Source organism: Delftia sp. PE138 (assembly GCF_018320755.1).
Classification (GTDB): Bacteria; Pseudomonadota; Gammaproteobacteria; order Burkholderiales; family Burkholderiaceae_C; genus Comamonas; species Comamonas tsuruhatensis.
On sequence record NZ_JABEPN010000001.1, the window covers coordinates 564,929 to 675,544 of the forward strand.

The 110,616-nt window shown below is 64.1% G+C and carries 103 protein-coding genes, 3 tRNA genes and 3 pseudogenes (2 of these 109 only partly in view); 64 read left to right on the forward strand and 45 right to left on the reverse strand.

What is annotated here, in order from left to right; translation table 11 throughout:
* The 6 genes and pseudogenes from HFGMBDPB_RS02445 to HFGMBDPB_RS02465 all read left to right on the forward strand — a co-directional run.
* Positions 1-2,939 carry the 3' portion of an RHS repeat-associated core domain-containing protein gene (locus tag HFGMBDPB_RS02445; RefSeq protein ID WP_212644842.1) on the forward strand. The gene continues 1,183 nt to the left of window position 1, outside the view, so the window shows 2,939 of its 4,122 coding nt (coding positions 1,184-4,122); its start codon lies beyond the left edge, outside the window; it ends in the stop codon at positions 2,937-2,939.
* The gene (locus HFGMBDPB_RS02450) at positions 2,923-3,333 is read left to right on the forward strand and encodes a hypothetical protein (protein WP_141835112.1); all 411 of its coding nucleotides are present in this window, start codon (positions 2,923-2,925) and stop codon (positions 3,331-3,333) included. The genes HFGMBDPB_RS02445 and HFGMBDPB_RS02450 overlap by 17 nt, the downstream gene beginning before the upstream one ends.
* A gap of 333 nt (positions 3,334-3,666) precedes the next feature.
* Positions 3,667-3,765 (forward strand): annotated as a pseudogene (locus HFGMBDPB_RS02455) (IS5/IS1182 family transposase); the annotation flags it as partial.
* A 38-nt stretch (positions 3,766-3,803) separates the two neighbouring features.
* Positions 3,804-4,262: a hypothetical protein gene (locus HFGMBDPB_RS02460; protein ID WP_212644843.1), complete on the forward strand. Its 459-nt coding sequence runs from the start codon at positions 3,804-3,806 to the stop codon at positions 4,260-4,262.
* 124 nt (positions 4,263-4,386) lie between these two features.
* Positions 4,387-4,491, forward strand: a pseudogene (locus tag HFGMBDPB_RS29605) (integrase core domain-containing protein); the annotation flags it as partial.
* A 60-nt stretch (positions 4,492-4,551) separates the two neighbouring features.
* Positions 4,552-4,826: pseudogene (locus tag HFGMBDPB_RS02465) on the forward strand (transposase); the annotation flags it as partial.
* A gap of 217 nt (positions 4,827-5,043) precedes the next feature.
* Here the strand turns inward: HFGMBDPB_RS02465 and HFGMBDPB_RS02470 are convergent.
* Positions 5,044-7,191: a LamG-like jellyroll fold domain-containing protein gene (locus HFGMBDPB_RS02470; protein WP_212644844.1), complete on the reverse strand. Its 2,148-nt coding sequence runs from the start codon at positions 7,189-7,191 to the stop codon at positions 5,044-5,046.
* Between the two features lie 747 nt (positions 7,192-7,938).
* On the opposite strand from HFGMBDPB_RS02470, the gene HFGMBDPB_RS02475 reads away from it, so the two are divergent.
* The 3 genes from HFGMBDPB_RS02475 to pdxA all read left to right on the forward strand — a co-directional run bounded on the left by HFGMBDPB_RS02475 (position 7,939) and on the right by pdxA (position 11,263).
* Positions 7,939-9,264 (forward strand): MFS transporter, encoded by a 1,326-nt coding sequence (locus HFGMBDPB_RS02475; RefSeq protein ID WP_016445594.1) that lies wholly within the window; start codon positions 7,939-7,941, stop codon positions 9,262-9,264.
* Positions 9,265-9,338: 74 nt separating this feature from the next.
* On the forward strand, positions 9,339-10,100 hold the full coding sequence (locus HFGMBDPB_RS02480; RefSeq protein WP_203400443.1) for a Nif3-like dinuclear metal center hexameric protein: 762 nt from the start codon (positions 9,339-9,341) through the stop codon (positions 10,098-10,100).
* A gap of 101 nt (positions 10,101-10,201) precedes the next feature.
* Entirely contained in the window at positions 10,202-11,263 is a 1,062-nt protein-coding gene (gene pdxA / locus HFGMBDPB_RS02485) for a 4-hydroxythreonine-4-phosphate dehydrogenase PdxA (protein WP_203400444.1), read from the forward strand.
* Between the two features lie 92 nt (positions 11,264-11,355).
* Here the strand turns inward: pdxA and mscL are convergent, their stop codons facing one another.
* The gene (mscL, locus tag HFGMBDPB_RS02490; RefSeq protein ID WP_212644845.1) at positions 11,356-11,784 is read right to left on the reverse strand and encodes a large conductance mechanosensitive channel protein MscL; all 429 of its coding nucleotides are present in this window, start codon (positions 11,782-11,784) and stop codon (positions 11,356-11,358) included.
* 149 nt (positions 11,785-11,933) lie between these two features.
* Between mscL and petA the strand changes: the two genes are divergently transcribed.
* The 6 genes from petA to HFGMBDPB_RS02520 all read left to right on the forward strand — a co-directional run bounded on the left by petA (position 11,934) and on the right by HFGMBDPB_RS02520 (position 16,265).
* Positions 11,934-12,530 (forward strand): ubiquinol-cytochrome c reductase iron-sulfur subunit, encoded by a 597-nt coding sequence (gene petA, locus HFGMBDPB_RS02495; RefSeq protein ID WP_016445597.1) that lies wholly within the window; start codon positions 11,934-11,936, stop codon positions 12,528-12,530.
* 14 nt (positions 12,531-12,544) lie between these two features.
* On the forward strand, positions 12,545-13,960 hold the full coding sequence (locus HFGMBDPB_RS02500; RefSeq protein ID WP_016451018.1) for a cytochrome b: 1,416 nt from the start codon (positions 12,545-12,547) through the stop codon (positions 13,958-13,960).
* 17 nt (positions 13,961-13,977) lie between these two features.
* Positions 13,978-14,733, forward strand: coding sequence for a cytochrome c1 (locus HFGMBDPB_RS02505; RefSeq protein ID WP_016445599.1), 756 nt, complete (start codon positions 13,978-13,980; stop codon positions 14,731-14,733).
* 104 nt (positions 14,734-14,837) lie between these two features.
* On the forward strand, positions 14,838-15,449 hold the full coding sequence (locus HFGMBDPB_RS02510) for a glutathione S-transferase N-terminal domain-containing protein (RefSeq protein WP_012207298.1): 612 nt from the start codon (positions 14,838-14,840) through the stop codon (positions 15,447-15,449).
* 110 nt (positions 15,450-15,559) lie between these two features.
* The gene (locus tag HFGMBDPB_RS02515; RefSeq protein ID WP_212644846.1) at positions 15,560-16,090 is read left to right on the forward strand and encodes a ClpXP protease specificity-enhancing factor; all 531 of its coding nucleotides are present in this window, start codon (positions 15,560-15,562) and stop codon (positions 16,088-16,090) included.
* 99 nt (positions 16,091-16,189) lie between these two features.
* Positions 16,190-16,265 (forward strand) — tRNA-Thr (locus HFGMBDPB_RS02520).
* Between the two features lie 69 nt (positions 16,266-16,334).
* Here the strand turns inward: HFGMBDPB_RS02520 and HFGMBDPB_RS02525 are convergent.
* Positions 16,335-16,640, reverse strand: a complete 306-nt coding sequence (locus tag HFGMBDPB_RS02525; protein ID WP_016445601.1) for a hypothetical protein — start codon at positions 16,638-16,640, stop codon at positions 16,335-16,337.
* A gap of 310 nt (positions 16,641-16,950) precedes the next feature.
* Here HFGMBDPB_RS02525 and secA point away from each other — a divergent pair, with 310 nt between their 5' ends.
* The 4 genes from secA (at position 16,951) to HFGMBDPB_RS02545 (ending at position 22,760) form a co-directional block, all read left to right on the forward strand.
* Positions 16,951-19,698 (forward strand): preprotein translocase subunit SecA, encoded by a 2,748-nt coding sequence (gene secA / locus HFGMBDPB_RS02530; protein WP_212644847.1) that lies wholly within the window; start codon positions 16,951-16,953, stop codon positions 19,696-19,698.
* Between the two features lie 150 nt (positions 19,699-19,848).
* Positions 19,849-21,081 carry a bifunctional glutamate N-acetyltransferase/amino-acid acetyltransferase ArgJ gene (gene argJ / locus HFGMBDPB_RS02535; protein ID WP_212644848.1) on the forward strand — a complete coding sequence of 411 codons (1,233 nt, stop codon included), beginning with the start codon at positions 19,849-19,851 and terminating at the stop codon, positions 21,079-21,081.
* A 165-nt stretch (positions 21,082-21,246) separates the two neighbouring features.
* Positions 21,247-22,203 (forward strand): ATP-binding protein, encoded by a 957-nt coding sequence (locus tag HFGMBDPB_RS02540; RefSeq protein WP_016451022.1) that lies wholly within the window; start codon positions 21,247-21,249, stop codon positions 22,201-22,203.
* Between the two features lie 50 nt (positions 22,204-22,253).
* Positions 22,254-22,760 (forward strand): (deoxy)nucleoside triphosphate pyrophosphohydrolase, encoded by a 507-nt coding sequence (locus HFGMBDPB_RS02545; RefSeq protein ID WP_016445605.1) that lies wholly within the window; start codon positions 22,254-22,256, stop codon positions 22,758-22,760.
* 10 nt (positions 22,761-22,770) lie between these two features.
* Here HFGMBDPB_RS02545 and HFGMBDPB_RS02550 read toward each other — a convergent pair whose 3' ends face one another.
* The 8 genes from HFGMBDPB_RS02550 to HFGMBDPB_RS02585 form a co-directional block, all read right to left on the reverse strand.
* The gene (locus HFGMBDPB_RS02550) at positions 22,771-23,025 is read right to left on the reverse strand and encodes a DNA gyrase inhibitor YacG (RefSeq protein WP_016451023.1); all 255 of its coding nucleotides are present in this window, start codon (positions 23,023-23,025) and stop codon (positions 22,771-22,773) included.
* Positions 23,025-23,780 carry a cell division protein ZapD gene (zapD, locus tag HFGMBDPB_RS02555; RefSeq protein ID WP_016445607.1) on the reverse strand — a complete coding sequence of 252 codons (756 nt, stop codon included), beginning with the start codon at positions 23,778-23,780 and terminating at the stop codon, positions 23,025-23,027. The genes HFGMBDPB_RS02550 and zapD overlap by 1 nt, the downstream gene beginning before the upstream one ends.
* Positions 23,781-23,869: 89 nt before the next feature.
* On the reverse strand, positions 23,870-24,508 hold the full coding sequence (gene coaE, locus HFGMBDPB_RS02560) for a dephospho-CoA kinase (protein ID WP_212644849.1): 639 nt from the start codon (positions 24,506-24,508) through the stop codon (positions 23,870-23,872).
* A gap of 14 nt (positions 24,509-24,522) precedes the next feature.
* Positions 24,523-25,416: a prepilin peptidase gene (locus tag HFGMBDPB_RS02565; RefSeq protein ID WP_016445609.1), complete on the reverse strand. Its 894-nt coding sequence runs from the start codon at positions 25,414-25,416 to the stop codon at positions 24,523-24,525.
* The gene (locus HFGMBDPB_RS02570; RefSeq protein ID WP_212644850.1) at positions 25,416-26,633 is read right to left on the reverse strand and encodes a type II secretion system F family protein; all 1,218 of its coding nucleotides are present in this window, start codon (positions 26,631-26,633) and stop codon (positions 25,416-25,418) included. The genes HFGMBDPB_RS02565 and HFGMBDPB_RS02570 overlap by 1 nt, the downstream gene beginning before the upstream one ends.
* Before the next feature lie 38 nt (positions 26,634-26,671).
* Entirely contained in the window at positions 26,672-28,414 is a 1,743-nt protein-coding gene (gene pilB / locus HFGMBDPB_RS02575) for a type IV-A pilus assembly ATPase PilB (RefSeq protein ID WP_203400446.1), read from the reverse strand.
* Positions 28,415-28,542: 128 nt separating this feature from the next.
* Positions 28,543-28,619 (reverse strand) — tRNA-Pro (locus HFGMBDPB_RS02580).
* 31 nt (positions 28,620-28,650) lie between these two features.
* Positions 28,651-29,580, reverse strand: coding sequence for a polyprenyl synthetase family protein (locus HFGMBDPB_RS02585; RefSeq protein WP_043789750.1), 930 nt, complete (start codon positions 29,578-29,580; stop codon positions 28,651-28,653).
* Positions 29,581-29,810: 230 nt separating this feature from the next.
* Here HFGMBDPB_RS02585 and rplU point away from each other — a divergent pair, with 230 nt between their 5' ends.
* The 4 genes from rplU to proB all read left to right on the forward strand — a co-directional run bounded on the left by rplU (position 29,811) and on the right by proB (position 32,892).
* Positions 29,811-30,122 (forward strand): 50S ribosomal protein L21, encoded by a 312-nt coding sequence (rplU, locus tag HFGMBDPB_RS02590; protein WP_012207284.1) that lies wholly within the window; start codon positions 29,811-29,813, stop codon positions 30,120-30,122.
* 15 nt (positions 30,123-30,137) lie between these two features.
* The gene (rpmA, locus tag HFGMBDPB_RS02595; protein WP_012207283.1) at positions 30,138-30,395 is read left to right on the forward strand and encodes a 50S ribosomal protein L27; all 258 of its coding nucleotides are present in this window, start codon (positions 30,138-30,140) and stop codon (positions 30,393-30,395) included.
* A 149-nt stretch (positions 30,396-30,544) separates the two neighbouring features.
* On the forward strand, positions 30,545-31,660 hold the full coding sequence (gene cgtA / locus HFGMBDPB_RS02600; protein ID WP_016451026.1) for an Obg family GTPase CgtA: 1,116 nt from the start codon (positions 30,545-30,547) through the stop codon (positions 31,658-31,660).
* An 83-nt stretch (positions 31,661-31,743) separates the two neighbouring features.
* Positions 31,744-32,892, forward strand: a complete 1,149-nt coding sequence (gene proB, locus HFGMBDPB_RS02605; protein ID WP_016445651.1) for a glutamate 5-kinase — start codon at positions 31,744-31,746, stop codon at positions 32,890-32,892.
* Between the two features lie 71 nt (positions 32,893-32,963).
* Here proB and HFGMBDPB_RS02610 read toward each other — a convergent pair whose 3' ends face one another.
* Positions 32,964-33,650, reverse strand: coding sequence for an RNA pyrophosphohydrolase (locus HFGMBDPB_RS02610; RefSeq protein WP_016445652.1), 687 nt, complete (start codon positions 33,648-33,650; stop codon positions 32,964-32,966).
* A 93-nt stretch (positions 33,651-33,743) separates the two neighbouring features.
* Here HFGMBDPB_RS02610 and HFGMBDPB_RS02615 point away from each other — a divergent pair, with 93 nt between their 5' ends.
* The gene (locus HFGMBDPB_RS02615; protein WP_212644851.1) at positions 33,744-35,489 is read left to right on the forward strand and encodes a proline--tRNA ligase; all 1,746 of its coding nucleotides are present in this window, start codon (positions 33,744-33,746) and stop codon (positions 35,487-35,489) included.
* Positions 35,486-36,139: a lytic transglycosylase domain-containing protein gene (locus tag HFGMBDPB_RS02620; protein ID WP_016445654.1), complete on the forward strand. Its 654-nt coding sequence runs from the start codon at positions 35,486-35,488 to the stop codon at positions 36,137-36,139. The genes HFGMBDPB_RS02615 and HFGMBDPB_RS02620 overlap by 4 nt, the downstream gene beginning before the upstream one ends.
* A 60-nt stretch (positions 36,140-36,199) precedes the next feature.
* Here the strand turns inward: HFGMBDPB_RS02620 and paeA are convergent, their stop codons facing one another.
* From paeA to hemA, 5 genes are all read right to left on the reverse strand, one after another.
* Positions 36,200-37,573: a polyamine export protein PaeA gene (paeA, locus tag HFGMBDPB_RS02625; RefSeq protein ID WP_016445655.1), complete on the reverse strand. Its 1,374-nt coding sequence runs from the start codon at positions 37,571-37,573 to the stop codon at positions 36,200-36,202.
* A 212-nt stretch (positions 37,574-37,785) separates the two neighbouring features.
* Positions 37,786-38,109: a Grx4 family monothiol glutaredoxin gene (gene grxD / locus HFGMBDPB_RS02630; RefSeq protein ID WP_012207276.1), complete on the reverse strand. Its 324-nt coding sequence runs from the start codon at positions 38,107-38,109 to the stop codon at positions 37,786-37,788.
* Positions 38,110-38,225: 116 nt separating this feature from the next.
* Positions 38,226-39,083, reverse strand: a complete 858-nt coding sequence (gene prmC / locus HFGMBDPB_RS02635) for a peptide chain release factor N(5)-glutamine methyltransferase (protein WP_212644852.1) — start codon at positions 39,081-39,083, stop codon at positions 38,226-38,228.
* Between the two features lie 10 nt (positions 39,084-39,093).
* Positions 39,094-40,176: a peptide chain release factor 1 gene (gene prfA / locus HFGMBDPB_RS02640; protein ID WP_016445657.1), complete on the reverse strand. Its 1,083-nt coding sequence runs from the start codon at positions 40,174-40,176 to the stop codon at positions 39,094-39,096.
* Positions 40,177-40,302: 126 nt separating this feature from the next.
* Positions 40,303-41,628 carry a glutamyl-tRNA reductase gene (gene hemA / locus HFGMBDPB_RS02645; protein WP_046238485.1) on the reverse strand — a complete coding sequence of 442 codons (1,326 nt, stop codon included), beginning with the start codon at positions 41,626-41,628 and terminating at the stop codon, positions 40,303-40,305.
* Between the two features lie 72 nt (positions 41,629-41,700).
* Here hemA and HFGMBDPB_RS02650 point away from each other — a divergent pair, with 72 nt between their 5' ends.
* On the forward strand, positions 41,701-41,976 hold the full coding sequence (locus HFGMBDPB_RS02650) for a hypothetical protein (RefSeq protein ID WP_016445659.1): 276 nt from the start codon (positions 41,701-41,703) through the stop codon (positions 41,974-41,976).
* A gap of 55 nt (positions 41,977-42,031) precedes the next feature.
* Here HFGMBDPB_RS02650 and HFGMBDPB_RS02655 read toward each other — a convergent pair whose 3' ends face one another.
* On the reverse strand, positions 42,032-42,955 hold the full coding sequence (locus HFGMBDPB_RS02655) for a LysR substrate-binding domain-containing protein (RefSeq protein ID WP_016445660.1): 924 nt from the start codon (positions 42,953-42,955) through the stop codon (positions 42,032-42,034).
* A gap of 140 nt (positions 42,956-43,095) precedes the next feature.
* Between HFGMBDPB_RS02655 and HFGMBDPB_RS02660 the strand changes: the two genes are divergently transcribed.
* Both HFGMBDPB_RS02660 and HFGMBDPB_RS02665 read left to right on the forward strand, forming a co-directional pair.
* A complete protein-coding gene (locus HFGMBDPB_RS02660) occupies positions 43,096-44,088 on the forward strand; it encodes a tripartite tricarboxylate transporter substrate binding protein BugE (protein ID WP_016445661.1) in 993 nt (330 codons plus the stop codon).
* The gene (locus tag HFGMBDPB_RS02665; RefSeq protein ID WP_133072238.1) at positions 44,088-44,993 is read left to right on the forward strand and encodes an N-formylglutamate amidohydrolase; all 906 of its coding nucleotides are present in this window, start codon (positions 44,088-44,090) and stop codon (positions 44,991-44,993) included. Before HFGMBDPB_RS02660 ends, HFGMBDPB_RS02665 begins: the two co-directional genes overlap by 1 nt.
* On the opposite strand, the gene HFGMBDPB_RS02670 is transcribed toward HFGMBDPB_RS02665, so the two are convergent.
* From HFGMBDPB_RS02670 to ugpB, 6 genes are all read right to left on the reverse strand, one after another.
* A complete protein-coding gene (locus HFGMBDPB_RS02670) occupies positions 44,990-47,407 on the reverse strand; it encodes a DUF3772 domain-containing protein (protein WP_212644853.1) in 2,418 nt (805 codons plus the stop codon). The genes HFGMBDPB_RS02665 and HFGMBDPB_RS02670 overlap by 4 nt on opposite strands.
* 150 nt (positions 47,408-47,557) lie before the next feature.
* On the reverse strand, positions 47,558-48,322 hold the full coding sequence (gene ugpQ / locus HFGMBDPB_RS02675) for a glycerophosphodiester phosphodiesterase (protein ID WP_212644854.1): 765 nt from the start codon (positions 48,320-48,322) through the stop codon (positions 47,558-47,560).
* Positions 48,323-48,412: 90 nt separating this feature from the next.
* Positions 48,413-49,423 carry a sn-glycerol-3-phosphate ABC transporter ATP-binding protein UgpC gene (gene ugpC, locus HFGMBDPB_RS02680; protein ID WP_212644855.1) on the reverse strand — a complete coding sequence of 337 codons (1,011 nt, stop codon included), beginning with the start codon at positions 49,421-49,423 and terminating at the stop codon, positions 48,413-48,415.
* 86 nt (positions 49,424-49,509) lie between these two features.
* Entirely contained in the window at positions 49,510-50,358 is an 849-nt protein-coding gene (gene ugpE, locus HFGMBDPB_RS02685) for a sn-glycerol-3-phosphate ABC transporter permease UgpE (RefSeq protein ID WP_016445666.1), read from the reverse strand.
* Between the two features lie 2 nt (positions 50,359-50,360).
* Entirely contained in the window at positions 50,361-51,242 is an 882-nt protein-coding gene (gene ugpA / locus HFGMBDPB_RS02690) for a sn-glycerol-3-phosphate ABC transporter permease UgpA (protein ID WP_016445667.1), read from the reverse strand.
* 123 nt (positions 51,243-51,365) lie between these two features.
* Entirely contained in the window at positions 51,366-52,670 is a 1,305-nt protein-coding gene (ugpB, locus tag HFGMBDPB_RS02695; protein ID WP_012207263.1) for a sn-glycerol-3-phosphate ABC transporter substrate-binding protein UgpB, read from the reverse strand.
* Positions 52,671-53,091: 421 nt separating this feature from the next.
* On the opposite strand from ugpB, the gene HFGMBDPB_RS02700 reads away from it, so the two are divergent.
* From HFGMBDPB_RS02700 to HFGMBDPB_RS02800, 21 genes are all read left to right on the forward strand, one after another.
* Positions 53,092-57,006, forward strand: coding sequence for a DUF3683 domain-containing protein (locus HFGMBDPB_RS02700; protein ID WP_016445668.1), 3,915 nt, complete (start codon positions 53,092-53,094; stop codon positions 57,004-57,006).
* Positions 57,006-57,461: an HIT family protein gene (locus tag HFGMBDPB_RS02705; RefSeq protein WP_034364054.1), complete on the forward strand. Its 456-nt coding sequence runs from the start codon at positions 57,006-57,008 to the stop codon at positions 57,459-57,461. The genes HFGMBDPB_RS02700 and HFGMBDPB_RS02705 overlap by 1 nt, the downstream gene beginning before the upstream one ends.
* A gap of 10 nt (positions 57,462-57,471) precedes the next feature.
* Positions 57,472-57,894 (forward strand): gamma-butyrobetaine hydroxylase family protein, encoded by a 423-nt coding sequence (locus tag HFGMBDPB_RS02710; RefSeq protein WP_016445670.1) that lies wholly within the window; start codon positions 57,472-57,474, stop codon positions 57,892-57,894.
* A 239-nt stretch (positions 57,895-58,133) separates the two neighbouring features.
* The gene (ubiE, locus tag HFGMBDPB_RS02715; RefSeq protein WP_212644856.1) at positions 58,134-58,865 is read left to right on the forward strand and encodes a bifunctional demethylmenaquinone methyltransferase/2-methoxy-6-polyprenyl-1,4-benzoquinol methylase UbiE; all 732 of its coding nucleotides are present in this window, start codon (positions 58,134-58,136) and stop codon (positions 58,863-58,865) included.
* A gap of 53 nt (positions 58,866-58,918) precedes the next feature.
* Entirely contained in the window at positions 58,919-59,941 is a 1,023-nt protein-coding gene (locus HFGMBDPB_RS02720; protein ID WP_016445672.1) for a Tim44 domain-containing protein, read from the forward strand.
* A gap of 30 nt (positions 59,942-59,971) precedes the next feature.
* Positions 59,972-60,610, forward strand: coding sequence for a ubiquinone biosynthesis accessory factor UbiJ (locus HFGMBDPB_RS02725; RefSeq protein ID WP_026062830.1), 639 nt, complete (start codon positions 59,972-59,974; stop codon positions 60,608-60,610).
* Positions 60,607-62,172: a ubiquinone biosynthesis regulatory protein kinase UbiB gene (ubiB, locus tag HFGMBDPB_RS02730; RefSeq protein ID WP_016445674.1), complete on the forward strand. Its 1,566-nt coding sequence runs from the start codon at positions 60,607-60,609 to the stop codon at positions 62,170-62,172. Before HFGMBDPB_RS02725 ends, ubiB begins: the two co-directional genes overlap by 4 nt.
* Before the next feature lie 58 nt (positions 62,173-62,230).
* Positions 62,231-63,679, forward strand: coding sequence for a high affinity choline transporter 1 (locus tag HFGMBDPB_RS02735; protein WP_212644857.1), 1,449 nt, complete (start codon positions 62,231-62,233; stop codon positions 63,677-63,679).
* Between the two features lie 176 nt (positions 63,680-63,855).
* Positions 63,856-65,874 (forward strand): DUF7933 domain-containing protein, encoded by a 2,019-nt coding sequence (locus tag HFGMBDPB_RS02740; protein WP_212644858.1) that lies wholly within the window; start codon positions 63,856-63,858, stop codon positions 65,872-65,874.
* 219 nt (positions 65,875-66,093) lie between these two features.
* A complete protein-coding gene (locus tag HFGMBDPB_RS02745) occupies positions 66,094-66,411 on the forward strand; it encodes an FmdB family zinc ribbon protein (protein ID WP_016445677.1) in 318 nt (105 codons plus the stop codon).
* 16 nt (positions 66,412-66,427) lie between these two features.
* On the forward strand, positions 66,428-67,051 hold the full coding sequence (locus tag HFGMBDPB_RS02750; protein ID WP_016445678.1) for a DUF502 domain-containing protein: 624 nt from the start codon (positions 66,428-66,430) through the stop codon (positions 67,049-67,051).
* Between the two features lie 41 nt (positions 67,052-67,092).
* Entirely contained in the window at positions 67,093-68,895 is a 1,803-nt protein-coding gene (aspS, locus tag HFGMBDPB_RS02755) for an aspartate--tRNA ligase (protein WP_016445679.1), read from the forward strand.
* A 78-nt stretch (positions 68,896-68,973) separates the two neighbouring features.
* The gene (locus HFGMBDPB_RS02760) at positions 68,974-69,795 is read left to right on the forward strand and encodes a CsgG/HfaB family protein (RefSeq protein ID WP_212644859.1); all 822 of its coding nucleotides are present in this window, start codon (positions 68,974-68,976) and stop codon (positions 69,793-69,795) included.
* Between the two features lie 8 nt (positions 69,796-69,803).
* Positions 69,804-70,280 carry a dihydroneopterin triphosphate diphosphatase gene (gene nudB, locus HFGMBDPB_RS02765; protein ID WP_046241037.1) on the forward strand — a complete coding sequence of 159 codons (477 nt, stop codon included), beginning with the start codon at positions 69,804-69,806 and terminating at the stop codon, positions 70,278-70,280.
* Positions 70,281-70,307: 27 nt separating this feature from the next.
* Positions 70,308-71,078: an endonuclease/exonuclease/phosphatase family protein gene (locus tag HFGMBDPB_RS02770; protein WP_016445682.1), complete on the forward strand. Its 771-nt coding sequence runs from the start codon at positions 70,308-70,310 to the stop codon at positions 71,076-71,078.
* A gap of 129 nt (positions 71,079-71,207) precedes the next feature.
* Positions 71,208-71,930: a GTP cyclohydrolase I gene (gene folE, locus HFGMBDPB_RS02775; RefSeq protein WP_016445683.1), complete on the forward strand. Its 723-nt coding sequence runs from the start codon at positions 71,208-71,210 to the stop codon at positions 71,928-71,930.
* Positions 71,931-72,035: 105 nt separating this feature from the next.
* A complete protein-coding gene (locus HFGMBDPB_RS02780; RefSeq protein ID WP_016451038.1) occupies positions 72,036-72,917 on the forward strand; it encodes an EamA family transporter in 882 nt (293 codons plus the stop codon).
* 14 nt (positions 72,918-72,931) lie between these two features.
* Complete coding sequence (locus tag HFGMBDPB_RS02785; protein WP_034347629.1) at positions 72,932-73,786, forward strand: DUF429 domain-containing protein; 855 nt, start codon at positions 72,932-72,934, stop codon at positions 73,784-73,786.
* A gap of 42 nt (positions 73,787-73,828) precedes the next feature.
* On the forward strand, positions 73,829-74,473 hold the full coding sequence (locus HFGMBDPB_RS02790; protein WP_016445686.1) for a LysE family translocator: 645 nt from the start codon (positions 73,829-73,831) through the stop codon (positions 74,471-74,473).
* A gap of 97 nt (positions 74,474-74,570) precedes the next feature.
* Positions 74,571-75,596, forward strand: a complete 1,026-nt coding sequence (locus tag HFGMBDPB_RS02795; protein WP_026062612.1) for an AraC family transcriptional regulator — start codon at positions 74,571-74,573, stop codon at positions 75,594-75,596.
* Positions 75,597-75,738: 142 nt separating this feature from the next.
* A complete protein-coding gene (locus HFGMBDPB_RS02800; protein WP_212644860.1) occupies positions 75,739-76,752 on the forward strand; it encodes a Bug family tripartite tricarboxylate transporter substrate binding protein in 1,014 nt (337 codons plus the stop codon).
* On the opposite strand, the gene HFGMBDPB_RS02805 is transcribed toward HFGMBDPB_RS02800, so the two are convergent.
* From HFGMBDPB_RS02805 to HFGMBDPB_RS02830, 6 genes are all read right to left on the reverse strand, one after another.
* A complete protein-coding gene (locus HFGMBDPB_RS02805) occupies positions 76,739-78,190 on the reverse strand; it encodes an amidase (protein ID WP_212644861.1) in 1,452 nt (483 codons plus the stop codon). The genes HFGMBDPB_RS02800 and HFGMBDPB_RS02805 overlap by 14 nt on opposite strands.
* Positions 78,191-78,290: 100 nt before the next feature.
* Positions 78,291-79,784 (reverse strand): ABC transporter substrate-binding protein, encoded by a 1,494-nt coding sequence (locus HFGMBDPB_RS02810; protein ID WP_212644862.1) that lies wholly within the window; start codon positions 79,782-79,784, stop codon positions 78,291-78,293.
* A 136-nt stretch (positions 79,785-79,920) separates the two neighbouring features.
* Positions 79,921-80,763 carry an ATP-binding cassette domain-containing protein gene (locus tag HFGMBDPB_RS02815; RefSeq protein WP_212644863.1) on the reverse strand — a complete coding sequence of 281 codons (843 nt, stop codon included), beginning with the start codon at positions 80,761-80,763 and terminating at the stop codon, positions 79,921-79,923.
* Complete coding sequence (locus tag HFGMBDPB_RS02820; RefSeq protein ID WP_212644864.1) at positions 80,760-81,815, reverse strand: ABC transporter ATP-binding protein; 1,056 nt, start codon at positions 81,813-81,815, stop codon at positions 80,760-80,762. Before HFGMBDPB_RS02820 ends, HFGMBDPB_RS02815 begins: the two co-directional genes overlap by 4 nt.
* Before the next feature lie 14 nt (positions 81,816-81,829).
* A complete protein-coding gene (locus HFGMBDPB_RS02825; protein WP_212644865.1) occupies positions 81,830-82,747 on the reverse strand; it encodes an ABC transporter permease in 918 nt (305 codons plus the stop codon).
* On the reverse strand, positions 82,744-83,706 hold the full coding sequence (locus HFGMBDPB_RS02830) for an ABC transporter permease (RefSeq protein WP_016445694.1): 963 nt from the start codon (positions 83,704-83,706) through the stop codon (positions 82,744-82,746). The genes HFGMBDPB_RS02825 and HFGMBDPB_RS02830 overlap by 4 nt, the downstream gene beginning before the upstream one ends.
* Before the next feature lie 290 nt (positions 83,707-83,996).
* Here HFGMBDPB_RS02830 and HFGMBDPB_RS02835 point away from each other — a divergent pair, with 290 nt between their 5' ends.
* A complete protein-coding gene (locus tag HFGMBDPB_RS02835) occupies positions 83,997-84,260 on the forward strand; it encodes a YfhL family 4Fe-4S dicluster ferredoxin (protein ID WP_016445695.1) in 264 nt (87 codons plus the stop codon).
* A gap of 4 nt (positions 84,261-84,264) precedes the next feature.
* Here the strand turns inward: HFGMBDPB_RS02835 and pth are convergent, their stop codons facing one another.
* The 7 genes from pth to HFGMBDPB_RS02870 all read right to left on the reverse strand — a co-directional run bounded on the left by pth (position 84,265) and on the right by HFGMBDPB_RS02870 (position 90,205).
* On the reverse strand, positions 84,265-84,888 hold the full coding sequence (pth, locus tag HFGMBDPB_RS02840; RefSeq protein WP_212644866.1) for an aminoacyl-tRNA hydrolase: 624 nt from the start codon (positions 84,886-84,888) through the stop codon (positions 84,265-84,267).
* A gap of 124 nt (positions 84,889-85,012) precedes the next feature.
* Positions 85,013-85,642, reverse strand: coding sequence for a 50S ribosomal protein L25/general stress protein Ctc (locus HFGMBDPB_RS02845; RefSeq protein ID WP_046987279.1), 630 nt, complete (start codon positions 85,640-85,642; stop codon positions 85,013-85,015).
* 172 nt (positions 85,643-85,814) lie between these two features.
* Complete coding sequence (locus HFGMBDPB_RS02850) at positions 85,815-86,774, reverse strand: ribose-phosphate pyrophosphokinase (protein WP_026063011.1); 960 nt, start codon at positions 86,772-86,774, stop codon at positions 85,815-85,817.
* A gap of 44 nt (positions 86,775-86,818) precedes the next feature.
* Positions 86,819-86,895 (reverse strand) — tRNA-Gln (locus HFGMBDPB_RS02855).
* 29 nt (positions 86,896-86,924) lie between these two features.
* Positions 86,925-87,788 (reverse strand): 4-(cytidine 5'-diphospho)-2-C-methyl-D-erythritol kinase, encoded by an 864-nt coding sequence (ispE, locus tag HFGMBDPB_RS02860; RefSeq protein ID WP_212644867.1) that lies wholly within the window; start codon positions 87,786-87,788, stop codon positions 86,925-86,927.
* Positions 87,789-87,860: 72 nt separating this feature from the next.
* Positions 87,861-88,373, reverse strand: coding sequence for an outer membrane lipoprotein LolB (locus tag HFGMBDPB_RS02865; protein ID WP_047326560.1), 513 nt, complete (start codon positions 88,371-88,373; stop codon positions 87,861-87,863).
* A 44-nt stretch (positions 88,374-88,417) separates the two neighbouring features.
* Entirely contained in the window at positions 88,418-90,205 is a 1,788-nt protein-coding gene (locus tag HFGMBDPB_RS02870) for a tetratricopeptide repeat protein (protein WP_026062311.1), read from the reverse strand.
* Between the two features lie 62 nt (positions 90,206-90,267).
* Between HFGMBDPB_RS02870 and mutM the strand changes: the two genes are divergently transcribed.
* The 3 genes from mutM (at position 90,268) to mutY (ending at position 94,506) form a co-directional block, all read left to right on the forward strand.
* Complete coding sequence (mutM, locus tag HFGMBDPB_RS02875) at positions 90,268-91,095, forward strand: bifunctional DNA-formamidopyrimidine glycosylase/DNA-(apurinic or apyrimidinic site) lyase (protein ID WP_016445702.1); 828 nt, start codon at positions 90,268-90,270, stop codon at positions 91,093-91,095.
* A 338-nt stretch (positions 91,096-91,433) separates the two neighbouring features.
* On the forward strand, positions 91,434-93,431 hold the full coding sequence (locus HFGMBDPB_RS02880) for a dynamin family protein (protein ID WP_017405122.1): 1,998 nt from the start codon (positions 91,434-91,436) through the stop codon (positions 93,429-93,431).
* Positions 93,432-93,435: 4 nt separating this feature from the next.
* Positions 93,436-94,506, forward strand: coding sequence for an A/G-specific adenine glycosylase (mutY, locus tag HFGMBDPB_RS02885; RefSeq protein ID WP_212644868.1), 1,071 nt, complete (start codon positions 93,436-93,438; stop codon positions 94,504-94,506).
* Positions 94,507-94,528: 22 nt separating this feature from the next.
* Here mutY and HFGMBDPB_RS02890 read toward each other — a convergent pair whose 3' ends face one another.
* The 8 genes from HFGMBDPB_RS02890 to HFGMBDPB_RS02925 all read right to left on the reverse strand — a co-directional run bounded on the left by HFGMBDPB_RS02890 (position 94,529) and on the right by HFGMBDPB_RS02925 (position 102,440).
* A complete protein-coding gene (locus tag HFGMBDPB_RS02890) occupies positions 94,529-94,789 on the reverse strand; it encodes a hypothetical protein (protein ID WP_212644869.1) in 261 nt (86 codons plus the stop codon).
* Entirely contained in the window at positions 94,786-96,219 is a 1,434-nt protein-coding gene (gene creD / locus HFGMBDPB_RS02895) for a cell envelope integrity protein CreD (protein WP_133072231.1), read from the reverse strand. The genes HFGMBDPB_RS02890 and creD overlap by 4 nt, the downstream gene beginning before the upstream one ends.
* A 124-nt stretch (positions 96,220-96,343) precedes the next feature.
* Entirely contained in the window at positions 96,344-97,804 is a 1,461-nt protein-coding gene (creC, locus tag HFGMBDPB_RS02900; protein WP_203400457.1) for a two-component system sensor histidine kinase CreC, read from the reverse strand.
* A 16-nt stretch (positions 97,805-97,820) separates the two neighbouring features.
* Positions 97,821-98,543, reverse strand: a complete 723-nt coding sequence (creB, locus tag HFGMBDPB_RS02905) for a two-component system response regulator CreB (RefSeq protein WP_082138027.1) — start codon at positions 98,541-98,543, stop codon at positions 97,821-97,823.
* Between the two features lie 30 nt (positions 98,544-98,573).
* The gene (gene rapZ, locus HFGMBDPB_RS02910) at positions 98,574-99,476 is read right to left on the reverse strand and encodes an RNase adapter RapZ (RefSeq protein ID WP_016445709.1); all 903 of its coding nucleotides are present in this window, start codon (positions 99,474-99,476) and stop codon (positions 98,574-98,576) included.
* 4 nt (positions 99,477-99,480) lie between these two features.
* A complete protein-coding gene (gene recN, locus HFGMBDPB_RS02915; RefSeq protein ID WP_046986090.1) occupies positions 99,481-101,256 on the reverse strand; it encodes a DNA repair protein RecN in 1,776 nt (591 codons plus the stop codon).
* Positions 101,257-101,258: 2 nt separating this feature from the next.
* Positions 101,259-102,155, reverse strand: a complete 897-nt coding sequence (locus tag HFGMBDPB_RS02920; RefSeq protein WP_016451050.1) for an NAD kinase — start codon at positions 102,153-102,155, stop codon at positions 101,259-101,261.
* 9 nt (positions 102,156-102,164) lie between these two features.
* Positions 102,165-102,440, reverse strand: coding sequence for a helix-turn-helix domain-containing protein (locus HFGMBDPB_RS02925; RefSeq protein WP_209799648.1), 276 nt, complete (start codon positions 102,438-102,440; stop codon positions 102,165-102,167).
* Positions 102,441-103,246: 806 nt separating this feature from the next.
* Between HFGMBDPB_RS02925 and HFGMBDPB_RS02930 the strand changes: the two genes are divergently transcribed.
* From HFGMBDPB_RS02930 to hrcA, 11 genes are all read left to right on the forward strand, one after another.
* Positions 103,247-103,582: a hypothetical protein gene (locus HFGMBDPB_RS02930; protein WP_212644870.1), complete on the forward strand. Its 336-nt coding sequence runs from the start codon at positions 103,247-103,249 to the stop codon at positions 103,580-103,582.
* Between the two features lie 2 nt (positions 103,583-103,584).
* The gene (locus HFGMBDPB_RS02935) at positions 103,585-103,803 is read left to right on the forward strand and encodes a hypothetical protein (protein WP_212644871.1); all 219 of its coding nucleotides are present in this window, start codon (positions 103,585-103,587) and stop codon (positions 103,801-103,803) included.
* Positions 103,796-103,999 (forward strand): hypothetical protein, encoded by a 204-nt coding sequence (locus tag HFGMBDPB_RS02940; RefSeq protein ID WP_212644872.1) that lies wholly within the window; start codon positions 103,796-103,798, stop codon positions 103,997-103,999. The genes HFGMBDPB_RS02935 and HFGMBDPB_RS02940 overlap by 8 nt, the downstream gene beginning before the upstream one ends.
* A 4-nt stretch (positions 104,000-104,003) precedes the next feature.
* Positions 104,004-104,213 carry a major capsid protein gene (locus tag HFGMBDPB_RS02945; RefSeq protein ID WP_212644873.1) on the forward strand — a complete coding sequence of 70 codons (210 nt, stop codon included), beginning with the start codon at positions 104,004-104,006 and terminating at the stop codon, positions 104,211-104,213.
* 119 nt (positions 104,214-104,332) lie between these two features.
* On the forward strand, positions 104,333-105,844 hold the full coding sequence (locus HFGMBDPB_RS02950; protein ID WP_212644874.1) for a virulence factor TspB C-terminal domain-related protein: 1,512 nt from the start codon (positions 104,333-104,335) through the stop codon (positions 105,842-105,844).
* Positions 105,844-106,146: a DUF2523 family protein gene (locus HFGMBDPB_RS02955; protein ID WP_212644875.1), complete on the forward strand. Its 303-nt coding sequence runs from the start codon at positions 105,844-105,846 to the stop codon at positions 106,144-106,146. The genes HFGMBDPB_RS02950 and HFGMBDPB_RS02955 overlap by 1 nt, the downstream gene beginning before the upstream one ends.
* 4 nt (positions 106,147-106,150) lie before the next feature.
* Positions 106,151-107,305, forward strand: coding sequence for a zonular occludens toxin domain-containing protein (locus tag HFGMBDPB_RS02960; protein WP_212644876.1), 1,155 nt, complete (start codon positions 106,151-106,153; stop codon positions 107,303-107,305).
* A gap of 465 nt (positions 107,306-107,770) precedes the next feature.
* Positions 107,771-108,715, forward strand: coding sequence for a rolling circle replication-associated protein (locus HFGMBDPB_RS02965; RefSeq protein WP_212644877.1), 945 nt, complete (start codon positions 107,771-107,773; stop codon positions 108,713-108,715).
* A 60-nt stretch (positions 108,716-108,775) separates the two neighbouring features.
* Positions 108,776-109,006 carry a ribbon-helix-helix domain-containing protein gene (locus tag HFGMBDPB_RS02970; RefSeq protein ID WP_212644878.1) on the forward strand — a complete coding sequence of 77 codons (231 nt, stop codon included), beginning with the start codon at positions 108,776-108,778 and terminating at the stop codon, positions 109,004-109,006.
* 3 nt (positions 109,007-109,009) lie between these two features.
* On the forward strand, positions 109,010-109,591 hold the full coding sequence (locus HFGMBDPB_RS02975) for a recombinase family protein (protein WP_212644879.1): 582 nt from the start codon (positions 109,010-109,012) through the stop codon (positions 109,589-109,591).
* A 562-nt stretch (positions 109,592-110,153) separates the two neighbouring features.
* Positions 110,154-110,616, forward strand: the 5' end (the start) of a protein-coding gene (gene hrcA, locus HFGMBDPB_RS02980; protein WP_212644880.1) for a heat-inducible transcriptional repressor HrcA. The gene runs 542 nt beyond the window's last position; 463 of the gene's 1,005 nt are visible here — the first part of the coding sequence; its start codon is at positions 110,154-110,156; its stop codon lies off the right edge, out of view.

A 110,616-nucleotide genomic window follows, 5' to 3' on the forward strand; every position in this document is an offset into this window, starting at 1 on the left:
ACAACTACCAGCCGCTGCAAATCATTTACCCCGATGGCAGCCGGGACCAATACGAATATGAGCCTGTGCGCGGCCTCAGGACAAAGCACATCAACCAGGGCGGCATTACCAGCACCTGGACCCATGACGACAAAGGCCGCGTCACCAGCTGGACCGAAGCCCTGGGTCGGCCTGAACAGCGCACCACGCGCTACCAGTACGACAGCTACGGGCAACTGACCAGCCGCAGCGCCGGAGCAGGCGACGGCACGGCAGACGATGCCCGCACCACCACCTACCGCTACGACAACAACGGCAGCCTGATCGAGGCCACGGATCCGCTGGGCCATACCAGCAAGGCCAGCTATAACGCAGCAGGCCTGCCAACCACGCAAACCGACGCCCTGGGCAACACCACCACGCTGAGCTTTGATGCTGCAGGGCGGCTCACAAAGGCTACCAATGCACTGGACCAAGCGACCAGCCACCAATACGACGCCAGAGGACGGCGTACCCAGACCACTAGTGCGGCAGGCCGAACAAAGCAAACCCGCTATGACCCGCAAGGCCGGGTCATCGAAACCATTGCCCCCGGCGAAACGCAAGGTGCAGGCACGCGCCTGACCTACGACAGCACGGGTCTGCCCTTGAGCACCACCAGCCCCAGCGGCCTCACCACCCAGACCACCTACGACACGCGGGGCCGCATCGCCAGTAGCATTGATGCAGCAGGCAACACCATCGGCTACGAATATGGGAAAGACGGCAGTCCGTTGGCCGAGCTGCTCGTCGCCTCCCAGTACCCCACATACAAGGAAACCTACCAGTACGACCAGAACGGCCGACAGACCACCGTTACCCGGCATCTAGCGACTCCCTCGACGCCGGACCAAACCCGCGTCCAGCACCAGCAATACGACAGCCTGGGCCAGCGTGTCGCCACCATCGACCCCGCAGGCCGCACCACCATCTACGAATACGATGGACTGGGTCGCCTTGTCAAAACCACCGATCCGCTGGCTCAGGCCACGCAGCAGACCTGGAGCGCCCACGACCAACTCACCAGCTTGACCGACGCCAAGGGCAACACCCACCGCTTCGAATACGACAAGGCCGGCCGACTCATCAAGGAAACTCGGCCCATGGGCGGCACAATCCAATACAGCTATGACGCCGCAAGCCAACTCATTCAACGCACCGACGCAGGCGGCAACACCCGCAGCTACGCCTATGACAAGGCCGGCCGCATGGTGCAGGAAGAGCACCAGCTAGGCGGAAAGGAAACAGACCAGTACGTCACCTACCAATACGACGCCGACGGCCTGCTGACAGGCTACGAACAAAAGGACGGCCAGCAGAACCTGATCAGCAGCGCCACCTACGACAAGGACGCGCAGGGCCGAACCACCCAGAACAAGGTCACCTACGGCAAGATCGACAACTCGGGCAGCTTCAGCTTCACGGTGGGCCAAAGCTACAACGCGGAGGGCCAATTGGCAGGCCACAGCTACCCCGATGGCAGTGCAGGCCAATACCGCTACGACAAGGGTCGCCTGAGCCTGGTCACCCTGCCCGACCAGAGCCAGATCCGCTACGGAAACTACCAATGGCTCACGGCCACGCGCATCGAAACTCCGGGTGCGACCAAGACCGTCAGCCTCGATGCGCTGCAAAGGCCCATATCCATCGAAGTGAAGAACGCCGCCTCCGAACTGCTGGTCAGCCGCCACTACCAATATGACAAGGCTGGCAACATCACCCAAATCGAAAGTGACCTGGGGAAAACCGAGTATGGCTACGACAACCTGGACCGGCTGACCAAGGCCGCCCCAGACCAGCCGCTCAAGGACCTGGGCCTGCCCACGGAGCAATACCAGTACGACGCCGTGCACAACCGAGTGTTCAGTGGCCACCAGGTGGGGCAGTGGAGCTACAACGCGGACAACCAGCTCACCAGCTATCCCCGGCTCAGACCCTTCGACAAAGCAGCTCAGCCCATACAAACCCAGGTGGAGTACACGCCGCAGGGGCACACGGCCAGGGAAAGCAGTGACAAAGGCGAACGAACCTACAACTACAACGCCGCCGAGCGCTTGATCCGCTACTCCAGCGCGGAGGCAAGCCAAAGCACCCCCGGCATTGATGCCCAATATCGCTATGACCCGTTAGGACGACGCATCTTCAAAGAGGTGAGGGAGGGCCAAAACTACAAAATAACCTACTTTTTCTACAGCGACTCGGGACTGCTGGGCGAGGCCAACGAGCAAGGGCTGATGACAAGGGCGTATGCCTTCGATCCTAAAAAAAGCGAACAAGGGCTATGGAATACAGATCCCATCTGGCAGGCGGACGTCAGTGAAGCGCAGTTGACGAGCCAGAACACCAGCGTTCACTATCTGCACACGGATCATCTGGGAACGCCGGTGCTGGGGACCAGCAAAAAGGGAGCGGTCATTTGGAATGGTGTTGCGGATGCGTTTGGAACCACAGGGGCATTGCCGCAAAGTCAGGTGGAGATGAATTTGAGGTTTCCGGGGCAGTATTTTGATATGGAATCTGGATTAGTTAATAATCTCAATAGAGATTATTCAAATTTTATTGCCAGATATATGCAATCAGACCCAATTAAACTGATTGGCGGTATTAATTTTTATATTTATTCAGAAAATAATCCTATCATTTTCTTTGATGACCGTGGATTGAAGAGTAAGTCATGCCCTCTTATACTTAGATTGCTTGGGAAATGTGATGGTGCTGATGGATATGATAGTTGCGCTAATGATGCAGTTGATGAAGGTGGGAATTGCACAACATGCTACGCCTGTTGCGCTTTGAATGAGAAAACTTTAATTGGACTGTCGGAGTGTAAGTTGCATTGTATGAGAATAGTTAATCCTGGCGGAGGAACTTGCCCAGAAGATAAGGTCTCTTGTGGGAATAGGCATGAAAAGAATACTTAGTTTTTTTACAGTTGGGATTGTTTTTGCTTTGGGGTGCGGGGTAGGGTATCGCGTCCATAAAATAGAAAGCGAAAACATAGAGAAATTTTCTGCGATAAAAGAAATGAATTTCTCGCTGAAAAATGCGCGTACTCCGGATTGCTTGGGAGAAATAAGGGCTACAGAATATCTATTTAAGTTTTGCAGAGCGAATTTTTCTCACGAATTTATGATGGATAAAGATTATTTAAATTACAAGGATGGTATATACAGAAACGATTTGCGTTTTGCGGCTAAATACAGGATGGAAAATCCAATAGACGAAAGTTACTTCAAGAGCTGCAAAGGAGTTAGCCTAGAATACCGTGAGCTTATAATGAAATGTTGGGAAAGTATAAGTCACGAGTTAAATTGATTTAATTAAATATTTCAACACAAATGTATTTTAGTCATTTTTCAAGAAATTAAGAGAAATAAATAAAGCAAGAGTTCTTTTGTATTGATATTGCGAAAAATAATTGCATATTGCAAAAAGGATTGGATAGTCAGATTCAATAGTGAGGAAGACATCTTTAACAGTAAGAACCACTATGGAAGGTCTGCATAAATCACCTCATTACCTGATTGGCATCGACGTGAAGCACTGAGACGATACGCAGCATGAAGCAGCACGGCCTGGGCTTGGGACAAACAGTCAAGCGAATGTGGTGCCGGGAGTTCCTGGACTAGATGGACCGACCTTGTGAGCTACCAAGGTACTGGCAAACGGCTTAATGCCAAGCGAGACGTGACATGGCACATCGCCATGCGACCCGATAAACGCCGCCTGCTGGAGCCGGCCAAACCTCGAACAGATGAAAAAGGTGGCAGAGTGCCAGGCTGAATATGCTTCATGCATGGCAAGTTTCGGGGGAAATAAATGAAAAAATTATTAGTCGGCTCCGTTTTTATAATTGTCTTTTTGAGTGGGTTTGTATTTTGCTTATTTTTTCAATCAAAGCTAGTAAATTATGGGTTGCTGAAGAGGATATCAGAAGAGCGTTTTATTACGAATCGAAAGCTGTGGAAATGTATAATTCTGGGAATATTTCTGCTGCACGAGATAATATTGTGGCAGCCAGTGCTCTGGTTGATAATATTGTTAAACGGAATGAATGGGACTTGTTTGCGCTACTATTTATTATTGTTCTTCAGGAACCTGAGTCGAGAGAAGATTACAACAAATGTTTATTGAGCTATCTTGATAAGGTGAAGGAATATGGTAGAGAGAAATATGATTCGAAAGACTATTGTAGCGTTTTAGGGGAGGCGCTATTCGAGCACAGAAGTGGAGGGGAAAATTAGGACTTACGCAAAATCCGTATCAACGTGACCTGCCGATTTCTTCGGGCCAGTGATTTATGGGAGGAGAGCGTGCTTAGATGTACGGTCCCAGGAACATTCTTCAGCTGGGAGAAGAGAAAGCACTATGGCAATCCGCCTGCATGGCAGTGCCCGCACAACGCCGCGTATCCGTGCAGAACTCCAGCTAGCGACCGGCTCGCATCTGTCCTTGGCCAAGCTCTACGGCATTAAGAGTGGCTAACACCACTCCGTCACAGGCCCCCGCAGAGCAGTTATGCTCGCTGCCCTCATGGCACGACGACGCGTGAGCAAAGAACTGTGGCGACAGCTACAGCCCCTGATCCCAGCCTTCGTGCCTTCGTGCCTTCGGCCAAAGGCGGTGCGCGCAAACTCGCAGTCAGCGATGAGGCCGCCCTCAACGGCATCTTGTTCGTGTTGCAAACAGGCATTCCGTGGAAAGACCTTCCCCAATCCCTTGGGTACGGCAGCGGCATGACTTGCTGGCGGCGCCTGCGCGACTGGAACGCCGCTGGTGTCTGGGAGCAGTTGCACCATGACTTCCTGGGACCGTACATCTAAGAGACGGGGACTCATTACCATGCAGGATGCGCGGGAGAAATTGAAGGCTTACAGCATGACTATAACCATCATCGCCCGCGCGGTTTGCTTGGCCACCTGACCCTAAGCGAATTCGTCAAAGAGAGATTAGATCAACAGCTGGAAAGTCGCTCAACTCCAGTTTTGAAGCGACCGGGTATGTGGAAAATGCCAGCGATAAATCTCATCGCGGAAAATCCGACGCCCGAGTGGGAGGGGTGAAGCCGCCGATGTAGCGAGCCACTCCCTTCGTGATGCGCAATTCATCCACATTGGCGTTTAGGTACGAATCACCATACCCAAGACTTTGGCCAAACTGTGTAATGAGGGCTGAGTTGTTCAAATTACGTGAAAGTGTCACTCGGTTCATCTCTACTCCATTGCGGTAGCCGTAGAGTTGATTGCCCAGGCGTGACACTGCAAAGTGGGCCCATTGATTCTGTGCCACATCATGCAGCCCCATGCTAAACCAGGCGTTGCCTGCCGTTGGGCTGGCATATTGAAAACCAATTTCTGCATCGTTGTTGATGATGCTGTAGTCATGATCGACTCCGCTGGTTCTTTTGGAAAGCACCGTCCCGTACAGCGACGTTCCACTCCAGGCTCGCAAATACAGCCAAAACTCAATGGTGAAGTCTGAACTGGAGAGATTCATGTCTTCCGAATATGGAACATGCAACATCGATCCGCTGCCATTAAAGCGCACGCTCGCAGTGCCTACTTTTTTCACATCCCCCCTCGTGAGCACCGTACCGTTTCTGGATACATTTTTTCCCGTCTCTTCGAAAAAGGTGGTTCCAGAATTCTCTCCGTCAAAATGCATCAGCAGTACGACTGCACCAACCCCCATTTCGACGTCAAATGACTCCAATACATTGCTGTCGGGATCAAAAGCCTGAACCGCGAACTTGTAGTACCCATTGGCAGCGGTACTCACACCGCTGATGAGGCCTTGCGCATTCAGCGTCAGCCCTTCCGGCAGTGTTCCTGCAGCAAGCATCCAGACAACAGATGAGGATGAAGACGAAACGACTTGGCCGGAAAGCTGGCTGAAATAGCTCTCTCCCCGTGCCGCAGAAACCAGAAGGCGCTTATCCGTTGACACGGATACTGTCGTCTCGCCACGCACGACGAGGTTTGCGAGTACAGAGGAAAAGTCCTCGGCCTGAGCAGTCAAGCGGGTCGCACCTGCAGCCAGACCGGTCACATCAAAACTCGCACATTGCTGTCCAGCCTGCACGACAACCGATGCAGAGACATTCAGTATTGAAGGATTTACCACTGTCAGCTGAACGGGCACATCGCGAGCTTCCGGATCCGGCAGACACACAGTCATGGAATTGCGAATGCCTTGATTCAGCACAGCACCCGAAGGCGCCAAACTTAGCAAAGGCATATCTCGCACTTCAATCTGAGCCTCCGCAATGCCCAGACTGGCATGACTGACGGTGATCTTTGCGATGCCAAGATTGTTGGCTTGAACTTTGAAATCAGCGCTACGTTGCCCCTCTGGAATGAAGATGCTGGTGCTTGTTGAGGCAACTGAAGGATTGCTGCTGCCTGCGTCTAGAGTCATGCCGCCAGAAGGCGCCGCTGTATCGATTGATATCTGAAGAGAGCTTTCAGTACCAGGATTGAGTTTGAGGCTGGTGGGCTTAATGGTAAGAGCCTCTTGACCAACATGAATCAAGCCCTGTTGTACGAGGTAGGGAATACCCAGCAAACCCCAAGTTATTGAATTTCGGATATGGCCATTTGGCACAACGATCGCATTCAGAAGATTTCCGTAAGCCGAGTTGCCGTTTCCCACGGGAGAAGACTCCAGATCCATTATCACTGCAGGCGCGTTGTGATGATGAATGATCGTATTGGATATTTGTGGGGACGACGCCTCGATGGCGATACCCGCACCATATTCGAAATGTACATAGACCAACCGTGTCAGCGAATTGTCGGTGCCAGCAGTAAAACGCCATGTCCCCCAATCCCCTGCAGCGGGAGTGCTTTCGGCGGAGGTAATCACGATCGGTTTGGTTGAGGTGCCAACAGCGTTGAAAGCACCTTTTTGAAGAGTAAAGCTGGCATTCCGTGCCATGCGAATCGTCACGCCGGGCTCGACGCTCATGGTTGCGTCATTGCCCAGCACGACGGCGCCTTGGAATGTATAAGGCGACTGTGCGGCGCGCAGTGTGATATTGCTTTCAATGCGGCCAGTGATTTCTGTGAGGCTTTGGGCTATAGATTGACTGCTGCTCGCCAGCATTGCGAGCAGTAAAAGAAATTTAGCGCCAGCTTGACGGGCTATGCGCTTCACTTTGAACAATTCACTCACCGCACGACCTCTGTGTGTTGAACCAACCGGAACGCGAGTATGGATGAAGTACAGTCCGCATACCCATTCTTGGTATTTGTTGGTTGTCGTTTTTTTGCAATATGCGGGCCATGGCTTTTGCGTTCCGCCGGAATCGGCTGGGCCGGACTTCTTGAAGAGTGAAATTGACGGCCGTGACCCTTCATCGGGAATACCTGCGTCTGCGAGCGGCGGTGATCAGCGAACCAGATGCTCACGCAGCAGCCTGTTCATGTCCGCAAAAATAGGATTGGTCTGACCGTCATGCCTTTTCGCGGGCAGAGTCTGGAGGGCTTGTGAAGGAAGCCGATCCAGGGCCGATTCAAAGGCTCCTTGCCTGCGACTCGCAACAGACGCCGCAAGGGTTATGAACGATCAATTCCATCTGGCTGGCGCGATGCAAGCGCTGCACTGTTGAAGGGCGTTTGCGCGCCTGCCGGTAAGCCCGCCATCCCATGACCCATACGCCAGAGCGGGTAGACGGTCCGCCCTGATGCTGCGCCCAAGGGCGCCAAAGCCGCGCTCCCCACACAGCTACAGTACAAACCCTAGAATCCCCGGACGACTGCGCCACGCCGCGTTCGCTGTTGCGCCGGCCCACAAGCCGGCCCCAAGAGAGAGCCAAGTCCTCCGATCCCGAAGTCTTGCAGAACGATCTGCCGCCGCACGCCCATCCGTTGCCGTGGCATCCACCGCGCCGTCCTGCTGTTCGATCCCTGGAAAAAAACCATGACTACGCTTGACCAAGCGCAGCCGGGCATGGCCCCTGCTGTTGCGACCGCACGTCCTCTCAACCGACAGGACTACAAGACCCTGGGCCTGTCGGCCCTGGGCGGCACCCTGGAGTTCTACGACTTCGTCGTTTTCGTTTTCTTCGCCAATGTCATCGGCAAGCTGTTCTTCCCGGCCGAGATGCCGGACTGGCTGCGCCAGCTGCAGACGCTGGGCATTTTTGCGGCGGGCTACCTGGCCCGGCCCATCGGCGGCATTCTGATTGCGCACTTTGGCGACATCCTGGGCCGCAAGAAGATGTTCACGCTGTCCATCTTCCTGATGGCCGTGCCCACGCTGGTGATCGGCCTGCTGCCCACCTATGCCTCCATCGGCATTGCCGCGCCGATTTTGCTGCTGGCCATGCGCGTGCTGCAGGGCGCGGCCATTGGTGGCGAGATGCCGGGCGCCTGGGTCTTCGTGGCCGAGCATGCGCCGGCGCGCCACTATGGCTTTGCCATCGGCTCGCTGACTTCGGGCATCACGGGCGGCATTTTCCTGGGCTCCATCATCGGTGTCTGGCTCAACAGCACCTACAGCGCCGAGGAGATCCACGACTGGGCCTGGCGCATGCCCTTCATCCTGGGCGGCGTGTTCGGCCTGGTGTCGGTCTATCTGCGCAAGTTCCTGCATGAGACACCCATCTTCCAGGAGCTGATGGCGCGCAAGCAGGCCGACCGCGAACTGCCGCTCAAGACCATCGTGCGCGACCACCGCCAGGCCTGCGTGCTGGTGGCGCTGATGACCTGGGTGCTGTCCACGGCCATCGTGGTGGTGGTGCTGTTCACGCCGGCCTATCTGCAGAAGGTCTTCCACATCGACGCGGCCCTGGCCATGAAGGCCAATGCCGTGGCCACGGTGACGCTGACGCTGGGCTGTGTGTTCTGGGGCTGGCTGTCCGACCGGATGGGCACGCGTGTGGCCATGGTCACGGGCTGGCTGGGCATGACGGTGACGGCCTATGCGTTCTATCTGAACCTGCCGGGCACGGCGTCCTCGCTGGTGTGGAGCTACGCGCTGGTGGGCTTTTTCGTGGGCAGCATTGCGCTGCTGCCGGTGGTGGGCGTGCGCGCCTTCCCGGCCGAGGTGCGTTTCACGGGCCTGTCCTTTGCCTACAACATGGCCTATGCGGTGTTCGGCGGCATGACGCCCATGCTGGTGTCCGTGTGGCAGCAGGTGGATGTGATGGCGCCTGCACACTATGTGGCGGCCATGGGCATCCTGGGCGCGGCCATCGGCTTCTGGCCCCTGGCCTGCCGTGGTTGGCAACCCAGGCGCGGCTGAGCTTGGCCGTGGAATGAAGGGCAGCATGGCTGCCCTTTTTCCTGGGCGCCGCATGGATCGCTGACAATCCTTTCATGAGCACCACGCGACAAGAACTCCTGGCCCACTTCGACGGTTTGCTGCAGCCCGAGCGCTTCAAGGACTATGGTCCCAACGGCCTGCAGGTGGAGGGGCGCGGCGAGATCCGCCGCATCGTCAGCGGGGTGACGGCCAGCCGCGCGCTGATCGAGGCGGCCATCGAGGCGCAGGCCGATGCCATCTTCGTGCACCACGGCCTGTTCTGGCGCGGCATGGATGGCCGCATCACTGGCTGGCTCAAGGAGCGCATCCGCCTGCTGCTGGCCCACGACATCAATCTCTTTGCCTACCATCTGCCGCTGGATGCCCATCCGCAATGGGGCAACAACGCGCAGTTGGGCGTGCAGCTGGGGCTTGAGGGCCAGGCAACGTTCGGCGAGCAGAACCTGGGCTGGATGGCGGCAGCGGATTTTGCCGATGCGGCTGCGTTGGGCAGGCATGTGGAGCAGGCTCTGGGGCGCACGCCTGTCTGCGTGGGGGGAGAGCGCCTGCGCCCCAATCACCCCATTCGCCGCATTGCCTGGTGCACGGGCGGCGCGCAAGGTTTCTTCGAGGCCGCGATTGCCGCTGGGGCCGATGCCTTCATCACGGGCGAGATTTCCGAGCCGCAGGCGCACCTGGCGCGCGAGACGGGCGTGGCCTTCCTGGCGGCAGGCCACCATGCCACGGAGCGCTACGGCGCGCCGGCCCTGGCGGGCCAGGTGGCATTGGAGCTGGGGCTGGAGCACTGTTTCATCGAGATCGACAATCCGGCCTGATGCTGGCCTGTTAGTGGCCCACTATTGGCCCGCCCAGGGGGCGAGGCCTTTTGCTGCAAGCGCGGCGCGAATGCCCGGCTTGCCTGATCCGGATACTGAAAATGCCTGATTCCACACAGTCCACGGCCTTGATGGCCATCACCCAGGGCGACTCTGCCGGGGTGGGGCCCGAGACCATTGCCAAGGCGTTCATGGACGCGCCCGAGCAGATGCGCGGCTGCTTCGTCGTCGGCGAGTTGCAGACGCTGCGCCGGGCAGCCGCCGTGGCGGCGCGTGCGCGCGATGGCGACAACGCCATTCCCATGCCCGTGGCCGTCATCGAGTCGGCCGAGCAACTGTGGCAGGTGCCGCCCCATTGCGTCCCTTTGCTGGAGCTGCCCGGGCTGCCCGGTCCTGCGCCCTGGGGGCAGGTGAGCGCCAGCGCCGGTGACGCGGCCGCGCGCTGCGTGGTCTGGGCTGCGCGGGCTGCCTTGCGCGGCGAGATCGCGGCTCTGGTGACGGCGCCGCTGCACAAGGAGGCGCTGCATGCCGCAGGCGTGGACTTCCCCGGCCACACGGAATTGCTGCAATTCGAGGCGGCCCGACACGCGGGCGTGGAGCTGTCGCACATGCCGGTGCGCATGATGCTGGCCAACGATGAGCTGCGCACGGTGCTGGTCAGCATCCATACCTCGCTGCGCAAGGCGATCGATGCGGTAACGAAGGACAACCTGCTGCAGACCTTGCGCATCACGCATGAGGCCCTGTCTCGCAGCCTGGGCCGCCCGCCGCGGATCGGTGTGGCAGGGCTGAACCCGCATGCGGGCGAGGGCGGCCTGTTCGGCAGCGAGGAGGTGGAGATCATTGCCCCGGCCATCGCCCAGGCGCGCGCCGAGGGCCTGGACGCCCACGGACCTTTTGCGCCCGATACGGTGTTCATGCGCGCCCGCAATGCTCCTGGCCATCCCGGCGAGTTCGACGCGGTGCTGGCCATGTACCACGACCAGGGACTGATTCCCGTGAAGTACCTGGGCGTGGAAAAAGGCGTGAATGTCACATTGGGGCTGCCGCTGGTACGCACCAGTCCGGACCACGGCACGGCTTTCGATATTGCGGGGAAGGGTGTTGCAGAGGCCGGAAGCCTGATTGAGGCCGTGCGAATGGCGCGCAAATTGGCGGCTTGAATGGCTAGCCCAAGCATCGGGAATCTGCAGTAATGGAAAACGCCCGTGGCAACCATGCCACGGGCGTTTTGATTTGCGTCAAAACACGGATTTCAGCGCTTGAGGCTGTCGCGAATCTCGCGCAGCAGCACGATGTCTTCGGGGGTGACGGGCGCGGGAGCGGGGGCTGCCGGTGCCTCGCGGCGCAGGCGGTTGATCTGCTTGACCATCATGAAAATGATGAAGGCCAGGATGATGAAGTTCACTGCCACCGTGATGAAGTTTCCATAGGCAAATACGGGGATGCCGGCCTTCTTGAGCGCATCGAGCGTCATCGCCGTTCCGGGGGGTACGCTGCCCAGCACGACGAACAGATTGGAGAAGTCCAGCTTGCCGAAAACCAGGCCCACGACCGGCATGATCAGGTCGTTTACCACGGAATCAACGATTTTGCCAAACGCTCCACCAATGATGACGCCCACGGCGAGATCTACCACGTTTCCCTTAACTGCGAACTCACGAAATTCCTGCATCATGCCCATGGCTGGCTCCATCTGGAAAGAGTTTGAGATAGCGCAGTATTGCGCGGCTTTGGAGCCTGTCAACGGCACAAGCAGCATGGAATAACCATACTCGCCCCGCTACAATTTATTGTTGACCCCAACTCAAGCGACGTAGTTCGAGGAACCCCATGAGTGACACTCCAATCGACTCCAGCAAGCGGACGTGGATCATCACGTCGGCGTGCGCTGGTGCGGTGGGCGGCGTGGCGACAGCCGTCCCGTTCGTGAGCACCTTCCAGCCATCCGAGAAGGCCAAAGCCGCCGGGGCTGCAGTGGAGGTCGATATCTCCGCCCTCAAGGACGGCGAGAAGCTCACGGTCGAGTGGCGCGGCAAGCCCGTCTGGATCATCAAGCGCACGCCTGACCAGATCAAGGAGCTGCCCGAACTGGACAGCCAGTTGGCCGATCCCCAATCCAAGCGCCACCCTGAAGAGTTCACGCCGCCCTATGCGATGAACGAGGCCCGCTCGATCAAGCCCGAAGTGCTGGTCGTCGTCGGCATCTGCACGCATCTGGGCTGCTCGCCTTCCGACAAGTTCCAGCCGGGCGCCCAGCCCTCGCTGCCCAGCGACTGGAAGGGCGGCTTCCTGTGCCCCTGCCATGGCTCGACCTTCGACATGGCTGGCCGTGTCTTCAAGAACAAGCCGGCTCCCGACAACCTGCAGGTGCCGCCGCACATGTACCTGTCGGAGACCAAGCTCCTCATTGGTGAAGACAAGGCTTGAGGGAGACAAGAACAATGGCCCACGAATTCAAGGACATCGATCCGAATGCGCCCGCCGGCGCCAAGCTCACGAACTGGTTCGAGAACCGTTTTCCCACGGCTTTCGACGCCTATCGCGTGCACATGTCGGAGTACTACGCTCCGAAGAATTTCAACTTCTGGTACATCTTCGGCTCGCTGGCGCTGCTGGTGCTGGTGATCCAGATCGTCACCGGCATCTTCCTGGTGATGCACTACAAGCCGGACGCCGAGAAGGCGTTCGCCTCGGTCGAGTACATCATGCGCGATGTGCCCTGGGGCTGGCTGATCCGCTACATGCACTCCACGGGCGCGTCGGCCTTCTTCGTCGTGGTCTATCTGCACATGTTCCGCGGCCTTCTGTACGGTTCGTACCGCAAGCCGCGTGAACTGGTCTGGATCTTCGGCTGCGCCATCTTCCTGGTGCTGATGGCCGAGGCCTTCATGGGCTACCTGCTGCCCTGGGGCCAGATGTCGTACTGGGGCGCCCAGGTGATCGTGAACCTGTTCTCGGCGATCCCCTTCATCGGCCCTGACCTGGCGCTGCTGATCCGTGGCGACTACGTGGTGGGCGATGCCACGCTCAACCGCTTCTTCAGCTTCCACGTGATCGCCGTGCCCCTGGTGCTGCTGGGCCTGGTCGTGGCCCACTTGCTGGCGCTGCACGATGTGGGCTCCAACAACCCGGATGGCATCGAGATCAAGGGCCCCAACGCGCCCAAGGACGCCAAGGGCCATCCGCTGGACGGCATTCCCTTCCATCCCTACTACACGGTGCACGACATCTTCGGCGTGACGGTGTTCCTGTTCCTGTTCTCGGCCGTGGTGTTCTTCGCGCCCGAGTTCGGCGGCTACTTCCTGGAGTACAACAACTTCATCCCGGCCGATCCGCTGAAGACGCCTTCGCACATTGCGCCGGTCTGGTACTTCACGCCGTTCTACTCGATGCTGCGTGCCATCACCAGCGAGATGATGTACGTGCTCATCGCCTGCGTGGTGCTGGGTGCGGGCTTTGGCGTGCTCAAGTCGCGCCTGCCGGCCGCCGTCAAGGGCGTGGTCGCCATCGTGGCCCTGGGTGTCATCGCCATGATGCTGTCCATCGATGCCAAGTTCTGGGGTGTGGTGGTGATGGGCGGTGCCGTGATCATCCTGTTCGCGCTGCCCTGGCTCGATTGCAGCCCGGTCAAGTCCATCCGCTACCGCCCGAGCTGGCACAAGTATCTCTATGGCATCTTCGTGATCAACTTCGTGATCCTGGCCTATCTCGGCGTGCAGCCGCCTTCGCCCATCGGCGAGCGCGTGTCCCAGGTCGGAACGCTGTTCTATTTCGGCTTCTTCCTGCTGATGCCCTGGTGGAGCCGTCTGGGCAAGACAAAACCCGTTCCCGATCGTGTGACGTTCAAGCCGCACTGAAGCTGGAGAGAACAACAATGAAGAAACTGATTCTCACGTTGATCGCGGCCCTGGGCATCGTGACCGGTGCACAGGCTGCCGAAGGCGGCATCGCCTGGGACAAGGCCCCGGGCAAGACGAATGACACGGCATCGCTGCAAAACGGCGCCAAGCTGTTCGTCAACTACTGCCTGAGCTGCCACTCGGCCGCATTCATGCGCTTCAACCGGCTGCAGGACATCGGGCTGACCGAGCAGGAAATCAAGGACAACCTGCTTTTCACCACCGACAAGGTCGGCGAGACCATGAAGGCGGCCATCAACCCCAAGGAAGCCAAGGAGTGGTTCGGCGCCAATCCTCCGGATCTGACGGTGATCGCACGTTCGCGTGCCGGGCACAACGGCACGGGCGCCGACTACCTCTACACCTTCCTGCGCACCTTCTACCGCGACGACACCAAGGCCACGGGCTGGAACAATCTGGCCTTCCCCAGCGTGGGCATGCCCCATGCGCTGTGGCAACTGCAGGGCGAGCGCCGCGCCATCTTCGAAGAAGCCGAGGAGCACGGTGTGAAGACCCAGGTTTTCAAGGGGTGGGAGCAGGTCTCTCCTGGCAGCATGAGCGCAGTGCAGTACGATCAGGCAGTTGGCGATCTGGTGAACTACCTGCAATGGATGGGTGAGCCGGCACAGAACAGCCGCACCCGCATTGGCGTGGGTGTGCTGCTTTTCCTGGCGGTCTTCATCTTCATCGCATGGCGCCTCAACGCCGCGTTCTGGAAAGACGTCAAATAAAACCGTGACTGCAGAAGGCCGTGCAAGCAATTGCTGCGGCTGAACTGTGTGCAGAGTGGGCGCCGCGAGCGACCCACTCTTTTTGATTTTTAGGAGCCTCCACCATGATGGTGCTTTATTCGGGAACGACCTGCCCCTTTTCACACCGTTGCCGCTTCGTCCTGTTCGAAAAAGGCATGGACTTCGAGATCCGCGATGTGGACCTGTTCAGCAAGCCTGAAGACATCAGCGTGATGAATCCGTACGGCCAGGTGCCCATCCTGGTCGAGCGCGACCTGATCCTGTACGAATCGAACATCATCAACGAGTACATCGACGAGCGCTTCCCGCACCCCCAACTGATGCCCGGCGACCCGGTGGACCGCGCCCGCGTGCGCCTGTTCCTGCTGAATTTCGAAAAGGAACTGTTCGTCCACGTGAGCACGCTCGAGGAGCGCAACGTCAAGGGCAACGAAAAGGCCATCGAGAAGGCCCGCGCCCACATCCGCGACCGCCTGACGCAGCTGGCTCCCGTGTTCCTCAAGAACAAGTACATGCTGGGCGAGAACTTCTCCATGCTGGACGTGGCCATCGCCCCGCTGCTGTGGCGCCTGGACTACTACGGCATCGAGGTGTCCAAGAACGCCGCCCCGCTGCTCAAGTACGCCGAGCGCATCTTCTCGCGCCCTGCCTACATCGAAGCGCTGACGCCTTCCGAGAAGGTGATGCGCAAGTAATTCGCATCGGTTGACGACTGATTGCGCGGGCAGGGAAGGCGGTCAACCGGTCGCCATCCTGCCCGTTTTCGTGTTCCGACCACTCAGACCACTCATTTCCTGGGATCGTCATGACTGCCCCCGAAGCAACTTCCACCCGCCCCTACCTGATCCGGGCACTGTACGAGTGGTGCACCGACAACGGCTTCACGCCCCACATCGCCGTGCGTGTGGACCGCAATGTGCAGGTGCCGCGCGAGTTTGTGCGCGACGGCGAGATCGTGCTCAACGTCAGCTACGACGCCACCAGCGGCCTGCAGATGGGCAATGACTTCATCAGCTTCACGGCCCGCTTTGGCGGCAAGCCCCGCGAAATCATGGTGCCCGTGGAGCAGGTGATGGCCATCTACGCACGCGAGACCGGGCAAGGCATGGCTTTCCCGGCGCCGGAGCCCGAGGCCGAAGCCGACAACGATGTTTCGCCCGGGCAGGCATTCGATGAGCCTGTGCCACAGGACGCCGCCGCTGAGGTGCCGGCCGAGCCTGCATCCGACGAGCGCGTGGTGCAGCTGGTGAGCATCCACAGCGAAGGTGATGACGAAGAGCCACCGCGCACGCCGCCGCCTTCGGGCACGCGGCCTTCGCTGAAGCTGGTCAAGTAGGTTTTTCGCATCGGCGCGCATGCCGTTGCTCCCGCAAGCGTGCTTGGCCCCATCGGGAAAGTCTGAGGCAGCATTTTTCTGCGCTAGAATGCGTGCTTCGCCGGTTTAGCTCAGTTGGTAGAGCACCCGCCTTGTAAGCGGTAGGTCGTCAGTTCGAATCCGACAACCGGCACCAGAAGGTCTCCTCAGGAGGCCTTTTTTCATTTCCGTGCCCCGATTCCGGCAGCCGCTCTTCAGTGGCCGGTCAGGCCTGGACCTTGAGGCGGATCTCGGCCACATCCCAGCCCTTGGTGCGCAAGTGGGCGGCCATGGCCGGCAGCAGCTGGCGTATCTTGGCCGCTGCCGCGTTGTTGCGCACCAGCAGGCACCAGGTGCTGCCCTCGATGGGGCCTGCCTGCAGGCTGTCGCGCAGCAGCGGCGGCACCAGGGGCAGGATGGCCGTCAGGCGATTGCTGGAGTCGCGTGTGAGCTGGGCGAGCCGGGCCAGTGTCGGCGAGTTCTCGACAGCGTGCAGGGCGGTGACGGCGTGGTTGCGGCGTGTGAAGGTCATGGGCTTGAAGGCTGGTCAGGCAGCGTAGGCATGCGCCAGCCGGGACCCTCGTTATAGCAGCATCTGCAGGGCGGCGCGGGTCCGGGAATTCGGGTTCAGGGCTCTGCGGCCGCATGCGTCGGCCTGCCTGGAAGAGGGTTGGACAGAGACAGTTAGAATCAATTGTTCGGTTCTCGCTTCAGCCCGGCCGCATGTGTTCTCCAGCAGGGTACTTGCAGGCAGGTGGAGCGGCCCCATCTGAAATCCAACAATCTAGGGATTCCAGGCACACCGCAGTCCGCTTCAGTGGGTGGCGGTGTGTCTTTTTCGCATGGCCACCAACTTCCTCACCAAACTATTCGGCAGCCGAAACGATCGGCTTCTCAAGCAATACCGCAAGACGGTCGTTCGCATCAATGCGATGGAGCCCGACTACGAGAAGCTCAGCGACGAGGATCTGCGCGCAAAGACGCAGGAATTCAAGGAGCGTGTGGCCAAGGGAGAGTCGCTGGACGACCTGCTGCCCGAAGCCTTCGCCGTGGTGCGCGAAGGGTCCAAGCGTGTCATGAAGATGCGCCACTTCGACGTCCAGTTGCTGGGCGGCATGGCACTGCACTACGGCAAGATCGCGGAAATGCGCACCGGCGAAGGCAAGACGCTGACCGCCACGCTGCCGGTCTACCTGAACGCACTGTCGGGCAATGGCGTGCACGTGGTGACGGTGAACGACTATCTGGCCAACCGCGATGCCACCTGGATGGCCAAGCTGTACAACTTCCTCGGCCTGTCGGTGGGCATCAACCTGCCCAACATGCCGCGCGAGGAAAAGCAGGCCGCCTACAACAGCGACATCACCTACGGTACGAACAACGAATACGGCTTCGACTACCTGCGCGACAACATGGTCTACGAGTCGGGCGACCGCGTTCAGCGCGTGCTCAACTACGCCATCGTCGACGAGGTGGACTCCATCCTGATCGATGAGGCCCGCACGCCGCTGATCATCAGCGGTCAGGCCGAGGACCACACGGCCATGTACGTGGCCATGAACAAGATCGTGCCCAACCTGGTGCGCCAGGAAGGCGAGGCCGATCCCCGCACGGGCGAAGGCGTGACCAAGCCCGGCGACTTCACGGTGGACGAAAAGAGCCACCAGGTATTCCTGACCGACCAGGGCTACGAAGCCGCCGAGCGCCTGCTGGGCCATGCCGGCATGATTGCCGAGGGCGCCTCGCTCTACGACCCGGCCAACATCACCCTGGTCCACCATCTGTATGCGGCGCTGCGCGCCAACAATCTCTACCACCGTGACCAGCACTACGTGGTGCAGAACGGTGAGATCGTCATCGTCGACGAATTCACGGGCCGCCTGATGGCGGGCCGGCGCTGGAGCGATGGCCTGCACCAGGCTGTCGAGGCCAAGGAAGGCGTGACCATCCAGGCCGAGAACCAGACCATGGCCTCGATCACCTTCCAGAACTACTTCCGTCTCTACGGCAAGCTGGCGGGCATGACGGGTACGGCCGATACCGAAGCCTACGAATTCCAGGAAATCTACGGCCTCGAAACCGTGGTGATTCCGCCCAACCGTCCCAGCAAGCGCGACGACCAGCTCGACCGCGTCTACAAGACCACGCGCGAGAAGTACGAGGCGGCGATCCGCGACATCCGCGAATGCCATGAGCGCGGCCAGCCCGTGCTGGCGGGTACGACCTCGATCGAGAACTCGGAAATCATCGACGAGCTGCTCAACAAGGAAAACCTGCCCCACCAGGTGCTCAACGCCAAGCAGCACGAGCGCGAGGCCGACATCGTGGCCCAGGCCGGCCGTCCCGGCATGATCACCATCGCCACCAACATGGCCGGTCGTGGTACCGACATCGTGCTGGGCGGCAACATCGAAAAGCAGGTTGCGGCTGTCGAGGCCGATGAATCCCTGTCCGAAGCCGAACGCCAGCAGCGCATCGAACAGATGCGCGCTGACTGGAAGATCGAGCACGACAAGGTCTCGGCCCTGGGTGGCCTGCGCATCATCGCCACGGAGCGCCACGAATCTCGCCGTATCGACAACCAGCTGCGTGGCCGTTCGGGCCGCCAGGGCGACCCCGGCTCCTCGCGCTTTTACCTGAGCCTGGACGATGCGCTGATGCGCATCTTCGCGGGCGACCGTGTGCGCGCCATCATGGACCGCCTGAAGATGCCCGATGGCGAAGCCATCGAAGCCGGCATCGTGACCCGCTCCATCGAAGGCGCTCAGCGCAAGGTCGAGGCCCGCAACTTCGACATCCGCAAGCAGCTGCTCGAATACGACGACGTGTCCAACGACCAGCGCAAGGTGATCTACCAGCAGCGCAACGAGATCCTCGACGCCTCGGACCTGCACGAGATGATCACGGTGATGCGCGATGACGTGGTGTCCGACCTGGTGCGCCAGTACGTGCCCGCCGAGTCCATGGAAGAGCAATGGGACCTGGCCGGCCTGGAAAAGGCGCTGGAAAGCGAATGGCGCATCCAGCTGCCGCTGCAATCGCAAGTGCAGTCCGCGCATGCCATCACCGACGAGGAGATCCTCGAGAAGGTGCTGCAGGCTGCCCGTGAAGTGTTCGAGGCCAAGGTCGAGCTGATCGGACGCGAGAACTTCACTCAATTCCAGCGCGCCGTGCTGCTGCAAAGCTTTGATACCAACTGGCGTGACCACCTGTCCGCGCTGGACTATCTGCGCCAGGGCATCCACCTGCGTGGCTATGCCCAGAAGCAGCCCAAGCAGGAATACAAGCGCGAGGCTTTCGAGCTGTTCCGCCAGCTCATCGACCAGGTCAAGACCGAAGTCACGCGCGTGCTGATGACCGTGCAGGTGCAGTCGCGCGAACAGGTGGAGCAGGCCACCGAGGCCATGGAGCAGCGCAGCGCCCACAGCCTGGAGCACATGACCTATGGCGCTCCCTCGGATGGCGACATCGGTGGCTCCGTCGAAGACGAGCCGCTGGAGTTGCCCGAAGGCGCTCGCGTGGGCCGCAATGATCCCTGCCCCTGCGGCAGCGGCAAGAAGTACAAGCAGTGCCACGGCAAGCTGTCGTGATGCGGCCGGCGTCGTAAGACGCCGCAAGACACGGAAAACGGCACGGATGCACTCCGTGCCGTTTTCTTTTTTAAGGTCGATGAAATACGTGCCGCCCCGGTTTGTTCCGATAATGGAGCGCGTTTTTCTTTCACTGTAGGAAGCCCCTCAATGCCTGTGAATCTCTCCGCTCCCGTGCACGCCGACCTGTTGGCGATCGACGGCGTTCGCATCGGCGTCACCGAAGCCGGTGTGCGCAAGGCCAACCGCAAGGACCTGTCCGTGTTCCTGCTCGACGAGGGCGCTTCGGTGGCGGGTGTGTTCACGCAGAACCGTTTCTGCGCAGCGCCCGTGCAGGTCAGCCGCGAGCACTTGGCCCAGACGTCCGGCGCCATCCGTGCCATGGTCATCAACACAGGCAATGCCAATGCCGGCACCGGCGCTGACGGACTGGCGCGCGCGCGCCGCACCTGTGCGGATCTGGCTGCGCTGCTGCAGCTCAAGCCCGAGCAGATCCTGCCGTTCTCCACTGGCGTGATCATGGAAGAGCTGCCCGTGGATCGCATCGCCGCCGGCCTGCCAGCTGCCATCGCAGCAGCCAAGGCCGACAACTGGGGCACGGCCGCCGAAGGCATCATGACCACCGACACCCTGCCCAAGGCCTTCAGCCGCGCCGTGGACATTGGCGGCAAGCGTGTGAGCATCACCGGCATCAGCAAGGGTGCAGGCATGATTCGCCCCAACATGGCGACCATGCTGGGCTTTCTGGCCACCGACGCCGCCATCGCACCCGAACTGCTGCAGCCTCTGGTCAAGGAGCTGGCCGACGGATCGTTCAACCGCGTGACCATCGACGGCGACACATCGACCAACGATTCCTTTGTGTTGGTCGCCACGCACAAGGCCGGCAATGCGCAGATCACTTCGCTGACCAGTGCCGAAGGCCAGGCCCTGAAGGCTGCATTGCTGGATGTGTCGCGCCTGCTGGCCCAGGCCATCGTGCGCGACGGCGAAGGCGCCACCAAGTTCATCACCGTCAAGGTGGAGGGCGGCAAGACCGAGGCTGAGTGCCGCCTCGTGGCCTATTCCATCGCGCATTCACCCCTGGTCAAGACGGCGTTCTTTGCCAGCGATCCGAACCTGGGCCGCATCCTTGCGGCGGTGGGCTATGCTAGCATCGACGATCTGGACCAGACCAAGATCGACCTGTACCTGAACGATGTGCATGTCGCAGTCAATGGCGGCCGCAACCCTGCCTATCAGGAGGAAGACGGCCAGCGCGTGATGAAGCAGCAGGAGATCATCGTGCGCGTGCTACTGGGCCGAGGGCAGGCCGAGCAGACCGTGTGGACCTGCGATCTGAGCCACGACTACGTGAGCATCAACGCCGACTACCGCTCCTGACTCTCCACCCACCGTGCCGCCGGCAGCCGCAGGCCTTGTGCCTGGCTGCTGCCAGCTTTCAATGGCGGCCGGCGCGCAAAAGCTCTGGCGTTGGCATGAGATCCATCTCGATTCCCGGGCATATCCAGCGTCGGTGGCCGTGAGATCCGTATTCGAGAGACATCCATGACATTGCCCACAGAAGCCGTCGCCGCCCCCTTGCTGCAACTCGTGCAGCGCGCCGAGCAGCTGATGCAGCGCATCGAGGCCATCCTGCCCCAGCCGCTGCAATCCCCCGCCGACTGGAGTGCCTCCATCGCCTGGCGCTATCGCAAGCGCGCCAACGGCTGCGGTTTGCTGGAGCCCGTGCGCCATGTCGGCGCCATGCAGCTGTCCGACCTGCAGAACATCGATGTGCAAAAGGAAAAGATCGCGCGCAACACCGAGCAGTTCGTGACCGGCCGCACGGCCAACAACGTGCTGCTCACCGGCGCGCGCGGCACGGGCAAATCCTCGCTGATCCGTGCCTGCCTGCATGCCTTTGCGTCGCAGGGCTTGCGCCTGATCGAGGTGGACAAGGCCGATCTGACCGACCTGCCCGACATCGTCGATGTGGTGGCCGGCCGGCCCGAGAAGTTCATCATCTATTGCGACGATCTGAGCTTTGAGGAAGGCGAGCCTGGCTACAAGGCCATGAAGTCCATTCTGGATGGATCGGTCAGCGCCGCCAGCCCGAACGTGCTGGTCTATGCGACCAGCAATCGCCGCCATCTGCTGCCGGAGTACCAGTCCGAGAATCTGACCTACCAGCGCGGCGAGGATGGGGAGCTGCATCCCGGAGAGGTGATCGAGGAAAAAATCTCGCTGTCCGAGCGTTTCGGCCTGTGGGTGAGCTTCTACCCGTTCAGCCAGGATGAGTACCTGCGCGTGGTGGCACAGTGGCTGGAGGCCCTGGGCCTGGACCAGGCCACGATCGAGGCGGCACGCCCGGAGGCCCTGGTCTGGGCGCTGGAGCGCGGTTCACGCAGCGGTCGCGTGGCCCACCAGTTTGCGCGCGACTATGCGGGCCGTGCCGAGCGCCCGAGTCAGCGCCAGACCGGCATCGCCGATGTCCAGGGGTTGGCTGAAGAGGCTGAACTCTGAGCACCTGCTGCCTGGCCCTGGGCTGGGCAGACTTTTTTGCGAAAGATCAAGTGACTGAAAAAGAAATCTCCCCCAAGGCCCGCGCTGAGGCGGCCGAGTCGCAGGCGCCAGTGCGGCGCAAGCACACCGAGGTCGCCGTCGGCGTGCTGCTTCGCGAGTCCGATGGCGCGTTGCTGATCACCAGCCGTCCGCCGGGCAAGCCGTATGCAGGCTACTGGGAGTTTCCGGGCGGTAAGATCGAAGCCGGTGAGACCGTGGAGCAGGCCTTGCGCCGCGAGATGCAAGAGGAACTGGGCGTAGAGATCGCGGCCGCTGAAGTCTGGAAGGTGACCGAGCATGACTATCCGCATGCCCTGGTGCGCCTGCACTGGTGCAAGGTCACGCGCTGGAGCGGGGAGTTCGAGATGCGTGAAGGCCAGCAGATGGCCTGGCAGCAACTTCCGCTGCAGGTGCATCCGGTGCTGCCAGGTGCCTATCCGGTGCTGCAGTGGCTGAGCGAGGAACGCGGGCTGCCTTTCGATGCCGGGTTCTACGAGGCAGGCCAGCCGAAAGCCTGATCGGGCCTGATCAAGGCTCGGTGCGAGGATCGCCGAAGGGCGCATCCTCGGGCGGCATCGGTGCAGGCACGCGGAATTCCTCATTTGCCCATGCGCCCAGGTCGATCTGGCGGCAGCGTTCGCTGCAGAAGGGGCGGAAACGGTTGGCTGGTGCGAACAGGCTGGGGCCTGCACAGGTCGGGCAGCGCACCGTGGGGCCGGCAGAAGAGAGGCTGGCGGGCTGGGGGGCGGGGGCGCTCGAGGGCATGTCGGCCGTCTTGTCCATCAGCTGCAAAGCGTGACCTCGAACGAGGCATCTTCGCTGCAGGGTTGAGGCTTGGCGCCGTTCTCGGGGCGGAGCAGGCGCACCGAAACCAGCAGGCGGTTGCCGCTGATCTCCGGAACCAGATTCAACGACGGGTCTATGCGCAGGCGCAGCAGCTGAAAGCTGCGGCCGGGCGGCATGGCCTGCTGGAACACGCCTTTTTCGGCAGCCACCCATTGCGGCACGCCGGTTTCGCGCAGCAGCTTGAGCAGCAATTGCAGCGACTGACCCAGCGGGGTCAGGGTGCTGGCCCAGTCCTCCAGATCGCGCAGGCGTATCTGGGGATCATGGAACTGCCAGGCGTGATAGGCAGGAAGGTCGAAGCCGCAGGTGCCGCCGGGGATGCCGATGCGGCTGCGCACGGCCATCAGCCACTCGTTTTCAGTCAGGGTCTGGCCGGCCTTGCCGTTCTGGGCATTGAGCTGGGCAAAGCACTGCTCCACATGGCGTGAGACCTGGTCAAGCATGTGCTCGGCAATGTCGGGATTGCCGCGCAGGCTGTCGAGCAGGCTTTTGTGGCGCTCAAGGTCCTTGAGCACGTCCGTCTTCAGGTCGGTACGTGCCGCCACGTCCATGATCTCGAAGATGGTGACCAGCGCAAAATGGTGATCGATGGAATGAGCGCGCGACAGCAACTCGCTCAGGCGGCGATATAGCTGTTCCAACCGGAGGTAGGTCCTCAGGCGCTCATTGAAAGGATATTCGTACAGGATCACGCTTGCTGGGCTCCTCGGGGTGCACAGGAATCAGCTGTCTACGTCGTGCACATGCTGAATTACACGCACAGGCCAAGCCATGGCGTGCATCATAGCCCGAACCATGCAGAGATTCGATCGGTGCATGCGCGCAAAGCCTCTATCGTCATGGCCTCGTCGTTGTAGAGCACCCAGTCGGCGGCTGCCAGCCGTGCCGCACGTGTGGCCTGGGCCGAGATGATGGCCTGCACCGCCTCGCGTGGCAATCCGTTGCGCGCGATCACGCGAGCGATCTGCGTTTCGGTGCGGCAGTCAACGACCAGCACCGCATCAAGCATGGCAGGCCAGCGGCCGGACTCCACGAGCAAGGGAATGTCATGCACGATGAGTCGGCACCCAGCCACTGTGGCCTGCTCCACTTGCCGGGCCGTCTGCTGCGCCACGAGGGGATGGACGATGGCCTCCAGCTGCTGTCGTGCCGAGGGCTGCTGAAAGACCAGTTCGCGCATGCGCGTGCGGTCCAGGGCGCCGCTGGCGTCAATCAGTTCGGGCCCGAAGACGCGCGCTATCTCGGGCAGAGCAGCACCTTCGGGGGCGGTGAGGCTGCGAGAGATCTGGTCAGCATCGATTACGGCCGCTCCGCGCAAGCCCAGTTGCGCTGCGACGGTGCTCTTGCCGCTGCCAATGCCGCCCGTCAGGCCCAGCCGAAACGGGCGTGCAAGCAAGGGCGGGGTGATGCTGGGGGCCATGCCGCAGTGTTGAATCAAAGGCCCAAGGCCGCCAATAGGGATTGCAGCATCTGCTGCGGTCCGAACACCATGGCTGCAAAGCCGGCGCCCGCCAGAAAGGGGCCGAAGGGAACATAGCCGCCCTCACGCAGGCGGCTGTTGATCTTCAACGCGATGCCCACGATGGCGCCAATCACCGACGAGATCAGGATGATGGGCACGAGTGCCTGCCAGCCGAACCAGGCGCCCAGCGCGGCAAACAGCTTGAAGTCGCCGTAGCCCATGCCTTCCTTGCCGGTGGCCAGCTTGAAGGCCCAGTAAACCAGCCACAGCGAGAGATAGCCCGCTGCAGCGCCCCATACCGCGTCGGCCAGAGGCACGGCGGTCCAGTGCAGCGCCGACGACAGCAGTCCGGCCCACAGCAAGGGCAGGGTGATGTCGTCGGGAAGCAGTGTGGTGTCCCAGTCGATCAATGCCAGGCTCAGCAAGGCCGCACTGAAAAGGCACCAGGCAGCGCCTGTGGGCGTGATGCCCCATTGCGCCGCACAGTAGGCAAACAGCGCGGCGCAGGCCAATTCCACCAGCGGATAGCGGATGCTGATCGACGCCTTGCATTCGGAGCACCGGCCTCGCAGCGCCAGATAACTGAGCACGGGAATATTCTCGTACCAGTGGATGGCATGACCGCAATGCGGGCAGCGCGAGCGGGGGCGGCTCAGGCTCAGGGGCGCCTCGGCAGGCGGCGGCGCTGTGGCGGGCGATGGCGTGGCGGAGGATGAAGATTGCTCTTGCGCCCATTGGGCGCATTCCGCATTCCATTGCTGCTCCATCATGCGGGGCAGCCTATGTACCACCACGTTGAGAAAGCTGCCAACCAACAGGCCCAGCAGGCCGCCCAATGCAGCCTGCATCCAGAGTTCCAAAACCATCAGACCACCTGGCCCAGCTTGAAGATGGGTAGATACATCGAAACCACGATGCCGCCGATGAGGGTGCCCAGGAAAACAATGATGATGGGCTCCATCAGGCTGGACAGGCCAGCCACCATGTCATCGACCTCTTCTTCATAGAAATCGGCCGCCTTGCCCAGCATATGGTCGATGGAGCCGGATTCCTCGCCGATGGCGCACATCTGCAGCACCATGGACGGAAAGACATTGGCATTGGTCATGGCCACGGTGAGACTGGTGCCGGTGGAGACTTCCTGCTGGATCTTTTCCGTGGCATTGGCATACACAGCATTGCCGGATGCGCCGCCGACAGAATCCAGTGCCTCGACCAATGGGACGCCCGCGGCAAACATGGTCGACAGCGTGCGAGTCCAGCGTGCGACGCAGGATTTCTCGATCAGCACGCCAAAGACCGGCACCTTCAGCAGCGTACGGTCCATGAATTGCTGCATGCGCTCGTTGCGCTTCCAGGCCTGCATGAAGAAGTAGAGACCGCCGCCAATCACGCCGAAGATCAACCACCACCATTGAACAAAGACATCGCTGATGCCCATCACGAACAGCGTCGGTGCCGGCAGGTCGGCGCCGAATGAACTGAACACTTCCTTGAAGGCCGGGATCACGAAAATCATGATGATGGTCACGACGATGAAGGCCACGACGATGACCGAGATCGGGTACATTAGCGCCGATTTGATCTTGGACTTGATGGCCTCGGTCTTCTCCATGTACGTGGCCAGGCGGTCAAGCAGGGCTTCCAGGATACCGGCCGCTTCGCCCGCCTCCACCAGATTGCAGTAGAGGCTATCGAAGTACATGGGGTGCTTGCGATAGGCTGCGTTCAGCGAGGTGCCGGTCTCCACGTCGGCGCGAATATCGGCCAGAAGGCGCGTCACGCTGGGGTTGGTGTTGCCCCGTCCGACAATGTCGAAGGCCTGAAGCAGCGGGACGCCCGCCTTCATCATCGTTGCCATCTGGCGGGTGAACAGCGCAATGTCCTTTGGCTTGATCCTCTTGCCGCCGCGTGTGCGGCGCTTCTTGATCTTGCTGGGCAGCACGCCCTGGCGGCGCAGCGTGGCCTGGACCTGGTTGATGCCCCCGGCCCGGGTCTCGCCTCGGATGATCTTGCCGTTGCGATCCTTGCCTTCCCATTCGAAGACAAATTCCTTGATTCCCTTGGACGCGGCTGTGGCCATCGTGCTCCCTCGTTTGTTGTCTGCGCTGTCCGCGCTATTTACTCATTGGTGACTGCCAGCACTTCTTCGAGCGAGGTCAGTCCCTGTCTGGCCTTGTGCAAACCCGATCCACGCAGCGACCGCACGCCTTCGCGCTTGGCCTGTGCGGCGATCTCCAGTGCACTGCCGTCCTGCAGGATGATGCGCTGGATTTCCTCGCTGATAGGCATCACCTGATAGATGCCTACGCGGCCCTTGTAGCCGTTGTTGCATGCCGGACAGCCGACGGGCCTGTAGGTGACCCAGCTGCCGTCAATGTCCGCATCGTCGTAGCCTGCATCGATCAGGGCCTCCCGCGGAATGTCAGCCGGCTCCTTGCATTGAGGGCACAGGCGCCTGGCCAGGCGCTGGGCGGTGATCAGGATCACGCTCGATGCGATGTTGAAGGGCGCAATGCCCATGTTGCGCATGCGCGTCAACGTGGTCGGTGCGTCATTGGTGTGCAGGGTGGACAGCACCAAGTGGCCGGTTTGCGCTGCCTTGATCGAGATGTCGGCCGTTTCCAGATCGCGGATTTCACCGACCATGATGATGTCGGGATCCTGGCGCAGAAAAGCCTTGAGCGCAGTGGCAAAGGTGAGGCCGGCCTTTTCGTTCACATTGACCTGGTTGACGCCGGGCAGGTTGATTTCCGAAGGATCTTCCGCCGTGGCGATGTTCACGCCGGCCTTGTTCAGCAGGTTCAGGCAGGTGTACAGCGACACTGTCTTGCCCGAGCCGGTGGGGCCTGTGACCAGAATCATTCCGTAGGGGCGGCTGATGGCTTCAAGCAGGCGTGCCTTCTCCTCGGGTTCATAGCCCAGGGCGTCGATGCCCATCCTGGCCGAGCTCGGGTCCAGGATACGGATCACGATCTTCTCGCCGAAAAGCGTGGGCAGCGTGCTGACGCGAAAGTCGATGACGCGGTCCGGGCCGACCTTGAGCTTCATGCGCCCGTCCTGCGGGACACGCTTTTCCGAGATGTCCATGCGCGAGATCACCTTGATGCGCGAGGCCAGCTTCTCCTTGATGGCAATGGGCGGCGATGCAATTTCACGCAGCTCGCCGTCAATGCGAAAGCGCACGCGGTACTGGTGCTCGTAGGGTTCGAAATGCAAGTCCGACGCGCGCATGTTGAAGGCGTCGAGCAGCATTTTGTGCAGGAACTTGACGATGGGCGCATCTTCGACGTCTGCTGCGGCCGAGTTGTCCTTTTCCTCTGCCGCCTCATCAGGCTTGAGGTCGCCGAACTCGAAGTCGCCGCTGCCGCCATAGCTGTCCATGGCCTCGCTGGCGCTTTTGTTCTGCTGCGCGATCAGTCGCTCCAGCTTGTCGGCTTCGACGATGATCCAGTCCACGCCCAACTGGGTGGTGAACTTGATCTGCTCGGCGGCTTCCTGCTGCGTCGGGTCGGCGGTGGCCACCGTGAGGCGGTTGCCGCGCTTGCTCAGAGGCAGGACGCGATAGGTGCTGATGATCTTGGCGTCCAGCAGATCCTGCGGCAGGCGCATGGCGTCGACCGCATCAAGATCGAGCAGCGGCGCGCTGAACATGGTGGAAACCGTCTCCGCCACTTCCAGGGCAGAGAGGGTGCCGGCGACGCTCAGTTCTGCAATGAACGAGGTGCGATTGGTGGCGGCCTTGCCGGCAGCCGCTTCCGCTGCCTGTTGCGATACCTTGCCTGCTGAAATCAAGGCCCGCCCGATGCCGGGAAGCGATGCGACAGCGGATGCATTCTTGAGCGAGGAGTCAGCAACAGCCATGTAGCAAGACGTGTGAGAGGAAAGGACATTTATCCTATCATCACTGAGCACTTGGAATGCCAGACACACTGTTACACGCCTGGGTCTTGAACCTGGCGCAATGGTGTGATGGAGATGGAATGACCAGATGGTCGGGGTGAGAGGATTCGAACCTCCGGCCTCTACGTCCCGAACGTAGCGCTCTACCAGGCTAAGCTACACCCCGTTGCTTTTGTAGAAAAAGCGAGCAGCCTGAATCAGGTGCGTCGCTCCAAAAGCTGAGACGCCAATTGTAGCAAACTTGCCGTATGCAAATTGCTTGGGAGCACATTTATTGCGTCGATGGCGCGGCGTGCCTCGGCATGTGCGGCCTCGCGTGCCACGTCCAGCGCACCTGTGCTGCGCACGATATCCACTACAGCGGTCAGTTGCTCGGTGGAGCCCTGTTCGATGGCGGCACGCACAATGGCGGCCTGCTCAGGCGTGCCGCGTTGCATGGCGGCAATCAGGGGGAGGGTGCATTTGCCTTCGCGCAGGTCATCGCCCAGGTTCTTGCCCATTTCCTGGGCATCGCCTGCGTAGTCGAGTACGTCGTCAATGATCTGGAAGGCCGTGCCCAGCGCCTGGCCATAGCTGGCGCAGGCCTGCTCGATTTCGCGGGGCGCGTCGGCCAGCACGGCGCCCAGCTGGGCGCTGGCCTCGAAGAGCTGGGCGGTCTTGGAGCGGATGACGTGCAGGTAGCCGGCTTCGTCCAGCGAGGCATCGTGCGTGTTGATCAGCTGCTGGACCTCGCCCTCGGCGATCACGTTGGTGGCATCCGAGAGGATCTTGAGCACGCGCATGCTGCCGACTTCCACCATCATCTGGAAGGAGCGCGAGTGCAGGAAGTCGCCGACCAGCACGCTGGCCGGATTGCCGAAGGTCTCGTTGGCCGTCGGGCGGCCGCGACGCAGCGTGGATTCATCCACGACGTCGTCGTGCAGCAGGGTGGCTGTATGAATCAGTTCGACCACGGCAGCCAGGACATGCCTGTCCTTGCCTTCGTATCCCAATGCATTGCAGACCATGAGCAGCAGGGCGGGCCGCAGGCGCTTGCCGCCTGCAGCGATGATGTACTGGGAGATCTGGGCAATCAGCGGGACGGTGGTCGTCAGGCGCTGGGCAATCACATGATCCACCTCGCGCATGTCGTCAGTGATCAGGGCAAGCGGATTGGGGGTGGAGAGAGCTGTGGTCAAGGTACTGCGGGCGCCAAGTGGATCGTCAATTATAGGAAGAGCGACCCTGCCTGCGACCCGCTCTGGCGGTTGTTTGGGCGAAGGAGGGGAGCGCTTCATGCAAGGAATGTGAGTGCGTGCTAGAATCTCAGGCTTCCGTGGAAATTCGTTCGCGGAACTCTCAAATTCAAGAGGTTTAAATGTACGCAGTCATAAAAACCGGCGGCAAGCAGTATCGCGTTGCAGCTGGCGAAAAGATCAAGGTAGAACAGATTGCTGCGGACGTAGGCCAAGAAGTTGTGATCGATCAGGTTCTGGCAGTCGGCAACGGCGCTGAAATCAAGGTCGGCACACCTCTGGTGTCCGGTGCGTCTGTCAAGGCAACCGTGGTTGCTCACGGCAAGCACGACAAAGTGCACATCTTCAAGATGCGCCGTCGTAAGCATTATCAGAAGCGCCAAGGCCATCGCCAGCAGTTCACCGAGCTGCAGATCGTGGCGATCGCTGCTTAATCCAGGAGCTGAGTCATGGCACAGAAAAAAGGCGGCGGCTCTACGCGAAACGGGCGCGATTCCAAGCCCAAAATGCTCGGCGTGAAGGCTTTTGGTGGTGAGTTGATCACCGCCGGCTCGATCATCGTGCGCCAACGTGGCACCAAGTTCCACCCCGGCGACAACGTCGGCGTGGGCAAGGACCACACCCTGTACGCTCTGGTGGACGGCCACGTGTCGTTTGCTGTCAAGGGTGCACTGTCCAAGCACACGGTCAACGTGACGGCTGCCTAAGCTCTGTCACTTCGACGCTCGAAGCCCCGACCTGTCGGGGCTTTGTCGTTTCAGGAGGGCGGTGCATCGTGCGCTCGTCCCCTTTTCCGTCTCTGAGGTGTGGCCTGGGGCTGTCTGGTGCACACTGCTTTTTGTAAACTGGATGCCTCATGAAGTTCGTCGACGAAGCTTATATCGACATTGCTGCCGGTGATGGCGGCAATGGCTGCGTGTCATTCCGGCACGAAAAATACAAGGAATTCGGTGGTCCCGATGGAGGAGATGGCGGCCGTGGAGGCCATGTCTACGCGGTGGCCGACGTCAATCTCAACACCCTGGTGGACTACCGCTTCTCGCGTCGCCACGATGCCACGCGCGGCGAGCACGGCAAGGGCTCGGACATGTTCGGTGCCGCAGGCAACGACATCACGCTGCGCATGCCGGTTGGCACCATCATCAGCGATGCCGAAACCGGGGAGGTGCTCTACGAACTGTTGACGCCCGGCGAGGTGGTGACCATTGCCAAGGGCGGCGATGGCGGCTACGGCAACCTGCGCTTCAAGAGCGCCATCAACCGCGCGCCACGGCAAAAGACGCCTGGCTGGCCCGGTGAGCGCAAGAACCTCAAGCTGGAACTCAAGGTTCTGGCCGACGTGGGTCTGCTGGGCATGCCCAATGCGGGCAAATCCACTTTCATCGCCGCAGTCTCCAATGCGCGTCCCAAGATTGCCGACTATCCGTTCACCACGCTGCATCCCAATCTGGGCGTGGTTCGTGTTGCCGCCGAGCAAAGCTTTGTGGTGGCCGATATCCCCGGGCTGATCGAAGGCGCGTCGGAAGGTGCCGGCCTGGGCCACCAATTCCTGCGTCACCTGCAGCGCACCCGATTGCTGCTGCATGTGGTGGACCTGGCGCCGTTCGATGACAGCGTGGATCCTGTGGCCCAGGCCAAGGCCATCGTGGGCGAGTTGCAGAAGTACGATGCCGAGCTGTACAACAAGCCGCGCTGGCTGGTGCTCAACAAGCTGGACATGGTGCCGGCCGAGGAGCGCGCCGCACGCGTCAAGGACTTCGTCAAGCGCTTCAAGTGGAAGGGCCCGGTGTTCGAGATTTCCGCCCTGACGCGCGAAGGCTGCGAAGTGTTGATCCGCACCATCTACAAGCATGTGCATGAACAGCAGCAGATCGAGGCCGGTCCCAAGGAAATCGACCCACGCTTCGTCGAAGTCGAGGGTGATGGCGTGGATCTCACCGACCCGCGTTTTGCTCCCCGCGATTCCGAGTAAGAGCGGCCTGTCCCACCCATTGCCTTGATCACAACAGCGGCGGGGTCTGCCTCGGCCTGCGCTGCAAGAATCACTATCCATCCATGTCTTCCAACTTGTTGCGTGATGCCCATCGCATCGTGGTCAAGGTCGGCTCCAGCCTGGTGACCAATGAAGGTCGCGGTCTTGATGAGGCCGCGATCCAGGAATGGAGCCGCCAGCTGGCGGCCCTGGTGCGCGGGGATGAAAGCCATGGAGGCCGGCGGCGCGAGGTGATCATGGTCTCCAGCGGCGCGGTGGCCGAAGGCATGAAGCGTCTGGGCTGGATTGCACGGCCCAAGGAGATTCATGAACTGCAGGCCGCTGCGGCCGTGGGGCAGATGGGCCTGATACAGATGTACGAGTCCAAGTTGCGCGAACAGGGCATGGGCAGTGCGCAGGTGCTGCTCACGCATGCCGACCTCGCGGACCGCGAGCGCTATCTCAACGCGCGCAACACCTTGCTGACGCTGCTGGAGCTGGGCATCGTGCCGGTGATCAACGAGAACGACACCGTGGTCAACGACGAGATCAAGTTCGGTGACAACGATACCTTGGGCGCTTTGGTTGCCAATCTGATCGAGGCCGATGCCCTGGTCATCCTGACCGATCAGCGAGGCCTTTACAGCGCCGACCCGCGCAGCAATCCCGATGCGCGTTTCATCGATGTGGCCAATGCCGGCGACCCGGCGCTGGAGGAGATGGCCGGAGGCGCGGGCTCGTCCATTGGCAAGGGCGGGATGATCACCAAGATCCTCGCGGCCAAGCGCGCGGCGGGCTCGGGTGCTTCAACCGTCATCGCCTGGGGGCGTGAGCAGGACGTGCTGGTGCGTCTGGCGGCAGGCGAGTCCATCGGCACGCTGCTCCTGGCGCAGACGCACAAGAACCAGGCGCGCAAGCAGTGGATTGCAGACCATCTGCAACTGCGCGGCTCCGTGTCCGTGGATGCCGGCGCCGTGGCCAAGCTGCGCGACGAAGGCAAGAGCCTGCTGCCCATCGGCATGGTGAATGTGGATGGCGAGTTCGCCCGTGGCGATGTGATCGCGGTGCGCGATGCCCTGGGTATCGAGGTGGCGCGTGGGCTGGCCAACTATGCAAGTGCCGAGGCGCGGCTGCTGTGTCGCAAAAGCTCGGTGGAGATCGAGCGCCTGCTGGGCTATTCCGCAGGCCCGGAGATGGTGCACCGCGACAACATGGTGATTGCGGGGCACTGAGGCGCCAGACCCTCAAGGCCAAGAAAAAGCGCACCCTCGGGTGCGCTTTTGCGTATGGCTCTGGCCCGGTTTCAGGCCTTGCCTGGATCGGGTTGCAGGGCTTGCTGCCCCGACTGTGGATCAGGATCGAAACAGGCGCCAGGCGGCAACTCCATGCCGGGATTGACGCGAAAGCTGCCTGAGCGTGCTGGATGCAAACCCGGCGCAGTGTATGTCTCAGGACCCTGTTCATGGGCTTCCCTGGGGCGCATGCCGCTGCGCAGATAACGGTTGCGTTGCTGTTCGCCGCGGGGCAGGAACCGGGCCAGCTCGGTCAGGGCCATCTCATAGACGCCGCGCTTGAACTCCACCACCACGTCCAATGGCACCCAGTAGTCATTCCAGCGCCAGGCGTCGAATTCGGGGTGGTCGGTGGCACGCAGGTTCAAATCCCAGTCGTGACCCATGAGCTGCAGCAAATACCAGATCTGCTTCTGGCCTTTGTAGTGTCCGCGCGCATCGCGGCGGATGTACCGGTCTGGCACCTCGTAGCGCAACCAGTCCCGGGTGCGGGCGACCACGCGAACGTGGTTGGGCATCAACCCCACTTCCTCATGCAGTTCCCGGAACATGGCCTGTTCGGGTGTCTCCCCCCGGTCAATGCCGCCCTGTGGAAACTGCCAGCTGTGGGTGCGGATGCGTTTGCCCCAGAACACCTGGTTCTTTTGGTTGAGCAGGATGATGCCGACGTTCGGGCGAAATCCGTCCCGGTCAAGCATAATCGAACCCCAATTTTCTGAATTGTGTCCATTATGCACGGTGCCTTGCCAGCGGCAAGCACGCTGCCCCGATTCCCGCGAAGCCCCTGATCCATGAAAGCCTCCCAATTTTTCATCTCCACCCTCAAGGAAGCTCCGGCCGACGCCGAAGTGGTCAGCCACAAGCTCATGATGCGGGCCGGCCTGATCAAGAAGCTGGGTGCAGGCATCTACAACTACATGCCCATGGGGCTGCGGGTGATCCGCAAGGTCGAGGCCATCGTGCGCGAGGAAATGAACCGTGCCGGTGCCGTGGAGGTGACCATGCCCGTGGTCCAGCCTGCAGAGATGTGGGAGGAGACCGGCCGCTTCGAGAAGATGGGCCCCGAGCTGCTGCGCATCAAGGACCGCCATGGCCGCGACTTCGTGATCCAGCCCACCAGCGAAGAGGTGGTGACGGACATCGCGCGCCAGGAGCTCAAGAGCTACAAGCAGCTGCCCAAGAATTTCTACCAGATCCAGACCAAGTTCCGCGATGAGCGCCGCCCGCGCTTTGGCCTGATGCGTGGCCGCGAGTTCATCATGAAGGACGCCTATTCCTTCGACAAGGACCGTGATGCGGCCCAGGTCAGCTACCAGACCATGCGCGCGGCCTACAAGCGCATCTTCGACCGCTTCGGCCTGCAGTACCGTGCCGTGCGTGCAGACAGCGGTGCCATCGGCGGCGATCTGAGCGAGGAATTCCAGGTCATCGCTTCCACGGGCGAGGACGCCATCGTCTACTGCCCAAGCAGCGACTATGCCGCCAATATCGAAAAGGCCGAGGCCCTGGCGCCTGCGGGTCCCCGTCCCGCTGCGGCCCAGGCGATGACCAAGGTGGCGACGCCCGGCAACAGCACCTGCGAATCTGTCGCATCCCAGCTGGGCCTGCCGCTGTCGCAGACGGTGAAGTCCCTGGTGCTGGCCACCGACAAGCTCGACGACAAGGGCGAGGTGGCAGGCAGCCAGATCTGGCTGCTGCTGCTGCGCGGTGATCATGAAATGAACGAGATCAAGGTGGCCAAGGTGCAGGGCCTGGACGTGGGCTTCCGCTTTGCCACTGTGGCCGAGATCGAGGAGCACTTCGGTTGCCAGCCCGGCTACCTGGGCCCGATCGGCCTGAAGCAGCCCGTGAAGCTGGTCGTGGACCGCGAGGTCGCCGTGATGGCCGACTGGGTCTGCGGCGCGAACGAGGCCGACTTCCACATCACCGGCGTGAACTTCGGCCGCGACCTGCCCGAGCCTGATGTGGTGGCCGACCTGCGCAACGTGGTGGCCGGCGACAAGTCTCCTGATGGTGCGGGCGAGCTGGCCATCGAGCGTGGCATCGAAGTGGGCCATGTGTTCTACCTGGGTACCAAGTACTCCCAGGCCATGAACGCCACCTTCCTGGCCGAGAACGGCAAGCCCTCGCTGTTTGAAATGGGCTGCTACGGCATTGGCGTGACGCGCCTGCCCGCTGCAGCCATCGAGCAGAACCATGACGAGCGCGGCATCATCTGGCCCGACGCGATTGCGCCCTTCACCGTGGTGGTCTGCCCCATCGGCATGGACCGCAGCGAACCCGTGAAGGAAGCTGCCGAGAAGCTGCATGCCGAGCTGCTGGCACTGGGTGTGGACGTGATCCTGGACGATCGTGGCGAACGTCCGGGCGCCATGTTTGCCGACTGGGAGCTGATTGGCGTGCCGCACCGCGTGGTGCTGTCCGACCGGGGCCTCAAGGAAGGACAGGTCGAGTACCAGCATCGCCGCGACACGGAAGCGACCAAGCTGGCCGCCGCCGATGTGCTGGGCCATCTCAAGCAAAGGCTGGGCCTGTGAGCCAGGCGCCCGTGGTGACGCGACGCGATTGCCTGCGCCTGGCGGCTTCGCTGGGCTCGGCACCGCTGCTCGGCGGGCTGGCCGCGCCCGCCTGGGCCGGTGGCCAGCTGGAGGAGCCGCTGGCCGATTCGGTGCGCACTGCGCTGAGTTCCGCCGTCACGGGATCGGCGCCGCCCGAGCTGCGCTTTGCCTCCACCGAGGCCCGGCTGGACTACCTGCGCTGGCTCACGGCCAGCAGCGAGCGCCTGCGTTCGCGCAAGCCGGAGCTGGCGACGCGGCTGGAGTTCCTGCAAACCGTCTGGTACGAGTCCAAGCGTGCCGGCCTGGAAGTCTCTCTGGTGATGGGGCTGGTGCAGGTGGAGAGCGCGTTCCGCAAGTTCGCCATCTCCAGCGTGGGTGCACGCGGCTACATGCAGATCATGCCGTTCTGGATGCGGCTGATCGGCGATGGAGACATCGGCAAGCTGTTTCACATGCAGACCAATCTGCGCTTTGGCTGCGTGATCCTGCGCCACTATCTGGACCGCGAAAAAGGCGATGCCTACATGGCGCTGGGCCGCTACAACGGCAGCCGGGGACAGCCCCAGTACCCGAATGCGGTGTTCGCTGCGCAGCGGCGCTGGGAGATAGAGCCCTCGCGCTCGGCTTGAGGGCCGCGCAGCGCCGCCGAGCGGCTGCGCGGCTGTTGTTCTGCTGTTCTGCGTTGCCCGTCAGGACGACGTCTCCGACGACATGCTGGATACCTTGGCCACGGCCGCTGCCGTGTCGCCGGCGTTGGGCGGCGCGGCCGGGCTGCTGGCGGACATGCGCGTGACCAGCACCTGGTCGATGCGGTAGCTGTCCACGTCCATGACCTCGAAACGGTAGCCGCCCCATTGCACGGTGTCGGTGCGCCTGGGAATGCGGCGCAGCATCACCATGAGGAAGCCGCCCAGGGTCTCGTAGTCCTCGGCGTGGGGCAGCTCGTCGAGTTCCAGGGCCTGCATCACATCCTCGACCGGCGTGACGCCGTCGATCAGCCAGGAGTTCTCGTCGCGGCGCAGGATCTGCTCCTCGTCGCCCGGGCTGACCAGGCCGCCCATCACCGTGCTCATCACGTCATTGAGCGTGACCACGCCGACCACCAGGCTGTATTCGTTGACGATGACGGCAAAGTCCTCATGCACCTGGCGAAACTGCTCCAGCACCTCGGCCAGCGTCAGGCGGTCCGGCACGACCAGCACCTTGTGGACCAGGGAGTCGTCCATGAGCGACAGGGGCTGGTTGTTCAGCGCGCGCTGGAACAGGTCCTTGGCATCGACATAGCCGACGATGTGGTCGATGTCGCCATCGCAGACGGGGTAGGTGGAAAAAGGTTCTTCGGCAATGCGGACCCGGATCAGTTCGTCGGGGTCGTCACGGTGGAAGTAGGCGATGCGGTCGCGCTGCGTCATGGCCGAGCCGATGGTGCGCGAGTCCAGCTCGAACAGGTTGGCGATCACCTGCTGCTCCTTCGCGGCCAGCACGCCGGCGCGCGCGCCAGCTTCGGTCATGGCCAGGATGTCTTCGTGCGTGATGCGGTCGTCGCGCACCGTGGGCAGGCCTAAGAGCTTGGCGACGGCGTCCGCCAGGTGGTTGAAGCACCAGACCAGGGGCTTGAGCACGGCCATGCACCAGAGCATGGGGCGCAGCACGCGGATGGCCAGGGCTTCGGGCTCGGCCATGCTCAGGCGCTTGGGCAGCAGGTCGGCAAAGAGGATGAACAGCGAGGTGACGGTGGCGAACGAGAGCAGAAAGCCCACGGTCTGTGCCCGGCTCTCGGGCAGCCAGAGCATGAGCAATTCGGCCAGATAGGGCGTCAATGCCCCTTCGCCCACCACGCCGCCCAGGATGGCGACGGCATTCAGCCCAATCTGCGTGACCGTGAAGTACTCGCCCGGCTGGGCCTGCATCTTCATGACCTGTTCGGCGCGTGGCTCCCCGTCCTCCGCCATCTGCCGAAGCCGCAGGCGCCGCGAGGCGGCCAGCGAGATCTCGGCCACGGAGAAGAAGGCACTGGTCAGTATCAGTGCGACGATCAACAGCAGACTTTGGGACAGACTCATAGGCAAGGCGGAGAAGCGGGGGCAGGCGCGGTTTTCCGGATGTGAAAGATGTGTCCATTCGACCACACATCACATGCCCCTGGCCTTGTGGCAAGCCCGGGCAGGGCGCTGGCAGTCCGCCACGGGCGAAAAAAAGCCACCCGAAGGTGGCTTGATTTTGCGCAGCAGCGGGCGCAGGCGGGTTGCCGCGCGCGAGTCGCAAGCCTGCGGACTCAGGCCTTGGGTGCCAGCAGCTGCTGCAACTCGCCGGATTCGTACATCTCCATCATGATGTCCGAGCCGCCGATGAACTCGCCCTGCACGTAGAGCTGGGGGATCGTGGGCCAGTTGCTGTAGTCCTTGATGCCCTGGCGGATTTCCTGGTCCTCCAGCACGTTGACGGTGGAGATGTCCTTGGTCTCCACGCCGCAGGCCTTGAGAATCTGGATGGCGCGGCCCGAGAAACCGCACATGGGAAAGCTGGCGCTGCCCTTCATGAACAGCAGGATGTTGTTGCTTTTGACCAGTTGGTCGATGCGTTGCTGGGTGTCGCTCATCTGTGTGGTGCTCCGGGGTCGTGGTGGGCGCCGCAGGCGCGGCGGCATGGATGGGATTATTTCACTCTCGGCGCGGACTTTGAAAGCATGCGGGAATGCTGCGCCCGGACCCGAGCTCAGGCTTGCGCTGTCCATTGCCCGCCCGTGCAGCGGGCGATGCCACCCAGGTCGTGGCGGTGTTGCACGCTCTCAAAGCCGGCGCTGCGCAGCAGGGTGGCCACGGCATCGGCCTGGTCCCAGCCATGCTCGAGCAGCAGCCAGCCGCCGCTGGCCAGCAGCGCAGGCGCCTGCGCGACGATGGCGCGGATGTCGGACAGGCCATCGGCGCCGCTGGCCAGAGCCGACAGCGGCTCATGCTCCAACGCCAGCAAGTGCGGATCGTCGTCGCGGATATAGGGCGGATTGCTGACGATGAGGTTGAACGGCGTCTGGCCTGCCAGCGGCTCCAGCCAGCTGCCATGCGCAAACCGCACGCCCAGCTGCAGGCGCGTGGCATTGGCGCTGGCCACGGCCAGCGCGTCGGCACTGGCATCCACGGCCCACACGGTGGCGCCGGGGCGCTGGCTCTGCAGGGCCAGGGCAATCGCTCCGCTGCCGGTGCCCAGATCCGCCACACGGCATGCGGGGCCGCTTGGGGCCTGGGCGGGTATCAGCTCCAGCGCCCAGTCCACCAGGGTTTCGGTATCGGGGCGAGGGTCGAGCACGCGTGCGTCCACGGCCAGATCCAGCCCGTAGAACTCCTTGTGGCCCACCAGGTAGGCGACGGGCTCCCCGCTCAGTCGGCGTATGCACAGCGCGGCATAGACGCCGGCCTGGGGCGCGGTCAGCGCGTCCCCGTCGTGGGTGAGCAGCCAGGCGCGGCCGCCGGCCTGGCGTCCGAGCACATGCAGCAGCAGCATTTGCGCGTCGATGCGCGCAAGCCCCTGGGCCTGGGAGTGCTGCAGAGCCTCTTTGATGGTGGGTAGGTTGGCCATGGCCCGCGCCTCAGCTGTTGACCTGCAACTCGGCCAGCAGTTCGGCCTCGCGTGCGGCCTGCAGCGCGTCGAGCACGTCGCCCAGGTCGCCTTCCATCACGGCCAGCAGCTTGTAGATGGTGAGGTTGATGCGGTGGTCGGTGAGCCGGCCCTGGGGGAAGTTGTAGGTGCGGATGCGGTCGCTGCGGTCGCCGCTGCCGATCAGGCCCTTGCGCAGCGCGGCCTCCTTGGCCTCGCGCTCGCTGCGCTCCTTTTCCTGCAGGCGCGCCTGCAGCACCTGCAGGGCCTTGGCCTTGTTGCTGTGCTGGCTGCGGCCGTCCTGGCACTCGGCGACGATGCCCGTGGGCAGGTGGACCACGCGCACGGCCGAGTCGGTCTTGTTGATGTGCTGGCCTCCGGCGCCGCTGGCACGGAAGGTGTCGATGCGCAGGTCGGCCGGGTTGAGCGTGATGGCCTGGGTTTCGTCGGGCTCGGGCATGACGGCCACGGTGCAGGCACTGGTGTGGATGCGGCCCTGGGTCTCGGTGGCAGGCACGCGCTGCACGCGGTGGCCACCGGATTCGAAGCGCAGGCGGCCATAGACGTCGGTGCCTTCCACGCGCAGCACCACTTCCTTGTAGCCGCCCAGCTCGCTTTCGTTGGCGCTCATGATCTCGACCTTCCAGCCCACGGCGTCGCAGTGGCGCGTGTACATGCGTGCCAGATCGCCTGCGAACAGGGCAGATTCATCGCCACCCGTGCCCGCGCGGATTTCCAGGTAGGCGTTGCGCGCGTCATCGGGGTCCTTGGGCAGGAGCAGGCGCTGCAGTTCATCTTCCAGCTGCACCAGCTCGATCTCTGCGCCGGAGATTTCCTCGCGCGCCATTTCCTCCATGTCGGGATCATCCAGCATGTCCCTGGCAGAGGCCAGATCGGCCTCGCGCTGGCGGTAGCGTGCATAGCGGCCGGCAATGGCCGTCACATCGGCATGCTCGCGCGAGATGGCGCGGTACTGCTTCATGTCGCCCATGATGTCTTCGCGCGAGAGCAGGAAGTCGAGTTCTTCAAGGCGCTGGGCGTAGCGCTCCAGTTGTTGGCGCAGAAAGTCTTGCATGGTGTGAGGCGATGGTGCGAAGGGCTGCGCGGGGCAGCGCTGCGGCGGGGGAACGAGGTGGCCGGAAGTGGGCCGAGGCGCCAGAGACCCGCGGGCGCGCGGCTCTCTGAAGGGGGGCGAGCGCCGCTAGAGCGCCTTGTCGGGATCCGTGCCGCGCGGACCGCCTGGCGCGGAGCGCAGGAACAGGCGCGAGACCGTGTCCATGGTCTGGGTGCGCTGGTCGGCGTCACCCTTGTGCAGCTCGGCCAGGGTGCCGTGCAGCATTTTCTGCGTGAGGCCGCGCGACAGGGCCTCCAGCACGGTGTCTATGTCCTCGCCCTTGGCCAGCAGCTTCTTGGCCCGTGCAATCTCCAGCGCACGCCATTCATCGGTCTGGGTGTTGAGCTGGCGGATCAGCGGCACCACACCGGCCTGCGGGCGGCGCTGGTCCAGCCAGTGCATGAAGCTTTGCACGCCGTGGTCGATGATGACTTCTGCCTGCTCGACCGCTGCCTGGCGCTGGGCCTGGCCCGTGCGCACCACGGTGGCCAGATCGTCCACGGTGTAGAGGTAGACGTCGCGCAGGTCCTTGACCTCGGATTCGATATCGCGCGGCACGGCCAGATCGACCATGAACATGGGGCGGTGCTTGCGCTTCTTGAGCGCGCTTTCCACGGCGCCCAGGCCGATGATGGGCAGGCTGGAGGCCGTGCAACTGATCACGGCATCGTATTCATGCAGATGCTCGGGCAAGTCGGCCAGCCGCATGGTGCCGGCGCCAAACTGGGCGGCCAGCTTTTCGCCGCGCTCCAGCGTGCGGTTGGCGATCATGATCTGCTTGGGGTGGCGGGCCGCGAAATGGGTGGAGACCAGCTCGATCATCTCGCCCGCGCCCACGAACAGCACGCGGATCTGGGACAGGTCTTCGAACAGCTGGCCGGCCAGCCGCACGGCGGCAGCGGCCATGCTGATGCTGTGGGCGCCGATCTCGGTGGAGCTGCGCACTTCCTTGGCCACCGCGAAGCTGCGCTGGAACAGCTGGTTCAGCGTGCTGCCCAGGGCGCCTGCGTTCTCTGCGGCGCGCACGGCATTCTTCATCTGGCCCAGGATCTGGGCCTCGCCCAGCACCATGGAATCGAGCCCGCTGGCCACGCGGAAGGCATGGCGCGCCACATGGCCGTCTTCCAGCAGATAGGAGTGCGAGCGCAGCAGTTCGGACGAGATGCCGCCGCTGTTGGCCAGCCAGTGCAGCGTATGGTCCATGGCCGGCATTTCGGCCGCGCAGTAGATCTCGGTACGGTTGCAGGTGGAGAGAATGGCGGTCTCTACCGCACTGTGCTGGCGGCCGGGGCCGGTCAGCGATTCGCGCAGGCCCTGCAGCGTGGGCACGATCTGGTCGAGCGCGAACGCGAAACGTCCCCGCATATCAAGCGGAGCCGTGTGGTGGTTGATGCCGAGTGCCCAGACTGCCATAACCCAGGATTATAAAATTTCGCGCAGTTTCAGGCATCCCTGATCACAACACCCTGGAATCGGAGCCCGCAGATGGGATGGATTGCGAGTACGAATCATTGGCTGAACTTCCTGGCGCCTGCACTTTTCCTGTCGCCGGCCCTGATGTTGTGCGCGCTTTTGATCTATGGGAAATCGCAGCAATCCATGGCCTGGTGGTCACAGGTTGCTATCAATTTCATTGTTGGTGCACTGGTGCTGCTGGCGGGGCTGTGGTGGTTCGGGCGCGATGCAAAGATGGCCACCTATGCTGCGCTGGTCGTGGTGATGGCGCTTTGCCAGTGGGTGTTTTCACGCGGCTGGCGCTGATGGCTGACAGCAAAGATTGATGCAGATCAACGGAAGAGGGCGTTTCTCCTGGCGATCAGGGGCCTGAGACTGCGGCTGGAGGCACGGCGCCCGGCGCGGCCTGCTCCAGCAGCCATTCGCGGAACTGCGCAAAGGCTTCGGAAGGTGCCCGCGTGGCGGGACGGCACAGAAAGTAGCCGCGTTCGATGTGGACGGGCGCAGGCAAGGCAAGGGCCACGCGGCCGGCGGCCAGGTCTTCCTCGACCAGGCAGCGCTGCACCAGGGCCACGCCCATGCCGGCGGCCACGGCCTGTACCAGCAGGGCCACCAGCTCGAAATCGGCTGCCGGTGCGGGGCAGGGTCCGGGCAGGTTCAGATGGGACATCCAGCGGGCCCAGTTGCCCGGATAGTTGGTGTGGAACAGCAGCGGGCGTGCTAGCACGTCCCGGGGGCTGCGGATGGGCCGCGGGCCCTGCAGTTCTCTCGGATGGCAGATGGGCACCAGATCGCGGCCCACCACATAGTCGGCCACCACATGGGCGGGCCAGGGCTCGCTGCCCACGCGCAGCCAGCCGTCTATCTCGGCGGCCGACAGCGGATCGTCGCGCCGATAGGGCGCGAACGACAGGGCGATGCCCGGATGCAGGGCGTTGAAGTGCGGCAGGCGCGGAATCAGCCAATGGCTGAACAGCGTGGGCACCACCGACAGCCGCAGTTGCGGGCCGAAGTGGCGCCTGCGTGCGGCCGCGGATGCCGATTCGATGGCGTGTACGGCGGGCTCCACGGCCTGCAGATATTCGCGGCCGGCTTCGGTCAGCACGCTGCGCCGGCCCTGGCGCTCGAAGAGGGCAAAGCCCAGGTGCTCTTCCAGCCGGGCGATGGCGCGGCTGATGCCGCCCTGGGTGACATACAGCTCCCGGGCCGCCAGCGAATAGCTGCCCAGGCGCGCCGCCGCCGCGAAGGCGTGCAGCTCGGAAAGCGAGGGGGAGTGCATGCGCATGACGGGCGCAATTATGACGGTTGGTCATGGTTGCTTGCCGTCTTGTCTCTTTTCGCGGATGCGGCGGCTGTCCAGAATCAGCGCCTGTCCCGCAGAGCCCGTGCTTTGCCGCCACCCCCAACCAAGATAGGAACCATCCCATGGCAATGCGCCGCACCCTGTTGTCCAGCCTGGCCGCCTGCGCCGCCACCGCTCTTCTGGCTCCCGCCGCCTGGGCCCAGGGCCCGGCGGCCGACTATCCCAGCCGTCCGATCCGCCTGGTCGTGCCGTTCGGAGCCGGTGGCTCCACCGACATGGTGGCGCGCCTGCTGGCCGAGAAGATGAGCGTGATCCTCGGCAAGTCCGTGGTGGTGGACAACCGCGGCGGGGCCGGCGGCTCCATCGGCGCTTCCGAAATCGCGCGTGCCGCGCCGGACGGCTACACCATCGGCATGGCCACGGTGAGCACGCACGGCTCCAACCCGGCGATCTTCCGCAAGCTGCCCTATGACCCGATCAAGGACTTCGCGCCCATCACCAATGTGATGTCGGTGCCCAGCGTATTTGTGGTCAACGCCAGCGTGCCCGCCAAGACCATGAAGGAGTTCATCGCCCTGGCCAAGGCCAACCCGGGCAAGTACAGCTTTGCCTCGCCGGGCACGGGTTCGCTGGGCCACGCCAATATCGAGAACTTCATGAACCTGGCGGGCATCGACCTGCTGCACATCCCCTACAAGGGCGCGGGCCAGGCCATCACCGATGCGCTGGGCGGCCAGGTCAACGCCATGACGGACAACCTGCCCTCCACGCTGCCCCACATCAAGGACGGCAAGCTGCGCCCGCTGGCCGTGCTGGCCTTCAAGCGCGCCGACGTGCTGCCCGACGTGCCCACGTACACCGAGCTGGGCTTTGCGCAGATGGGCGATGGCGGCTGGTTCGGCCTGGTTGCGCCGGCCGGCACGCCGCGCCCCATCATCGACAAGCTCAATGCCGCCGCGCACAAGGCCATGGCCATGCCTGACTACCTGGAAAAGCAAAAATCCATCTCGGGCGAGTCCATGGGCAACACGCCCGAGGAATTCGCCAAGCAGATCAAGGCCGCTATCGAGCGCTACACGGCCGTGGCCAAGCGCGCCAACATCAAGCTCGACTGATGGACCGCATGGCACAGTCGGATTTCCTGCGCCCCCGGCCGGACACCCCGGTCGTGGTGCATCCCGCAATGGGCGAGGCGTTGCCCATCGTCTGCGACTCGCCGCACAGCGGCACCTCCTATCCCGAGGATTTCGGCCATGCCGTGCCCATGTCCCTGCTGCGCCGTGGCGAGGACACGCATGTGGCCGCGCTCTGGGACCGGTGGCCCGCGCATGGCGCGACGCTGATCGAGGCCACCTTTCCGCGCACCTACATCGACCCCAACCGCAGCGAGGCCGACCTGGACCCGGCCCAGATCGACGGCCAGTGGCCCGTGCCCCTGGCGCCCAGCGTCAAGACGCGCCAGGGCCTGGGCCTGATCTGGCAGCGCATCAGCCGCGACGGCGTGGCAACGCCGCTGTATGACCGTCCGCGCACGGTGGCCGAGGTGGAGCACCGCATCGCGCGCTACTGGCGCCCCTACCATGCGGCGCTGGCGCAGGCCATCGATGGCAGCGTGCAGCGCTTTGGCGGCGTCTGGCACCTGAACCTGCACTCCATGCCCAACGATGTCTACAAGCGCCTGGGCCGTACCGACGCGCCGCCGCTGGCCGACTTCGTGCTGGGCGACCGCGACGGCACGACCTGCGCGCCCGAGTTCATCCAGCTGGTGGGCGAGACGCTGGCGGGCTTTGGCTACAGCGTGGCCTACAACGAGCCCTACAAGGGCGTGGAGCTGATCGGGCGCATAGGCCAGCCGCACCTGGGCCGGCACAGCCTGCAGATCGAGATCCGCCGCCCGGTCTACATGGACGAGGACACGCGCGAGCCCAATGCGGGATTCGAGCCGCTGCGCGGCCATCTGCGTGAGCTGATGGCCGTGGTCGCGGCGCATGTGCGATCGGAAATGGCAAGGCGCGGCTAGGCCGGGCTGGCCGGATCACCGGGCATGGTCGGCGTGCCCGGCGTACCTGTCACCACGGGTGCCGCCACCGAGGTGGTGGCCGGTGGCGACAGGTACAGGCCTGCGCCTTTGAGCGAGGCCAGGATGCTGAACAGCACATCGCTGCGCACGCCACCCGCATTGCGCGGATTGCCGACGTAGCCGATGGCCAGGAAGGTCAGCGTGCCGTTGGCGATGCCTTCGAGCTGCACCAAAGGCTCGGGCGTGTCCAGGATGCCTTCATGCGCGCGAAAGGCTTCCAGGATCAGGGTGCGCATGCGCTCGGCATCGGTGTCCAGCGGTGCGGGAAGGCGCAGCAGCACCCGCCCGGGCGCGCCTGCCAGCGTCATGTTGCGCACGGTCTTGGTGATGAATTCCGAGTTGGGCACGATGACGGTGGAGCGGTCGCCCAGCTGGATCTCGGTCGCGCGCACGTTGACGCGGCGCACGTCGCCCTCGGTATCGCCCAGCACCACCCAGTCGCCCACCTTGACGGGCCGCTCGGCCAGCAGGATCAGGCCCGAGATGAAGTTCTGCACGATGGCCTGCAGGCCGAAACCAATGCCCACCGACAGCGCGCTGGCCACCCAGGCGATGCGCTCCACGCTGATGCCCAGCCCCGCCAGCGCCACGGCCACCACGAAGATGCCGCCCACATAGCCCAGCAGCGTGGTGATGGAGCTGCGCATGCCAGGCTCCAGCGAGGTGTTGGGGAAGTAGCGGTCCGTCAGCCAGCGCTTGATCACGCGGATCACGATCAGGCCCGTGACGATCACGGCGAATGCGGTGAACAGGGCCTGGGGCGCCATGGTGAAGTCGCCCACCTTGAGGCTGTGATTGACCGTGCTGCCACGGCGGAACACCTCGTCGGGCCCCGTGCCCAGCGGGGCCAGCAGGGCGATCACCATGTAGAACAGCAGGGCCACGCGCAACAGTCCCGAGACTAGGACCGAGGCCTGGTCCAGCAGCCGCCCCTCGATGCCCAGGCCCTGGTTCAGCCGGGTGCCGAAACTGCCCTTGGACGACAGAAGGGCCTCGCACAGATCATCGCCCAGCTGGAACAGCAGGTAGGTGGTGGCAAAGACCACGCCAGTCCACACCATCTGGCGTGCCAGCGTGCCGGCCAGCGCCACATAGCCGGTCACGGCCAGTGCAATGGTGGCAATGCTGGCCACCGCCGCGCAGGCCACGAGCAGTCCCACCCACAAGGGCCGGGGCGGCGCGGGCTCCGCCTGGGCACCGTCTTCCTGCGCCACTGGCGCCGGCGCGCGCAGATGCCGCAGGGCCAGCATGACCACGGCCGAAATCAGCAGGGCCGACAGGGCGTGCACCGTGACCTCGGCGGCCAGGCTGGCGCCGATGATGGCGTTGACCTCGGTCACCAGGCCGTTGATCGCGGCACCTGCCGCAATCCACCAGGGATAGGGGCTGAGCCGCTCGGCCAGCTCGTCCGACACGCCGGGCAGGCGCCATGAGCTGCGCTTGCGCGACAGCAGGGTCTGGCCCAGCGACACCACGAAGGCGCCGAACAGCGTGACCTGCACGCTGGCCTTGGCCAGCGCGTCCAGCGATTCGCCGAAGCCATCGCCGGCCTTGAGCACGCTCCAGGCCAGCTGCGCCGCCAGGCCGATCAGCAGCGTGTTGATCACCACCGTGGCCGCCGCGCGCAGCGAGCGGCGCAGGCGGCCGCTGGGCAGGCGTGCGGGCGCGGCGCGCACCAGCAGGCGCTCGGCCAGCCAGGGGCCGATCAGGGCGATCAGCAAGGCAGCGGCCAGGCTGGCGATAAAGCCGCCCCGGCGATCGGAGGCCAAGGTGGAGCTCACCGATTGGCGCAGCTCGCGCCCCAGCCCCTGCAGGCGCGCCGCGTCCAGGGGCGCGGCGGTGCTCAGATTGCGCCAGAAGGGGCGGCCCAGCGGTGAATCGGTGCGGGCCGTCAGCGCGGCCTGGAATTGCTCGCGGCGCTGGCGTATCAGCTCGTTGCCGCGCTGGTCGGCATCGACCGACACCAGCCGCGCGAGTTTGAGTTCGGAATCCACGGCACTGCGTTGCTTGGCCAGGCTGGCGCGCTGCTCGGCCACATCGGGCGCATCGGCGGGGGCGCCTTTTTCGGGTGCCGGTCCCAGGCCGGCCAGGCGCGAATCGATATCGGCCAGTTCCTCGGTGCGGCGGGCCGCCACCTGGTCGGCTGCCGTGCCAATGGCTGCAGCTTCGTCCAGCAGCTTGCGGCCGTCATCGTCCTCGGCCAGCTTGCGGGGAATGGCGTCCAGCTGCTTGCGCAGATCGTCCACGCTGGGCAGGGCGGGCCGGCCGTCTTCTGCGGTCGCGCCCGCGGCTGTGGCGCCGTCCTGGGCCAGGGCCGGGCCGGGTGCAGACAGGAGCAGCATCGCCAGAGCCATCAGCCAGATGGCCAGGCATGGGCGAAGGGCCTGTGCCCACGTGGGGCGCTGCGGAAGAGGGCTGCAGGGCGGTGTCATGGACGCACATTGTGCGGCGGGCCGCTGCAGCGGTTGTTTCCAAAGGTCCGGCCCCGCCAGCCGGCAGCCGTCTCAGCGCGATGCGGGACTGAACATATCGACACGGTCGGTGATGACGCCGTCCGTGCCCAGGTCGATCAGGCGCTGTGCGGCCCATTCGTCGTTGACCGTGTAGCTGCTGCAGCGCAGGCCCGCGCCATGCACCTTGGCGACCAGGGCTGCATCCCACAGCGCGTGGTTGAGCACCATGGCTGCGCAGCCCAGTTCCAGCGCGGTGCGCAGGTCGGCGTCGCCCGTGGCGTCTGCCAGCCTGTCCACCAGCAGGCCGCGCGGAATGTGGGGCGCCGTGTCGCGTGCGCCCTTGAGGGCATCGGTCTTGAACGAGGTGAACAGCGGCGGGACCCGGTCCTGGGGCCAGATGCGGTTCATCAGCTCGCCCGTGGCGCGGCCCGTGGCCTCTTCCTGGCCCGGCGTGGGCTTGATCTCCACGTTCAGGAAAAAGTGGTTGGCCAGGCACCAGCGCGCCAGGGCTTCCAGCGTGGGCAGGGCCTCGCCCGCATATGCGCGCGAGTGCCAGCTGCCGGCGTCGAGCTGGGCGATCTCGCCCATGGACAGGTCGCCACCCGTGCCGTGGCCGTTGGTGGTGCGCTCCAGCGTGGAGTCGTGCATCAGGAACAGCACGCCGTCGGCAGACAGCTTGGCATCGCACTCGAACATGCGATAGCCGTGCGCGGCGCCCAGGCGGAAAGCGGCCATGGTGTTTTCGGGCGCCAGCTTGCCGGCGCCACGGTGGGCCACCCACAGGGGGTAGGGCCAGGATTTCAGGTTCTCGGTCATGGCGAGTCCGTCAAAAGAAGGGAGCTTGGATGGAAAAAGAGAGCCTCTGGGGCTCTCTTGGAAAAGGTCGGAGAGCCGGCCTTCAGGGGATCAGATCCGCTTGCCGCTTTCTGCGTCGAACCAGTGCAGGCGACGCTCTTCGGAAGGACGCACGCGCATGGTCTCGCCGGACTTGGGGAAGGGCGCGCCTTCGTCGATGCGTACCGTCATCGTCTCGCCATTGAGCGAACCATAGACCAGGCGCTCGGCGCCCAGCATTTCCACGGTGTCCACCTTGATTTCCCAGCCGCCTTCGTTGACGACGACCAGGTGCTCGGGGCGGATGCCCAGGATGCGGCCGGTCGTGCCGCCGGGCGCGTTCTTGAGCAGGTTCATCGGGGGCGAGCCGATGAAGCTGGCCACGAAGGTGGAGGCGGGCGTGTGGTAGACCTCTTCGGGCGTGCCGAACTGCTCCATCACGCCGCCGTTCATGACGATCATGCGCTGGGCCAGGGTCATGGCCTCGACCTGGTCGTGGGTCACGAACAGGCTGGTGATGCCCAGCTCGGCGTGCAGCTTCTGGATCTCGATGCGGGTCTGGCCGCGCAGCTTGGCGTCCAGGTTGGACAGCGGCTCGTCGAACAGGAAGACCTTGGGCTGGCGCACGATGGCACGGCCCATGGCCACGCGCTGGCGCTGGCCGCCCGACAGCTGGCGCGGCTTGCGGTCCAGCAGGTGCGACAGCTCCAGGATCTTGGCGGCCTTGTCCACGCGGCGCTTGATCTCCTCGGGCGGCACCTTGGCGATCTTCAGGCCGTAGGCCATGTTCTCGTAGTTCGACATATGCGGGTACAGCGCATAGTTCTGGAACACCATGGCGATGTCGCGCTTGGCCGGTTCCACGTCGTTGACGACCTTGTCGCCGATCAGCAGCTGGCCGTCGGAGATCTCTTCCAGGCCCGCCACCATGCGCAGCAGGGTGGACTTGCCGCAGCCCGAAGGGCCGACGATGACGACGAACTCGCCGTCCTGGATTTCGGCGTTGACGCCGTGCAGTACCTGGTTGGCCGACGAGCCGTGGCCGTAGCGCTTGATCAGGTTGCGAAAGGAAATGGATGCCATACGAAGATTCTGGTTGAGTCGCAGAGCGAAGGGCGCTGGCGCTTGCTCTGCGGGGTTCTATACGGTGGGTGAGGGCGGTGGACGGCTTACTTTTCGGTGTCCACCAGGCCCTTGACGAACCAGCGCTGCATCAGGATCACCACGGCAGCGGGCGGCAGCATGGCCAGCAGGGCCGTCGCCATCACCACGTTCCAGTCGTTGCCGGTATCGCCGCTGGCCACCATGCGCTTGATGCCGATGACCACGGGGTACATGTCTTCCGAGGTGGTCACGAGCAGCGGCCACAGGTACTGGTTCCAGCCGTAGATGAACTGGATCACGAACAGCGCCGCGATCGAGGTCTTGGACAGCGGCACCAGCACATCCTTGAAGAAGCGCATGGGGCCGGCGCCATCGATGCGGGCGGCCTCCACCAGCTCGTCCGGCACCGTCAGGAAGAACTGGCGGAACAGGAAGGTGGCCGTGGCCGAGGCGATCAGCGGAATCGTCAGGCCGGCGTAGCTGTTGAGCATGCCCAGCGTGGAGACGACTTCGTAGGTGGGGCCGATGCGCACTTCCACGGGCAGCATCAGGGTCACGAAGATCAGCCAGAAGCAGATCTTCTTGAACGGGAAGCGGAAGTACACCAGTGCGAAGGCCGACAGCAGCGAGATCGCGATCTTGCCCACGGTGATCACCATGGCCGAGACGAAGCTGATCCACATCATGCGTGCCACGGGCGCGCTGGAGCCAGGGCCCGAGCCGCCGAACAGCGCGGCCTTGTAGGTTTCCCAGAAGTTGCTGCCGGGCACCAGGGGCATGGGCACCTGGATGATGTCCTGCGGCGTGTGCGTGGAGGCCACGAAGGCCAGGTACAGCGGAAAGCCGACGATCAACACGCCCAGCACCATGATCAGGTGCGAGAAAAAGGTCAGAAGAGGACTGCGTTCAACCATGATCAGTACTGCACTTTCTTCTCAACATAGCGGAACTGGATCACGGTGAGTGCAACCACGATCACCATCAGCACGACGGATTGGGCAGCCGAGCCGCTCATGTCCATGGCCTTGAAGCCATCGTGATAGACCTTGTAGACCAGGATGGAGGTGTCCTGGCCCGGACCGCCCTGGGTCGTGGCGTCCACGATGCCGAAGGTGTCGAAGAAGGCATAGACCACGTTCATCACCAGCAGGAAGAACGTGGTGGGCGACAGCAGCGGGAACTGGATGTCCCAGAAGCGGCGCATGGGGCCCGCGCCGTCGATGGCGGCGGCCTCGATCAGCGACTTGGGGATGGACTGCAGGCCCGCAAGGAAGAACAGGAAGTTGTAGGAGATCTGCTTCCAGATCGCGGCGATGACGATCAGCGTCATGGCGTTGCCGGAGTTCAGCAGGTGGTTCCAGTCATAGCCGATCATGCGCAGCGCATAGGCCACGACGCCGATGGACGGCGAGAACATGAACACCCACAGCACGCCTGCCACGGCGGGCGCCACCGCATAGGGCAGCAGCAAGGCGGTCTTGTAGGCGAGCGCACCCTTGATCACGCGGTCCGCAAAAATGGCCAGCATCAGCGACAGCGCGATGCCGAACACCGCCACCAGCAGGGAAAAGATGGCCGTGGTCTTGAACGAGGCCAGGTAGGCAGGGTCATCCAGCAGATGCTGGAAGTTGGCGAAGCCCACCCATTCGGTGGAAAAGCCAAACGTATCCTGCGCCTGGAAAGACTGCACGATGGCCTGGCCTGCGGGCCAGAAAAAGAAGACCAGCACGATGACCATCTGTGGTGCTATCAGCAGCCACGGCAGCCAGGCGGATCGAAAAAGAACGCGTTTTTCCATGACGGAACTCGGTAGAACAAAACAGCCCGCAAACCGGATGGCCGTGGGGCCGCCGGTTGCGGGCCTGTGATGCACGGTGCGGGCTGCCTGCGCAGCGGCCACGCCGCAGATCACATGGGAGGATTACTTGTTGGCCCGGGCGAAGCGGCCCAGTTGCTCGTTGCCACGGGTGACAGCGGTGTCCAGTGCCTGCTGGGGAGTCTTCTTGCCGGTCCAGATCTGTTCGGTTTCCTCATCGATGATGGTGCGGATCTGAACGAAGTTGCCCAGGCGGATGCCGCGCGACTTGTCGGTGGTCTTGCGGATCATCTGCGTCACGGCGGTGTCGGTGCCGGGATGCTTTTCGTAGAAGCCCGAAGCCTCGGTCAGCTTGTACGCAGCGGTGGTCACGGGCAGGTAGCCGGTGCGCTGGTGGCTGGCGGCCTGGATCTTGGTGTTGTTCAGGAAGTTGAAGAAGTCAGCCACGCCCTTGTAGCGTTCGGCGCTCTTGCCAGCCATCACCCACAGGGAAGCACCGCCGATGGCCGTGTTCTGGGGGGCGCCCTTCACATCGGCGTAGTAGGGCAGCTGCGACTGGCCGAAGGCGAACTTGCCTTCCTTGACCACGCGGGCGTACAGGCCGGAGGAGCCCGTGATCATCGCGCACTCGCCGGAAGCGAAGGCGGCGTCGGGCACGTTGCCGCGGCCCTTGTAGACGAAGCTGCCGTCCTTGGCGGCCTTGGCCAGGTTCTCGAAGTGCTTGACGTGCAGCGGCGAGTTGAACACCAGCTTGGCATCGGTGCCGTCAAAGCCGTTGTTCTTGGTCGCGTACAGGGTGTTGTGCCACAGCGAGAAGCTCTCCAGCTGGGTCCAGCTCATCCAGCTCGTGGTCAGTGCGCAGCGGTGGCCCGAGGCCTTGAGCTTTTCAGCGGCGGCGAACACTTCGGGCCAGGTCTTGGGCGGCTTGTTCTCGTCCAGGCCCGCCTTCTTGAAGGCGTCCTTGTTGTAGTAGAAGATGGTGGTCGAGCTGTTGAGCGGGTAGCTCATCATCTGGCCGTTGGGGGCGGTGTAGTAGCCGGCCACGGCGGAGATGTACTCGCCCTGGTCGAACTTGAAGCCGCCGTCGTTCATGACCTTGGTGACCGGAACCACGGCACCCTTGGAGGCCATCATGGTGGCCGTGCCCACTTCGAAGACCTGCAGGATGTCAGGTGCATTGCCGGCGCGGAACGCGGCGATGGCAGCTGTCATGGACTCGTCATACTGGCCCTTGTAGGTCGGCACGATCTTGTACTGGGTCTGGCTGGCGTTGTACTCCTTGGCCAGGTCATTCACCCAGTCGCCCAGGGCCGCGCTCATCGAGTGCCACCACTGGATTTCGGTTTGGGCTTGTGCCGAGATGGTGGTGGCCGCGATCGCGGCCGCCATGGCCAGTTGCTTCAGTTGCATGAGGACTCCTCTAGTTCGGTGACGGTTTCAGACCGCTGCCACGGTAAGGCAGGGGCATGACATGTCTGTGTCATTGTTTTCGGATGCTTCTTACCGCACTACAGGCCAAACCCGGTGAGCCGCTGGTCCCGTATGTCAGTCGTGTGACAAAAAATGACACGCGAAGCGGCGCTATTTTAGGTCAATACCATTTCGTTTCAAAAGCACGGGTTGTTCGTATTGGCTCGTTTGTGCTCTTTCTGTATAAGGCCGGTTCGCCGGGGCGTGTCTGCCCCGTGGTGTTGGCGAGGGCTGGCGTCTCAGGGCAAGACGGCGAGCCGCCCAGAGCCCCGTAGGAAGCGGGCCTTCGAGGGGCTCGCTTAAAATTGCGCTCCCACTTGGCTTAGCGGCGCCCCTAGAGCGCCAGACACGGTCTACCCCCATGAATGTACCGATTGCGTTGGCGGCCCTGCAGGCACAGGCAGCCGAACCTGCACGTCTGCGAGAGATTCCCTACAACTACACCTCGTTTTCCGATCGCGAGATCGTGATCCGCCTGCTGGGTACTTCCATGTGGGATGTGCTCAACCAGCTGCGCCAGGAGCGGCGCACGGGCCGCTCCGCCCGCATGCTCTACGAGGTGCTGGGGGACATCTGGGTCGTCCAGCGCAATCCCTACCTGCAGGACGACCTGCTGCACAGCCCCGATCGCCGCAAGGCGCTGGTGGAAGCACTGGAGCACCGCCTGGGCGAGATCGACAAGCGCCGTGCTCCGCAGCAGGACCCCGTGCGCGATGCGCTGGTGGGCCAGCTGGTGGATGCGGCGCGCCGCGCCGTGCATGAGTTCAACGCCACCTTCGTCGAGGCCGAGCAACTGCGCCGCCGGGTGCAAAAGAGCCTGGGCCGCCACACGGCCAAGGACAACATCAAGTTCGACGGCCTGTCGCGCGTGGCCCATGTGACGGACGCCACCGACTGGCGCGTCGAGTACCCCTTCGTCGTGCTCACCCCCGATACCGAAGCCGAGATGGCCGCCCTGGTGCGGGCCTGCATCGAGCTGCGCCTGACCATCATTCCGCGCGGCGGCGGCACGGGCTACACGGGCGGCGCGATCCCGCTGACCTGGCGCAGCGTGGTGATCAACACCGAAAAGCTCGAGGCCATGACGGAGGTGGAGATGCGCCGCATCCCCGGCGTGGACCACGAGGTGCCCACCATCTTCACCGAGGCCGGAGTGGTCACGCAGCGCGTGGCCGATGCGGCCGAGCGCGCGGGCTTCGTCTTCGCCGTGGACCCCACATCGGCCGAGGCCTCGTGCATCGGCGGCAACGTCGCCATGAATGCGGGCGGCAAGAAGGCCGTGCTCTGGGGCACGGCGCTGGACAACCTGGTGTCCTGGCGCATGGTCACGCCCGATGCGCAGTGGCTGGAAGTCACGCGCGTGGGCCACAACCTCGGCAAGATCCATGACGCCGAGATGGCCAGCTTCGAACTGCAGTACTTCGAGGCCGATGGCAAGACCCCCATCCGCAGCGAGCGGCTGGACATTCCCGGCCAGAAATTCCGCAAGGAAGGCCTGGGCAAGGACGTGACCGACAAGTTCCTGTCGGGCCTGCCCGGCATCCAGAAGGAAGGCTGCGACGGCCTGATCACCAGCGCGCGCTGGGTGGTGCACCGCATGCCCGAGCACACGCGCACGGTCTGCATGGAGTTCTTCGGCAACGCCAAGGACGCCGTGCCCAGCATCGTCGAGATCAAGGACTTCATGTTCGCCGAGCAAAAGCGCTCGGGCGTGCTGCTGGCCGGCCTGGAGCACCTGGACGACCGCTACCTGAAGGCCGTGGGCTACGCCACCAAGAGCAAGAAGGGCAACGGCCATCTGCCCAAGATGGTGCTGCTGGGCGACATTGCCGGCGACAACGCCGACGATGTGGCCCGCGTGGCCGCCGAGGTGGTGCGCATTGCCAACTCGCGCAACGGTGAAGGCTTCACGGCCGTCAGCGCCGAGGCGCGCAAGAAATTCTGGCTGGACCGCAAGCGCACGGCCGCCATCTCGCGCCACACCAACGCCTTCAAGATCAACGAAGACGTGGTGATCCCGCTGCCCCGCATGTGGGAGTACACGGACGGCATCGAGCGCATCAACATCGAACTGTCGCTGCGCAACAAGCTCAAGCTGTGCGACGCGTTGACGGACTTCTTCCAGCACGGCGACCTGCCCCTGGGCAAGCAGGACGATGCGGGCGACATCCCTTCGGCCGAACTGCTGGAGGACCGCGTGCAGCAGGCCCTGGCCCTGGTGGCCGACGTGCGCACGCTGTGGCAGGGCTGGCTGGACAACGTGGAAAACCTCTTCCAGCAACTGCAGGATCACACGCTGCGCGCCAGCTGGAAGACCCAGCTGAAGGCGCCCATGGCCCAGATCTTCGCGGGCGCGGCCTTCCAGCCGCTGCTGGCCGAAGTCAACGCCATTCACCAGCGCGTGCTCAAGGGCCGTGTCTGGGTGGCGCTGCACATGCACGCCGGCGACGGCAACGTGCACACCAACATTCCGGTCAACAGCGACGACTACGAGATGCTGCAGACCGCCCATGAGGCCGTGGCGCGCATCATGGTGCTGGCCCGCCATCTGGACGGCGTGATCTCGGGCGAGCACGGCATCGGCATCACCAAGCTGGAATTCCTCAGCGACGACGAACTGGCGCCCTTTGCCGCCTACAAGCAGCGCGTGGACCCCGAAGGCCGCTTCAACAAGGGCAAGCTGATCCGCAACGAGAAGCTGCAGGCCGTGGTGGGCCAGAGCCATGACGGCCGCTCGCCGCGCGAATCGCTGATGTTCGCCGACCTGACCAACGCCTACACGCCCAGCTTCGGCCTGATGGGGCACGAGTCGCTGATCATGCAGCAAAGCGACATCGGCGCCATTGCCGACTCGGTCAAGGACTGCCTGCGCTGCGGCAAGTGCAAGCCCGTGTGCGCCACCCATGTGCCGCGCGCCAACCTGCTGTACAGCCCGCGCAACAAGATCCTGGCGACCTCGCTGCTGGTCGAAGCCTTTCTGTACGAGGAGCAGACGCGCCGCGGCGTGTCGCTGCGCCACTGGCAGGAGTTCGAGGACGTGTCGGACCACTGCACGGTCTGCCACAAGTGCTTCAACCCCTGCCCGGTGAAGATCGACTTCGGCGACGTGACCATGAACATGCGCAATCTGCTGCGCAAGATGGACAAGAAGAGCTTCCGGCCCGGCAACAAGCTGGCCATGGCCATGCTCAACGCCACCAACCCGGACACCATCAAGTTCATGCGCTCGGCCATGGTCGGCGTGGGCTTCAAGGCCCAGCGCCTGGCCTCCGACGTGCTCCACAGCCTGGCCAGGAAGCAGACCCAGCATCCGCCGGCCTCGGTGGGGCGTGCGCCGCTCAAGGAGCAGGTGATCCACTTCGTCAACAAGAAGCTGCCGGGCGGCCTGCCCAACAAGACGGCGCGTGCCCTGCTGGACATCGAGGACAAGGACTACGTGCCCATCATCCGCAGCCCGCAGACCACGAACGCGGACACAGAGGCGGTGTTCTACTTCCCCGGCTGCGGCTCCGAGCGCCTGTTCAGCCAGGTGGGCCTGGCCACCCAGGCCATGCTCTGGCATGCCGGCGTGCAGACCGTGCTGCCACCGGGCTACCTGTGCTGCGGCTATCCCCAGCGCGGCAGCGGCCAGTTCGACAAGGCCGAGAAGATGATCACGGACAACCGCGTGCTCTTCCACCGCGTCGCCACCACGCTCAACTACCTGGACATCAAGACCGTGGTGGTCAGCTGCGGCACCTGCTACGACCAATTGCAGGGCTACGAGTTCGGCAAGATTTTCCCGGGCAGCCGCATCATCGACATCCACGAGTACCTGCTGGAAAAGGGCGTGACGCTGCAGGGCAAGGAGGGCTACCTCTACCACGACCCCTGCCACTCGCCCATGAAGCTGCAGGACCCCATGAAGACCGTCAAGGCCCTGGTCGGCGACGGCGTGATCAAGAGCGAGCGCTGCTGCGGCGAATCGGGCACGCTGGGCGTCACGCGCCCCGACATCTCCACGCAGATCCGCTTCCGCAAGGAAGAGGAACTCAAGAAGGGCGAGGCCGCGCTGCGCGCCAGCGGCGCCCTGGCCGAGAAGGACAACGTGAAGATCCTCACCAGCTGCCCCAGCTGCCTGCAGGGCCTGTCGCGCTACGGCGGCGACATGAACAACGGCCTGCTGGAGGCCGACTACATCGTGGTCGAGATGGCGCGCCAGATCCTGGGCGAGAACTGGATGGCCGAATATGTTCAGCGCGCCAACGCCGGCGGCATCGAACGGGTTCTGGTCTGATGGCTGCTTCCGCTTCCTGCCCCCTGTGCGCCACAGAAGGCGGCCTGCCCGTCTGGCGCGGCCGGCGCCTGCGAGTGATCCGCGCCCAGGAAGAGGGCTTCCCGGCCTTCTACCGCGTGGTCTGGAATGCGCATGTGGCCGAGTTCTCCGACCTGGATGCCGCCGACCGCCAGCACTGCATGGATGCCGTGGTCCTGGTCGAGCGCGTCTTGCGTGAGCGCCTTGCGCCGGCCAAGATCAACCTGGCGGCGCTGGGCAACATGGTGCCGCACCTGCACTGGCATGTGGTTGCGCGCTTCGAATGGGACAGCCATTTCCCGGGCTCGGTCTGGGCTGCTGCCCAGCGCCCGCGCAATGGCGAGCGCGAGGCCGAGGTGGCAGCGCGCTTGCCAGCCATAGACACGGCGCTGTCGCAGGCACTCGATGCCTGGCAGCAGCACCCCGCCACTGAATGAGGAGCACCGCATGGCCGGCCTGACCCCTGACACCCCAACTCCCGAAGCCCTGACCGTGCACGGCGCATCGCGCGTGCTGGAAGTGGCCTATTCCGACGGCGCAAGCTTTCGCATTCCCTTCGAGCTGCTGCGCGTGTACTCCCCCTCGGCCGAGGTGCAAGGCCATGGCCCGGGCCAGGAAGTGCTGCAGACCGGCAAGCGCGACGTGGCCATCACGGCCATCGAGCCCGTGGGCAACTACGCCATCAAGCCCTTCTTCAGCGACGGGCATGAAAGCGGCCTGTACACCTGGGAATACCTCTACGAACTGGGCCGCCGCCAGGACGAGTTCTGGACCCAGTACCTGGACCGCCTGCAGGAATCCGGCATGGACCGCGACACCCCCATGCCCGGCAAGGCCGGCGGCGGCGGGCACGGCTGCGGCAGCCACTGACGCAGTACGCACGCAGGGGCCGGGGCGCGGCGTCTGCCGCGCCGTTCCCACAGCGCCACATTCAGGACCTTTGCGCAGCACAGGGTTATTGGGGGTGGTGCTATATTAAAAATAGCTTGAAAGTCTTTGTTTGAAGGCGTTTCAAGCTGTTTGTTCTTGATAACCCTTGCCCGGCAAAGCCCGTGGCCACACGGGGTTGTCGCTGTACGCATTACTACTGCTTGCTTAGCATCGTTGTTATGAGCACCACACATTTCGGATTCCAGTCGGTGGACGAGCGCGAGAAGGCCAGCCGCGTGCGCGGCGTGTTCGACTCGGTCGCTTCGCGCTACGACGTCATGAACGACCTGATGTCGGGTGGTCTGCACCGTGCCTGGAAGGCCTATACGGTGATGGTGGCCAATCTCAAGGAAGGCGACAAGGCGCTGGACATCGCGGGCGGCACGGGCGATCTGGCCCTGGCCTTCGCCAGGAAGGTCGGCTCCACCGGCCAGGTGGTGCACACCGACATCAACGAAGCCATGCTGCGCGTGGGCCGGGACCGGCTGATCAACAAGGGCGTGATCCTGCCCACCATGGTCTGCGATGCCGAGGCCCTGCCGTTTCCGGACAACCATTTCGATCTGGTCAGCGTGGCCTTCGGCCTGCGCAACATGACGCACAAGGATGCGGCGCTCAAGGAAATGAACCGCGTCCTGCGCCCCGGCGGCAAGCTGCTGGTGCTGGAATTCTCCAAGGTGGCCAAGCCCCTGGAGAAAGCCTACGACTGGTACTCCTTCAAGATTCTTCCGGCCATGGGCAAGCTCGTGGCGGGCGATGACGCCAGCTACCGCTATCTGGCCGAGTCCATCCGCATGCACCCCGGCCAGGAAGATCTCAAGCGCCTGATGCAGGAATGCGGCTTCGGCCATGTGGACTATCACAACATGACGGGCGGCATTGCCGCGCTGCATGTGGGAATCAAGTGCTGAGCGCGTGAGGTGCTCGGTGAGGTGACGGCAACACGATTATTCGAGGAGATGACATGAAAAAGCTATGGTCTATGGTCTTGGTCGCAATGCTGGTGGTGGTCCACGGCACGGCCGACGCCAAGCGCATGGGCGGTGGCGGATCGGTGGGCAAGCAGTCGAGCAACGTGACGCAGCGTGAAGCCGCGCGCGCGCCGACACAGAACACGCCGCCGCAGAACGCCGCCACACAGAACGCTGCAGGCAAGCCTGCCACTGCACCGGCAGCTGCTCCCGCCAAGAAGCCCTGGGGCGCCATGCTTGGCGGCCTGGCCGCTGGCCTGGGCCTGGCCTGGCTGGCGAGCTCGCTGGGCCTGGGCGCCGCCTTCGGCCAGTTCCTGCTGATCGGCCTGCTGGCCCTGGTCATCATGGTGGTGGTGGGCATGGTCATGCGTTCGCGCCGTGCAGCGGCTGGCGCGCAGCAGGCATCGTCCAGCCCCTTTGCCTTCCAGAACGCAGCGCCTGCCGGTGCCGGCAACATCGGTGGCAACGTGGACAGCGCACCGCTGGCACGCCAGTACAACCCCGAGAAGGTCGGCAACGACGCATCGGCCCGTCCCTGGGAGCAGAACCATCAGCCGGCCGCCCTGGCTGCAGGCTCGGGCTCCGGCGTGCAGATCGGCTCGGCCCTGGCAGGCTCGCAGAACTGGGGTGTGCCTGAAGGCTTCGATACCGAGGGCTTCCTCACCGCTGCCAAGCGCAACTTCGTCACGCTGCAATCGGCCTGGGACCGCTCCGACATCGCGTCGCTGCGCGCCATGATGACCGACGAGATGCTGACCGAGATCCGTGGCCAGCTCAGCGAACGCGAGGCCCAGCGTCCCGGCCAGCCCAACCAGACCGACGTGGTCATGATCGACGCCCAGCTGCTGGGCATCGAGGACCTGGGCAATGACTACATGGCCAGCGTGGAATTCTCGGGCATGATCCGCGAGGACGCCTCGGCAGGTCCCACACCCTTCCGCGAAGTCTGGAACATGACCAAGCCCAAGAGCGGCAGCAGCGGATGGCTGGTCGCCGGAGTCCAGGCATTGCAGTAATTCCTCTCACTTCGGGAATAATCGGGGACTATGGCAACACAGTCCCCTTTTTCTTTCCTGAACGGCCTCATGGAACGCGTGATGGCCGGCCCGCAACCGCCGCAATGGCTGGTCAGCGAGGTGCATCAGCGCATCGTGCTGTTCCTCAACCATGTGCTGATGCAGGAAAAGGAGGCCACCGAGCGCCTGGTGCGGCAAAAGGGCCGCGTGGCGCGCGTGCAGTGGCGCGGCTACTCCATGGCCCTGCAGATCACGCCGGCCGGCCTGTTCAACGTGGCGCCTGAAGACGCGCAGCCCGATCTGCTGCTCGAAGTGACCGAGACCTCCGCACTGGCCCTGGCCCAGGTGGCCCTGCGCGGCGACAAGCCCTCCATCCGCATCGAAGGCGACGTGCAACTGGCCGCCGACATCAACTGGCTGGTGGACCACGTCGAATGGGATGTGGAGGAAGACCTGGCCCGCATCATCGGCGATGCGCCCGCGCACACCGTGGCCAAGGTGGCCCGCAGCGCTGCCCAGGCACTGCGCCAGTTCGTGGGCGCCCGCATGGCCGGCAAGCCCGATGCCGATGCCCCCGCCCCTGAAGCCGCACGTTCGGCAGCGCCCGCCAGCGCGCCCGTTGGTTCCCCCGTGGTGTCCCTGCCCGGTTTCGAGAACGACAAGCCATGAGCCGGTTTCTTCGCGGGCTGACCATCCTCTGGGTGGTGTTCCGCTACGGACTCGACGAGCTGGTGCTGTCGAGCTTCGAGCATCCCTGGATGCGCCGCGCACGCGCGGTGCTCACCCTGGGCCGCCGGCTGGACAAGCCGCGCGGCCAGCGCCTGCGCGAGGCGCTGGAGGAGCTGGGCCCCATCTTCGTGAAGTTCGGTCAGGTGCTGTCCACGCGCAGCGACCTGATGCCGCCCGACGTGGCCGAGGAGCTGGCCCGGTTGCAGGACCGCGTGCCGCCCTTCGATTCGCAGATTGCGGTGGACACCATAGAGCGTGCCTTCCGCAAGAAGCTGGACCAGATCTTCGTGAGCTTCGAGCGCGAGCCGGTGGCCAGTGCCTCCATCGCGCAGGTGCACTTTGCCGTGATCAGCGACCGCAACGGCGTGCAGCGCGATGTGGCCGTCAAGGTGCTGCGCCCGGGCATGAAGGCCGTGATCGACAAGGACCTGGCGCTCATGCACATGATGGCGCGCTGGGTCGAGCGGCTGTCGGCCGACGGCAAGCGCCTCAAGCCCCGCCAGGTCGTGGCCGAATTCGACAACTACCTGCACGACGAGCTGGACCTGATCCGCGAAGCCTCCAACGCCGCGCAGCTGCGCCGCAACATGGAAGGCCTGGACCTGGTGCTGATCCCCGAGGTGTACTGGGATTTCTGCCGCAACGACGTGATGGTCATGCAGCGCATGAAGGGCGTGCCCATCAGCCAGGTCGAGCGCCTGCGCGAGGCCGGGGTCGACATCCCCAAGCTCGCACGCGACGGCGTGACCATCTTCTTCACCCAGGTGTTCCGCGACGGTTTCTTTCACGCCGACATGCACCCGGGCAACATCATGGTCAGCCTGGAGCCCGAGACCTTCGGGCGCTATATCTCGCTGGACTTCGGCATCGTCGGCACGCTGACCGAGTACGACAAGGAATACCTGGCGCAGAACTTCACGGCGTTCTTCCGCCGCGACTACAAGCGCGTTGCCGAGCTGCACATCGAAAGCGGCTGGGTGCCGCCGAGCACGCGCGTGGACGAGCTGGAAGCCGCCATCCGCGCGGTGTGCGAGCCGTATTTCGACCGTCCGTTGGCAGAGATCTCGCTGGGCATGGTGCTGATGCGCCTGTTCCAGACCTCGCGCCGCTTCCATGTCGAGATCCAGCCGCAGCTGGTGCTGCTGCAAAAGACGCTGCTCAACATCGAAGGCCTGGGCCGCCAGCTGGACCCCAATCTGGACCTGTGGAGCACCGCCAAGCCCTTCCTCGAAAAATGGATGCTGGACCAGATGGGCCCGCAGCGGCTGTGGCGCGAGCTGCAGGCCGAGGCGCCGCGCTACGCCAAGCTCATTCCCGAGCTGCCGCGCCTGATCCATCGCCGGCTCACGCGCAACTCCGGCGAGCACGACGAACTGCTCAAGGAACTGCTGCAGCAGCAAAAGCTCACCAACCGCCTGCTTCAGGCCATCGTCAGCGCGGGCATAGGCTTTGTGATCGCGCTGATCCTGCTGCAACTGGTGGTGCGCCTGCGCTGGTACTGAGAACACCGACGGGTTTCAAGCCCTCTGACTTTTCCCACTTTGAATCAGGAGTGCCAGCGTGCTGCTCTCAATGGTGATCGCCTACCTGTTCGTGACCATAGCCATTGGCCTGTGGGCGGCCAGGCGGGTCAAGAACACGGCCGACTTTGCAATTGCCGGGCGCCATCTGCCCATGTACATGATCATCACCACCACGTTTGCCACGTGGTTCGGCTCGGAGATCGTGCTGGGCGTGCCCGCCAAGTTCATCGAGGGCGGCCTGCGCGGCGTGGTCGAGGACCCGTTCGGCGCGGGCATGTGCCTGATCCTGGTGGGCCTGTTCTTCGCGGGCAAGCTGTACCGCATGACGCTGCTGACCATCAGCGACTACTACCGCCACCGCTATGGGCGCTCCATCGAGATCGTCTGCTCGCTGATCATCATGCTCAGCTACCTGGGCTGGGTCTCGGCACAGGTCACGGCGCTGGGCCTGGTTTTCAACCTGCTGTCTGGCGGTACGGTCAGCATTCCCGTGGGCATGGCCATCGGCGTGGTGTCCATCCTGGCCTACACGCTGTTCGGCGGCATGTGGTCGGTGGCCGTGACCGATTTCCTGCAGATGATCATCCTCGTGGTCGGACTCGTGGTGCTGGCCTGGTTTGCGGGCGACATGGCCGGTGGTGCCGACAAGGTCATCGACCTGGCCGTGAGCCGCGACCTGTTCCAGTTCTGGCCCGAACCCAGCTGGCATGACATCCTCTTCTTCTTTGGCGCGGCCATCACCATGATGCTGGGCTCCATCCCCCAGCAGGACGTGTTCCAGCGCGTGATGTCGGCCAACAGCGAAAAGGCCGCCACGCGCGGTACCGTCATCGGCGGCACGGCCTATATCTTCTTTGCCTTCGTGCCCATGTTCCTGGTGACCAGCGCGCTGATCATCATGCCGCAGGAGGCGGCGGAACTGCTCGGGCAGGACCCGCAGAAGGTGTTGCCCACCCTGGTCATGAACAAGATGCCCTTCGTCATGCAGGTGCTGTTCTTCGGCGCGCTGCTGTCGGCCATCAAGTCCTGTGCCTCGGCCACGTTGCTGGCACCCAGCGTGACTTTCACCGAGAACATCTGGCGCCAGTTCCGCACCCAGGCCAGCGACCGGGAAATGCTGCTGGCCATGCGCATCAGCGTGCTCGTCTTCAGCATCTGCGTGCTGGCCTACTCGATCAAGATGGAAGGAACGCCCATCTATGAGTTGGTCTCCAGCGCCTACCAGGTACCGCTGGTCGGCGCCTTCGTGCCGCTGGTCTTCGGGCTGTACTGGAAGCGCGCCACCACGCAGGGCGCCATTTGCGCCGTGGCACTGGGCATTGGCGTGTGGGTGGTCTTCATGGCCACGCCGGCTTTGCACGAGGCATTTCCGCAGCAATTGGCCGGACTGCTGGCGGCTGTGACGGGGATGTTGGCCGGGTCACTGGCACCCCAGTGGCTGGCCAATCGCAGCGCAGACATTCTTGAGTTCAGGCCCGAAAGGTAAACGCATGCCTGAATGTGACCTGGAAAACAATTGATCACAATTATCGATAGTTATTTTCTATAAAGTTGGCGCTTGGGATCATGGAGGTCCCAAGATGCTGACATGTGCGGTATGAAGCACAGATCCTGACAGTACGGCGGACCTCCGAAATCAAACGCTTGGGAGGAAGCACTGTCATGAGAACACTGGAACTGATTGCGAAGACTTGCCGGCTGAGGCTGCGGACTGCTGCCGGCGTCCGATTGCGATGGGGAGGGCTTGGAGGCGCCTTGCTTGTGCCAGCCCTGTGCGGCCAGGTGGCAATGGCTGCACCGAGGATCCCGGTCGCGCCGGTCATCGTCTGGAGCGAGGATTTCGAAAACCCGCAGACACCCCCCATCGCCACGGAGGGGCGGGATCTGCTGGCCTACCAGGGCGCGGCCCCTGCGGGGCAGATGTATACCGCCGACTCGCTCTACCAGATGAGTGCCAACCAGTGCAATGGCATAGTCACGTCCTTCAACCAGGATCCAACTTCGGCGACGATGAGTGCGGCCTGCGGTTCACAAGGCAATTGGAACAGCCTGCAGCAGATGGCGGAGGTCGCAGGGCGCTATCAGGGCCAGAGTGCGGCGGATGCGGTCAAAAATCACGTCATGGCGATGCTTACAGCGAATGGGACCTATCCTGCTGGCGCAATTGCCTTTCGCACCAAGGCCAATATTCCGCAAAGTTCCGACAGCAGGTTCCTCACGGCCCGTGCCGATGTGGTGGCGAACTTCTGCTCGTCAGGATTCGTCGCTCCGTTGCTGCGTTTTTCTCTTGTCAATGACGCTAATGCGGAACTGCCCATCTCCATGAACGCTGTCGACCCATGCGTGGATGGTGTGTCGTTCAATACGATACCTATCGGTATTGGGATCATCCAAACGGCCAAGGCCCAGACAGTTACCTCTCCCGGAGCCCTGCTCTTCAGCGGGAACTCTGTCGGGTTTGTTCTCCGCAATGAACAGACCAGCTCCATGGGCAACGATTCGTCGATCGACAACGCGCAGATCATCGACGTGACGCCGCAGCTGGACAAGGCCTTCTCGCCTGCCAGCATCCAACTCGGGCAGGTCTCCCGGTTGACCATGACCATCACCAATACGACCGATCTGCTGCGCAAGCAAGGCTGGTCGTTTACCGACAACCTGCCTGCAGGACTGGTTGTCGAGGGCAATGCCAGCACCACCTGCCCCGGCACGAACGTGCAGGCAGCAGCAGGGGGCAGTACCGTGACTGTGTCCAACGGAGACCTGGCCCAGGGCGCCGCCTTTTGCGAGGTGAGCCTCGACGTGCGTCCGACCGCGACAGGCAGCTTCACCAACGGTCCTTCCAACCTCTCCCTGATCGGCCTGAACCAGCCGGCCACACTGGTTGTGCTGGCGGTTGAGCCAACGGCCGACATGCAGGCCACCTCCATCACGCTTCCCACGACCATGACGGTGGGCGCACCAGTATCCGGCAGCTTCAGCTGCACCAATGCCGGCCCCAGTGAGGCCACGGCGGCCTCGTGCGTGATCTCCGGCCTGCCCGCCGGGGCGACCACGTCCTGCACACCCAGCGTTCCCACGGCCTCGCCATTGGCATCGGGCGGCAGCATTGCCTGCACGGTGCAGTTCACGCCCACCACAACGGGCACCATCGCGGCCTTGGTGACGGCGAGCAGCAGCACGGTGGATCCGGTGCCGGCCAACAACACCAAGGCACACCCCTTCAATCCCGTGGAGCGGGCCGACATGCAGGCCACCAGCGTCACGCTGCCGGCCACCGCCAACGTGGGTGTTCCCGTGAAGGGCTCTTTCGTCTGCACGAATGCCGGCCCCAATGCGGCGGCCTTTGCCAATTGTTCCATCGCAGGGCTGCCGGCAGATGCCAGCACCTCATGCACGCCTGCGGTGCCGACAGGCACGCCGCTGGCCTCTGGCGCAAGCATTGCCTGCACGGTGAGCTTCACGCCCACCACGCAGGGCAGCCTCACAGCCACCGTGACGGCGGTCAGTGGAACCACGGACCCGGAGCCGGTCAACAATTCGCGTGACCAGGAGTTGGTGGTTGCTGCCGCGTTGGCGCCGGAGCCGGTCCCCGCCACCGGGGTGCCTGCCCTGGTGCTGATGGGCCTGGCCGTCATGCTGGCGGGCCTGGGAACGCAGCGAGGCCGGGTACGGCGCTGAGCACGGATGCGGCAAGCCCCCGGCAGCGGGGGCGGTCGGGCCTGATGGAATGCCAGTCTCCGCGACTGGCATTTCTCATTGGAGGCCACCAGTTGCCGGCCCTGTACGCGCGCCTTGTGGCCTGCCCCGCCTGGGCCATTGGGCTTGAGACAGCCGCAGTATCGGACGGATGCCTATAATCGAAAGTTTTGCATCTTCCCTCGTATTAGCATTAGCGCCATGCCTATTTATGCATACAAGTGTGGCTCCTGCGGTCATGCCAAGGACGTGCTGCGGAAAATCTCGGATGCCCCGCTGACGACCTGTCCGGCCTGCGGGGCCGAGACCTTCTCCAAGCAGCTGACAGCTGCCGGCTTCCAGCTCAAGGGCTCGGGCTGGTATGCGACCGACTTCAAGAACAGCGGTGGCAAGAGCGCCGCCGCACCGGCTCCCGCAGCCGATGCTCCTGCCTCGGATACTTCTGCCGCACCAGCGGCAACTGCGTCCGCGCCCGCTGCGGCCCCTGCATCTGCCTCCGCGCCCGCAACGGCCCATTGATCAAGGCTTGCATTTCATGTCCGCTCTGCGCAAATGGCTGTTCGCCGGCCTGCTGGTGATCGTTCCGCTGGTGATCACGCTGGGCGTGCTCAACTGGATCATCGGCACGCTCGACCAGACGCTGACCATCCTGCCCGAGGCCTGGCATCCGGATCGGTTGCTGGGCTTTCATATCCCCGGCTTCGGTGTCGTGCTGACGCTGCTGATCCTGCTCGTGGTCGGTGCGGCGGCCAGCAACTTCATCGGCCGCAAGCTCGTGTCCTGGGGCGATGCGGTGGTCAGCCGCATTCCTGTGGTGCGCTCCATCTATTCCAGTGTCAAGCAGGTGTCCGATACCGTGTTCTCGGACAGCGGCAATGCGTTTCGCACCGCCGTGCTGGTGCAGTGGCCGCGTGAAGGCGTCTGGACCGTGGCCTTCGTCACCGGCTCGCCCAGCGGGGAGGTTGCCGCCTACCTGCGCGACGAATACCTGAGCGTCTTCGTGCCGACCACGCCCAACCCGACGGGCGGCTATTTCGTCATCGTTCGCAAGAGCGATTGCATCGAACTGGAAATGAGCGTGGATGCCGCGCTCAAGTACATTGTTTCCATGGGCGTGGTGACTCCACCGGATCTCGCAGTGCCCGCGGAACCCAAATAACAAACTGTCGCGCCCTTGCCGGGCGCAGGAAGCTTTTCATCATGGCCATGCGCTCCCACTACTGCGGTCTCGTGACCGAAGCCCTGATGGGCGAAACCGTTACCCTGTGCGGCTGGGTGAACCGTCGCCGCGACCATGGCGGTGTGATCTTCATCGACCTGCGCGACCGCGAAGGCTATGTGCAGGTGGTCTGCGATCCCGATCGCGCCGAGATGTTCAAGACCGCCGAAGGCCTGCGCAACGAGTTCTGCGTGCAGGTCAAGGGCCTGGTGCGCGCACGTCCCGAAGGCACGACCAACGACAAGCTCAAGAGCGGCCAGATCGAAGTGCTGTGCCATGAGCTGAACGTGCTCAACGCCTCGGTCACCCCGCCGTTCCAGCTGGACGACGAGAACCTGTCCGAGACCGTGCGCCTGACCAACCGCGTGCTGGACCTGCGCCGCCCCTACATGCAGCGCAACATGATGCTGCGCTACCGCACGGCTATCCAGGTGCGCAACTTCCTGGACAAGGAAGGCTTCATCGATATCGAAACGCCCATGCTGGGCAAGAGCACGCCCGAAGGCGCGCGCGACTACCTGGTGCCCAGCCGCGTGCACGACGGCGAGTTCTTCGCCCTTCCGCAGTCGCCCCAGCTGTACAAGCAGATGCTGATGGTGGCCGGCTACGACCGCTACTACCAGATCACCAAGTGCTTCCGCGACGAAGACCTGCGCGCCGACCGCCAGCCCGAGTTCACGCAGATCGACTGCGAGACCTCGTTCCTGGGCGAAGAGGAAATCCGCGCCATCTTCCAGCGCATGATCACCGAGGTCTTCAAGACCCAGCTGAACGTGGATCTGGGCGAGTTCCCGATGATGACGTACCAGGAAGCGGCCTTCCGCTTCGGCTCGGACAAGCCTGACCTGCGCGTCAAGCTCGAGTTCACCGAACTGACCGAGGTCATGAAGGACGTGGACTTCAAGGTGTTCTCCACGCCCGCCACGACCAAGGGCGGCCGCGTGGTGGCACTGCGCGTGCCCGGCGGCTCGCAGATCTCGCGCGGCGAGATCGACCAGTACACCGAATTTGTCAAGATCTACGGCGCCAAGGGCCTGGCCTGGATCAAGGTCAACGAAGTGGCCAAGGGCCGCGATGGCCTGCAGTCGCCCATCGTCAAGAACCTGCATGACGCAGCCCTTGCCGAAATCCTCAAGCGCACGGGTGCACAGGACGGCGACCTCATCTTCTTCGGCGCCGACAAGGAAAAGATCGTCAACGACTCCATTGGCGCGCTGCGCCTGAAGGTGGGCCACAGCGACTTCGGCAAGGCCAACGGCCTGTTCGAGGACCGCTGGGCGCCGCTGTGGGTGGTGGACTTCCCCATGTTCGAGCACGACGAGGAAAACGACCGCTGGGCGGCCGTGCACCACCCGTTCACCTCGCCCAAGGATGGCCACGAGGAACTCATGGTCACCGATCCGGGCAACTGCCTGGCCAAGGCCTACGACATGGTCCTGAACGGCTGGGAGCTGGGCGGCGGCTCGGTGCGTATCCACCGCGCCGACGTGCAGAGCAAGGTGTTTGACGCGCTCAAGATCTCGCCCGAAGACGCTCGCGCCAAGTTCGGCTACCTGCTGGACGCGCTGCAGTACGGCGCCCCCCCGCACGGCGGCCTGGCCTTCGGCCTGGACCGCCTGATCACGCTGATGACGGGCGCCGACTCCATCCGCGACGTGATCGCCTTCCCCAAGACCCAGCGCGCCCAGGACCTGCTGACGCAGGCACCTTCGCCCGTGGACGAAAAGCAGCTGCGCGAGCTCCACATCCGCCTGCGCAATCCGCTGGCGGCCACGCAGGGCTGAGGAGCAGGCTTCACGGCTTGACAGGAACGGCAGGAGCTGGCGCAGCTTCTGCCGTTTTTCTTTTTGCGGAGAGCTTTCATGCGTTTTCAAGGCATTGCATCGGTGGCGCTGGCGTTGGTGGTGTCGGCAGGGCTGGGCCTGTCCGGTTGCGGCGAGAAGAAGACCGAGCTGGGGCAGGGCGGTTCGGAGATCACGGGCTCTGCCGGGCCGCTGGGGGCGAACAACGGGTCGCGCGAACTCGTGCGCTGCGATGCGCCCGTGGCCACGCTGGCCCTGGCCGAGAATCCCAACGGCTACGTCATGGGCTCGGGCTATCAGCTGCCGGCCTCGCCCGTTCCGCTGGTCAAGCTGCTGGCCCAGCAAAGCGGGTGCTTTCGCGTGGTGGACCGGGGAGCGGGCCTGCGCGGCACGGTGCAGGAGCAGGACCTGAAGAATTCCGGCGTGCTGCGCGAGAACTCCACGGTGCGCAAGGGCCGGGGCTACGAGGCCCAGTACACGCTGACGCCCAGCCTGACCTTCAGCGAGCAGGACGCGGGCCGCGGGCTGGCCGGCGTGGTCGCCATGATCCCGGTGCTGCGAGACATTGCAGGGCTGGCCGGCCTGGTCGAGCAGGTCAAATTCAAGGAGGCGCAGACCGCGCTGCTGCTGTCGGACAACGAAACCACCGAGCAGGTGGCCGCTGCCACGGGCGCAGCCCGCACCACCGATCTGGGCGTGGGCGGCATGGTGCTGGGCCGCCTGGGCGCTGCGGGCGCGGGCTGGAGCAATACCAACGAGGGCAAGGTCATCGCCGCTGCCTTTCTGGATGCGCACAACCAGCTGGTCTTCCAGGTGCGCGCGCTGCAGGCCAAGGAGCTGCCACCGCCGGTGGCCACCAAGGCTGGGCAGGGCAGGAGCTGAGGCCAGCCATGGCCGGCCACAAGATCCCCGAGTCGGTGCTGGTCGTCATCCACCGTGATGACGGCCAGGTGCTGCTGATGCGCCGCACCGCTGCGGCGCCTGAGGGCGGGGAGTTCTGGCAGTCGGTGACGGGCAGCAAGGACCATGAGGGCGAGTCCTGGCGTGAGACCGCGGTGCGCGAAGTGCGGGAAGAAACCGGCATCGATGCCGAGGCGCCCGGCTGCCTGCTGCAGGACTGGGCGCTGGAGAACATCTACACCATCTACCCTGCCTGGCAGCACCGCTATGCGCCCGGTGTATGGCACAACCGCGAGAGGGTTTTCGGGCTGCGGATTCCGTCCTACACCCCTGTGTTCTTGAATCCGAGGGAACATACCGCATCTGCTTGGCATCATTGGCGTGAGGCTGCCCAGCGCTGCTATTCACCGTCCAATGCGGAGGCCATCTTGCTGCTTCCACGTTTTTCCCCAACGAAGCCGGACTGAACCCTTCACCTGCGTTCCCGAACCGCCATGACTGAAAACGCGAATTCCCATCAGGTGGACCCCGGCCCGTCGATACTGCGCGTCGCGACCTACAACATCCACAAGGGCGTGCAGGGCATGGGTCCCGCGCGCCGCCTTGAAATCCACAACCTGGGCCACGCCGTGGAGCAGCTCGATGCCGACATCGTCTGCCTGCAGGAAGTGCGCAAGATGAACCACAAGGAGGCCGCGTACTTCGAGCGCTGGCCCCAGGTCTCGCAGGCGGAGTATCTGGCTCCCCTGGGCTATGAGGCCGTCTACCGCACCAACGCCTACACCCGCCACGGCGAGCACGGCAACGCGCTGCTGACCCGCTGGCCCGTGGTGGGCCACCAGCACGAGGACATCTCCGACCACCGCTTCGAGCAGCGTGGCCTGCTGCATGTGGAGGTGGAAGTGCAGAACCGGCGCGTGCACACCATCGTGGTGCACCTGGGGCTGATCCCCGGCAGCCGCGTGCGCCAGGTCTCCCAGCTCAAGCGCTTCATCGAGCGAGAGGTGCCGCCCGGCGCGCCCGTGGTGGTGGCTGGCGACTTCAACGACTGGGGTGGCCAGATCAAGCGCATGCTGGGCGGTTTCGGCCTGTACGAATACGACGAATTGCCCAGCGTGCCCACCTATCCCTCGCGCCTGCCGCTGGCCCAGCTGGACCACGTCTATGTGCGCGGCCTCACGCCGCTGGGCCTGCATGTGCCCAAGGGGCGCATCTGGTGGCGCATGTCGGACCATCTGCCGCTGATTGCGGAATTCCGCCTCTAGCCCTGGCCGCTCTGACACACGCCACTCTTTTGCTATTGAATTGATAGCTTTCGGGGCGGGCAGAACCTGCGTTTGGGTGGAAAATCCCTTGCGTGCCATGCTGCGGGTTTCGCTGTTACCATGCCAGCCATGTTCAGAGAACTCGTCGACATGAAACAAGACAGCCAGGCCGAGGGCACCCCCGTCTCGGTCAAGATCCGCGAACGACTGAAGCAGGCGCAAAAGCGCTTTCATGCGAACGACAACATCTCCGAATTCATCGAGCCCGGTGAACTCGAGCAGCTGCTCGACGAAGTCCAGGAAAAGATGCAGGGCGTGCTCGACAGCATGGTCATCGACACCACGCACGACCACAACACGCGCGCCACGGCGCGCCGCGTGGCCAAGATGTATGTCAACGAGGTGTTCCGGGGCCGCTACGTGGCGCAGCCCGCCATCACCGAATTCCCCAATGCCGAGCACCTCAACGAGCTGATGATCGTCGGCCCGATCACGGTGCGCAGCGCCTGCAGCCACCATCTGTGCCCGGTGATCGGCAAGATCTGGATCGGCGTGCTGCCCAACAAGAACACCAATGTCATCGGCCTGTCGAAGTACGCGCGGCTGGTGGACTGGATCATGGGCCGTCCCCAGATCCAGGAAGAGGCCATCATCCAGCTGGCCGACCTGATCCTCGACAAGACCCGCCCCGACGGCCTGGCCGTGGTCATGGAGGCTTCGCACTTTTGCATGTCCTGGCGCGGTGTGCGCGAGATGGACAGCAAGATGCTGAACTCCGTCATGCGCGGCGCCTTCCTCACCAACCCGGAACTGCGCCGCGAGTTCCTCTCGCTGGTGTCCAGCCGCAAGTAAATCCCCGGGGTGGCGTCCCCGGACGCCTCACACAACACCCCAGGCTGCGCAGTGCGCGGCCTTTTTTCTTTCCCGCGCCCCGCCCCGCTTTCCCCGGACCTGCCCATGTCGCTGCAAGCCTTTGCCCTGATCATCATTGCCGGCCTCATCCATGCCGGCTGGAACATCGTGGCCAAGAAGGCGGGCGGTGACTCGCGCTTTGCCTTCTTCACCTCGGTCATCATGATGGTGATCTGGGCGCCGCTGGGCTGGTGGGTGGGGCGCGATGTGGTGCCCACATGGGGCCGCAACGAATGGCTGGTGGTGCTGGCCAGCGGCCTGCTGCACGTGGCCTACTACGTGACCTTGCTGCGCGGCTACCGCAGCGCCGATCTCACCGTGGTCTATCCGCTGGCGCGCGGCTCGGGGCCGCTGCTGTCGTCCATGGTGGCCATCCTCTTTCTGGGTGAGCGGATTTCCTCGTTGGGCGTGCTGGGCATTGCCGGCGTGGTGGTCGGCGTCTTCCTGATCGCGGGAGGCCCCGGCCTGCTGCGCGCGCGCCATGATCCCGAAGCCCGCGAACGGCTCAGGATGGGCCTGTGGTACGGCCTGCTGACGGGCGCCTTCATCGCCAGCTACACCGTGGTGGACGGCTATGGCGTGAAGCTGCTGCTGATGTCGCCCATCCTCATCGACTACATGGGCAACTTCGTGCGCGTGTTCCTGCTGGCGCCCGTGGTGCTGCGCGACCTGCCCACGGCCCGGCATCTGTGGCGCGCGCAGTGGCGCTTCGCGGCCCTGGTGGCGCTGATCAGCCCCATCGCCTACGTGCTGGTGCTCTACGCCATGCAGGATGCGCCCATGTCGCACGTGGCGCCTGCGCGCGAAGTCTCCATGCTGTTCGCGGCGCTGATCGGCGGGCACATGCTGCGCGAAGGCGATCGCCTGGCACGCATTGCGGGCGCCGTGTGCATTGCCGTCGGTGTGACGGCGCTGGGCCTGGGCTGAGCACCATGGCGGCAATGCGGGTACTGGGCTGCGATTTCAGCAGCCGACCTACGGCGCGCAAGCCCATCACCATGGCCCTGGGCCGCCTGCTGGCTGGGGACACGGTGGTCCTGCAGGATTTGCTGGAGTTCGCCTCGCTGGACGCCTGGGCCGCCTGGCTGGCCCGGCCTGCCGATTCGGCGCAGTCAGCCTGGGTGGGCGGTTTCGACCTGCCTTTTGCCCTGCCGCGCGAACTGGTGGAGCAGCTGTGCTGGCCCACGGAATGGGCGGCCTGCATGGACCACTACGCCGGCCTCACGCGCCAGGCCATACGCGAGCAGTTCAAGGCCTTTTGCGCGGCGCGGCCCGCAGGCGGAAAGTTCGCGCACCGGGCCACGGACGGGCCTGCCGGTGCCAGCCCTTCCATGAAATGGGTGAACCCGCCTGTGGCCTACATGCTGCATGCCGGGCTGCCCTTGCTGCGCGCGGCCGGCGTGCACCTGCCGGGCCTGCAGCCTCCCGGCAAAGGCGATGCGCGCCGCGTGGCGCTGGAAGCCTACCCGGGCATGCTGGCGCGCGCCGTGATCGGCCGCCTCAGCTACAAAAGCGACGAACCCGCACGGCAAACGCCCGAACGCCATCAGGCGCGCGTGCAATTGCTGGCGGCGCTGGAGCGCGGCGACAACCCGCTGGCGTTGCGCCTGCGTATCGACGCCGAAGAAACCCGCAACCAGTTGCTGGCGGACGGCAGCGGAGACCGGCTGGACGCCGCAATCTGCATGCTGCAGGCCGCCTGGGCTGCGGCCCGCCATGCGCAGGGCGATGCGCTCTACGGGTTGCCGCACGACCTGGACCCGCTGGAAGGCTGGATCGTCACGGCCCAGGCCTGATCTGCGCCGCACTGAAATACTCGAATCGGGAAGAGACAAGCGATGCCCACCTTTGAAACCTTGCTGGCCTTTTTCGGCGTGGCCGTGCTGCTGGGCCTGAGCCCGGGGCCTGACAACCTGTTCGTGCTCATGCAATCGGCCCAGCGCGGCTGGCGCGTGGGCCTGTGCGTGGTACTGGGCCTGTGCCTGGGGCTGGTGGTGCATACGGCGGCGGTTGCGCTGGGTTTGGCGGCGCTGGTGGCTGCGTCGCCCCTGCTGTTCACCGCCATCAAGCTGTGCGGCGCCGCCTACCTGGCCTGGCTGGCCTGGGGTGCGCTGCGCGCCGTGGCCCGGCCGGGCGAGATGCCGCAGGCCGGCGCAGCCGACCCGCTGACCCCCGCACGAGCGCTGCGCTGGGTGGGGCGTGGCGTGGTGATGAACCTCACCAACCCCAAGGTGCTGATCTTCTTCCTGGCCTTTCTGCCGCAGTTCGCGGACCCCGCGCGCGGCGGCGTGGCCACGCAGGTGATGGTGCTGGGCTGCGTGTTCATGCTGGCGGCGCTGCTGGTGTTCGGTGCCATCGCATGCTGCTCGGGCTGGTTCGGCGTGCTGCTGCAGCGATCCGTGCGTGCGCAGAACTGGCTCAACCGCGTGGCCGGGCTGGTGTTCCTGGGCATGGCGGTGCGGCTGGCGCTGGTGCAGCGCTAGGGCCTGTTCACACTAGTGCGGGGCCGTGGCACAGTCCCTCCATGCTTTTTCGCTCACGCCCCTTGGCGCCATGAGCAGCGGCGTCCTCATCCAACCCATGCCACAGACCACGGCCCACACCATTGCCATCGTCCAGGTCCTGCAGATCGTGCAGGGCGTGCAGCGCAATGGCATGGATGTGCCAGCCATCCTGCGCCGCGCCGGCATTGCGCCTGCTCTGCTGGATGCGCCGCTGTCGCGCGTGACCCAGGCGCAGTACGCGGCGCTGATCCGCGTGCTGCGCCGCGTCTGCCGCGACGAGCTGTGGGGCCTGTGCCGCCATCCGCTGCCCGTGGGCAGTTTTGCCCAGGCCTGCCGCACCATGCTGCCCTGCCGCACGCTGGGCGAGGCATTGCAGGCCGGGCTGCGTTTCTACCGCCTGGTGCTGCGCGACTTCGCGCCCCGGCTGCAGGTCGTGGACGGCGTGGCCCGCATCGCCATGGTGTCGCTGCGCGAGCGCGATGCGCCGCTGGCCTATGCCGAGCGGTCCTTCTGCTTTCTGGGCTATGGCGTCATGTCGTGGCTGGTGTCGCGCAGGATAGAGCTGACGGGCGTGTGCGCGCCGGCCGGCGCCAGCATGCCGTATGGCACGGAGGCGCAGCGCCTGTTCCTGGCGCCGCTGCAGCGCGACCGCGACTTCACGGGGCTGGAGTTCGATGCGCGCTGGCTGGAGCTGCCCGTGGTGCAGACCCCGGAGAGCCTGGCCGAATTCCTGGACCAGGCGGCCATGGGCCTGGTCATCCGCTACCGCGACCGCACGCGCCTGGGCGAGCGCATCCGCCGCCTGCTGCGCCGCGATCTGGCGGGCGAGCTGCCTTCGCTGGAGCAGGTGGGCGCCGCGCTGTCCATGACGCCGCAGACGCTGCGCCGCCGCCTGCGCGACGAAGGCCTGGGTTTCCAATCTCTCAAGGACGACCTGCGCCGCGACGCGGCCATCGAGCTGCTGAACCGGCCGGAGCTGACGCTGGCCGATATCGCCGCGCGCGTGGGGTTTGCCGAGGCCAGCACCTTCCACCGCGCCTTCAAGGGCTGGACCGGCCTGCCGCCGGGCGCCTACCGGCAGGCCCAGCATCGCGGCCGCTGATCTTTTTTGCCAATCATTTTGAGACGATCGGCGATTGGTGGCTGAAGGCCTGGTGGCCACACTGTCCATGGACCCTGCCACTGCGGCAGGGCACACCGCCCCGCCAACGAGGGCGGAGCACCGAAGGACAAGGAGACAAGCCATGGAATCGAGCCGACGCGGCTGCCTGCGGGCGGCGCTGGCATGCGCTGCCAGCGCCTCACTGGGTGCCGCCCTGGGAACGGCATCGCCGATCGCCTTTGCACAGCCGGCAGGCGGTGCCTACCCGTCCAAGCCGCTGCGCATGGTGATTCCCTACCCGGCAGGCGGTGGCACCGACATCATCGGGCGCATCATTGCCCAGCAACTGAGCCAGGCCTGGGGCCAGCCCGTGGTGGTGGAGAACCGGCCGGGCTCCAGCGGCATCATCGGCGGCGACGTGGTGGCCAAGTCGCCGCCAGACGGCTACACGCTGCTGCTGGGGATCACGGCCATGATCCAGTCGCCTGCGCTGTACGCCAGGATGCCCTATGACGTGCTCAAGGACTTTGCCCCCGTATCGCAGGTGGCCCTGTCCTCGGACCTGTTCGTGGTGCCGCGCGACGTGCCGGCCACGACGCTGCAGCAGTTCATCGCCCTGGTCAAGGCCCATCCGGGCAAGTACAGCAACGGCAACTACGGCAACGGCACCTCCTCGCACATGCATGGCGAGCTGCTGCGCGCCCGGGCCGGGCTGGACCTGGCGCTGATTCCCTACAAGGGCGCGGCGCCGCTGGTCAACGACGTGCTGGGCGGGCAGCTGTCGTCGGGTTTCATCGATGTGTCCTCGGCCAATGCGCACCTGAAGTCGGACAAGATCCGCATCCTGGCCATCACCGGCATGCAGCGCCACCCGGCGCTGCCCGAGGTGCCCACGTTTGCCGAGCTGGGCCTGGCCGGCTTCGAGGCCAATGGCTGGTTCGCCACCTTCGTGGCGGCGGGAACGCCCCGGCCCATCGTGGACCGGCTCTCGGCGGAGGTGCGGCGCATCGTGGCCACGCCCGAACTCAGCGGCCGCCTGGCCTCCATGGGCCTGCGCCCGGTGGGCGGCACGCCCGAGGAATTGGCCTCCGTCATGGCGCGCGACATGCCGCGCTGGGCGCGCATCGTGAAGGAGGCGGGAATCAGGCTGGAGTAGCCGATGCAGTCTGCGCCCGGTCCTGGCCCGACTGAACGGGCTGTGGCCAGGTGGGCTGGGGTGGGCGCAACTGCTCCAGCACCCGGCTGAGCCGGAGCACGCCCAGGTCGTCGAACCGGCGACCTGCGATCTGCACGCCTATGGGCAGCTGCCCGTCATGCCCGCAGGGCACGGATGCGGCGGGCTGTTCGGACATGTTGTAGGGCACGGTAAAGGCAATGTGCTCCAGCGGCCGCAGCGGGTCGTTGGTGGGGCTGGGCAGGTGGGCCGGGAAAGCCGTGATCGGCGCCACGGGGGACAGCACGTAGTCGTAGGCCGCCGTGGCCCGCACCGTGGCCGTGCGCAGAAGGTGCGACTGCTGGCTGGCCACGAACAGCTGCGTGGCTGTCAGTGGCGCGGCACTGTCGGCCCATTCGCGGATGAAGGGCAGGATCACGCGGCGCTGCGCATCCGTCAGCGACTGGATTTCCACATGCGATCGCATGCGCCAGAAATGGTCGAGGCCGTCGAGCATGTCGCGGGTGAGCCAGGGCTCGATGCGCTCGATGTGCGCGCCGGCCGATTCCAGCCAAGCCGCAGCCTGCTCCACCACGGCGCGCACGCGGGGCTGCAGGGGCAGGCCGCAGCCGGCATCCAGCAGCAGGCCTATGCGCAGGCCGCGCACCTGGGCAGGGTCCATGTCGAAGCTGTCCCATGCAATCTCCTGGTGCGGCAGGCCCATGCTGTCGCGTGCATCGGGCAGGGACAGCACCTGCATCATCAGCGCGGCGTCGGCCACGCTGCGGGTCATGGGACCTGCGCAGCGGCCGGTGTATGGCGGGTCGATGGGCACGCGGCCCAGGCTGGGCTTGAGGCCGAAGATGCCGCACCAGCCCGCCGGCAGGCGGATGGAGCCGCCGATGTCCGTGCCCACGTGCAGCGGCCCGTAGCCGGCCGCCGCAGCGGCGCCCGCACCGGCGCTGGAGCCGCCCGGCGTCTTGTCCGGATCCCAGGGGTTGAAGGTGTTGCCGTGCAGCGAGGACAGGCCGGACGACAGCATGCCGTAGTCGGGCATGGTGGTCTTGGCGAAAAGGATGGCGCCTGCCTCGCGCAGGCGTGCAGCGGGTGGGGCATCCAGCGGGGCCGCGACCTGCGGCATGGCGGCCGTGCCCACGGGCGTGGGATCGCCGCGCGTGGCGATGTTGTCCTTGACCGTGGCGGGAACGCCGTCGAGCAGGCCGGCCGGCTCGCCGCGCAGCCAGCGGGCCTCGCTCTCGCGGGCCCGGGCCAGGGCGGCCTCGGGGCGCAGCAGGTAGGTGGCGTGCAGGGCCGGCTCCCAGCGCTGCACATGGGCCAGCAGGTCGTGCATGACCTCGACGGGCGAGAGGCTGCGGTCCCGGTAGGCGCGCAGCAGCGCATGGGCGGGCAGGTCGTGCAGGGCCTGTATCGTTCCAGTCATCGCGGCTTCCTCGAAGATGGCGGTTCTTGCGGCAGATCTGGCGCAGTGTGGCCCGGTGCCACCGGCGCGCCTGTCGCCTGTGGCTCAGCCTGTGCGCGGTTCAGGTGGCCCAGGACAGTGCGGAGAGATCGTTGACGAAGACGGGCATGTCCTTCCACAGTCCGCGCAGATTCTTGTTGGCCACGGTGACCCATTGGGGCGTGTAGAGGAAGGCATGCACGCAATCCTGGGCCAGCAGGCGCTGCGCATCGCCCAGCAGGCGCGAGCGGTCGGCGGGGCGCGAGGCGTTCTTGATCTTGTCGTACAGCTCGTTGAACTGGGACGACTGGTAGCCCCAGTAGTAGTCGGGCTTGGCGAAGTTGCCCAGGTCGAAGGGCTCGACATGGGAGATCAGCGTCAGGTCGTAGTTCTTGAGGGTGTAGGTGCCCGACAGCCACTGTGCCCATTCGACGTTCTGCAGCTTGGCTCGGATGCCGATCTTGGCCAGCTGCGCGGCAATCACCTCGCCGCCCTGGCGCGCGTAGGGCGTGGGTGGCAGGGTCATGGTCAGCTCCAGCGGCGTCTTGACGCCGGCCTCGGCCAACAGCGCCTTGGCCTTTTCCACGTCGAAGGGGTTGATGCCCGTGGTGTCCACGTAGCCGAAGGCCGTGGGCACGTAGTAGCTGCCAATGGGCAGGCCGTAGCCGTCGCCCGCGCCGTCGATGACGGCCTTGCGGTCGATGGCGGCGGCGATGGCGCGGCGCACCCGCGGATCGTTCAAGGGCTTGCGCGCGTTGTTCATGGCCAGGATGGTCTTGGCCCGCGAGCCGCTGACCACGACCTGGAAGCGCCCGTTGGCCTTGAACTGGGCCACGCTGCGCGGCGTGACGCGCGGGAAGGCGTCGACATCGCCGGCCAGCAGTGCGGCCACCTGGGCTGCAGGGTCGGAGATGAAGCGGAAGGTGGCACGGCGAATGCGCAGGCCGGGGGCCGTGCGGTACCGGGGCCAGGCCGTGAGCGTGACCGAGGCGCCCTTGTTCCAGTTGCCCAGCTGGTAGGGGCCCGTGCCCACGGGGCGCGTGGCGTTGGTGGCAGCGCTCTTGGGCTCCACGATGATGGAGGTCGCCTGCCCCAGCACGAAGAGGAAGTCGGGGTCGATGTCCTTGTTGGTGACGACCACCGTGTGGTCATCCACCACGCGCGTGGACAGGGCGGCGAAGGTGCGCTTGTCCTTGTTGGTGCTCTTGTCGTCGCCCGCGCGGTCGAAGGAGTACTTCACGCTGTGGGCGTTGCAGGGCTCGCCGTTCTGGAAACTCACACCCTTGCGCAGGCGGAAGGTGTAGGTCTTGAGGTCGGGCGAGACCTCCCAGCTTTCGGCCAGCAGCGGGGAGACGCTGCCGTCCGGATTGATCTTGGTCAGCGTCTCGAACAGGTTGTAGAGCACGATCTCGCCAATGGACGATGCGGCGCCGGCCGTGGGGTCCAGCCCCGGCGGCTCCAGCGTCATCGCCAGCGTGACACTGTCCTTGCGGCCCTGGGCCAGCGCAGGCCAGGGCATCAGCAGGGGCAGGCCGGCAGCAGCGGAGCTGGCCAGCAGGGAACGGCGATTGAACATGAACAGGTCTCCGGAAATTCTTGCAGATGGGTCATGGGCCGCTGGCTGCGGCCTGCAGCAGTGTTTTTACACCAGCGCGCGCGTGCGCGTGGCCATGAGGGCCCGGTCCGCGCCGGTGGTTGTCAGCTTTCGGCTTTCAGGCTCGGTGCTGCAGGGCGATGCGTGGCACGGCCCGTACCAGGGCCTGGGTGTAGGGATGCTGCGGGGCGTGGAACAGTTGCTGCGGAGCCCCGCGCTCGACGATGCGGCCTTCGCTCAGCACGATGGCGTCGTCGCACAGGTGCTGGACCACGGCCAGGTCGTGGCTGATGAACAGGTAGGACAGGCCCAGCTGCTGCTGCAGATCGCGCAGCAGGTTCAGTACCTGGGCCTGCACCGAGACGTCGAGGGCGCTCACGGGCTCATCGGCCACGATGAGGCGGGGTCGCGTGACCAGGGCGCGTGCAATGGCGATGCGCTGGCGCTGGCCGCCCGAGAATTCATGCGGGTACTTGTCCAGGTCCTGCACGCGCAGCCCGACCTGCTCCAGCGTGGCGCGGGCCAGGTCGCGCCGGGCTGTGCGCTCGGGCGGTGCAGGCTGGGCGGTCAGGGGCTCGCAGACGATGTGTTCCACCGTCATGCGCGGGTCCAGCGAACCGTAAGGATCCTGGAACACCATCTGGAAATCGCGGCGCGCCATGCGCAGTGCCTGGTTGCCGAGCCGGTGCAGATCCTGGCCCAGCAGCTGCACGCTGCCGGCGCTGGGCGTGTCCAGCGCCATGATCAGGCGTGCCAGCGTGGACTTGCCGGAACCCGACTCGCCCACCACGCCCAGGCTGCGCCCCGCCGTCAGCGTGAAATCCACGCCGCGCAGCGCATGCACCTGCTCCGGCGCGCGCCACAACGAGCGGCGTGGCAGACGGTAGCTGCGGGCCAGGTCCGTCACCTGCAGCAGGGGCGGATCGGCAGCGGCCGGTGCCTGGCGGTCGTGCTCCGTCATGTGCTGCGGCCCTGCGTATGCATGCCCGGCGCAATGGCCTCGGAGCGCAGGCAGCGCACCACATGCGGCTGTGCCCAGGCCTGCAGGGCAGTGGGCGTGGGCCGCTGCGGGCGCTCCAGGACCAGGGCGCGCGGGCGCTCGCTGTGGCAGGTGGGCTCGGTATAGCTGCAGCGGCCCGCGAAGGCGCATCCGGCTGGCAGGTCCACCAGCTCGGGCACGGTGCCGGCAATGGTGGGCAACCGCGCCGGCGGCTGGTGGCCTGGTCCCGAAGGCTCCAGCTGCGGCCTGGCGGCGAACAGGCCGCGCGTGTAGGGATGGGCGCGGCGCGCGAAGATGGCCTCGGTCATGCCGCTTTCGACCACGGTGCCGCCGTACATCACCTGCAGCTGCTCCACGTTTTGCGCGATCACTCCCAGATCGTGCGAGATCAGCAGCAAGGCCATGGAGTGCTCTGCCACCAGTTCCTGCAGCAGATTGAGAATTTGCTGCTGCACGGTCACGTCCAGCGCCGTGGTAGGTTCGTCGGCGATCAGCAGGTCGGGCCCGCAGGCCAGGGCCATGGCGATGGTGATGCGCTGGCGCTGGCCGCCCGAGAACTGGTGCGGATAGTCGTCAAAGCGCTGGGCTGCGCGGGCAATGCCCACGCGCTCCAACAGGGCCACTGCGCGCTCGCGCGCGGCCTGGCGGCCCAGGCGCTGGTGGTGGCGCAGCGGCTCGGCCACCTGGCGGCCGATGCCGTACACGGGGTTGAGGGCCGTCATGGGCTCCTGAAACACCATGGCCATGCGGTTGCCGCGCAGGCGGCACAGCGCGCGCTCGTCCATGTCCAGCAGCTCCTGGCCGTTGAGCCGGATGCTGCCGTCCACCTGCGCATGCTCCGGCAGCAGGCCCATCAGCGCCAGGGCGGTCAGCGACTTGCCGCAGCCCGACTCGCCGATCAGGCCCAGCGTGGCGCCGCGCTCCAGGATGAATTCCAGGTTCTGCACGGCACGCGCGCGGCCGCGCGGGGTCTGCAAGGTGATGGTGAGGCCGGAGACTTCGAGCAGGGGCATGGCGCGTGTCTTCCTCAGCGCTGGCGCGACAGGCGCGGGTCGAGCAGATCGCGCAGCCCGTCGCCCAGCAGGTTGAGCCCGAGCACGGACAGTGCAATGGCCAGGCCCGGCCACACGGCCAGCAGCGGCGCCTGGAACATGAGGGTCTGGGCCTCGCTGAGCATGCGGCCCCAGGACGCCTGGGGCGGCTGCGTGCCCAGGCCCAGATAGGACAGGGCGGCTTCGGCCAGAATGGCCAGCGCGAACTGTATGGTGGCCTGCACCACCAGCACGGGCAGGATGTTGGGCAGCACATGGCGCCAGGTGATGCTGGCGCGGCCATGGCCGCAGGCGCGTGCAGCCAGCACGTATTCACGTGCCCAGACCGCCTTGGCCGATGCCCGCGTGATGCGCGCAAAGGTGGGAATGTTGAAGATGCCGATGGCAATGATGGCGTTGACGATGCCCGCGCCGAACACGGCCGTGAGCATGATGGCCGACAGCAGCGCAGGAAAGGCGAAACTGAAATCGACCAGCCGCATGATGGCCTCTTCCACCCAGCCCCGGCAGGCCGCGGCGACCAGTCCCAGCACCACGCCCATCGACAGCCCGATGCCCACGGCGATCACGCCGACCAGGATGGAACTGCGCGCGCCCAGGAACAGCAGCGAGGCCACATCGCGCCCATAGGCATCGGTGCCCAGCCAGTGCAGGCTGCCGGGTGCGGCCAGCTTGGCATCCAGGTCCATGTCGTAGGCCGAGCCCGGCGTCCACCACAAGGACAGCAGCGCGGTGAGCAGCAGCAGCGCGGTCAGCATGGCACCCAGCATGAAGCTGCGGTGGCCCAGCATGCGCCGGCCCAGGCTGGCCGGCCTGCTGAGGGTGACCGCCCGCGTGGGCCGATGGCCCGGTGGCGCAGCGGTCGGCGAAACAGGGTTGCCTGGCTGGCTCATATGTCGCTGGCCTCGATGCGTGGATCAATGGCTGCATACAGCACATCCACGATGAAGTTGATGACCACCACCATGGCCGCCAGCAGCAGCACGCAGTTGCGCACGACGATGAGGTCGCGGTTGGCGATGGACTGGAAGATCAGCCGGCCCAGGCCCGGCAGGTAGAACACGTTCTCCACCACGATGGTGCCGGCCAGCAACTGGGCAAACTGCAGCCCCATGACCGTGAGCACGGGAATCATGGCATTGCGCAGCACGTGGCCCCAGAGCACGGCGCGGCGCGGCAGGCCCTTGGCGCGGGCCGTGCGAACGAAGTCCTCGCGCAGCACTTCCAGCACGGCCGAGCGCGTGATGCGCGCCAGGATGGCCGCCTGCACCACGGCCAGCGAGATCGCCGGCAGCAGCAGGGCCTGCAGTGCGGGCAGGACGCCGCCGCCATCGGCCTCGCTCCAGCCTGGAAAGCCGCCTGCGGAAAACCATTGCAGCTTCACCGAGAACACCAGGATCAGCAGGATGGCGAACCAGAAATTCGGGATGGCAATGCCGATCTGCGCCAGGCCCATGACGCCCAGGTCGCCCCATCGGTTGTGGCGCGAGGCGGCATAGATGCCCGCTGCCAGGGCCAGCACGGTGGTGATGAGCATGGCCATCACGGCCAGCGGGGCGGTCACTGCCAGGCGCTCCAGCACCAGATCGCTGACCGGTGTGCTGTAGGCGTAGCTCAGTCCCATGTCGCCATGCAGCAGCCCCTGCAGCCACTGCAGGTAGCGCTGCCAGGCTGGCTGGTCCAGTCCCAGCTGCTCGGCCAGCGCCTGCACGGCCTCGGGGGCGGCATCGGGCCCCATCAGCGTCTGGGCCGCATTGCCGGGCAGCACCTCCAGCACGCCGAACACCACGGCCGAGGCGCCCAGCAGCGTGGCTGCCAGCATCAGCAGGCGCTTGAGCAGGAAGACGCTCATGGGCAGTCGGCCTTGGCACGGTGTTGGGCTGTCACGTCGGCGGAATGTGTGTGGGTGGTTCTTGGCGGGCCCGAATGGTAATGCGCACGGCCCATGCGCGCAGCATAGCGGCCTTTGAAGGTGCATCGCTCCGTGCCGATCCGGCGCGTATGCTTGCCCGTGCAGCCTTCATGCGTATGAAGGGGGCAGGATAATGGCGCAATGACTGATGCCACCTTGCTGCAAGGCCCGTTCGGGGTGCAAGGGCCTGCCCGGCCCGGAGCGTGGCGTGCGCTTGCGAGGGACCTGCCATGGCTTTGATGATCACCGACGAATGCATCAACTGCGATGTCTGCGAACCCGAGTGCCCCAACGATGCAATCTCCATGGGCGAGGAGTACTACGAGATCGAGCACAGCAAGTGCACGGAATGCGTGGGGCATTTCGATGAACCCCAGTGCGTGCAGATATGCCCCGTGGCCTGCATTCCCGTGAATCCCGCCCACGTGGAAGACCGCGAGACGCTGATGCAGAAATACCTGCGTCTGCAATCCCAGGCTCCCGCCGCTTCCTGATCGCTCAGCCCTTGTCGCTCTCGGCTGTGGCCGGGCGCACGGGCTTGGGGCGTGGAGGCTTGGTGGTGTGGATCAGCAAGGTCGCCTTGTCCATGTCGCCCGCCTGCAGCTCGGGCCAAGCCTTGAGCGAATGGGCAATGCTGTCCTCGATCAGCTGGCGCTGGTCGGGCGCGGGCTTCTTGAGCACCCAGTTGGCGACTTCGGCCTTGTGCCCCGGGTGGCCTATGCCGATGCGCAGCCGCCAGTAGTCGGCCGAGCCCAGCTGGGCATGAATATCGCGCAGGCCGTTGTGGCCGCCGTGGCTGCCGCCGCGCTTGAGCTTGACCTGGCCTGGGGCGAAGTCCAGTTCGTCATGGACCACGAGGACCTCCTCGGGCTGGATCTTGAAAAAGCGCGCCAGCGCGCCCACCGATTTGCCGGACAGGTTCATGAAGGTCTGCGGCTCGAGCAGCCAGACACTCTCGCCACGCACGCTGGCGCGGGCCATGAGGCCGAAGTAGTTGCGCTCGGGCACCAGGTGGACCTTGAGTTCGCGCGCCAGCGCATCTATCCACCAAAAACCCGCGTTGTGGCGGGTGTCCTCATACTCCGGCCCGGGATTGCCCAGGCCGACAAACAATTTGATCATCGGGCGATTATCTCCATGGCGGCCGCAGCAGGCAGGCGATGGTGTTCACCATGCAAAAGGCCCACGCGAGGTGGGCCTTTTGCAGGTTGCGGCAGCCGCAGCCGCCGCAAGGGAAAGCCAAGAATTACTTCTTGCCCTTCTTTGCCGGAGCGGCCGGAGCCGCTGCGGGAGCTGCGGATGCATCAGGAGCCACTTCGGGCAGCTTGATGGAGATCAGGGCCGGGTTCTTGTTGGAGCCGCGCACCACAGCCTTCACGCCGTTGGGCAGCTTGACGTTCTGCAGGCCCAGGGTCGACTTGGAGGTCAGGCCGCTCAGGTCCACCTTGATGAACTCGGGCAGTTGGGCGGGCATGCACATCACGTCCAGTTCATGGATCAGGGGAGTGATGGTGCAGTTCTCGACCTTGACGGCCTGGGACTGTTCCATGCCTTCGAAGTGCAGCGGCACCTTCAGGTGAACCTTGGTCTTGTCGTCAACGCGCTGGAAGTCCACGTGCAGGATCAGCTGCTTGTAGGGGTGGAATTGCACGTCGCGCAGCACGACCTTGGAGGTCTGGCCGTTGACTTCCATATCCAGAACGCTGGAATGGAACACTTCCTTCTTCAGGGCGTGCCACAGGGCGTTGTGATCGATCTCGATCAGTTGGGCTTCGGCAGCACCGCCGTAGACGATGCCAGGGGCCTTGCCCGAATTGCGCAGACGGCGGCTCGCACCCGTACCTTGCTTGGCGCGCTCAAAAGCGACGAATTGCATAACTAACTCCTAGATGGATGGACCGCGACCAGCCTCATCCGTTGATAAAAGAACGCCTGCCCCGTGCGGAACAGGCTGCTCTTGCGGTGTCCCGGGATGGTCCTGAAACCATCCCGGAACGCGCAAACCTCCCGAAGGAGGTTTGCTGGTTCAGACCACAGGGGCCGATATTTTATTCGGAGAACAGGCTCAGCACCGAATCGCCGGTGGAAATCCGCTGGATTGTCTGGGCAATCAGGGGGGCCACGGACAGTTGGCGGATTTTGCCGCAAGCCTGGGCTTCGGCGCTCAGAGGAATGGTGTTGGTCACCACGACCTCGTCCAGTGCACTGCCGTTGCCGATGCGCTCGATGGCCGGACCCGAGAAGATCGGGTGCGTGCAATAGGCGTAGACGCTCTTGGCACCACGCTGCTTGAGCACTTCGGCTGCCTTCACCAGGGTGCCGGCGGTGTCGATCATGTCATCCATGATCACGCAGTTGCGGCCGTCGATGTCGCCGATCACGTGCATGACTTCGGAGACGTTGGCCTTGGGGCGGCGCTTGTCGATGATGGCCAGGTCGCAGCCCAGCTGCTTGGCCAGCGCACGGGCACGGACCACGCCACCCACGTCGGGCGAGACAACGATCAGGTCTTCGTAGTTCTTCTGGCGCAGATCGCCAAGCAGCACCGGCGTGGCATAGATGTTGTCCACGGGGATGTCGAAGAAACCCTGGATCTGGTCTGCGTGCAAGTCCATGGTCAGCACGCGCTCGACACCCACGGCCTGCAGCATGTTGGCCACGACCTTGGCCGTGATCGGCACGCGGGTGGAGCGCGGGCGGCGGTCCTGGCGGGCGTAGCCGAAGTAGGGAATCACCGCGCAGATGCGCTCGGCCGATGCACGCTTGAGGGCGTCCACCATGACCAGCAGTTCCATCAGGTTGTCGTTGGTCGGTGCGCAGGTCGATTGCACGACGAAGACGTCGCGCGTACGCACGTTCTGCTTGATCTCGACGGCGACTTCTCCATCGGAGAAGCGACCCACGTCGGCTGCACCCAGCGTGGTGCCGAGGTGCTGAACGATTTCAGCGGCCATGCCAGGATTGGCATTGCCGGTGAAGACCATGATGTCAGGATGATGTGAATGCATTGAGCGCCCCAGTACGATGGGTTTGCCTTGACGCGAAAGACGTTTGGCAGGGGAGGAAGGACTCGAACCCTCGCATGCCGGAATCAAAATCCGGTGCCTTTACCAACTTGGCGACTCCCCTACACAGGCCCTCTGCCGCAGGCAGACAGCCTATAAACTCTCATCTTTGAGCCAATCCTTGAGGGGATGGGCCTGCAGATTCCTGCAAACTCTGACATTCCAGATGCCTGGGGCATTCTTGAAGTCGATTGTTTGCGTCAGTGGTGCAAATACTGCACTTCCCGAGCCCGTCATTCTAGCACGCAGTTTGAAGGACTTGAGCCAATCAATGGCTTTTTTCACTTCAGGCTGCAGCCTTTCGGCGACGGGCTGCAAGTCGTTCTGGCCAAAGCCATAGTGATCTGCAGCAAAGTCGGCGATTGTAGCATGGGCATGATTGCGCTTGAGGTCGGGGGCGCGGAAGATGGACAGGGTTTCCAGTCCCGCCTCGGGCTTGACCACCACGAACCGCTGGGGCGGCAGGGCATGGCTGTGCTCCAGCGGCGTGATGTGCTCGCCTATGCCCTCCACCCAGGCGGAGCTGCCGCACAGAAAGAAGGGCACATCTGCGCCCAGGCCCAGTCCAATGCGCTGCAGTTCGCGCCGGGTCAGGTTCAGTTGCCACAGGCGGTTCAGCGCCATGAGGGTGGATGCCGCATCCGACGATCCTCCGCCCATCCCGGCCTGTGCCGGCAGGCGCTTTTCCACGCCTATGTGCACGCCCTGGCTGCAGCCGGTGGCCTGTTGCAGCGCGCGTGCGGCCCGCATGATGAGGTCGTCGGCAGGAAGGGGCATGCCCGAGAGGTCCTCGCGGCTGACGTTGCCGTCGCCGCGCTTGTCGAAGTGCAGCGTGTCGTGCCAGTCCAGCAGCATGAAGACCGATTGCAGCAGGTGGTAGCCATCGTCTCGGCGGCCGGTGATATGGAGGAACAGGTTGAGCTTGGCCGGAGCCGGCACGTCGTGGAGCGAGCGCATGGGCTGGAGAGGATGAGAGGGATGGAGGCGGGTGCGGCGGGATGGGGGTGCAGAGGGCGCGCCCGGCGCAAATCAGGGTGTGTCGAGCACGATGCGCAGCGCTGCCGGCGGCTGCGGGTCATGGCGCCGGGCGGACAGCCGGCCCTGCTCCATGCGGGAGAGATCGACCTGCCAGCCTGCGGCTGCGGTGGCCCGGCCCTGCAGCCAGTCGAACAGGGCGGCGATGGGCAGGTCGCTGCCCGTCAGCTCTTGCACCAGCGTGGGCAGCGAGTCCGAGGTCTTGCGGTCCTCGCCTTGCTGCAGGCTGGCCTGTCCTGGCGCCCAGAGCAGGCGTGCCAGCGTCGATCCCAGGGGGGTGAACAGCAGCAACTCGCCGCGCTGGGGTGTGCCCAGCAGCTCGAAGCCTGCGCTGAAGGATTGGTTCTGCGCATCTTCCACCTGCAGCGCCAGTCGGCCCGACCAGTGCCCGGCGGCGGCCGGTGCTGCTGCATCGGCCTGGAGCTGGCGGGGTGGCAGGGCGCAGCCGGCCAGAGTCAGCAGCGCCGTGGCAGCAGCCGTGGCGCACAGCTGCCGGCGGATGAGCATGGGGCGCAAACGATGGGGCACGGGGTGGGGCACGGCGCGGCGGCTCAAAGCGAGACGCCCAGGCGGCGCAGGGTGTCGCGCAGCGTGGTGTTGTCGGGGCTGGAGGCCAGGCCCTGGCGCCAGATCTTCTGCGCGCGTTCGCGATCGCCCTTGACCCAGAGCACCTCGCCCAGGTGCGCCGCGATCTCCACGTCGGGGCGGGAGGCGTAGGCGCTTTCAAGCAGCTTGAGCGCTTCGTCCAGGTTGCCTTGGCGGAATTTCACCCAGGCCAGGCTGTCGGTGATGAAGGGGTCGCCTGGCGACATCTCCAGCGCCTTGCCCACGAGCTTTTCTGCTTCGTCCAGATGGATGCCGCGCTCGGCGAAGGAGTAGCCCAGCGCGTTGTAGGCATGCTGGAAGTCGGGCCGACGCGCGATGATACCGCGCAGCAGCCGCTCCATTTCGTCATGCTTGCCGATGCGCTCCGCGAGCAGGGCCGTGTCGTAGGCCAGTTCGGCGTCTTCGGGGTCCTGTTTTTGCAGCTCGGCCTGCAGCGCATAGGCCTGGGCATTCTGATTGGCGTCGCGCAACAGCTGCACTTCGGCCAGACGCTTGAGCCGTTGCTGACTGGGGCCGCTGGCAGGCACGGCTTCGATCAGGGCGCGCGCTTCCTTGAGCTTGCCCTGGCGTGCAAGCAGGCTCGCTCGGCGCGCCTGCACGCTCAGCAGGTTGGGGGCATCGTCGATGCGGCGCAGCAGGGCATCGGCCTCGTCGAACCTGCCTTGCTTTTCAGCGATCTGTGATTGCAGCAGGTAGTACTGGGACTGGCCGGCGCTGCGCGCCACGCCGGCAGGAATCTGCGGCACGAGCTTGCCGAAGCGCTCGGTGGACGCCTGAGCCGCACCCACATCGTTCGTTTGCAGCTGCAGGGCGGCCAGCGTGGCCCAGGCTTCGGCGTAGTCGGGCGAATCCATGGTGATGGAGACCAGTTGCTGCCGGGCCTCGTCCAGGCGCTGCTGACCCAGCAGCACGCGGGCATAGGCCATGCGCATCTGGGCTGACGGGTTCTTGGCCAGGTAGCGCTTGACGATGGGTTCCGCCTCCGGCATGCCGGCTTCCAGCAGCTCCATGGACAGCAGGGCCACGGGGCCTGTGTCGGGCGTCAGCGCCTGGGCCTTTTGCACGGCCTGCATGGCTGCGGCCTTTTGCCCGGCGCCCAGGCGCATGTGGCCGATGGTGGCCCAGGCCAGCGGGCCGCTGGCCGGATTGTCGGTTTCGCCGGCCATAGCCTGCTCGACCACATCGGCAGCAAGGGCCTTGTCGCTGGCGTTGTTGTAGAGCTGGGTGATGCCCAGATAGGTGGCAGGCTTGGACGGAGCGGGCGTGGCCTCGATCTCGCGCTTGAGATAGCTGCCGGTATCGGCGATGCGGTTCAGCGCCACCAGGATCTGGAGCACGAAGCGGTTGGCATCGCGTGACTGGGGAAAGGCGTCCAGCCAGGCGCGGGCATTGGCCAGTGCGCGCTCACCGGAGCGCGACTGCAGCGCCAGTTCCGTGCCACGGCGGTACAGCTGCTCGCTGCCGCTGGTGCGCGCAGCCTCCATCATCATGGCCTGGGCATCGCCCAGCGCGCCTTCGCTGGCAGCGATTTCGCCGACCAGGATCTCGTAGAACAGTTCGGCGTTGAGCGCTGCGCGCTCCTCTTCGGCAGACGCGGCGGCGGACGATGGAGGTTCCGGGGATTCCGTCTCGATGGTGGCTGCGGTCTTGCCAGGCAGTGCCCAGGCAGTGGCGGAACCCATGGCCAGGGCTGCTGCCACGGCGAGTCCCTGAAGGCGAAGGCGATGATCCATCGAATCATAATAATCGAAGCCTCGGCCCGCATTTCGCACAACCTCAGTACAACCCGGATCGCATGCCCGAATTGCCAGAAGTAGAAGTCACGCGGCGTGCGTTCGCCTCGCAGATCGCCGGAGCGCGCATTGAATCCGTGGCGCTGGGCAAGCCATTGCGCTGGCCTCTGGGCATTGCCCCCGAGCTTCTGACCGGGCGCGAGGTGCACAGCGTGCGCCGGCGCGGCAAGTACCTGCTGATGCAACTGAGCGAAGGCCTGCTCATGCTGCATCTGGGCATGTCGGGCAGCCTGCGTTTCGTGGCGCCGCACGAGTTGCCGCTGGGTCCGGCGGGCGCACATGACCATTTCGATCTGCACACCAGCAAGGGCCAGCTGCGCCTGCACGATCCGCGCCGGTTCGGTGCGGTGATGTATGTGCCGGCCGAGAACGATCCCTGGGCGCGCAGGCTGCTGGACCATCTGGGAATGGAGCCGCTGGATGACAGCTTCCTGTTCGAGACCTTCAAGGCCGGTCTGAAGGCCAGCCGTACGCCCATCAAGCAATTGCTGTTGAGCGGCAGCGTGGTGGTGGGCGTGGGCAATATCTATGCGTCCGAAGTGCTGTTCATGGCACGCATTGCGCCCACGCAGCCGGCCTGCGAGGTGGGGCCGCGCAAGGTGCGCCGGCTGTTCGAGGAGATTCGCCGCGTGCTGGAACTGGCGGTGGAGCAAGGGGGCACGACGCTGCGTGATTTCTCGGCGCCCGACGGCATGGCAGGCCACTTCCAGCTGCAGGCCAAGGTGTATGGCCGCGAGGGCCAGCCCTGCACGCATTGCGGCTCGCCCATACAGCTGCTGCGCCAGGGCCAGCGCAGCACCTACTTTTGCGCGCGGTGTCAGAAAGCGTGAGATGGCCTCAAAAAGAGGAGCGAATTTTCAACGTCTCGTAACGCTTGTGGAGGCCAATCTGCGCGAGATTCATATCGGGTCTGTGCGGGAGGCTCACATTTCTGAAAAATCACCCCTCAGCCGCGCTGGATTGATGGTGAAATATTGTTTCATTTGTAAATAAACGATGTTTTGCCCTGAATCCCCCCGTTCCAGGAGCCGGCCTTGGGGCGCAGCTGCGGGCAAAACGGGGCGACGGTGCTATATTTTGATGAGAAAAGGCATCACGCTTGCGGCGCAATGTCGAGGCGATCACTAAGCATCGGCAGGCATTGGCGATGCAATGGCGGGGGAAACACGTGGGACCATCATTCAACGAGCAATTCGACCAGCACGGCGCATGGCGCCGTGGCTTTGCGCAGCAATTGCATGCGCTGCGCGAATGGTTGCAGTCCCAGGAGCTGCTGGATGTCGCTGTGCAGGAGCGGCTGCAGCGGCTGGAAGCCCAGGTGCGCGGCGACAAGGTCATGGTGGCTTTCGTGGCCGAGTTCTCCCGCGGCAAGTCCGAGCTGATCAACGCAGTCTTCTTCGCCCACTACGGCCGCCGCCTCATGCCGGCCAGCGCAGGTCGCACCACCATGTGCCCGGCCGAGCTGGGCTGGGAAGCCGAACTGCAGCCCAGCCTGCGCCTGCTGCCCATCGATACGCGCGAATCGCTGGAAAGCCTGGGCCAGTGGCGCGCCCGGCCGGAGGCCTGGCTGCAGCTGCCGCTGGATGTGAACAATGCCCAGCAGATTGCCGACACGCTGGCCAAGGTGGCCGAGGTGCGCAAGGTGTCGGTGGATCTGGCGCGAACCTGGGGCTTCTGGCATGACGATGACCAGGGCGGCAATCCCTTCGTGGATGAGCAGGGCCTGGTGGAGGTGCCCATGTGGCGCCATGCGCTGATCAACATGCCCCATCCCCTGCTCAAGCAGGGGCTGGTCATTCTGGATACGCCCGGCCTGAATGCCGTGGGTGCCGAGCCCGAGCTGACCGTCAACCTCATCCCCCAGGCCCATGCCGTGGTCTTCGTGCTGGCGGCCGATACCGGCGTGACCAAGTCCGACCTGGCCATCTGGCGCGACCATGTGCTGCCGCCCGATGCGGCGTCGGGCCAGCAGGCACTGGCCGATTCGCGGCTGGTGGTGCTCAACAAGATAGATACGCTGTGGGATAGCCTCAGCTCCGCGACGCAGGTGCAGGCCCAGCTGCAGCGCCAGCGCCAGGAATCGGCCCAGATGCTGGGCCTGCCTGTGGAGCGGGTGTTGCCCGTGTCGGCACAAAAGGGCCTGGTGGCCAAGGTCTCCGGCAACGAGGCGCTGCTGCAGGCCAGCGGGCTGCCCATGTTCGAGAACATGCTGGCCGAGGGCATCATGGGCCAGCGCCAGAAGGTGCTGCAGACGGCTGTCAGGGCCAATGTGCAGCAGTTGCAGGTCGAGGTGGAGCGCGTGCTCAATATCCGCCGCCGCGACCTGGACGACCAGATGGCCGAGCTGCGCAGCCTGCGCGGCAAGAACGCCAGCGTGATTGCCTCCATGCGCAACCGCATCGAGAGCGAGCAGCGCGATTTCGATGCCAGCGCCGCCAGGATCCAGGCCGTGCGCCTGGTGCACATGCGCATGCTGCGCGACATCTTCCGCCAGCTCGGTTCCAGCGCGCTCAAGCAGGAACTGGTCGATCTCAAGGAGGCGCTGGAGCAGCGCGGCCTGAAGCTGGGCGCGCGCAAGGTCTACGCGGAAACCTTCGAACGCCTGCGCACCGTGGCGACCCGGGCCCAGGCGCAGGCCGGCGAGATCCAGTCCATGCTGGGCGCGACCTTCAAGGAACTCAATGCCGAGTTCGGCTTCTCGCTGCAGGCTCCTGCGCAGCTGGAGCTGACCGAGTTCGGCGGCGACCTGCAGCGCATCGAGGCCAGCTACACCCAGTACCTGGGCCTGGGCCACGCGCTCAGGCGCAGCAATCCCGCGTTTGCCCAGCGGCTGATCAAGGCCCTTGCCATGCGTCTGCGCACGGTCTTCGAGTCTGCGGCCAACGACGTGGACATGTGGAGCAAGTCCGCCACGGCCCAGCTGGATGCCCAATTGAAAGAGCGCAAGCGCAGCTTTGCCCGCCGCATCGAAGCGGTGGACCGCATCCAGAATGCGGCTTCGGGCCTGGTCGAGCGCATTGCCGAAATCGAGGCCGCCGACGAACAGCTCACGGCCTTGCAGCTGCAGCTGGGACAGGCCACCATGGAACTGCTGCAACCCCTGTCGCCCACGCCCGCCTTCCCCGGCCTGGCAAAGGCTGCACAGGAAACTTCACTGACTGCTTGATATCTTGACCTTTCCCTCGATTGCCACGCCCGTCGTGCAGTGGCAGGCGTCGCATGGACGCAATCACCTGCCCTGGCAGCAGACGCGCGATCCCTACCGCGTCTGGCTCTCTGAAATCATGCTGCAGCAGACCCAGGTGAGCACCGTGCTGGGCTACTACCAGCGCTTCCTTGATGCCTTTCCCGATGTCGCCAGCCTCGCGGCCGCGCCGCAGGATGCCGTGCTGGCGCTGTGGAGCGGCCTGGGCTACTACAGCCGTGCGCGCAACCTGCACCGCTGCGCCCAGGCCGTGGTCCAGGAGTGGGGTGGTGCCTTTCCACGCAGGGCCGAGGATCTGGCCACGCTGCCCGGCATAGGCCGGTCCACGGCGGGCGCCATCGCGTCCTTTTGCTTTTCCGAGCGCGTGCCCATCCTCGACGCCAATGTGCGGCGCGTGCTCACGCGTGTGCTGGCTTTCGATGCCGATCTGGCCGTGTCCAGGAACGAGCGCGAACTGTGGGACCTGGCCCAGCAGCTGTGCCCCACCGAGGACCTGCAGCAGGCCATGCCCCGCTATACCCAGGGCCTGATGGATCTGGGTGCCACTATCTGCACGCCGCGCAAGCCCAGCTGCCTGGTCTGTCCGCTGCAGCCGCAGTGCCGGGCGGCCCGCTTCGGCAATCCCGAAAACTACCCCGTGCGAACGCGCAAGCTCAAGCGCAGTTCCGAGGCCTGGTGGCTGCTGATCGCCGTGGACGGGCAAGGCCGCGTCTGGCTGGAGCGCCGCCCGCAGCAGGGCATCTGGGCGGGCCTTTATGCGCCTCCCGTGTTCAATGAACGCGAGGCGCTGGAGCAGGCCGCCGCACGGCACTGGCCCGCCGCACGATCCGCCGACTGGACCGAGCTGCCGGCTTTCCTGCATGTGCTCACCCACCGTGATTTGCATCTGCATCCGGTGCGCGTGCCTGTCCATGGCAGCGGCCCGGATGCTGCCATGGCAGACGGCCAGGGCTGCTGGGCCGATGCCAGGGCCTGGGCCGACATGGGCCTGCCGGCCCCGGTGCGCAAGCTGCTGGATGCGCAGTTTGCGGGCTGAAGCCCAAGGCCGCCGCGTCTTCCTAGAACGTGCGGCGCGGCAGGAGCAGGGCGCAGCGCAGCAGCATCCACGCCAGCCATTGTTCAAGTGCGCCCGGCTTGCGCCGTGCGCGTGCGGCGGCCTCGGCAATGTGCAGACGCAGGCTGAACAGGGCCTGGCGGTCGCCCCTTTGCACCGCCTGGTGCCAGGCCTGCTCGCAGCGCTGGCGTTCCAGCGCCTGATCGAGCGGGCTGCGCACGCCGGGCACATCGGCCGTGCCAGGGGTGTCGGTGAGGACGTTCATGGCTGCAGCGCTCCCACGGTTGGGCGGGTGCCTGCGTCTGCATCGCCGCGGTCGCCATCCTGCCGGCCAAAGGCATACCAGTCCACATGCCGTGTGCAGACCATGATCAGGGCCAGCACGGCGAACAGCGCGATGGAGCCCACGATGAGCGCGCTTTGCTCCAGCTGCAGCAGCACATACAGCAGGCCGTAGAGCGAGGCGATTCCCGCAGCAAACGGCAGGCCGCGCTGCAGGCTGCCCAGGATGTGGCTCGCGTAGTAGGCCAGCAGCAGAACGCAGGCCGAGGCAGCAATGCCGTAGGCGCTGGCAAATCCCATGTGCTCCGACAGGCTGATCAGCAGCAGGAAGAAGCTGCACAGCGCCGATCCCACCAGCAGGTACTGGATGGGGTGCACGCGCAATTGCTTGAGCACCTCGAACAGGCCGACGGCCACAAAGGTCAGCACCACGAAGAGCAGGCCGTACTTGGTGGCCCGGTCGCTCAGCGAGTAGGCGTTGATGGGGTCCACGAAGTCGGTGTCCAGCGACTCCAGGCAGGGGCCGCTGCTGGGCGCGTGCGCCGTGGCGGCGTATTCCTCCATGTCGCGGCGGCCTGGCTGGCACAGCGGCTGCTGGTCGGTGAAGGCCTGGCGCGCGGAAGAGGCCAGTGCCGAGAGATTCCAGCTGGCGTTGAATCCCTTGTCGCTGACTTCACGCCGGTTGGGCAGGAAGCTGCCGCCGAACGAGGGGTGGGGCCAATCGGCCGACAGCTGGACCTGGCTGTGGCTGCCCAGCGGCACGAAGGCCAGCTTTTCGGTGCCCACCAGTTCCAGGGCGATCTTCAGCTCAAGGGGTTCGTCCTTCTTGAGCAGGGCAGGCGCCAGCTCCGCCTGCAGGCCTTGCGAGTAGCGTTCCAGCGAGGTACCGGGTCCCACGTCCAGGCTCTTGCCGCCGGCCTCGATGGTGGCCGAGCGTATACCGCGCGGATCGGTCAGCGACAGCGCCACGCGCAGTGCGCCGCAGCGCACGGCCTGGTTGGCTGCCGCTTCGAGGGACGGCTTTTCCAGGTACTGTGCGGCATGGGTGAAGCTGGCGCTGATGCTGTCCTGCATGGCGTAGGTGCTGACCTGGTGCAGGCCGCGCGAGCGCTCTTCCATGCGTGCCGTTGCCTCATGGCGCAGTTGGTCGGGCAGCAGCATGCGCTGGAACTGGCGCGTGGTCCATTCCGTCTTGCTGCCCTTTTCTATGCCGGTGGTCTCGGTGCAGTTTTGCACCAGCACCGGTCCCATCAGCGTCTGGCGTCCGGCCAGGCTGGCGACCACGCCCTGCACGGCGTTGTCGCGGTTGCGTATGCGGTCGCGCACCACGTCATGTACCAGGCCCAGGCCCAGCATCAAAAGGCCCAGCATGACAAGCAGTGCCACGCCTTTGGCAAGAAGTCGGTTCTTCATTCCACATCCCGTTCGTTGATCGTGGACGCAGTCTGGGCGGGGGCTGTGTGGCCGGAATGAAGTCTGTGAAGTGAAGGTGAAGTCGGGTTCGCGCCTCCAAATCCGAGTGAACAGGCCCTGGAGGTCAGGGTGCCCGCTGTGGCCAGTTCAGCGTGACACGCAGGCCCGGGTGGGCGTTGGCGGCCTGCATGCTGCCGCCGTGCAGCAGCATGATGCGCAGCACGATGGACAGGCCCAGTCCCGTGCCGCTGCGCTCCCCGTTGGGGCGGGGGGTGGTGAAAAAGCGTTCGCCCAGCCGGCCGAGTAGCGCCTCGGGCACACCGGGGCCGTGGTCGCGCACGCTGACGCGGCCGGGCTCCAGGTCCACGTGGATGCTGCTGCCCTCTGGGGCGAAGTCGATGGCGTTGCTCAGCAGGTTGCTGAGGGCCAGCACCACCAGGTCCTGCTCCCAGGGGCCGCTGCTGTCCTGGCCGTGCAGCACCAGCCGGATGCGGCGCTGGTGCGCTGCGCTGTGCACTTGCGCCATGGCCTGTTCGGCACAGGCCTGCAGGCTGCAGGCCGTGTGCGCGTGCAGGGCGCGGCGCTGCTCCAGCTGGCTCAGGCGCAGCAACTGGTCCACGAGGTTCTGCAGGCGCTGGCACTGGTCCACCACCTGGCGCGCGAACAGCTCGCGGTCGGCGGCTGGCAGGTCTTCCTGCAGCAGCTCGCCTGCGCCACGGATGGCAGCCACGGGGCTCTTGAGTTCGTGCGTGAGGGCGCGCACATAGCCCTCGATGTAGTCGCGCCCCTCCAGGCGGCTGCGCATGTTCTCCATGGCACGGGCCAGTTCGCCCAGCTCGCCGGGCATGCGCGGGGCTTCGGGCATGGGGGGCGCCGTGGTGGGCGAGGCGGCCTCGTTGAGCGTGGGCGCCTGTACCTGCTGGGCATAGCTGCGCAGGCGCCGCACATGGATGACCAGCCACCAGGTCACGGCAAAGCCCACGCCGGCCGACAGCAGCAGGAACAGCAGGCCGCCGCGCAGCATCTTGCTTTCCGCGCTGTCCACGATCTTCTGCACCGAGTGCGCGGGCTTGGAGGCCGTGAGCACGCCCGCAATGCGGCCTTCCACCATGATGGGGGCCGACACATACATGACGCTGCTGGCCTCGTCGTTCTGCACCTCGCGCGTGGTGCGCGCGCCGTATTCGCCGCGCAGCGTGCGGTGCACGTCGCGCCAGCGCGAGTAGTCGGCGCCCTGGTCCAGGCCGGCCGAGTCGAACAGCACCAGGCCTTGCTGGTCGGTGATGGTGACGCGCATGTCCAGGCTGGTCTTGCGCGTGTCCCAGATCCAGACCTTGACGGTCTGGTTGGCATAGGCCTGCATGTGGTGCGCGAAGCGGCTGTCCGCGGGGCTTTGCTGCAGCACGCCGCTGGCCATGTCGTCGCTGGCCAGCGCGGCCAGGGCGTAGGCGGTTTCGACCAGCGTGTCCTCGGTCACCTTGCGCACGCTGGGCTTGACCTCGACCATGAAGACGCGCAGCACGAAGAATGCGGCCAGGCCGTTGATGACGAAAAAGGCGAAGAACAGCCGCAGTCCGAGGCGCATGGCGTGCGGCGGCGCGTCAGCCCGGCAGCGTCAGGCTGTAGCCCATGCCGCGGTGGGTGGTGATGAAGTCCTGCTGCGGCACCTGGGCACGCAGCTTGGCGCGCAGGGTCTTGACGTGGGTGTCCACGGTGCGGTCCGTGCTGTCGCTGTCCTGGCCCCAGATGCTGTCGAGCAGGAACTCGCGGCTCAGGATGCGTCCGGGGCGCTCCAGCAGGCAGCGCAGCAGCTGGTACTCGCGCCGTGTCAGCTCCAGGGGCACGCCCTGCATGCGCACGCGCTGGCCTTGCGTATCGATGCTGAACAGGGCATCTGCCGGCGGCGCTGTGCTGGATGTGGGCGCGGGCTGCAGGCGCTGCGCACGGCGCAGCAGGGCGCGGGTGCGGGCCACCAGCTCGCGCGGGCTGAAGGGCTTGGTCAGGTAGTCGTCGGCGCCCAGCTCCAGGCCCAGCACGCGGTCCATTTCCTCGCCGCGTGCGCTGAGCACCAGCAGCGGCACGGCGGCGCCGGCCTGGCGCAGTTCGCGGCACCAGTCCAGGCCGTTGCCATCGGGCAGGCCCACGTCCAGCAGCAGGGCATCGGGCGGCTGCGCCTGCCATTGCGCGCGTGCATCGGCCAGCTGCAGGCAGTGGCGCACGGCGATGCCGTCACGCTCCAGCGCATAGCAGACGGTGCGCGCGATGGCGGGATCGTCCTCCACCAGCAACACGCGCGGGGCGTTCGTCATCGGCATGCCTTGCATCGCAGTACTCCGGGAGCGGACCCTGGCGCTTCAGATGTCGTGCGCAAGCAGGTCGGCAGGCTTGGGGGTGGGCCGGCTGTCCAGCGAGCGGTGCCGGCACAGAGTGGGCCAGCGCGGGGCGAAGTGCCGCGCCAGTTCCTCGACCAGGAAGACCGAGCGGTGCTGGCCCCCCGTGCAGCCGATGGCCACGGTGACATAGCTGCGGTGATTGCTGGCCATCATGTCCAGCCAGGATTCCAGGAACTGCTGGATGTCGCGGCGCATCTGGTCCACGCCGGGCTGCTGGCGCAGGAACTCGGCCACGGGCGCATCCATGCCGGTCAGCGGGCGCAGCTGGGGTTCGTAGTGCGGATTGGGCAGCATGCGCACATCGAATACATAGTCGGAATCCGAGGGCAGGCCGTGCTTGAAGCCGAAGGACTGGAAGACCAGGGTCATCTGGCCCACCGGGGCCGCAATCAGCTCCTTGATATAGCTTTGCAGCTGGGACGAGCGCAGGTGGCTGGTGTCGATGACATGCGATTTCTCGCGCAATTCGCCCAGCAGTTCGCGCTCGGTTTCTATGTCCTGCACCAGGGCGCGGCGGCCCTCGGCGACAGGCCCTTGCGACAGAGGATGGCGGCGCCGCGTTTCGGAGAAGCGCCGCACCAGGGTGCCCGTGGTGGCGTCCAGAAAGACCAGGTGGGGCACGACGCCCTGGCGCTGCAGCCGCTCCAGCTGCCCGGGCAGGTGGGGCAATCCCCCGGCGCTGCGCGCATCCATGGCGATGGCCACCTTGTTGCTGTGGCGGCCGTGCTCCAGTTCGACGAAGGCGGACAGCAGCTCGGGAGGCAGGTTGTCCACGCAGTAGTAGCCGGCATCCTCCAGCGCATGCAGGGCGACGGATTTGCCCGATCCGGACATCCCGGTGATCAGCACGATCTCAAGCGACATGGCATCAGCCTCCATTGGTGTTGCGCGCGCCGTTGGCCGCACGGCCCGGCTTGGGCCGGGTACGCTGCGCGTCGGCCTGCGGCCGCTGCCGGCCGGGCCTGCGCGGCGCCGGGCGGGGCGGGGGTGCCTGGCGCGCCATGGCCAGCATTTCGCGGGCATGGGCCATCGTGGTTTCGGACTGGCGCTCGCCGCCCAGCATGCGGGCCAGCTCTGCCTCGCGCGCGGTGCTGTCCAGCGGCTGCACGGTGCTGAGCGTGCCCTGCCTTGCGCGCTGCTTGGCCACCAGATAGTGGTGGTCGGCACAGGCCGCGACCTGCGGCAGATGGGTGACGGACAGCACCTGGCGCGATCGGCCCAGCGCATGCATGAGGCGGCCCACGGTCTCGGCGACGGCGCCGCCCACGCCCGAGTCCACCTCGTCGAAGATCAGCGTGCCGGCCTCGCCCAGCTCGCTGGTGGTCACGGCAATGGCCAGCGAAATGCGCGACAGCTCACCGCCCGACGCCACCTTGGCAATCGGCTTGGGGCTGGCTCCAGGATGGCCGGCGACCAGGAAGGCCACGCTGTCCACGCCAAAGGCACCGGGAGAATCGGCTGTGGACAGGGCGGCCTCGAACAGGCCGCCTTCCATGCCCAGGCCCTGCATGGCCTGGGTGATGGCGCGCGACAGGCGCGGCGCAGCCAGGGCGCGTTGCTGCGACAGCACCCGGGCGCTGGCCTGGTAGTGCTGCTGCGCGGATTGCTCTGCAGCGTGCAGGGCCTCGATGTCCACGGCGGCATCCAGCTGCTGCAGCTCCTGGCGCCAGCCGGCCAGCAGTGCCGGCAGCTCATCGGGCGTGCGGCGGTAGCGGCGCGCCAGCTGCATCCACAGCGACAGGCGTGCATCCAGCTCGGCCAGGCGTTCGGGGTCCAGGTCGGCGCGGCGCAGATAGGCCTGCAGCGAATGGCGCGCATCCTGCACCTGGGCCGTGCACGAGGCCAGCACGTCGGCGATGTTCTGGAACTCGGGCTCCAGGTGTTCCTGGTTCTGTATCAGATGGCTGGCGCGGCCCAGCGGAGTGATCACGCCGGCCTCGTCGTCCTCCAGCATCTGCAGCGTGGTCTGGGCGGTGTCTATCAGGGTCTGGGCATGCGACAGGCGCGTGTGCTGGGCATTGAGCTCGTCCCACTCGTCGGCCTGCGGGGCCAGCTTGTCGAGTTCGGTGATCTGCCACTGCAGCCGTTCGCGTTCGCGCTGCAGGCTGTCCTGGGCGGATTGCGCATGCTGCAGGGCTTGTCGTGCCTGGCTCCAGCGGCTCCAGCAGGCCTGGACCTCGCGGCTGTCTATGCCCGCATAGGCGTCCAGCAGCGCGCGTGCTGCGTCGGGCCGCGTGAGGCTTTGCCAGGCATGCTGGCCGTGGATGTCGATCAGCTGCTCGCCCAGTGCTCGCAGCTGCGTGGCCGTGGCCGGCGTGCCGTTGATCCAGGCGCGGCTGCGGCCCTGGGTGTCCACTGTGCGCCGCAGCAGCAGGCTGTTGTCCTCGCAGGCCAGGCCTGCCGCCTCCAGCCAGGGGCGCAGCCGCGCGCAGCCGTCGAACTCCACGCAGATATCGGCTTGGGGGCAGCCTTCGCGCACCACGTCGGCGTCGGCGCGGGCGCCCAGGGCCAGCTGCAATGCATCGATCAGGATGGATTTGCCGGCGCCGGTCTCGCCCGTCAGCACGGTGAAGCCCGCATGCCAGTCCAGATCCAGGGCCTGCACGATCACGAAGTCGCGCAGCACGATGCGCTTGAGCGCCATGGTCAGGCGCCTCCCTCGTTCCAGCCCAGTTTCTTGCGCAGCGTGGCGAAGTAGTTCCAGCCCTTGGGATGCAGAAAGCGCACGCTGTGGTGGGCGCGGCTCACGAGGATGCGGTCGCCGTGCTGCAGCGAGGCCAGCGACTGCATGTCGAAATTGGCGCTGACATCGCGCCCGGCCACGACTTCGATCGTGACCTCGTTGGCATCGGACAGCACGATGGGGCGATTGGACAGGTTGTGCGGCGCAATGGGCGCCATCACCCAGGCGGGGATGGACGGATGCATCATCGGCCCGCCAGCGGACAGGGCATAGGCCGTGGAGCCCGTGGGCGTGGCCACGATCAGGCCGTCGGCGCGCTGGTTGGAGACAAAGCGGCCGCCCACCTCGATGCGCAGCTCCACCATGCCGGAGGTGCCGCCGCGGTTGACCACCACGTCGTTCATGGCCAGGGCCTCGAACACGCATTCGCCCTCGCGGATCACGCGGGCGCACATCAGGGGACGCAGATCCTCTTCGTACTCGCCCTGCAGCATGGGGGTGAGCGTGGCCTCGAAGTCCTCCAGCGCGATGTCGGTGACAAAGCCCAGGCGGCCCTGGTTCACCCCGATCAGGGGCGTTCCGTATTGCGCCAGGTGCCGGCTCACGCCGAGCATGGTGCCGTCGCCGCCGACGACCAGGCCCAGGTCGCAATGCCTGCCCAGGCCATCGACATCGAGGGTGGGGTAGTCTGTGAGCCCTGCGTGCAGGGCCGATTGGGTATCAAGCACGACTTCGCAGCCCTGGCGCCTGAGGAAGTCCGCAATGCGCTCGAGCGCGTTGCTGGCATTCTCGGACGGGGCGCTTGCGCTGGGAGCGTGGTACTTCCCGATCAAGGCAACGTGGCGAAACGTGGACGTCATTTCTGGAAATTACATCATTAAAGTTTTGTATTTTTGTTCCCAGTAGCTTTTTTCTTCGTCTGGTGTCGCTTGGTGTGTGAGGTTCACTGCTGCAATGATCTGCATCGCATCTATGTGCGCCATCTCTGCCATCCGTGCAATTGCAATGTCTGGCAAGCGCCTCCGGCCTTTCATGTAGTTGGAGAACGTCTTCCCCTCTAGGCCCAGCGCCTCGGCTGCGTCTTTGTCGAACCTAAGCCCGCACCGGGCCTTGTAGATACCAACAATCGATTCAAGTGCGTTCATAGGGTAAACCCTCTGTAAAAGTCTTCACTTTGAAGTAAAATACTTCATATCGAAGATTAAAACGTTCCTGTGTTAGGAAAGTCTTCGTGATCTTACCCCCATGGAGCTACCCATGACCAGCACGCAAGTTTCCTTCTCTGCCTTCGCGGCCTCGGTACGCGATCAGCAATGTCTCCTGTGCGGTGAGCTTGTCGCCGCATGCAAATGCACTCCCCCTGCTTCAACCTCCGTGGTCCCGGCCCTGGTAGCTCAGGACGGTAGCGGTGGGGAGTGCTCCTTGCGTCTTCGGCGTGAGCGGTTGCTTTATGCGCGCCGCTACTCGCTGCAGCCCCGCTATGTCGTTGTAGGTCACTACTCAACCGGACCTGAGGTCTACCGCATCTGTCGCCGTGCCAAAGCTTTGAATCTCGCGCGGAGCTGCGGTTTCACCTTCGTTGACCTGGGGGCAGCAGCATGACCGCCCGCAGTCCTGACGCTGGTTCATACGTCGTCACGTACATGGAGCCTGTGGCCTCCGGTCTGTTCCGTGATCGCTCGATCAAGTGTGCTACGTGGGGTCAAGCTCGCCTTGCCATGTATTGCTTGGTACATGCCGGGTTTCCGAACGTTGGGGTGTCGCTCCCCAGTCTGCATGCCCCCGGGCAAGTCTCTCGGGACAGTTCCGGGGTGGCCTCTCCGGCGCAATCCGTGGGGCATGCACCGTGACAGCCCTCTGCTCTGCCTCGCGTGCGGGGTAGCACAGAGCGCTGTCGCTCGCATTGCCCCGTCCGCAGGGGAATTTCATATGCGGTTTACCGAGGAAATCTATGTCTACCACTCTTCCCAGCTTCGTCAAGGTGCAGATTGTTCAGGAGGTTGTTAAGGGCACCAGCAAGTACGGCAAGCCCTACGAGTTTCAGGAGGTTGATTGCATCACTCTCGATGCTGATGGTGTTGAGCAGCACGTATGCGTGATGTCGGTCCCTCCTCCATTGGTGGGCAAGATTACTCGTGGCTTGTACGCCCCTGTGTACGGCCTTCGTGTTGATCGCCAGACACGCAAGGGTGGCCCTGTAATCGTTGACTTCACGCCCGTGCCGTCGCTGGCTCCTGCGGGCCGTGCTGCACCTGCTGCAGCAGCGCCCGCTGCTCCGAAGGCCTAATCATGGTCACGCTCACGTATGCCGACCTACAGCATTTCGCGGTCATATTCGTGTTGCTTTCGATGTGCGGTGGCGTGTTCGGTGCGCTGGCTTTCGGGCTGTTCGTGTCGGTGCTCACGCGAGTGATCGCAGGCATGAGCGGCTGGATGGATCGGCGTACCCGCATCTACACAGCACGGATGCGGGCTCTCGCCCGTCACCGGCTCAACCGCAATGGCTGAGCAAGTAATCCAATGCAATCAAGCCTGCACGATTACCGTGCAGCACCAATTATCTATTCCGCTGCTTGACATCGACGCAGCAGGAGGCGGCGCAATTGCGATGGCTATTGCGCTGTGTTGGGCGGCTGGTTTTGCTATTCGGCAAATTATCAGATTGCTCAGAGTCGATGAAATCCCAAACCCTGAAAAGGACTGAAATCATGAAAAAGGCAATCAAAGCGGCTCTGGTCGCTATCCCCGCTTACGCGCTCGCCACTGGCAGTGCAATGGCTGAGGCCATCGACGTCACTGCAGTCGTCACGGATGTGAAGGCTCAAATCCCCTCGATCGTCTCCATCGGCGGCGCCGTGCTGCTGGTGATCGTTGCCCTGGTGGCATTCACCTGGGTGCGTCGCTCCATCAAGGGCTGATGCTGCTTGTGTTCGGGGGACGCCCCGAACCCTGCTCAATGTGTCCAGTCGGGCACATTTAACAGGGGGTGATATATGGGTGCCGGCCTATTTGTATTGATTGCGGTATTGGGGGCGCTATGGCTTATCTTCACCGCCTGATTTTTACTTTTATTTTTATCGCTATTGTCCCGTTTTGGGCTCGTGCTGATTTTGGCAGGCCTGCGACTTATCTATTTAATGGCAAGTCGTACCCGGACGCTGCTGCGGCTTGTAAAGCTGTCGACCCTAGTTATCCCCCCGCTATGGGCGTTGAGCCTAGTAATTCGAGTGCCGAGACTCACTGGACGGGCATGTGTCTTCGCCCTGATATCGATTCTGGGGCGCCCGCAAACGTAGGCTCCCATTGTCCTGATATCGCGGGTCGTACGCGCGTCGCTCGTACTCCTGGTCCAATTGCTGGCCGTGGTGTTACGTTGGGTGCCGACACTTGTAACTACTCTGGTTCTGACCCGGATGGCGGTCCTGGGGATAATGACAAGTGCAATGGTTTGCAGCAGTGGTGCACTGACAAAAAGGGCTTTTCCACCCTCTTTAAGGGTAAGGGGCAGTCTGCTGATTTCTTTTGTCATGCTGCTGAGAAGTTTATTGCCGGTGCTGGTGGTGGGGGGTCTTCCTGGGAGCCTGAGTTTCCCGGATGTGAGAAGGGCTGTATGGTCATATCCGGTGGCACCACTGTCTCGATGAAGGATGACGGCGGGCAGTGGTGGACTGAGGGGACCGGGAAATATGTTGGGTCTGTTTGCAACCCTGACGTAGTCAATAAGCTTAATGAGGGGACTCCTGAAGAGAAAGAGGTGACTCCTCCGGGAACTAAAGATCCTGGTAAATGCAATGGACAACCCGGTACAGTCAATGGCGTGGCTGTTTGTTTGCCCTACGGCGAGGCTGAGGGGGATAAAAAAACAGATACCACGGTTAACAGCGATGGATCTAGGACAAAGACTGAGACTGTCACCAAGTGCAATGGTGGCCAATGTACGACTACCACAACCACCACAAAGACTGATAAGGATGGCAACGTGTCCGGTGGCGGGTCCTCCACATCCACCGTGCCTCAGGGCGATTATTGCGCTCGTAATCCCGCAAGCGCCGTTTGCAAAGCTCTCGACCCGTCAAAGCCCCCGGGCTCTGGTACTGGCGGTACTGGGGGTACTGGCAGTGGGGATGGTGGCGGTGACGATGACACTGATAAAAGTAGTTTTGGCGGTAGCTGTGCGGGCGGATGGACGTGCGAGGGGGACGCAATACAGTGCGCTGTTGCCCGTGAGCAGCACAAAAGGGCATGTGAGTTATTTGAGGATCGTGATAACGAGGCTTATAAGCTCTATGACAAAGAGCGGGACAAAGAAGGGTCTGTCCTGGGTGCATTAAAGGGTAACAAAGATATTGACGTATCCCAATACGTCAATGATCGCGATGATTTCATCGGCGCTGGTAGCTGCCCCGCAGATAAGGTTATCCCGTTCTCGTATGGGGAAGTCACTGTCCCGTATTCTCGTCTGTGTCCCTATTTGGAAATGCTCGGGACTGTCTTAATCATTTGTGCCGGTATTGCCGGTGCTCGCATTATCACCAGGAGGGATGGTTAATGTTGCCTGCATTTGTTGGATCAATTGGCGGTGTCTTGCTGTCGCTCACTGCGGGATTTGTTGGTCGCACTCTCGCGGCGTTGGGCCTTAGCTTGATCACGTACTATGGTGTTGCAAAGGCTCTTGATTTTCTCAAGGGGTTGATTCTGCGCAGTCTTTCGGGTTTGCCTGTTGAGATTGTGCAATTGCTTGGATTGATGAAAGTCGGCACGGCTTTAACGATTATCTTTAGCTGCATGTTTGCAAGCATGCTGCTGAATGGCCTCAATAGCGACACTTTCAAGAAACTCATAATCACTTGACACTATGCTGTATTTAATCACTGGTGCAAATGGTGCGGGCAAAACGCTCAATACGCTCAAATGGGTGCGGGAGCGCAGCGTCAAAGAGGGTCGCCCCGTATGTCATAACGGACGTTTCGAGCCTGTAGAGGGGGGCGAACTTTCGTCTTGGAAACACATTGATTTCAAAGACTGGCAAAATGAACCTGACGGGACTATATTCCTCGTCGATGAATGCCACAATGATTTGCCGGTGCGGCAGGCAAGTAGCACTCCTCCCGAGCATGTGCGAATGCTCGCTGAGCATAGGCGCCGTGGGTTTGATTTCTACCTAGTTACCCAGCACCCGCAGAATATCGATAGCTTCGTCCGTCGATTGATCGGCAGCCCTGGCTGGCATCGGCACCTAAAACGCACCTTCGGCGCTGACCTAGTCAGTTGCATCGAATGGTCCTCCGTGAATCCCAACTGCGAAAAAGACGGGGCCAGTCGCAGCGGTACGGCAACCATGGTCCGATTTCCGAAAGAGGTTTACGGCTGGTATCGGTCTGCAAGTTTGCATACGGGCAAAAGGCGCATTCCTAAACAGGTCTGGATTCTGGTTGCATGCGCTTTGGCTGCTCCTGTGCTCGGCTATTACGGATTCCAGCGTGTAACTCGGTCTGAGTCTGGGACAGTTTCGCCCCCAACAATGAAGGCCTCTGCAGAGTCTGGCGATATGCGACAGGGTCCACCATCGCGGGCAGTAATGACGGGTCCCGAATATGTGGCGTCATTCAAACCCAGGCTGCAGGATTTCCCGCATACATCCCCCCGCTATGACGATGTGACAAAGGCGGTGATTGCCCCCTATCCCGCTGCTTGTGTGTCCATGCCTTCGCAGGGCTGCCACTGCTACACGCAGCAGGGCACGAAGATGTTTGTGTCAGCTGACGTGTGCAGTCAGATCGTCAAGCACGGGTACTTCGTGGATTGGCAAATGCCTCAGGATCGATCTGTGCCCATGCCTCGCCTGGATGAGCGGCCGCGATCGCAGCAGCCCCCGCAGCAGCCGGTGCAGGTCGTCCAGTTGGCGCCTCAGGTGCCTATCCAGCAGCCTCTACAGCCGAGGCCTCTTGACTCTTACTCGCAAGGTCTGGCTGCTCGTAATGCTCAGGTTCGCAGTGTTTTCGAGCGCTAGCGTGGTCTCTCGGGGTATTGGGGGTATCGGGGGCATCGCCCCTGATGTTCGCCTCTCGTCGCGCGACGTACCCGTCGATGTGCTCACGTTGTCACCAGCGCGCCTGCCCCTCGCTTCCCAATGTGCCTGGTTTGTCGCTGCCGTGTCGTTGCTGTCACGTCCGCGCTGGCCCGATCCGCGAGGCGCAGCACTGCCGCACAGCGGGCCGCAAATCGTCGCCCTAGAAAACATGGATGTCCGCGCTGCAGCGCTCCTGTCTCTTGGCAAGTCAATGGCGGTCGAGGCCGGCGCGCGGGTGGCCCGCGGATGCAAGCGGAGCGCAGCGGCGGGCCGCGCGCAGCGCGGCCTAGATTTATCCCATAAACACTTTGGAACACACAGGGCGCAAAGGCTCTGAAAAAGGTGAACCCCGCGACAGCGCCAACTGTCCGGGGTTCGTGATAGCAACCTCTACGACAGGTCACCATGATTCGAATTATCTGTGATGCGAACCCTACGCGTCGATACACCCCCGAAGAACTGCTGCACATGCACCGCCGTGGCGAGGCTCTCACAGTCTTTGATGGCAGCACGGGCGAGGGCATGCGTGTGAAGGCCCATGACCTGGGCAATGGGCACATGGAAATCACCGGCACGGCCCCCACGATCTGGGTGGAACGGGAGTGGAATCACATAGCCCTGGAGACCTACCTGGAGCGCGTTATTGAACGACGCGAGGAGGAGGCCGAAGAGATGCGCGAACGGTCGCTGACTATCGCGGCGAATCGCGCCAAAGTGAAGGTCCGCAAGCTCTGCAAAGCGATGGGATCAGACACCCTGCTGACCCTCACGTATCGCGCAAACGAGACGGACCTGGAGCGATCCAAAAAGGATCTGAAAGAGTTCGTCCGCCGTATGCGCAGGTACATGCCTGAGTTCAAGGCTGTAGCGGTGTATGAGTATCAGGCGCGCGGGGCAATCCATTGGCACATTGCGACTGCGAACGTGCCCCGTGTGTTCGAGAGGAGGAATGACCAGGGCCAAACCTACCAAGTCAAAAGCTTTGACGCGATCCGCAGCGTCTGGCGTGGCGTCACGAAAGAGCGTGGCGGCAACATCGATCTGGCCCGGCGCAAGCGCAATAGCATGCGATCCCCTGCCCGCATTGCCTCGTACATCGCCAAATACATCGTCAAGGCATTCCGTGAGGGGCAAGCCTTCACGAACCGCTACAGCGCCTTCGGAGACTTCGAAATGGGCAAGCCCGTTGACCTCGGCTGGTTCCCTCGCGTCCTCGATGCTGTCAGTGCGTCCTTTGATTGCGTGCTCGATAGCCAGTCTGTTGTCTACTCGGAACTGTCGCGCTGGAAAGACTGGTTTGTCCTGCATGTAGAGCGCAAGACAACCTCTATCAGGGGCTGCATCCAATGATCTGCGGGGAGTCCGATTTTGGCTCGCTGTGGCCTCGAATGAGGCTGTTGAGGGATTCCTATGTCTGCTGATCCTCGTGAAATCATTTCCGGTAATGCTGCTCGTGTCGCAAAGCACCGTGCAACGCATGCCCGGCTTGATGTGTCCGTGCCGGTGAACATCTCCGACACCATCGATGAGCTGGCTGAGATGTTCGGCACTAGTCGTGCTGTCGTCCTGCGTTCCATGATCCGTTTTGCTTTGACCAATCGTGATTGGAAAAAGCTCGGCCTCCTCTGGATCGGGGAGTAAGCCATGCTGATTGGATATGCGCGCGTATCTACCCTCGACCAGGACACGACAATGCAGCGGGATGCTCTGGAGCGTGCCGGGGTGCATAGATTGTTTGCGGACTCCAGCTCCGGCGTCGGGCCTCGGCCTCAACTGCAGGAGGCCCTGACCAGTCTCGTACAGGGCGATACCCTGGTAGTCTGGAAATTGGACCGTATTGCCCGCAGCTTGCATGATCTGCTCGCAATTGAGCGGCGACTCAAGTCCGTTGGGGCTGGCATCCGCAGTCTCACTGAACCCCTGGACACGTCTAGTCCCTTCGGGGAATTTACTTTTCAGGTGTTGGGCGCGGTCGCCCAGCTCGAAAGGTCAATGATTAGAGAAAGGGTCATGGCTGGCCAAGCTGCAGCTCGGGCGCGGGGCAAGACCTGGGGGCGCAAACGCTCTATCGATGATGAGGACGTTGAGGTTATCGTGCGGCTGTGGCGGTCTGGTGCCTATCAGCAGTCTGACCTAGCGGAAATGTGGGGTGTGTCCGTGGCGTGTCTGCGTGATGCTATCCATCGCTATGAGGGCCGTGGCCGCTGGCTGCCTCGTCCTCGCTAAGATGGAGAAGCCCGGATCATCGGGCTTTTCACTTAGGTGTTGGGGGATGAGATGGGGCGGTACGCTGAGGAACCCTCGGGAATATTTTCCTGGCTTGACGTTGTAAAGATCGCTATTGGCGTCTTCGTTGGTAGCTTGTTGGCCGTATTCGCGTACGAGCAAATACTTGCGGTGAGAGTAGAGATTGCGGCGCGTGAGGCTTCAAGTTATTTGCAGAAGCAATCTGCGCAGGCTGCTGCCGCTGCTGAGCGTGCGCGCACATTGCGTGATGAGGAGCGTGAGGAGCGTGCTCGTACTGATAGGGAGCGTGCTGAAGCTCAAAGGGCCATCGCTGATGCTGCTCGGCTGCGTGAGGAGCGTCGCCGACTGGCTTGGAGTAGGTACTTTCAGCCTTCTGAGGCTTGCAGGGCTGATCCTGGTACCCTGCCTTGTGCCAATGCGCACATGGCTGCCAAGAAGCGTTTCGATGCTGAGTACGTTGACCGGTAGATCTGTGGTGTAGGCACAAAAAAGCCCGGTTGTCCCGGGCCGTGTTCAAGGCATACATCACTAAAATCATCACATGCTCGACGAACGTGCCAAGTTGTTGCTCAAAGCGCTGATCGAGCGTTACATCGCTGACGGCCAGCCTGTGGGCTCGCGGACCCTGTCGCGTGCGTCGGGGCTTGAATTGTCGCCTGCCACGATACGCAATGTGATGGCTGACCTCGAAGACCTGGGGTTGATCATCAGTCCGCACACCTCGGCCGGCCGCATTCCGACCGCCCGGGGCTACCGGCTGTTCGTGGACACCATGCTCACGGCGGACCGTGCAGATATCGTGACGCCCGAGCTCGTGCCCGAGCAGCCGCAGAAAGTCATCGCCAACGCCGCCAATCTGCTGTCCAGCCTTTCCCAGTTCGTGGGCGTGGTGCTGGTGCCTCGCCGTACCTCGGTGTTCAAGCACATCGAATTCGTGCGACTGTCGGAGCGGCGCTTTCTGGTCATCATCGTCTCGCCCGACGGTGACGTGCAAAACCGCGTCA

Bases quoted from the DNA above. Each gene is read 5' to 3' on its own strand.
- recN (WP_046986090.1), bottom strand. From the start codon at position 101,256: ATGGCGCTCAAGCGCATCGTGCTGCGCGACTTCGTGATCGTGCAGGCC.
- HFGMBDPB_RS02510 (WP_012207298.1), top strand. From the start codon at position 14,838: ATGATGGTGCTTTATTCGGGAACGACCTGCCCCTTTTCACACCGTTGC.
- nudB (WP_046241037.1), top strand. From the start codon at position 69,804: ATGGCCGGCCACAAGATCCCCGAGTCGGTGCTGGTCGTCATCCACCGT.
- HFGMBDPB_RS02800 (WP_212644860.1), top strand. From the start codon at position 75,739: ATGGAATCGAGCCGACGCGGCTGCCTGCGGGCGGCGCTGGCATGCGCT.
- HFGMBDPB_RS02705 (WP_034364054.1), top strand. From the start codon at position 57,006: ATGGCTGCTTCCGCTTCCTGCCCCCTGTGCGCCACAGAAGGCGGCCTG.
- ugpC (WP_212644855.1), bottom strand. From the start codon at position 49,423: ATGGCATCCATTTCCTTTCGCAACCTGATCAAGCGCTACGGCCACGGC.
- HFGMBDPB_RS02805 (WP_212644861.1), bottom strand. From the start codon at position 78,190: ATGACTGGAACGATACAGGCCCTGCACGACCTGCCCGCCCATGCGCTG.
- HFGMBDPB_RS02820 (WP_212644864.1), bottom strand. From the start codon at position 81,815: ATGCCCCTGCTCGAAGTCTCCGGCCTCACCATCACCTTGCAGACCCCG.
- HFGMBDPB_RS02790 (WP_016445686.1), top strand. From the start codon at position 73,829: ATGCCCACCTTTGAAACCTTGCTGGCCTTTTTCGGCGTGGCCGTGCTG.
- HFGMBDPB_RS02920 (WP_016451050.1), bottom strand. From the start codon at position 102,155: ATGACGTCCACGTTTCGCCACGTTGCCTTGATCGGGAAGTACCACGCT.
- petA (WP_016445597.1), top strand. From the start codon at position 11,934: ATGAGTGACACTCCAATCGACTCCAGCAAGCGGACGTGGATCATCACG.
- ugpQ (WP_212644854.1), bottom strand. From the start codon at position 48,322: ATGACCGAGAACCTGAAATCCTGGCCCTACCCCCTGTGGGTGGCCCAC.
- HFGMBDPB_RS02585 (WP_043789750.1), bottom strand. From the start codon at position 29,580: ATGCGCGAGGTGGATCATGTGATTGCCCAGCGCCTGACGACCACCGTC.
- HFGMBDPB_RS02760 (WP_212644859.1), top strand. From the start codon at position 68,974: ATGCGTTTTCAAGGCATTGCATCGGTGGCGCTGGCGTTGGTGGTGTCG.
- creD (WP_133072231.1), bottom strand. From the start codon at position 96,219: ATGAAGAACCGACTTCTTGCCAAAGGCGTGGCACTGCTTGTCATGCTG.
- HFGMBDPB_RS02725 (WP_026062830.1), top strand. From the start codon at position 59,972: ATGGCAACACAGTCCCCTTTTTCTTTCCTGAACGGCCTCATGGAACGC.
- HFGMBDPB_RS02850 (WP_026063011.1), bottom strand. From the start codon at position 86,774: ATGCATTCACATCATCCTGACATCATGGTCTTCACCGGCAATGCCAAT.
- HFGMBDPB_RS02810 (WP_212644862.1), bottom strand. From the start codon at position 79,784: ATGTTCAATCGCCGTTCCCTGCTGGCCAGCTCCGCTGCTGCCGGCCTG.
- mutM (WP_016445702.1), top strand. From the start codon at position 90,268: ATGCCCGAATTGCCAGAAGTAGAAGTCACGCGGCGTGCGTTCGCCTCG.
- HFGMBDPB_RS02525 (WP_016445601.1), bottom strand. From the start codon at position 16,640: ATGACCTTCACACGCCGCAACCACGCCGTCACCGCCCTGCACGCTGTC.
- HFGMBDPB_RS02950 (WP_212644874.1), top strand. From the start codon at position 104,333: ATGGCTTATCTTCACCGCCTGATTTTTACTTTTATTTTTATCGCTATT.
- HFGMBDPB_RS02960 (WP_212644876.1), top strand. From the start codon at position 106,151: ATGCTGTATTTAATCACTGGTGCAAATGGTGCGGGCAAAACGCTCAAT.
- ubiE (WP_212644856.1), top strand. From the start codon at position 58,134: ATGAGCACCACACATTTCGGATTCCAGTCGGTGGACGAGCGCGAGAAG.
- HFGMBDPB_RS02515 (WP_212644846.1), top strand. From the start codon at position 15,560: ATGACTGCCCCCGAAGCAACTTCCACCCGCCCCTACCTGATCCGGGCA.
- HFGMBDPB_RS02710 (WP_016445670.1), top strand. From the start codon at position 57,472: ATGGCCGGCCTGACCCCTGACACCCCAACTCCCGAAGCCCTGACCGTG.
- HFGMBDPB_RS02940 (WP_212644872.1), top strand. From the start codon at position 103,796: ATGGCTGAGCAAGTAATCCAATGCAATCAAGCCTGCACGATTACCGTG.
- HFGMBDPB_RS02540 (WP_016451022.1), top strand. From the start codon at position 21,247: ATGACATTGCCCACAGAAGCCGTCGCCGCCCCCTTGCTGCAACTCGTG.
- grxD (WP_012207276.1), bottom strand. From the start codon at position 38,109: ATGAGCGACACCCAGCAACGCATCGACCAACTGGTCAAAAGCAACAAC.
- HFGMBDPB_RS02650 (WP_016445659.1), top strand. From the start codon at position 41,701: ATGGGATGGATTGCGAGTACGAATCATTGGCTGAACTTCCTGGCGCCT.
- HFGMBDPB_RS02845 (WP_046987279.1), bottom strand. From the start codon at position 85,642: ATGCAATTCGTCGCTTTTGAGCGCGCCAAGCAAGGTACGGGTGCGAGC.
- HFGMBDPB_RS02825 (WP_212644865.1), bottom strand. From the start codon at position 82,747: ATGAGCCAGCCAGGCAACCCTGTTTCGCCGACCGCTGCGCCACCGGGC.
- HFGMBDPB_RS02975 (WP_212644879.1), top strand. From the start codon at position 109,010: ATGCTGATTGGATATGCGCGCGTATCTACCCTCGACCAGGACACGACA.
- secA (WP_212644847.1), top strand. From the start codon at position 16,951: ATGGCCACCAACTTCCTCACCAAACTATTCGGCAGCCGAAACGATCGG.
- HFGMBDPB_RS02935 (WP_212644871.1), top strand. From the start codon at position 103,585: ATGGTCACGCTCACGTATGCCGACCTACAGCATTTCGCGGTCATATTC.
- HFGMBDPB_RS02865 (WP_047326560.1), bottom strand. From the start codon at position 88,373: ATGCTCATCCGCCGGCAGCTGTGCGCCACGGCTGCTGCCACGGCGCTG.
- folE (WP_016445683.1), top strand. From the start codon at position 71,208: ATGTTCAGAGAACTCGTCGACATGAAACAAGACAGCCAGGCCGAGGGC.
- HFGMBDPB_RS02830 (WP_016445694.1), bottom strand. From the start codon at position 83,706: ATGAGCGTCTTCCTGCTCAAGCGCCTGCTGATGCTGGCAGCCACGCTG.
- HFGMBDPB_RS02955 (WP_212644875.1), top strand. From the start codon at position 105,844: ATGTTGCCTGCATTTGTTGGATCAATTGGCGGTGTCTTGCTGTCGCTC.
- ispE (WP_212644867.1), bottom strand. From the start codon at position 87,788: ATGCGCTCGCTCCACGACGTGCCGGCTCCGGCCAAGCTCAACCTGTTC.
- HFGMBDPB_RS02450 (WP_141835112.1), top strand. From the start codon at position 2,923: ATGAAAAGAATACTTAGTTTTTTTACAGTTGGGATTGTTTTTGCTTTG.
- HFGMBDPB_RS02835 (WP_016445695.1), top strand. From the start codon at position 83,997: ATGGCTTTGATGATCACCGACGAATGCATCAACTGCGATGTCTGCGAA.
- HFGMBDPB_RS02740 (WP_212644858.1), top strand. From the start codon at position 63,856: ATGAGAACACTGGAACTGATTGCGAAGACTTGCCGGCTGAGGCTGCGG.
- HFGMBDPB_RS02610 (WP_016445652.1), bottom strand. From the start codon at position 33,650: ATGCTTGACCGGGACGGATTTCGCCCGAACGTCGGCATCATCCTGCTC.
- ugpB (WP_012207263.1), bottom strand. From the start codon at position 52,670: ATGCAACTGAAGCAACTGGCCATGGCGGCCGCGATCGCGGCCACCACC.
- HFGMBDPB_RS02870 (WP_026062311.1), bottom strand. From the start codon at position 90,205: ATGGATCATCGCCTTCGCCTTCAGGGACTCGCCGTGGCAGCAGCCCTG.
- HFGMBDPB_RS02720 (WP_016445672.1), top strand. From the start codon at position 58,919: ATGAAAAAGCTATGGTCTATGGTCTTGGTCGCAATGCTGGTGGTGGTC.
- HFGMBDPB_RS02945 (WP_212644873.1), top strand. From the start codon at position 104,004: ATGAAAAAGGCAATCAAAGCGGCTCTGGTCGCTATCCCCGCTTACGCG.
- creC (WP_203400457.1), bottom strand. From the start codon at position 97,804: ATGCGCCTCGGACTGCGGCTGTTCTTCGCCTTTTTCGTCATCAACGGC.
- HFGMBDPB_RS02500 (WP_016451018.1), top strand. From the start codon at position 12,545: ATGGCCCACGAATTCAAGGACATCGATCCGAATGCGCCCGCCGGCGCC.
- HFGMBDPB_RS02780 (WP_016451038.1), top strand. From the start codon at position 72,036: ATGTCGCTGCAAGCCTTTGCCCTGATCATCATTGCCGGCCTCATCCAT.
- proB (WP_016445651.1), top strand. From the start codon at position 31,744: ATGTCTTCCAACTTGTTGCGTGATGCCCATCGCATCGTGGTCAAGGTC.
- HFGMBDPB_RS02475 (WP_016445594.1), top strand. From the start codon at position 7,939: ATGACTACGCTTGACCAAGCGCAGCCGGGCATGGCCCCTGCTGTTGCG.
- argJ (WP_212644848.1), top strand. From the start codon at position 19,849: ATGCCTGTGAATCTCTCCGCTCCCGTGCACGCCGACCTGTTGGCGATC.
- HFGMBDPB_RS02785 (WP_034347629.1), top strand. From the start codon at position 72,932: ATGCGGGTACTGGGCTGCGATTTCAGCAGCCGACCTACGGCGCGCAAG.
- hemA (WP_046238485.1), bottom strand. From the start codon at position 41,628: ATGGCAGTCTGGGCACTCGGCATCAACCACCACACGGCTCCGCTTGAT.
- HFGMBDPB_RS02570 (WP_212644850.1), bottom strand. From the start codon at position 26,633: ATGGCCACAGCCGCGTCCAAGGGAATCAAGGAATTTGTCTTCGAATGG.
- ubiB (WP_016445674.1), top strand. From the start codon at position 60,607: ATGAGCCGGTTTCTTCGCGGGCTGACCATCCTCTGGGTGGTGTTCCGC.
- cgtA (WP_016451026.1), top strand. From the start codon at position 30,545: ATGAAGTTCGTCGACGAAGCTTATATCGACATTGCTGCCGGTGATGGC.
- mscL (WP_212644845.1), bottom strand. From the start codon at position 11,784: ATGGGCATGATGCAGGAATTTCGTGAGTTCGCAGTTAAGGGAAACGTG.
- HFGMBDPB_RS02670 (WP_212644853.1), bottom strand. From the start codon at position 47,407: ATGGCTCTGGCGATGCTGCTCCTGTCTGCACCCGGCCCGGCCCTGGCC.
- HFGMBDPB_RS02745 (WP_016445677.1), top strand. From the start codon at position 66,094: ATGCCTATTTATGCATACAAGTGTGGCTCCTGCGGTCATGCCAAGGAC.
- rpmA (WP_012207283.1), top strand. From the start codon at position 30,138: ATGGCACAGAAAAAAGGCGGCGGCTCTACGCGAAACGGGCGCGATTCC.
- ugpA (WP_016445667.1), bottom strand. From the start codon at position 51,242: ATGGAAAAACGCGTTCTTTTTCGATCCGCCTGGCTGCCGTGGCTGCTG.
- ugpE (WP_016445666.1), bottom strand. From the start codon at position 50,358: ATGGTTGAACGCAGTCCTCTTCTGACCTTTTTCTCGCACCTGATCATG.
- HFGMBDPB_RS02505 (WP_016445599.1), top strand. From the start codon at position 13,978: ATGAAGAAACTGATTCTCACGTTGATCGCGGCCCTGGGCATCGTGACC.
- HFGMBDPB_RS02890 (WP_212644869.1), bottom strand. From the start codon at position 94,789: ATGAACGTCCTCACCGACACCCCTGGCACGGCCGATGTGCCCGGCGTG.
- HFGMBDPB_RS02615 (WP_212644851.1), top strand. From the start codon at position 33,744: ATGAAAGCCTCCCAATTTTTCATCTCCACCCTCAAGGAAGCTCCGGCC.
- pdxA (WP_203400444.1), top strand. From the start codon at position 10,202: ATGCCTGATTCCACACAGTCCACGGCCTTGATGGCCATCACCCAGGGC.
- HFGMBDPB_RS02655 (WP_016445660.1), bottom strand. From the start codon at position 42,955: ATGCGCATGCACTCCCCCTCGCTTTCCGAGCTGCACGCCTTCGCGGCG.
- aspS (WP_016445679.1), top strand. From the start codon at position 67,093: ATGGCCATGCGCTCCCACTACTGCGGTCTCGTGACCGAAGCCCTGATG.
- prfA (WP_016445657.1), bottom strand. From the start codon at position 40,176: ATGCAAGACTTTCTGCGCCAACAACTGGAGCGCTACGCCCAGCGCCTT.
- HFGMBDPB_RS02925 (WP_209799648.1), bottom strand. From the start codon at position 102,440: ATGAACGCACTTGAATCGATTGTTGGTATCTACAAGGCCCGGTGCGGG.
- HFGMBDPB_RS02750 (WP_016445678.1), top strand. From the start codon at position 66,428: ATGTCCGCTCTGCGCAAATGGCTGTTCGCCGGCCTGCTGGTGATCGTT.
- HFGMBDPB_RS02770 (WP_016445682.1), top strand. From the start codon at position 70,308: ATGACTGAAAACGCGAATTCCCATCAGGTGGACCCCGGCCCGTCGATA.
- HFGMBDPB_RS02970 (WP_212644878.1), top strand. From the start codon at position 108,776: ATGTCTGCTGATCCTCGTGAAATCATTTCCGGTAATGCTGCTCGTGTC.
- HFGMBDPB_RS02665 (WP_133072238.1), top strand. From the start codon at position 44,088: ATGGACCGCATGGCACAGTCGGATTTCCTGCGCCCCCGGCCGGACACC.
- coaE (WP_212644849.1), bottom strand. From the start codon at position 24,508: ATGGCCCCCAGCATCACCCCGCCCTTGCTTGCACGCCCGTTTCGGCTG.
- HFGMBDPB_RS02795 (WP_026062612.1), top strand. From the start codon at position 74,571: ATGCCACAGACCACGGCCCACACCATTGCCATCGTCCAGGTCCTGCAG.
- HFGMBDPB_RS02660 (WP_016445661.1), top strand. From the start codon at position 43,096: ATGGCAATGCGCCGCACCCTGTTGTCCAGCCTGGCCGCCTGCGCCGCC.
- HFGMBDPB_RS02460 (WP_212644843.1), top strand. From the start codon at position 3,804: ATGCTTCATGCATGGCAAGTTTCGGGGGAAATAAATGAAAAAATTATT.
- rapZ (WP_016445709.1), bottom strand. From the start codon at position 99,476: ATGTCGCTTGAGATCGTGCTGATCACCGGGATGTCCGGATCGGGCAAA.
- pth (WP_212644866.1), bottom strand. From the start codon at position 84,888: ATGATCAAATTGTTTGTCGGCCTGGGCAATCCCGGGCCGGAGTATGAG.
- HFGMBDPB_RS02565 (WP_016445609.1), bottom strand. From the start codon at position 25,416: ATGGTTTTGGAACTCTGGATGCAGGCTGCATTGGGCGGCCTGCTGGGC.
- HFGMBDPB_RS02480 (WP_203400443.1), top strand. From the start codon at position 9,339: ATGAGCACCACGCGACAAGAACTCCTGGCCCACTTCGACGGTTTGCTG.
- pilB (WP_203400446.1), bottom strand. From the start codon at position 28,414: ATGGCTGTTGCTGACTCCTCGCTCAAGAATGCATCCGCTGTCGCATCG.
- prmC (WP_212644852.1), bottom strand. From the start codon at position 39,083: ATGGCCAACCTACCCACCATCAAAGAGGCTCTGCAGCACTCCCAGGCC.
- creB (WP_082138027.1), bottom strand. From the start codon at position 98,543: ATGCAAGGCATGCCGATGACGAACGCCCCGCGCGTGTTGCTGGTGGAG.
- HFGMBDPB_RS02700 (WP_016445668.1), top strand. From the start codon at position 53,092: ATGAATGTACCGATTGCGTTGGCGGCCCTGCAGGCACAGGCAGCCGAA.
- HFGMBDPB_RS02815 (WP_212644863.1), bottom strand. From the start codon at position 80,763: ATGACGGAGCACGACCGCCAGGCACCGGCCGCTGCCGATCCGCCCCTG.
- HFGMBDPB_RS02930 (WP_212644870.1), top strand. From the start codon at position 103,247: ATGTCTACCACTCTTCCCAGCTTCGTCAAGGTGCAGATTGTTCAGGAG.
- HFGMBDPB_RS02965 (WP_212644877.1), top strand. From the start codon at position 107,771: ATGATTCGAATTATCTGTGATGCGAACCCTACGCGTCGATACACCCCC.
- paeA (WP_016445655.1), bottom strand. From the start codon at position 37,573: ATGAGTCTGTCCCAAAGTCTGCTGTTGATCGTCGCACTGATACTGACC.
- HFGMBDPB_RS02550 (WP_016451023.1), bottom strand. From the start codon at position 23,025: ATGGACAAGACGGCCGACATGCCCTCGAGCGCCCCCGCCCCCCAGCCC.
- rplU (WP_012207284.1), top strand. From the start codon at position 29,811: ATGTACGCAGTCATAAAAACCGGCGGCAAGCAGTATCGCGTTGCAGCT.